At 35.1% G+C, this 111128-nt stretch carries 116 protein-coding genes, 1 tRNA gene, 9 pseudogenes, 1 riboswitch and 1 other annotated feature (1 of these 128 only partly in view); of the genes and pseudogenes, 76 read left to right on the top strand and 50 right to left on the bottom strand.

Annotated elements, in window-relative coordinates; all coding sequences use genetic code 11:
• Window positions 1-348 precede the first annotated feature (348 nt).
• From BM350_RS07740 to BM350_RS07730, 3 genes are all read right to left on the bottom strand, one after another.
• Window positions 349-786, bottom strand: a complete 438-nt coding sequence (locus BM350_RS07740) for a hypothetical protein (RefSeq protein WP_090915168.1) — start codon at window positions 784-786, stop codon at window positions 349-351.
• 249 nt (window positions 787-1035) lie between these two features.
• A complete protein-coding gene (locus tag BM350_RS07735; protein ID WP_244547953.1) occupies window positions 1036-1431 on the bottom strand; it encodes a hypothetical protein in 396 nt (131 codons plus the stop codon).
• Window positions 1432-1651: 220 nt separating this feature from the next.
• Entirely contained in the window at window positions 1652-1993 is a 342-nt protein-coding gene (locus BM350_RS07730; RefSeq protein ID WP_090915172.1) for a hypothetical protein, read from the bottom strand.
• Between the two features lie 53 nt (window positions 1994-2046).
• Between BM350_RS07730 and BM350_RS07725 the strand changes: the two are divergent.
• A pseudogene (locus BM350_RS07725) lies at window positions 2047-2314 on the top strand (tyrosine-type recombinase/integrase); the annotation flags it as partial.
• Between the two features lie 91 nt (window positions 2315-2405).
• Window positions 2406-2906, top strand: a complete 501-nt coding sequence (locus tag BM350_RS07720) for a hypothetical protein (RefSeq protein WP_090915173.1) — start codon at window positions 2406-2408, stop codon at window positions 2904-2906.
• A 469-nt stretch (window positions 2907-3375) separates the two neighbouring features.
• Here the strand turns inward: BM350_RS07720 and BM350_RS07715 are convergent, their stop codons facing one another.
• The 4 genes from BM350_RS07715 to BM350_RS07695 all read right to left on the bottom strand — a co-directional run bounded on the left by BM350_RS07715 (window position 3376) and on the right by BM350_RS07695 (window position 8976).
• Window positions 3376-4053: a hypothetical protein gene (locus tag BM350_RS07715; RefSeq protein WP_090915175.1), complete on the bottom strand. Its 678-nt coding sequence runs from the start codon at window positions 4051-4053 to the stop codon at window positions 3376-3378.
• A 1059-nt stretch (window positions 4054-5112) separates the two neighbouring features.
• A complete protein-coding gene (locus BM350_RS07705; protein WP_090915178.1) occupies window positions 5113-5421 on the bottom strand; it encodes a hypothetical protein in 309 nt (102 codons plus the stop codon).
• A 223-nt stretch (window positions 5422-5644) separates the two neighbouring features.
• Window positions 5645-8287: an ABC transporter permease gene (locus BM350_RS07700; protein WP_090915181.1), complete on the bottom strand. Its 2643-nt coding sequence runs from the start codon at window positions 8285-8287 to the stop codon at window positions 5645-5647.
• A complete protein-coding gene (locus tag BM350_RS07695) occupies window positions 8275-8976 on the bottom strand; it encodes an ABC transporter ATP-binding protein (RefSeq protein WP_090915183.1) in 702 nt (233 codons plus the stop codon). The genes BM350_RS07700 and BM350_RS07695 overlap by 13 nt, the downstream gene beginning before the upstream one ends.
• Window positions 8977-9429: 453 nt before the next feature.
• Here BM350_RS07695 and BM350_RS27435 point away from each other — a divergent pair.
• Window positions 9430-9662: pseudogene (locus BM350_RS27435) on the top strand (N-acetylmuramoyl-L-alanine amidase); the annotation flags it as partial.
• A 533-nt stretch (window positions 9663-10195) separates the two neighbouring features.
• Here BM350_RS27435 and BM350_RS07685 read toward each other — a convergent pair.
• From BM350_RS07685 to BM350_RS07660, 7 genes and pseudogenes are all read right to left on the bottom strand, one after another.
• Window positions 10196-10489: a Phr family secreted Rap phosphatase inhibitor gene (locus BM350_RS07685; protein ID WP_090915185.1), complete on the bottom strand. Its 294-nt coding sequence runs from the start codon at window positions 10487-10489 to the stop codon at window positions 10196-10198.
• Window positions 10489-11583 carry a Rap family tetratricopeptide repeat protein gene (locus BM350_RS07680; RefSeq protein ID WP_090915187.1) on the bottom strand — a complete coding sequence of 365 codons (1095 nt, stop codon included), beginning with the start codon at window positions 11581-11583 and terminating at the stop codon, window positions 10489-10491. Before BM350_RS07680 ends, BM350_RS07685 begins: the two co-directional genes overlap by 1 nt.
• Window positions 11584-12098: 515 nt before the next feature.
• A complete protein-coding gene (locus BM350_RS07675) occupies window positions 12099-13037 on the bottom strand; it encodes a phosphotransferase enzyme family protein (protein WP_090915189.1) in 939 nt (312 codons plus the stop codon).
• A 173-nt stretch (window positions 13038-13210) separates the two neighbouring features.
• Window positions 13211-13297, bottom strand: coding sequence for a hypothetical protein (locus tag BM350_RS27430; RefSeq protein WP_244547967.1), 87 nt, complete (start codon window positions 13295-13297; stop codon window positions 13211-13213).
• A gap of 173 nt (window positions 13298-13470) precedes the next feature.
• Complete coding sequence (locus BM350_RS07670) at window positions 13471-14094, bottom strand: NDxxF motif lipoprotein (protein WP_090915191.1); 624 nt, start codon at window positions 14092-14094, stop codon at window positions 13471-13473.
• Window positions 14095-14120: 26 nt separating this feature from the next.
• Window positions 14121-14681, bottom strand: a complete 561-nt coding sequence (locus BM350_RS07665) for an HAAS signaling domain-containing protein (protein WP_090915193.1) — start codon at window positions 14679-14681, stop codon at window positions 14121-14123.
• Window positions 14650-14974 (bottom strand): annotated as a pseudogene (locus BM350_RS07660) (PadR family transcriptional regulator). Before BM350_RS07660 ends, BM350_RS07665 begins: the two are co-directional and overlap by 32 nt.
• A 143-nt stretch (window positions 14975-15117) precedes the next feature.
• On the opposite strand from BM350_RS07660, the pseudogene BM350_RS07655 reads away from it, so the two are divergent.
• Window positions 15118-15491 (top strand): annotated as a pseudogene (locus BM350_RS07655) (integrase core domain-containing protein); the annotation flags it as partial.
• A gap of 207 nt (window positions 15492-15698) precedes the next feature.
• Here BM350_RS07655 and BM350_RS07650 read toward each other — a convergent pair.
• Window positions 15699-15771 (bottom strand) — tRNA-Val (locus tag BM350_RS07650).
• A gap of 240 nt (window positions 15772-16011) precedes the next feature.
• Here BM350_RS07650 and BM350_RS07645 point away from each other — a divergent pair.
• The 7 genes and pseudogenes from BM350_RS07645 to calY all read left to right on the top strand — a co-directional run bounded on the left by BM350_RS07645 (window position 16012) and on the right by calY (window position 21475).
• The gene (locus BM350_RS07645) at window positions 16012-16548 is read left to right on the top strand and encodes a hypothetical protein (RefSeq protein WP_090915195.1); all 537 of its coding nucleotides are present in this window, start codon (window positions 16012-16014) and stop codon (window positions 16546-16548) included.
• Between the two features lie 387 nt (window positions 16549-16935).
• Window positions 16936-17163, top strand: coding sequence for a hypothetical protein (locus BM350_RS07640; protein ID WP_090915196.1), 228 nt, complete (start codon window positions 16936-16938; stop codon window positions 17161-17163).
• 150 nt (window positions 17164-17313) lie between these two features.
• Complete coding sequence (locus tag BM350_RS07635) at window positions 17314-18549, top strand: D-alanyl-D-alanine carboxypeptidase family protein (protein ID WP_090915198.1); 1236 nt, start codon at window positions 17314-17316, stop codon at window positions 18547-18549.
• Between the two features lie 150 nt (window positions 18550-18699).
• Window positions 18700-19275, top strand: a complete 576-nt coding sequence (locus BM350_RS07630) for a signal peptidase I SipW (RefSeq protein WP_090915200.1) — start codon at window positions 18700-18702, stop codon at window positions 19273-19275.
• Between the two features lie 181 nt (window positions 19276-19456).
• Window positions 19457-19579 (top strand): annotated as a pseudogene (locus BM350_RS07625) (TasA family protein); the annotation flags it as partial.
• A gap of 191 nt (window positions 19580-19770) precedes the next feature.
• The gene (locus BM350_RS07620) at window positions 19771-20409 is read left to right on the top strand and encodes a DUF4047 domain-containing protein (RefSeq protein WP_170857664.1); all 639 of its coding nucleotides are present in this window, start codon (window positions 19771-19773) and stop codon (window positions 20407-20409) included.
• Window positions 20410-20881: 472 nt separating this feature from the next.
• Complete coding sequence (gene calY / locus BM350_RS07615) at window positions 20882-21475, top strand: biofilm matrix protein CalY (RefSeq protein ID WP_090915208.1); 594 nt, start codon at window positions 20882-20884, stop codon at window positions 21473-21475.
• An 84-nt stretch (window positions 21476-21559) separates the two neighbouring features.
• On the opposite strand, the gene BM350_RS07610 is transcribed toward calY, so the two are convergent.
• Together BM350_RS07610 and BM350_RS07605 are read right to left on the bottom strand one after the other, a co-directional pair.
• Window positions 21560-21883 (bottom strand): helix-turn-helix domain-containing protein, encoded by a 324-nt coding sequence (locus BM350_RS07610; protein WP_090915210.1) that lies wholly within the window; start codon window positions 21881-21883, stop codon window positions 21560-21562.
• A 77-nt stretch (window positions 21884-21960) separates the two neighbouring features.
• Entirely contained in the window at window positions 21961-22092 is a 132-nt protein-coding gene (locus tag BM350_RS07605; RefSeq protein WP_139207651.1) for an anti-repressor SinI family protein, read from the bottom strand.
• Window positions 22093-22440: 348 nt separating this feature from the next.
• On the opposite strand from BM350_RS07605, the gene BM350_RS07600 reads away from it, so the two are divergent.
• From BM350_RS07600 to BM350_RS07555, 10 genes are all read left to right on the top strand, one after another.
• Window positions 22441-24828, top strand: a complete 2388-nt coding sequence (locus BM350_RS07600) for an immune inhibitor A domain-containing protein (RefSeq protein ID WP_090915214.1) — start codon at window positions 22441-22443, stop codon at window positions 24826-24828.
• 370 nt (window positions 24829-25198) lie between these two features.
• Window positions 25199-26596, top strand: a complete 1398-nt coding sequence (locus BM350_RS07595) for an aldehyde dehydrogenase (RefSeq protein WP_280141369.1) — start codon at window positions 25199-25201, stop codon at window positions 26594-26596.
• A 257-nt stretch (window positions 26597-26853) separates the two neighbouring features.
• Entirely contained in the window at window positions 26854-27837 is a 984-nt protein-coding gene (locus BM350_RS07590; protein ID WP_090915218.1) for an ABC transporter ATP-binding protein, read from the top strand.
• Window positions 27834-28679 (top strand): ABC transporter permease, encoded by an 846-nt coding sequence (locus BM350_RS07585; protein ID WP_090915219.1) that lies wholly within the window; start codon window positions 27834-27836, stop codon window positions 28677-28679. Before BM350_RS07590 ends, BM350_RS07585 begins: the two co-directional genes overlap by 4 nt.
• 6 nt (window positions 28680-28685) lie before the next feature.
• Window positions 28686-29486 (top strand): ABC transporter permease, encoded by an 801-nt coding sequence (locus BM350_RS07580; RefSeq protein ID WP_090915221.1) that lies wholly within the window; start codon window positions 28686-28688, stop codon window positions 29484-29486.
• Window positions 29487-29589: 103 nt separating this feature from the next.
• Window positions 29590-30642 carry a polyamine ABC transporter substrate-binding protein gene (locus BM350_RS07575; RefSeq protein WP_090915223.1) on the top strand — a complete coding sequence of 351 codons (1053 nt, stop codon included), beginning with the start codon at window positions 29590-29592 and terminating at the stop codon, window positions 30640-30642.
• A gap of 59 nt (window positions 30643-30701) precedes the next feature.
• Window positions 30702-31349 carry a phosphatase PAP2 family protein gene (locus tag BM350_RS07570; protein WP_090915225.1) on the top strand — a complete coding sequence of 216 codons (648 nt, stop codon included), beginning with the start codon at window positions 30702-30704 and terminating at the stop codon, window positions 31347-31349.
• 85 nt (window positions 31350-31434) lie between these two features.
• The gene (locus BM350_RS07565) at window positions 31435-33633 is read left to right on the top strand and encodes an MMPL family transporter (RefSeq protein ID WP_090915227.1); all 2199 of its coding nucleotides are present in this window, start codon (window positions 31435-31437) and stop codon (window positions 33631-33633) included.
• Between the two features lie 104 nt (window positions 33634-33737).
• Window positions 33738-34148 carry a histidinol dehydrogenase gene (locus BM350_RS07560; protein ID WP_090915229.1) on the top strand — a complete coding sequence of 137 codons (411 nt, stop codon included), beginning with the start codon at window positions 33738-33740 and terminating at the stop codon, window positions 34146-34148.
• 100 nt (window positions 34149-34248) lie between these two features.
• Window positions 34249-35169 (top strand): RluA family pseudouridine synthase, encoded by a 921-nt coding sequence (locus BM350_RS07555; protein ID WP_090915231.1) that lies wholly within the window; start codon window positions 34249-34251, stop codon window positions 35167-35169.
• Window positions 35170-35631: 462 nt separating this feature from the next.
• On the opposite strand, the gene BM350_RS07550 is transcribed toward BM350_RS07555, so the two are convergent.
• The 3 genes from BM350_RS07550 to BM350_RS07540 all read right to left on the bottom strand — a co-directional run bounded on the left by BM350_RS07550 (window position 35632) and on the right by BM350_RS07540 (window position 38380).
• Window positions 35632-37068 (bottom strand): RNA-guided endonuclease InsQ/TnpB family protein, encoded by a 1437-nt coding sequence (locus tag BM350_RS07550; protein WP_090915233.1) that lies wholly within the window; start codon window positions 37066-37068, stop codon window positions 35632-35634.
• Between the two features lie 21 nt (window positions 37069-37089).
• Entirely contained in the window at window positions 37090-37278 is a 189-nt protein-coding gene (locus BM350_RS07545) for a recombinase family protein (RefSeq protein ID WP_090915235.1), read from the bottom strand.
• Window positions 37279-37429: 151 nt separating this feature from the next.
• Window positions 37430-38380, bottom strand: coding sequence for a CAP domain-containing protein (locus tag BM350_RS07540; protein ID WP_090915237.1), 951 nt, complete (start codon window positions 38378-38380; stop codon window positions 37430-37432).
• A gap of 1027 nt (window positions 38381-39407) precedes the next feature.
• On the opposite strand from BM350_RS07540, the gene BM350_RS07535 reads away from it, so the two are divergent.
• From BM350_RS07535 to BM350_RS07495, 9 genes are all read left to right on the top strand, one after another.
• The gene (locus BM350_RS07535; RefSeq protein WP_090915239.1) at window positions 39408-40379 is read left to right on the top strand and encodes a YncE family protein; all 972 of its coding nucleotides are present in this window, start codon (window positions 39408-39410) and stop codon (window positions 40377-40379) included.
• Entirely contained in the window at window positions 40376-41047 is a 672-nt protein-coding gene (locus BM350_RS07530) for a response regulator transcription factor (RefSeq protein ID WP_090915240.1), read from the top strand. Before BM350_RS07535 ends, BM350_RS07530 begins: the two co-directional genes overlap by 4 nt.
• A gap of 1 nt (window position 41048) precedes the next feature.
• A complete protein-coding gene (locus tag BM350_RS07525; RefSeq protein WP_090915242.1) occupies window positions 41049-42437 on the top strand; it encodes a sensor histidine kinase in 1389 nt (462 codons plus the stop codon).
• A 276-nt stretch (window positions 42438-42713) separates the two neighbouring features.
• Window positions 42714-43403: a FadR/GntR family transcriptional regulator gene (locus BM350_RS07520; protein ID WP_280141368.1), complete on the top strand. Its 690-nt coding sequence runs from the start codon at window positions 42714-42716 to the stop codon at window positions 43401-43403.
• Between the two features lie 169 nt (window positions 43404-43572).
• Window positions 43573-44289, top strand: coding sequence for a (Fe-S)-binding protein (locus tag BM350_RS07515; protein ID WP_090915244.1), 717 nt, complete (start codon window positions 43573-43575; stop codon window positions 44287-44289).
• An 18-nt stretch (window positions 44290-44307) separates the two neighbouring features.
• The gene (locus tag BM350_RS07510; protein ID WP_090915246.1) at window positions 44308-45729 is read left to right on the top strand and encodes a LutB/LldF family L-lactate oxidation iron-sulfur protein; all 1422 of its coding nucleotides are present in this window, start codon (window positions 44308-44310) and stop codon (window positions 45727-45729) included.
• Window positions 45729-46439, top strand: a complete 711-nt coding sequence (locus BM350_RS07505; RefSeq protein ID WP_090915248.1) for a LutC/YkgG family protein — start codon at window positions 45729-45731, stop codon at window positions 46437-46439. The genes BM350_RS07510 and BM350_RS07505 overlap by 1 nt, the downstream gene beginning before the upstream one ends.
• Window positions 46440-46550: 111 nt before the next feature.
• Window positions 46551-47261 (top strand): prepilin peptidase, encoded by a 711-nt coding sequence (locus BM350_RS07500; protein WP_090915587.1) that lies wholly within the window; start codon window positions 46551-46553, stop codon window positions 47259-47261.
• A gap of 12 nt (window positions 47262-47273) precedes the next feature.
• Entirely contained in the window at window positions 47274-47588 is a 315-nt protein-coding gene (locus BM350_RS07495) for a cyclic-phosphate processing receiver domain-containing protein (protein ID WP_090915250.1), read from the top strand.
• 157 nt (window positions 47589-47745) lie between these two features.
• On the opposite strand, the gene BM350_RS07490 is transcribed toward BM350_RS07495, so the two are convergent.
• From BM350_RS07490 to phaQ, 6 genes are all read right to left on the bottom strand, one after another.
• A complete protein-coding gene (locus BM350_RS07490) occupies window positions 47746-48585 on the bottom strand; it encodes a formate/nitrite transporter family protein (protein WP_090915252.1) in 840 nt (279 codons plus the stop codon).
• 214 nt (window positions 48586-48799) lie between these two features.
• Entirely contained in the window at window positions 48800-49606 is an 807-nt protein-coding gene (locus BM350_RS07485; protein ID WP_090915254.1) for a TerC family protein, read from the bottom strand.
• Window positions 49607-50059: 453 nt separating this feature from the next.
• Complete coding sequence (locus tag BM350_RS07480) at window positions 50060-50245, bottom strand: alpha/beta-type small acid-soluble spore protein (protein WP_090915256.1); 186 nt, start codon at window positions 50243-50245, stop codon at window positions 50060-50062.
• Between the two features lie 134 nt (window positions 50246-50379).
• Window positions 50380-50823 (bottom strand): MaoC family dehydratase, encoded by a 444-nt coding sequence (locus BM350_RS07475; RefSeq protein ID WP_090915258.1) that lies wholly within the window; start codon window positions 50821-50823, stop codon window positions 50380-50382.
• Window positions 50824-50924: 101 nt separating this feature from the next.
• Window positions 50925-51449, bottom strand: a complete 525-nt coding sequence (phaP, locus tag BM350_RS07470; protein ID WP_090915260.1) for a polyhydroxyalkanoic acid inclusion protein PhaP — start codon at window positions 51447-51449, stop codon at window positions 50925-50927.
• A gap of 43 nt (window positions 51450-51492) precedes the next feature.
• Window positions 51493-51942, bottom strand: a complete 450-nt coding sequence (phaQ, locus tag BM350_RS07465) for a poly-beta-hydroxybutyrate-responsive repressor (RefSeq protein ID WP_090915262.1) — start codon at window positions 51940-51942, stop codon at window positions 51493-51495.
• Window positions 51943-52156: 214 nt separating this feature from the next.
• Here phaQ and phaR point away from each other — a divergent pair, with 214 nt between their 5' ends.
• From phaR to BM350_RS07445, 4 genes are all read left to right on the top strand, one after another.
• Complete coding sequence (gene phaR / locus BM350_RS07460; RefSeq protein WP_090915264.1) at window positions 52157-52624, top strand: polyhydroxyalkanoic acid synthase subunit PhaR; 468 nt, start codon at window positions 52157-52159, stop codon at window positions 52622-52624.
• Between the two features lie 154 nt (window positions 52625-52778).
• Window positions 52779-53522 (top strand): acetoacetyl-CoA reductase, encoded by a 744-nt coding sequence (gene phbB, locus BM350_RS07455; RefSeq protein ID WP_090915266.1) that lies wholly within the window; start codon window positions 52779-52781, stop codon window positions 53520-53522.
• Window positions 53523-53604: 82 nt separating this feature from the next.
• Window positions 53605-54690 carry a class III poly(R)-hydroxyalkanoic acid synthase subunit PhaC gene (phaC, locus tag BM350_RS07450; protein WP_090915268.1) on the top strand — a complete coding sequence of 362 codons (1086 nt, stop codon included), beginning with the start codon at window positions 53605-53607 and terminating at the stop codon, window positions 54688-54690.
• Between the two features lie 473 nt (window positions 54691-55163).
• Window positions 55164-56513, top strand: a complete 1350-nt coding sequence (locus BM350_RS07445) for a TrkH family potassium uptake protein (RefSeq protein WP_090915270.1) — start codon at window positions 55164-55166, stop codon at window positions 56511-56513.
• Between the two features lie 42 nt (window positions 56514-56555).
• On the opposite strand, the gene BM350_RS07440 is transcribed toward BM350_RS07445, so the two are convergent.
• The gene (locus BM350_RS07440; RefSeq protein WP_090915272.1) at window positions 56556-56891 is read right to left on the bottom strand and encodes a DUF3905 domain-containing protein; all 336 of its coding nucleotides are present in this window, start codon (window positions 56889-56891) and stop codon (window positions 56556-56558) included.
• Between the two features lie 780 nt (window positions 56892-57671).
• Here BM350_RS07440 and BM350_RS26840 point away from each other — a divergent pair.
• A complete protein-coding gene (locus tag BM350_RS26840; RefSeq protein WP_090915274.1) occupies window positions 57672-57824 on the top strand; it encodes a hypothetical protein in 153 nt (50 codons plus the stop codon).
• Window positions 57825-57859: 35 nt separating this feature from the next.
• Here the strand turns inward: BM350_RS26840 and BM350_RS07430 are convergent, their stop codons facing one another.
• Window positions 57860-59626, bottom strand: a complete 1767-nt coding sequence (locus BM350_RS07430) for a B12-binding domain-containing radical SAM protein (RefSeq protein WP_090915276.1) — start codon at window positions 59624-59626, stop codon at window positions 57860-57862.
• 173 nt (window positions 59627-59799) lie between these two features.
• On the opposite strand from BM350_RS07430, the gene BM350_RS27825 reads away from it, so the two are divergent.
• From BM350_RS27825 to cbpA, 3 genes are all read left to right on the top strand, one after another.
• Window positions 59800-59922, top strand: coding sequence for a hypothetical protein (locus BM350_RS27825; RefSeq protein WP_268865079.1), 123 nt, complete (start codon window positions 59800-59802; stop codon window positions 59920-59922).
• A gap of 155 nt (window positions 59923-60077) precedes the next feature.
• A complete protein-coding gene (locus tag BM350_RS07420; protein WP_090915280.1) occupies window positions 60078-60707 on the top strand; it encodes a class II aldolase/adducin family protein in 630 nt (209 codons plus the stop codon).
• Window positions 60708-60867: 160 nt separating this feature from the next.
• Window positions 60868-61494, top strand: coding sequence for a cyclic di-AMP binding protein CbpA (gene cbpA / locus BM350_RS07415; RefSeq protein WP_090915282.1), 627 nt, complete (start codon window positions 60868-60870; stop codon window positions 61492-61494).
• Window positions 61495-61520: 26 nt separating this feature from the next.
• Here cbpA and BM350_RS07410 read toward each other — a convergent pair whose 3' ends face one another.
• Entirely contained in the window at window positions 61521-62294 is a 774-nt protein-coding gene (locus BM350_RS07410) for a divergent polysaccharide deacetylase family protein (RefSeq protein WP_090915284.1), read from the bottom strand.
• A gap of 393 nt (window positions 62295-62687) precedes the next feature.
• Here BM350_RS07410 and BM350_RS07405 point away from each other — a divergent pair, with 393 nt between their 5' ends.
• Window positions 62688-62957 (top strand): aspartyl-phosphate phosphatase Spo0E family protein, encoded by a 270-nt coding sequence (locus tag BM350_RS07405; RefSeq protein ID WP_090915285.1) that lies wholly within the window; start codon window positions 62688-62690, stop codon window positions 62955-62957.
• Between the two features lie 24 nt (window positions 62958-62981).
• On the opposite strand, the gene BM350_RS07400 is transcribed toward BM350_RS07405, so the two are convergent.
• Window positions 62982-64478 (bottom strand): ATP-binding protein, encoded by a 1497-nt coding sequence (locus BM350_RS07400; protein WP_090915589.1) that lies wholly within the window; start codon window positions 64476-64478, stop codon window positions 62982-62984.
• Window positions 64479-64629: 151 nt separating this feature from the next.
• Between BM350_RS07400 and BM350_RS07395 the strand changes: the two genes are divergently transcribed.
• The 4 genes from BM350_RS07395 (at window position 64630) to BM350_RS27425 (ending at window position 68097) form a co-directional block, all read left to right on the top strand.
• On the top strand, window positions 64630-65076 hold the full coding sequence (locus BM350_RS07395) for a MarR family winged helix-turn-helix transcriptional regulator (RefSeq protein WP_090915287.1): 447 nt from the start codon (window positions 64630-64632) through the stop codon (window positions 65074-65076).
• A gap of 268 nt (window positions 65077-65344) precedes the next feature.
• Window positions 65345-67039, top strand: coding sequence for a M3 family oligoendopeptidase (locus BM350_RS07390; RefSeq protein ID WP_090915289.1), 1695 nt, complete (start codon window positions 65345-65347; stop codon window positions 67037-67039).
• Window positions 67040-67181: 142 nt separating this feature from the next.
• Window positions 67182-67715, top strand: a complete 534-nt coding sequence (locus tag BM350_RS07385; RefSeq protein ID WP_090915291.1) for a DinB family protein — start codon at window positions 67182-67184, stop codon at window positions 67713-67715.
• A 265-nt stretch (window positions 67716-67980) separates the two neighbouring features.
• Window positions 67981-68097 carry a DUF6254 family protein gene (locus BM350_RS27425; protein ID WP_090915292.1) on the top strand — a complete coding sequence of 39 codons (117 nt, stop codon included), beginning with the start codon at window positions 67981-67983 and terminating at the stop codon, window positions 68095-68097.
• A 10-nt stretch (window positions 68098-68107) separates the two neighbouring features.
• Here the strand turns inward: BM350_RS27425 and BM350_RS07375 are convergent, their stop codons facing one another.
• Window positions 68108-69316, bottom strand: coding sequence for an ATP-binding protein (locus tag BM350_RS07375; RefSeq protein ID WP_090915590.1), 1209 nt, complete (start codon window positions 69314-69316; stop codon window positions 68108-68110).
• A 233-nt stretch (window positions 69317-69549) separates the two neighbouring features.
• Window positions 69550-69593, top strand: a riboswitch (PreQ1 riboswitch).
• 96 nt (window positions 69594-69689) lie between these two features.
• Between BM350_RS07375 and queC the strand changes: the two genes are divergently transcribed.
• Genes queC through queF form a run of 4 tightly spaced genes read left to right on the top strand, consistent with a single transcriptional unit; the run spans window position 69690 to window position 72071 of the window.
• Complete coding sequence (gene queC, locus BM350_RS07370) at window positions 69690-70352, top strand: 7-cyano-7-deazaguanine synthase QueC (protein ID WP_090915293.1); 663 nt, start codon at window positions 69690-69692, stop codon at window positions 70350-70352.
• The gene (queD, locus tag BM350_RS07365; protein WP_090915295.1) at window positions 70352-70846 is read left to right on the top strand and encodes a 6-carboxytetrahydropterin synthase QueD; all 495 of its coding nucleotides are present in this window, start codon (window positions 70352-70354) and stop codon (window positions 70844-70846) included. Before queC ends, queD begins: the two co-directional genes overlap by 1 nt.
• Entirely contained in the window at window positions 70839-71555 is a 717-nt protein-coding gene (gene queE, locus BM350_RS07360) for a 7-carboxy-7-deazaguanine synthase QueE (protein ID WP_090915298.1), read from the top strand. The genes queD and queE overlap by 8 nt, the downstream gene beginning before the upstream one ends.
• An 18-nt stretch (window positions 71556-71573) precedes the next feature.
• Window positions 71574-72071: a preQ(1) synthase gene (gene queF / locus BM350_RS07355; protein ID WP_035435424.1), complete on the top strand. Its 498-nt coding sequence runs from the start codon at window positions 71574-71576 to the stop codon at window positions 72069-72071.
• Window positions 72072-72106: 35 nt separating this feature from the next.
• On the opposite strand, the gene BM350_RS07350 is transcribed toward queF, so the two are convergent.
• The gene (locus tag BM350_RS07350; RefSeq protein ID WP_090915300.1) at window positions 72107-72292 is read right to left on the bottom strand and encodes a YkvS family protein; all 186 of its coding nucleotides are present in this window, start codon (window positions 72290-72292) and stop codon (window positions 72107-72109) included.
• Between the two features lie 211 nt (window positions 72293-72503).
• Between BM350_RS07350 and BM350_RS26835 the strand changes: the two genes are divergently transcribed.
• Window positions 72504-72662 carry a hypothetical protein gene (locus BM350_RS26835; RefSeq protein ID WP_090915302.1) on the top strand — a complete coding sequence of 53 codons (159 nt, stop codon included), beginning with the start codon at window positions 72504-72506 and terminating at the stop codon, window positions 72660-72662.
• Window positions 72663-73031: 369 nt separating this feature from the next.
• The gene (locus BM350_RS07340) at window positions 73032-73631 is read left to right on the top strand and encodes a histidine phosphatase family protein (RefSeq protein WP_090915592.1); all 600 of its coding nucleotides are present in this window, start codon (window positions 73032-73034) and stop codon (window positions 73629-73631) included.
• Between the two features lie 65 nt (window positions 73632-73696).
• Here the strand turns inward: BM350_RS07340 and BM350_RS07335 are convergent, their stop codons facing one another.
• Complete coding sequence (locus BM350_RS07335; RefSeq protein ID WP_090915304.1) at window positions 73697-74254, bottom strand: GNAT family N-acetyltransferase; 558 nt, start codon at window positions 74252-74254, stop codon at window positions 73697-73699.
• Between the two features lie 133 nt (window positions 74255-74387).
• Between BM350_RS07335 and BM350_RS07330 the strand changes: the two genes are divergently transcribed.
• The 15 genes and pseudogenes from BM350_RS07330 to BM350_RS07255 all read left to right on the top strand — a co-directional run bounded on the left by BM350_RS07330 (window position 74388) and on the right by BM350_RS07255 (window position 85849).
• On the top strand, window positions 74388-74582 hold the full coding sequence (locus BM350_RS07330) for an abortive phage infection protein (protein ID WP_090915306.1): 195 nt from the start codon (window positions 74388-74390) through the stop codon (window positions 74580-74582).
• Between the two features lie 54 nt (window positions 74583-74636).
• Entirely contained in the window at window positions 74637-74954 is a 318-nt protein-coding gene (locus BM350_RS07325; RefSeq protein WP_090915308.1) for a hypothetical protein, read from the top strand.
• A 428-nt stretch (window positions 74955-75382) separates the two neighbouring features.
• Window positions 75383-75742, top strand: a complete 360-nt coding sequence (gene nrdI, locus BM350_RS07315; RefSeq protein ID WP_090915310.1) for a class Ib ribonucleoside-diphosphate reductase assembly flavoprotein NrdI — start codon at window positions 75383-75385, stop codon at window positions 75740-75742.
• Window positions 75729-76301 (top strand): annotated as a pseudogene (locus tag BM350_RS07310) (ribonucleotide reductase N-terminal alpha domain-containing protein); the annotation flags it as partial. The gene nrdI and the pseudogene BM350_RS07310, both read left to right, overlap by 14 nt.
• Before the next feature lie 138 nt (window positions 76302-76439).
• Entirely contained in the window at window positions 76440-77165 is a 726-nt protein-coding gene (locus BM350_RS07305) for an NUMOD3 domain-containing DNA-binding protein (RefSeq protein ID WP_170857663.1), read from the top strand.
• Between the two features lie 218 nt (window positions 77166-77383).
• A complete protein-coding gene (locus tag BM350_RS07300; protein WP_139207652.1) occupies window positions 77384-77521 on the top strand; it encodes a hypothetical protein in 138 nt (45 codons plus the stop codon).
• A gap of 305 nt (window positions 77522-77826) precedes the next feature.
• Window positions 77827-79227 (top strand): annotated as a pseudogene (locus BM350_RS07295) (ribonucleoside-diphosphate reductase subunit alpha); the annotation flags it as partial.
• Between the two features lie 188 nt (window positions 79228-79415).
• A pseudogene (locus BM350_RS07290) lies at window positions 79416-79994 on the top strand (ribonucleotide-diphosphate reductase subunit beta); the annotation flags it as partial.
• Window positions 79995-80312: 318 nt separating this feature from the next.
• Window positions 80313-80702 (top strand): annotated as a pseudogene (locus BM350_RS07285) (ribonucleotide-diphosphate reductase subunit beta); the annotation flags it as partial.
• Between the two features lie 429 nt (window positions 80703-81131).
• Window positions 81132-81521 (top strand): GntR family transcriptional regulator, encoded by a 390-nt coding sequence (locus tag BM350_RS07280; protein ID WP_090915318.1) that lies wholly within the window; start codon window positions 81132-81134, stop codon window positions 81519-81521.
• Window positions 81509-82207, top strand: a complete 699-nt coding sequence (locus BM350_RS07275) for an ABC transporter ATP-binding protein (RefSeq protein WP_090915320.1) — start codon at window positions 81509-81511, stop codon at window positions 82205-82207. Before BM350_RS07280 ends, BM350_RS07275 begins: the two co-directional genes overlap by 13 nt.
• Window positions 82204-82995: an ABC transporter permease gene (locus tag BM350_RS07270; protein WP_090915322.1), complete on the top strand. Its 792-nt coding sequence runs from the start codon at window positions 82204-82206 to the stop codon at window positions 82993-82995. The genes BM350_RS07275 and BM350_RS07270 overlap by 4 nt, the downstream gene beginning before the upstream one ends.
• Window positions 82996-83009: 14 nt before the next feature.
• On the top strand, window positions 83010-83912 hold the full coding sequence (locus BM350_RS07265) for an ABC transporter ATP-binding protein (RefSeq protein ID WP_090915324.1): 903 nt from the start codon (window positions 83010-83012) through the stop codon (window positions 83910-83912).
• Complete coding sequence (locus BM350_RS07260) at window positions 83912-84688, top strand: ABC transporter permease (RefSeq protein ID WP_090915326.1); 777 nt, start codon at window positions 83912-83914, stop codon at window positions 84686-84688. Before BM350_RS07265 ends, BM350_RS07260 begins: the two co-directional genes overlap by 1 nt.
• Before the next feature lie 135 nt (window positions 84689-84823).
• On the top strand, window positions 84824-85849 hold the full coding sequence (locus BM350_RS07255) for a type II CAAX endopeptidase family protein (RefSeq protein WP_090915594.1): 1026 nt from the start codon (window positions 84824-84826) through the stop codon (window positions 85847-85849).
• A gap of 23 nt (window positions 85850-85872) precedes the next feature.
• Here the strand turns inward: BM350_RS07255 and BM350_RS07250 are convergent, their stop codons facing one another.
• The gene (locus BM350_RS07250; RefSeq protein WP_090915328.1) at window positions 85873-86055 is read right to left on the bottom strand and encodes a DUF3913 family protein; all 183 of its coding nucleotides are present in this window, start codon (window positions 86053-86055) and stop codon (window positions 85873-85875) included.
• A 302-nt stretch (window positions 86056-86357) separates the two neighbouring features.
• On the opposite strand from BM350_RS07250, the gene BM350_RS07245 reads away from it, so the two are divergent.
• Complete coding sequence (locus BM350_RS07245) at window positions 86358-86756, top strand: SseB family protein (protein WP_090915330.1); 399 nt, start codon at window positions 86358-86360, stop codon at window positions 86754-86756.
• 474 nt (window positions 86757-87230) lie between these two features.
• On the opposite strand, the gene BM350_RS07240 is transcribed toward BM350_RS07245, so the two are convergent.
• Window positions 87231-88133 carry a S66 peptidase family protein gene (locus tag BM350_RS07240; RefSeq protein ID WP_090915332.1) on the bottom strand — a complete coding sequence of 301 codons (903 nt, stop codon included), beginning with the start codon at window positions 88131-88133 and terminating at the stop codon, window positions 87231-87233.
• A gap of 110 nt (window positions 88134-88243) precedes the next feature.
• Here BM350_RS07240 and BM350_RS07235 point away from each other — a divergent pair, with 110 nt between their 5' ends.
• Window positions 88244-89329, top strand: a complete 1086-nt coding sequence (locus BM350_RS07235) for an NAD(P)H-dependent flavin oxidoreductase (protein ID WP_090915334.1) — start codon at window positions 88244-88246, stop codon at window positions 89327-89329.
• A gap of 32 nt (window positions 89330-89361) precedes the next feature.
• On the opposite strand, the gene dltD is transcribed toward BM350_RS07235, so the two are convergent.
• The 5 genes from dltD to BM350_RS07210 are packed head-to-tail and all read right to left on the bottom strand — an operon-like array spanning window position 89362 to window position 93692.
• Window positions 89362-90537 (bottom strand): D-alanyl-lipoteichoic acid biosynthesis protein DltD, encoded by a 1176-nt coding sequence (gene dltD, locus BM350_RS07230; RefSeq protein ID WP_090915336.1) that lies wholly within the window; start codon window positions 90535-90537, stop codon window positions 89362-89364.
• Window positions 90534-90773 (bottom strand): D-alanine--poly(phosphoribitol) ligase subunit DltC, encoded by a 240-nt coding sequence (gene dltC, locus BM350_RS07225; protein ID WP_020061867.1) that lies wholly within the window; start codon window positions 90771-90773, stop codon window positions 90534-90536. The genes dltD and dltC overlap by 4 nt, the downstream gene beginning before the upstream one ends.
• A 58-nt stretch (window positions 90774-90831) precedes the next feature.
• A complete protein-coding gene (gene dltB, locus BM350_RS07220; protein WP_090915337.1) occupies window positions 90832-92022 on the bottom strand; it encodes a D-alanyl-lipoteichoic acid biosynthesis protein DltB in 1191 nt (396 codons plus the stop codon).
• The gene (gene dltA / locus BM350_RS07215) at window positions 92019-93533 is read right to left on the bottom strand and encodes a D-alanine--poly(phosphoribitol) ligase subunit DltA (protein ID WP_090915339.1); all 1515 of its coding nucleotides are present in this window, start codon (window positions 93531-93533) and stop codon (window positions 92019-92021) included. The genes dltB and dltA overlap by 4 nt, the downstream gene beginning before the upstream one ends.
• A 12-nt stretch (window positions 93534-93545) precedes the next feature.
• A complete protein-coding gene (locus tag BM350_RS07210) occupies window positions 93546-93692 on the bottom strand; it encodes a teichoic acid D-Ala incorporation-associated protein DltX (protein ID WP_090915341.1) in 147 nt (48 codons plus the stop codon).
• Window positions 93693-94013: 321 nt separating this feature from the next.
• Here BM350_RS07210 and BM350_RS07205 point away from each other — a divergent pair, with 321 nt between their 5' ends.
• Window positions 94014-95192 carry a M20 metallopeptidase family protein gene (locus BM350_RS07205; RefSeq protein WP_090915343.1) on the top strand — a complete coding sequence of 393 codons (1179 nt, stop codon included), beginning with the start codon at window positions 94014-94016 and terminating at the stop codon, window positions 95190-95192.
• 568 nt (window positions 95193-95760) lie between these two features.
• Entirely contained in the window at window positions 95761-96207 is a 447-nt protein-coding gene (locus BM350_RS07200; protein WP_090915345.1) for a flavodoxin, read from the top strand.
• Between the two features lie 74 nt (window positions 96208-96281).
• Here the strand turns inward: BM350_RS07200 and BM350_RS07195 are convergent, their stop codons facing one another.
• The 5 genes from BM350_RS07195 to BM350_RS07170 form a co-directional block, all read right to left on the bottom strand.
• Window positions 96282-97190, bottom strand: a complete 909-nt coding sequence (locus BM350_RS07195) for a phosphotransferase family protein (RefSeq protein ID WP_090915347.1) — start codon at window positions 97188-97190, stop codon at window positions 96282-96284.
• A 295-nt stretch (window positions 97191-97485) separates the two neighbouring features.
• The gene (locus BM350_RS26830) at window positions 97486-97635 is read right to left on the bottom strand and encodes a hypothetical protein (protein ID WP_090915349.1); all 150 of its coding nucleotides are present in this window, start codon (window positions 97633-97635) and stop codon (window positions 97486-97488) included.
• Window positions 97636-97653: 18 nt separating this feature from the next.
• Window positions 97654-97830, bottom strand: a complete 177-nt coding sequence (locus tag BM350_RS07185) for a 2-isopropylmalate synthase (protein ID WP_090915351.1) — start codon at window positions 97828-97830, stop codon at window positions 97654-97656.
• Window positions 97831-98482: 652 nt separating this feature from the next.
• Complete coding sequence (locus BM350_RS07175) at window positions 98483-98953, bottom strand: L,D-transpeptidase (RefSeq protein WP_090915352.1); 471 nt, start codon at window positions 98951-98953, stop codon at window positions 98483-98485.
• Between the two features lie 190 nt (window positions 98954-99143).
• Entirely contained in the window at window positions 99144-100502 is a 1359-nt protein-coding gene (locus BM350_RS07170; RefSeq protein WP_090915354.1) for an MATE family efflux transporter, read from the bottom strand.
• A 182-nt stretch (window positions 100503-100684) separates the two neighbouring features.
• Here BM350_RS07170 and bacA point away from each other — a divergent pair, with 182 nt between their 5' ends.
• The gene (gene bacA, locus BM350_RS07165) at window positions 100685-101476 is read left to right on the top strand and encodes an undecaprenyl-diphosphate phosphatase (protein WP_090915356.1); all 792 of its coding nucleotides are present in this window, start codon (window positions 100685-100687) and stop codon (window positions 101474-101476) included.
• A gap of 26 nt (window positions 101477-101502) precedes the next feature.
• Here bacA and BM350_RS07160 read toward each other — a convergent pair whose 3' ends face one another.
• Both BM350_RS07160 and BM350_RS07155 read right to left on the bottom strand, forming a co-directional pair.
• Window positions 101503-102057 (bottom strand): thioredoxin family protein, encoded by a 555-nt coding sequence (locus tag BM350_RS07160; RefSeq protein ID WP_090915358.1) that lies wholly within the window; start codon window positions 102055-102057, stop codon window positions 101503-101505.
• Between the two features lie 64 nt (window positions 102058-102121).
• Window positions 102122-102562, bottom strand: a complete 441-nt coding sequence (locus tag BM350_RS07155) for a YrvL family regulatory protein (RefSeq protein ID WP_090915360.1) — start codon at window positions 102560-102562, stop codon at window positions 102122-102124.
• Between the two features lie 380 nt (window positions 102563-102942).
• Between BM350_RS07155 and BM350_RS07150 the strand changes: the two genes are divergently transcribed.
• The 3 genes from BM350_RS07150 to BM350_RS07140 all read left to right on the top strand — a co-directional run bounded on the left by BM350_RS07150 (window position 102943) and on the right by BM350_RS07140 (window position 105610).
• A complete protein-coding gene (locus tag BM350_RS07150; RefSeq protein WP_139207655.1) occupies window positions 102943-103362 on the top strand; it encodes a MarR family winged helix-turn-helix transcriptional regulator in 420 nt (139 codons plus the stop codon).
• Window positions 103363-103494: 132 nt separating this feature from the next.
• Window positions 103495-103650 carry an imidazoleglycerol-phosphate dehydratase gene (locus BM350_RS07145; protein WP_090915362.1) on the top strand — a complete coding sequence of 52 codons (156 nt, stop codon included), beginning with the start codon at window positions 103495-103497 and terminating at the stop codon, window positions 103648-103650.
• Between the two features lie 616 nt (window positions 103651-104266).
• Window positions 104267-105610, top strand: a complete 1344-nt coding sequence (locus BM350_RS07140) for a TrkH family potassium uptake protein (protein WP_090915364.1) — start codon at window positions 104267-104269, stop codon at window positions 105608-105610.
• Between the two features lie 86 nt (window positions 105611-105696).
• On the opposite strand, the gene BM350_RS07135 is transcribed toward BM350_RS07140, so the two are convergent.
• Entirely contained in the window at window positions 105697-106062 is a 366-nt protein-coding gene (locus BM350_RS07135) for an imidazole glycerol phosphate synthase (RefSeq protein WP_090915598.1), read from the bottom strand.
• 212 nt (window positions 106063-106274) lie between these two features.
• Between BM350_RS07135 and ytfJ the strand changes: the two genes are divergently transcribed.
• Together ytfJ and BM350_RS07125 are read left to right on the top strand one after the other, a co-directional pair.
• Window positions 106275-106649, top strand: coding sequence for a GerW family sporulation protein (ytfJ, locus tag BM350_RS07130; protein ID WP_090915367.1), 375 nt, complete (start codon window positions 106275-106277; stop codon window positions 106647-106649).
• A gap of 127 nt (window positions 106650-106776) precedes the next feature.
• Entirely contained in the window at window positions 106777-106866 is a 90-nt protein-coding gene (locus tag BM350_RS07125) for a hypothetical protein (RefSeq protein ID WP_020063024.1), read from the top strand.
• A 445-nt stretch (window positions 106867-107311) separates the two neighbouring features.
• Here BM350_RS07125 and BM350_RS07120 read toward each other — a convergent pair whose 3' ends face one another.
• Together BM350_RS07120 and BM350_RS07115 are read right to left on the bottom strand one after the other, a co-directional pair.
• Window positions 107312-107554, bottom strand: a complete 243-nt coding sequence (locus tag BM350_RS07120) for a YkuS family protein (protein WP_139207656.1) — start codon at window positions 107552-107554, stop codon at window positions 107312-107314.
• Between the two features lie 98 nt (window positions 107555-107652).
• Window positions 107653-107907 (bottom strand): DUF3911 family protein, encoded by a 255-nt coding sequence (locus BM350_RS07115; protein ID WP_090915371.1) that lies wholly within the window; start codon window positions 107905-107907, stop codon window positions 107653-107655.
• Window positions 107908-108312: 405 nt separating this feature from the next.
• On the opposite strand from BM350_RS07115, the gene ilvE reads away from it, so the two are divergent.
• Complete coding sequence (gene ilvE / locus BM350_RS07110; RefSeq protein ID WP_090915373.1) at window positions 108313-109212, top strand: branched-chain-amino-acid transaminase; 900 nt, start codon at window positions 108313-108315, stop codon at window positions 109210-109212.
• A gap of 11 nt (window positions 109213-109223) precedes the next feature.
• Entirely contained in the window at window positions 109224-110891 is a 1668-nt protein-coding gene (gene ilvD, locus BM350_RS07105) for a dihydroxy-acid dehydratase (protein ID WP_090915375.1), read from the top strand.
• 23 nt (window positions 110892-110914) lie between these two features.
• Window positions 110915-111128, top strand: a binding site (T-box leader); it runs 14 nt beyond the window's last position.

The following is a 111128-nucleotide window of genomic DNA, read 5'->3' as shown; positions in this document are numbered from 1 at the left end:
GGTTTCCCAGGCATGGGTATGGGTGGTTTCCCAGGCATGGGTATGGGTGGTTTCCCAGGCATGCTATAACCTTGATTTTTAATACTTTATATCTGGATAGGCTACACTTAGTTGGATAGAAAAGGTAAGGTCTAGTAGATTACATTTAATATAAATTAGGAGAATTAAGTTTAAAATAAAGCTTGAATGAATAAAGCCCCAATCTATTTAGAATAAAAGGATTGAGGCTTTCGTTTTGTATGATCCCGACTGGGTTTGAATTAGCAATCCAATAGCTATTTTGTTGCTTTTATATGTTTAACACGAAGCACTTTTTTAGCGCTTGTCCTGCTGCGTAAATAAATTTCACTAGCTAAGCTTCTCAATAGTTAATGATGCAGCATTAATTTTCTGTCCGCTTAGAATTGGGAGTAACACATTTGTAGTTGGTCCTATATTTCTAAGTTGTAGTGTTGAACATCTAGGAATATGGATAATAGCTTGTCCAGTGAGCATCAGACTTGCTCCATCCACTTGTCTTTGTATACCATAATTAGTAAGTCGCCCACCTACTAAAGAATTATTTAAAATTAAACCATATACTGAAATAGAAGCAGGACCATCAACTAATAATATAAATTCAATTTTATAGTCTCCTGGTTTAGGTATTAGTAGGGTGTCACTAGGTGGGGTAAACACTATATGATTTAATGGGCCATTTCTATTAAATATTACGTTTTCACCTGATTTGACCTCTATAGGATTGTTACCCACAAGTGTAACGTAACCATAGGCTGGCTTTGGCAATGTTATGCATCTCCTCATTTACTCTTTTTATCATTGTATGTAATCAAGTTAAAAATGAGTGTATGCTTGTCTAGTAAAAATTAATTTATACCCTTAAACTATAGTCAGTACATAATACTGGCTCTTTTTATTAGGGACAAGTGAGGTTGCTATCTATATACTATAGAGGAAACTCGATTAATAATTTTGAAACAGGTACATCTTTCTGACAAAGACGCTCTCCGAAAATTGCGACCTTATCGTCCGTTATTAGTTGGAATCACGGTTTTGTAAGTAATTTTCATACTCCGCTAACCATACTAACATCAAGTTTTTTAATTCAATCGTTTCAATTTCGCAAGTATTCTCTTTTTCTTCATAATAACGATGAACAATTTTAGTATAATCTGCTTGTATTTTCAAATCGCAGCTATTTCCACCTATTTCAAGATGGCTAACTTCGCCATTTAATACTCTATTAAGATATTGCAGACCATGCTCACTATGGATATCGTCTTCTAACAAATCTGAGACTAAAGAAATTTCATTTGGTAAACGAATTCTTAGCCCACCAAATGGATGATGCCAAAATTCATATGAATATTTCATTGATATAACCTCACTATCTTTTTGTGTATTGTGGATAAGTAGTGGCATTTTCTTCATTATCAATAATCATCTCAACCTTGAATGAGGAAAAAGTTTACCCTTGTAGAAATTGTATCACCTACAAAAATAAAAATTGGAGACCATAGTCACAACAGAATTAAAAGAAAAGGATATTAAGAGGCATGAGCCTCGTACAAATACCGAGCCCATGCCCAAGAAGAAGCTTAATTAATTTGTCTAACTTTATGCAGATCACTTCATAGAAACTGCTTTTCTTTTAGTTATTATCTTTATAAAATTTTTGCGCTTTTCCCCAAGCTTCAATTAACTTCCTTAATTGGATTGTTTCAATTTTACATATATTAGGATCGTGGATAGAATATAAATCGGCAATTATAGTCTCAGCCTTTTTTACTTGAACTGCGCATAATATACCTTTAAATTCATTATATTCTTTTAAGTTGTTTAATACTTCATCAATTTGTTGTAACCACCAATTAATTGGAATGCCTTGTATATCATTTTCTAAAAATGTTGCCACAATTTCTAGCTCTTTTGGTAATTCTATTTTCAAAGAATTTAGGCCTTCATTTTTTATTATATTATATTTATATTTCATATTTTGGTACCTCGCATTCTTCAATATATTGGATAAGCGATTATGGTTGTATCATTGATGGTGAGTGGCTGTTTTCATCATGCAAGGGAGACAAAGCGATCTCACTAATGCAAGCGTATTGCCAGTTAAATAAAGCAGCAGACTTTGCGGGTCTGTAATCATAGTTTAAGGAAATTGTTTGGATATTGGTACTATAAACAACATAAAGATGTAACCGAGTTGCAAAAGATATTAAATCACAGTCATCCTTCGATTACGTTACGATACATCGAAATAATAAAAGAACAAATAGAGGACAGGTTAAAAACGTTATCTGATTAGATAGCGTATTTTATTTTCTTTGATAGGTAAATGAAAAAACATAGGTAAATATTCTGGATTGTTGCATAGTATTTTGGAGAGGTGATAATTTATGGGCAATAAAAAATGGGGAGATAGGGATTGGACCTGGTTAGCAGGGATTTTAATTGTGATAATTATTTTTCTAATAGCTAATGTTTTTGATTATGTACACATTGAAGCCAATTTTTCTATAATATCTAGTGCAGTATCAATAGCTTTAGCTCTTGTAGCTATTTTCATTGCACTTAAACAAGATAGCGATAATCAACGAGTCAACAATCAAGTTTCTTATGTGTTACACGAAATATCAGCCAATGTAAAAAAAGTGGATGCTAAATTAGACCCTAATGTACTAAAAAGCGTTAGTAAAATTAGTGAAGAAACAGTAGATGAATATAGTCAAGAAATTGGAAAAAAAGATTCATATACAAAAGAAGAAGTTGATGAAATTCTTAATAAATTTAGTAAAGATATAACAGTAAATATTAACGGAATTTTAAATGAGAATGCTATAAAAGCAGAGGCTAATAGTGAGTATTCCTGTAGACATGCTCACGAGAGAATGTTTTGAGTATAATTGAAGAAAACATGGGGAAGTATTCACTGGATGTACGAGAAATAATAGTATACAAAAATAGGGGATTTGTAAGCGGTAAATACTCTCCGTAAATACAAGCATGAGATTCGCAACTCTAATGTTGGATTAATAGCTTATATATTTAAAGTTAAGCACTCGATTATTTGAGTGTTTTTTGTTGTGTGAAAATTACTAAGTAAGGCTTTGTTTTTCCTGCTGTCTCAAAACAATTTTGAGGCATTGGCAGGCTTAGAAGAAGGTATACTTGCTAAATTTAGAAACGATAGTTCTAATGTTGTATTAGACTTGGAGAGAAATACCAACATTAGAGCAAATAAAACAGCATAAAATGTTTTATATAGTAATGAAGAAACCCTGCTCTTGCAAGTCGGATTTTCTTTAATTCTATTAAAATGTTATAATTGTTAATTGACATGCAGTTACTTTTAGCAACGTTTTGCAGTTAGTTATTTAAAAGCGTAAGCATATCTCCTTTAAATATAGCAGCTATTTCTGCTTCCTCTAATGAATCTCCCCATCTAAAAACTATATCACCTTTTGGACAGAGATGAATGGAAAGATTAAAATAATCTATTTCATCTTTCCGTTGGTTATATTCATTAAATGCTTTCCCGAAGATTCTGCTAATGTTTTCTTCTGTAAGCATATTGCTACTTTTACTTGCAATGATTGTAAACCTTTTAGGATTACTAGAAACTATTTCAATGGCAGCTGGAAGTTTTTCGAGACAAAACTCTGCAATGCTTGAGTAGAAAGTTGTTCCTTCAACTTCCATTTCAACTTCTGAGCCTTTATTAAATGCCTCAAGTTGCCATTTGGTTTGAAGAGTCTTCCATACCTTTCGATATTTTTCAATTTTAGAGCTTTTGTCTTTGAGTTCAATAGCTGCAAGCAAGTAGAATTTGTAGACATTAGTTAAATCATGTTTCATAAATACTTGCTTGATTTCAGTGCTACATACTTCTTTGAATTGATTTTTTTCATCTGGACTAAATAGCATGGAGCCATTAACACTGAATAAATTTAAATTTGGTAAATTACCGACTCTTTTGATTGCTTCATCTTTACTAAACCATTTGTAGTATGAGAATGCATCTTCTACTTCATTCCAACACTTCATTTTATCACCTCAATTTTAATAGTCATAATGATTCCCAAGTATATCATTGAAATGTGCCCCTCTATTTTGGATGTGTACAATCGTTCTATCATTGATTATGTACAGGTCAAGATGCTGTTCATCTTATACAAAGAGCTTTATTCAAGCGGAAACAAATTGAGACGAAACACAAATCTGTGATTCGCACTGACAATGGTCCACAATTTATTTCGGATGCATTTGAAAAAGTGAGCCATACTTGTGAGGTCGAGCATGAGCAAATTCCACCGAAGACACCAAATATGAACGCCCATATTTAGTCGTTTCATCGTTTACTGGAATACGAATATCTGAAACGCTGCATGTTTCAAACATATGCCGAAGCTTATCAAGAAATAGCTACATATATTGAGTTTTACAACAACCGAAGGATCCATTCTAGTATTTTAGATTTATCACCAAATGAATTTTATCGACGAACGAAAATAGAAGTGTTAAAAATCAAAGAAGTTCGAGTATGAGGCGAGATTTTTTCTTTTCTCATCTGAAAAAAGAAGCAACTTGCCGAAAGACAGAGTAATTCTATGAAACAATGAGTTAAGGAGAGTATGTGGCCAAAATTAGGGGGGAATCCGCTTTAATACAACTACAACTATGCTTTATGGTAAATTAACAACTATTATTAATCAATTTTATTCATTTTTACAAAATATAGTTATTTTTATCGTTTATCGAATAAGCCTTTTAATTAAGGAATCAAGTTATTAAAAAAACATGGACATTAATTAAACTAATTTTATACATTGACTTCCCTACTATATTAATGTGGATAAGAATTAGTATAGATATCCTTATCAAGTTAGAAAAGAAAATAATAACAAGCGTTACTCTCTGTTAAAAGAGATAACGCTTGTCTATTTACCATATGTAAATTCTAATTAGTATAAGAAAAATAGAACTTTATTTTTCTTAAGAAACCTTTCTATTCTCTATAAATTAATCAAAAAATTGATTATAGGTTTTTACCAAGTTTTTAGAGTTAGTATAGTCATATGGTGGATTTGTGTCCAAAATATTGACTCAAGACCATACAATGTTTTCACGGAGGAATACACCGCTCTTAGAAAAGAACATTTGTTTAACGCCATTTAGGTCACCGTTATTGTCATAATGGTAGTAATTCTTTACATAACTACCATCAGAGTATGTGTAAGTACTCTTATAGTACCAAGAGCTACCACCCCCTGGATCCGGATGTGTTGGATTTACTGAATCCTGAACTGATAGAGTTGCTCCAGTTGGCGCCGCAGAGGCAGATCCTACCCCTACCATAGTGATTAGAGAAGCTGATAGAACTAGCGATGAAACGAGTTTTTTTGACAGTTTCATATAATACCTCCTAATATTATATTTATTACTACTGAATAATACCATTTATGACAAAAAAATACAATTTATTTTTTCTTATATTTTAAATTTTCAGTCCATTGAAGGCGGTGAGACATAGATTCTTTAATGTATAAAAATTTGTCAGTTTGCTTCTGTAATGGCAGGTGCACAATCTTTCTGAAATAGTTATCCTAAAGAGAGGATATTATCGTTAAATTAATACTTATATTTTTTTCATTGCTAGAAAAGGTTTCACACGCACAGCTACTTCTCCAGGAATAAGAGCGCCGAGTATTCCTACCGTAATTGGGATAATAATGGTAATAGACATCATTGGCAATGATTCTAGTGGAAAAATACTATACATTGCATAAACTCCGATAATAGAGAATATTAAACCAAGCAAGCCTGCCAAAAAGCCAAGAAAGGCTCCTTCCAATACGACAAGAAGTCGGACTGAACTGTTCGTCCAACCAATTGACTTTAACACTGAAATTTCTGGTTTGCGCTCTGAAATATTTTGCCACAGCATTTCTGCAGTTGTTACAACCGCTACACAAATTGCAATACCCATCGTAATATAATGCGTGCTATCTACCTTCATGGCTACATACTGACCGAGCCAAGAAGTATATAGAATCCCTTTTAGACGAAAGGTTACAAATAAGTAAAAGGAGAGTAGTGTCGTCGGTAATGCAATAGATAGAATAGATAATATATTTCGCTGCCATTTAGCCAATACTTGATTTCCAATCATCATGAGTATATTCGTTGTACGCATCCATCGTTTTGTCTTTATGGAAATTTCCCCTTGGCGCATTGTATCGTAGGGGGTGATTTTTGTTAACAAAAAGGCTGGAATTAAGGTGCCAAGTAAGTAAATCAATATACTACAAACTGCAATTAGTAATAACTTCCCAATCAGAAATGTTCCCGTTTGCACATACATGATGCCTTCTACAACACAAGAAACAAGGATGACAATACTACATAAAATTGCAGATTCAAAAAACAGCATCTTTATCAAATGTTTTGCTTGCCAGCCAAGGGCTAACAATACTGCCATTTCTTTGCGCCTTGCGAGCAAAGAAACTATATTTGTCGCTAGAACATACAAAATCGCAACTCCAATTAAGACAATCAATACACCAGAATACCCAAGGGTTGTTTCTTGTAAAATCGTAATAGCAGCTCCTAAGTTAATCCAAGGCTGTTCCATCCATCCAAGTGTTTTTCCTTCTTTTTTTACTTCTATTAGAACAGGCTGCGGTGAAGATCCGCGCGTGATATCTGTTACAAGTCCTGTTTCTTCTTCAATCTGTTTTGCTATTGATTCTAATTTTTTTTGCGAACTTTCGTTGAAACTTTCAACACCTTTCACTTTCAAGCGAATCGCAGAAATGGCATTATTACCCATCACTGCTTGGGAGGCTTGAATCGTCGTCAGCATATTCGGTGGATTCGTGAGCAGTCCAGCAGGATGACCAATTCCTGTAATATCACGTGAAGGATTGATTGGAAGATTATTTTCATCTAATACTAAACTCGCTTTGGCTGGTCGATATGTTTCAAGCGGGAGCTCATTTAATGGATCTTTCGAAACGGATAGTTTACTAGGATTATAAAAGCCAACAACTCGGTACGTAAGTAAAGGAAACACACGCTCTTTAATCGTATTGATCGTATTGACAGTATGTTTAGCAAGTTCTATTGCCCGAAATCCACTCTTTGGTATGTAACCATCTATCATATGGTCTTGCATTTTACTAAGTGGGTGTTCTTCAATTTGAAACGCCTTTTCCCACCGTTCTTGGTAAGGACTTTTCGTTTCTTTGTAAGACAGCGGTGTTGGCTTAAACACGATGTGAGATCCATCGAACACCTTAGCATTCTTTTTTGAATCCACTTGACTCGTTGATCCTGTCTCTGGATTTATTCCAAATATAGAACTGTAATATACTTCTTCTACTTCTTTACTTGTTGTTGAGGTTTCTTCAATTTGTTTCCCTTTGGCTTGTGCTAAAGAGGAATCATCTTCCTTTCTGTCTTTGGCAGATTTTATTTGTTCGATTGTTTTTTGTTGCTGCTCTTTCGTTTCAAACGGAAGAGACAATTTTTCCAATGTTGTTGTTTTTTTACTATCGCTAAAGCTAGCTGCGTTTATAATGATAGGAATCTCAATATGATCTTGCGAGTCAGTTCGTTCTAACAACTTTGGTGCATCTTCTTTATCAAAATAGCGACTTTGAGGTAGAGAAGCTGTTACTTTATCTAAACCAACGAGTTTTGCTTCTTGTTCAGGGTCTATTCCGACAATTAACATCGGATTAGAGAATCCTTTTCCACGATCATATACATTATCACATGTAAATTGTGCATCTGTTGTTTCTTTTCCTTGAATACAATAGTCCGTCGATTCATTCATAACGGTTTGTTGTAAACCATTATTTTGAGCCGTCTTCGTATGGACACGATATATTCCCGGTTCTAACTTAGGTTCATTACTTTCATTTTTCCACACCGCTCCGATATCCCCATAACCCATTACCGCGATAGGAGCTGCCACATCAATTTCTTTCATCCTTTGAATCGTTTCATATTGTGCCTGTGTAATCCCGCCCGCAATTCCGTTTAAATAGTTGGGTTCTAATAAATTTTGAACGTCTTTCTTTGTTCCGGCTGGGCGCACTACAATATCATACGCACTCGACCATTTTTTTCCTAATGTTTCTACGACTGTTCCTTGATTCGTCTCTGTCAACCCTAATAAATAATTCAGACCAGAACTCATTAAAAGAACACCAATTAATAGGAGCATAAAGCGCTCTTTTTGTCGTTTCCAGTTATTCCATATTAAGCGAAGCACGGCACTTCCCCCTGACTGTCACGGATGATATAACCATCTTTCATTTCAATCACCCGATCAGCCTCAGCAGCTAAACTTAAGTCATGCGTAACAAATAATACACTACAGCCTTTTTCTTTGTTTAGTTGCTGAATTAATTCGAAAACAATTTTACCGTTCTCTGTATCCAAATTTCCTGTCGGTTCATCAGCGATAATCCAATTTGGTTCGTTCACTAATGCCCGAGCAATCGCAACGCGCTGTTGTTGTCCTCCAGATAATTGGGACGGCAAGGCATGTAATTTATCAGCTAAGCCCACTTGTTCTAACAACTGAATAGCACGCTCCTTCTTAGCAAACGAAACATTTCGTGAAAACAAAGGAGCCATTACATTTTCAAGCGCAGTTAACGTCGGTAGCAAATAAAATTGTTGGAAAATAAAACCGATCTCCTCAAAACGAAAATTAGCAAGTTGCTTCGCATTCATTTTTGTAATGTCTTGGTCTCCATACAAAATCTCTCCCGCTGTTGGTTGATCTAATGTGCCAATTAAACTTAATAAAGTAGATTTCCCGGATCCTGACGGTCCAACGATGGAAGTAAACTTCTTTCTTTCAATGGTTAAATTTAAATTATGTAACACAGGTGTTATAACGCCGTCGCCTGTAAATTGTTTTTGAACATTTTTGAGTTGAATAGATTGGTTCATATAATATTTCCTTTCTATATTAAATAATTATTTAAAAACCAATTTATACAAAATTCTACAAAATAAAGGAAAAACCTTTGTAATTCGATTTTTATCAAATTGCATTCTGCTATTTGAGACTTGTCGAAACTAAATGTTTTAATTCATCTTCTTTAACAAGGTAAAAAACAGTCATAATTATAAATTGATGTTCTTAAGTTGTTTTTTATAAAGTTATAGGTACCGATATTTTAGATGATTAACGGGTAAATATAGAATGTTGAAGTTAAAACAGTGGATAACATGCAAGCCGGTACACAAGCTTTTATCCCGCATTAACGGGCAGTAAGACCCTCACCTCAAGATTTAGAAAGAAGCGAAGAAGATAGATGGGGGATAACTGCCCGTAAAAGCCCGATTGGTTCAACTAACCATCAGTGGGAGATAAAAAAACCCCGCTGATGGAAGTTTCCCTTTATTGATGAATTACGTCGTTTAGATGCAAAGAAGGTTGGACTGTATTTTGATCATCACACATGCGAAGCCTTTGGTGCAGCAAACATTAATGCCGATTTCATTTGGATGCAAGTTATGGAGAAAATAAGCTAGCTTACCCATGTGATATTTGGTAATACACTGAAACGGGATATGTAAAAGACATTGGCAAATGTGATTTAAACAAACTTATTGGAGACGAGTTTTTCTCTTGATTTATTGGTAAGAAAAACAAGCTTCCGGAAGAGAATGAAAATGTTGTTTTACCTCCAGAGTGGCAAAAAAATTTTTTGGATACATTACTGTAACAGCAGATGTTGTGAATGTATGAGACAATCCATCTATTAACGCAAAAATTATACGTTAAATACAAAAGGGAAGCAGTCATGTTTACCTTGATTGGCATTACGATGGCCCTTATTTTTGGTACAAAATCGCGGAGAATAACTGGTTATGTGCTGATTTTGTAAAATCAATAAAGGCGGAAAAAATAAAGGCGTTGTTTGGATAAATGGTATTGATATCAACCTTAGAAAAGGTGTAAGTACTGGTGATACTGTTATAAAAAAATTACAAAACGTTCTGCTTGTGAAGTACGTTATCGATATGCGGACTGGATTTATGTTGCAGGTGAAGGCGTTGAAGGTTGAATGTATTTTGATGAATCTTATGTAAGTTGGCTTAGATAAAAAAGAAAGCCGCTCATTTTTAGGTGGGCGGCTTGTTCTTTATATCTATTAACGTGTTACGCTTGTGATGCAGGTGTGTCAGCGTGACCATAAGAAGGAGAACCACCGTGATCTCCTTCGGCAGAAATAGGTAAGTCAGCATGTGAATAAGAAGATGACCATGTATCACCTTTATTAGCATGAGTGCTCTTTGTGATGAAGTGATCTCCATGCGTATAAGTTAAGCCAGTTTTTTGTGGTGCAGGATAATCTCCATGAGCAGACTGTAGAATTTCTACAGAATTATTTAATCCAAAAGAAAGAATACCAATAATAGCTGAACTTAACACAATTGAACAAAGTTTTTTCATCACTTTAACGCTCCTTTTTCTAATAATTTTTGTTTAGCTTTATAAGCCGAATAGAAGTATTTTGCTGATTTTTCAAGGTTTAGCACCTCATGAAATTTGACCGCCAATATTTCTTCATATTCTTGTATGTACCCTAATAACCTCTCTTTTTTAAAGTATGCAGTTCCTAAAATAATTAAAGTTTCTAATTCTTCTAAAGGGATATTATCATTCATTCCTTTTAAAATTGTGAAATGATGCTGGTATTCCACATTATTTAAATCTTTACAAACATCCAACCCTTTTTTTATAAATTCATCTGCTATTTCTTTTTGATCAAGTTTGAAATGTTCTCTTGCTTCTAAGAAAATAGCTTTAAAGTGGTTAGGGATTTTTTGATTAACTTCTGATAAATGGCGAATAGCTAAACTTGAAAGGTTTTGGCTTGCATATAGCCAACCTAAATTATTTCTAACCCTTAAAATTAAAGTTTCTTCATTTTGCTTCTGTAAAATATCTATTGCAGAAGCAAAATGTTCTTCTGCTAATTCAAATTGTTGTAACTGTACACAAGCTCCTCCTAAAATATTCTTGCATAAAGCTACATTAATTTCGCAACCAGTGTGTTTAGAAAATATCTTTTCTGCTTTAGATGCGTATTTGATACCCATAAGCGAATGAAAAGTAATATTATAGAAAGATGCAATTCTATAATAAAATTCAGCTTGTTCTAGTTCATTAGAAATGAATTTTAAGAGATTTTCTGCTTTCTCATAGTGTTCTTTAGCTTCATTATGATTTGCAAGTAGAGTTGCATGAATAGCTTTGAAGAAATGGTAGTAGTAAGATAAGAATCCATCGGCTGGTATATCGAAGGCGTTAATTTTATTAAAACTATCTTTTGTGATGTTCAGCCCATCTGTTAACACCTTATATCTAAAGTCTAGCAGTGAGTAATATAATAATAGGTTTTCATCTTCCTTTATATCGGAAAGTTTGTCCTCGATTTCTCGTTTTAAATTTGTTGCCTGTATATTTTGTTGTCGCAACATAGCTTGATACCAATCATTTAGCAACTTTGTAATCTGCTCATTCCCCTTTATCGATACATGCATAATAGGTCTCCCTCCATTAATAATACGCAATTATTAACTAAAATATTAACATAATTTGGATGAATAAAATTGGTAGATTAATTATTTTTCAACAAAAGACGTAATATTCAGTTTTATTGCTTAGATAAAAAGCTCCGCAAATGCGGAACTATAAGGAAAGAACAAATATGTAGTCGACATATTTGTATTAATTCCCTAGCTTTAAAAAAGGTAAAATCTTATTTTTTATCCTCCGGTTTTTCAAATTTAAGGAATCCACTCAGACCAAACCCTCGTTCTGGTGCGATGTACTCACCTGTTTGTGCTCCAAGATTCAATTTATATCCAAATTGAAAAAAATCGACTATCAAGCCTTGGTAAATAAATTTTATGGTGCTGGTACAATCACAGCTATAGACCGTTATCGCTTAAATCTTGAGGCTAGTTTGTTGCACAAGTATAGCAAGTGCCACAGGAAATTTTACGCTATGCCCCTGAATATGATTGATGTGTTTTAGTTTAACAACAAAAGTTATTTAAATATTAAGAATAGAGTAATTATGTTCAATCCTTAGTCTAAAGTGGTTCATTATTCGTATTTGATCTTCAGTTAACCTCTCTTTATTCCAGTACATATGCATTAAGCTATATTCGAATATTTCCTTTAGTTTAATAAATAGAGAAAGTTTCCCTAACATCTCTGGAGATATATCATTTTCCTCTTGATATCCGTCGATTATTGCTTTTGTAATAGAACGCCCATAGTCAACTATGTTGCCATTCCCTACAAACGAATATTCCAACGCACTATATATTGGAACAGCTAAATCAAATATATAATAATGTTTTTCACAATCTTGAAAATCCACCATTGTCAATTTCGAATCATTATCTACCAATATGTTTTCTAACCATAAATCCCCGTGTAGTAAACCATATGTTGAATGACATTTTGGCAAATCTTTAATTGTAGATAAAACCTCATGTGCAATTTCTCTAATAGTACTCTCTTCTTTAGGTATATATTTATGAAAATTATATTCCTCATTATCATGCCAATCGTTGATATATTTAGTTGGCATTATATTTTCAAATTTCTTTGATAAACGATGTAATCTACCAATTTGCCGACCTAATTCTTTTAATAAATGGGCATTCCATTGACTTCTTGGTAGGTGTACACCAGAAGCTGCAGTATATAAAACAGTTAAAACGTCCTTATCAAGTGTTATCTTTTCTACTAATTTACCGTTTAAAGAAGATATGGCAGGCGGGACACCAAATCCTTCATTATATAAAAAGTTTGTATAGTTAACCTCTTCTAACTGTTCATCATATGTTTTATAGTTCGTTATTCTAGCGAAGAAGTTACCTTGTTCTGCAATACACCGATACATTTCATTTGTTACTGATTCAACTTTAATAAAATTCACTGGATATATTTCGTTAAGTAATTCAAGTATCTTTTGTTCCATATACGTTTTAATTCCTCCAATCCAATATAGATAATGACTTCCTTACAAAACTAACCTGCTTCGTTAGTTTAATAATAAGGTAATTCTTCCAATTTCAAAAAAACCTCCTTCGCACTTAATAGTATATCAAAACTGGGAAACTTTTCCGTATAATTATAAGTTATTTCCATTTCTCATGCCTTCTGTATTTTCTTAGCAGGATTATTCTTAATGATTTCACATTCAATCATATAATTAAGAAAAGCACGAATACGTTGCAACTTAGAGTTTGTAGTGGTTGCGTTGTTCCCCCTTCTTTTGATAATGCAAGATGTATCGCTTCATAATGTCCAAGTTTTATAGATTTCTTGCACCAGAACCTTTTATAGTCCTTCCACCAAAAATACCCTTCAAAGTAGCCTTTTTTTTAAGTGACTATTTTGAAGGGTATATATTATTGTTGATTGAAAATTGTAGTTTTAATATTTTTTTCGTTTAAAAACTTTTCGATTTCTTTTTGCTTTCTACCATTAACTTTAGTAAATTGCTTTGTAAAAGAAAAATCTGTCTTTAACAAGTTACCATTTTGCGAGAGTTTGTCTATTTCCTGTTGCATTTCTAATAAAAGTGCCGTAGATGATGAAATATATTCATAGATTTCCTTTGAAGGTTTTTGATAATCATCAGGTATATTATTATTACTAATAAAATCATGGAAATTCACATTATTTTTTTTCGCAAGATCCATTAGTTTTTGTAATTTTTCTCGATCGGATTCAGTAACATTCTTATCAGAAATTGTTGAAGAAAGTGGAATGATGTTTTCAGATAACTCCCAACTATAATCCAAATAATTTTTTATACTTTGTTTCATTTCATCTTCATTAATATTTTCATTCTTTTTTTGAGAGTTGAATATATTTTCTGGAATTTCAATAGCAATATCATTGATAGATTGTATATTGCTTAATTTATTATATCGTGCATCGTTTACTTCATTAGATTGTGTATCGTGTGAACAAGCAGACATAAATACAATTGTGAGCGGCATTAATAGAAATAAAACATGTTTTTTCATTTAAATGTCATCTCCTTTTTGCTTAATTAATACCTTTGTAAAATGGCTAAATTCCATTTTAGGTACTTTACTAAAAGTGAGTATAAATGTTTTATTGGATAGTAAGATACTCCAGCAATTGTTAAACCAATGAGAAAAGCTACAAATACACTATAAACATCTGAAAAATGGATTTGATGAAATCCTTTGATAACTCCTACTACTATTAATAGGATAGGTGATACTAATAGTAATGGAGTGGCAATTATGAGTGCTAGGAGAATTGGAAATAACAAGAGTAACAAGAAGAAGGCGATAATGATAAATATAAAGTTCAAAAAACTTAAGCTCATAACAGAAAATATTGCTGTTATAATATTTTTGAGGCTTCGTTTATTATCAGCGTTGCTTATAGCATATGTAACATTAATTTCTTTAGCGATAGTTTTAGGGTTTCCTAGATTTTTAGAAATTTCTTCTTCAGATTTCCCATCCTGTTTACCACTGATAAAATGAGTTTCATATTCTGAGATAATATCTTTTTTTTCTGAATTCGGCATGTTTTCTAGGAAAGAGCTAAGTTTTTTTAAAAATTCTTTTTTGTTCATTAAAATCACTTTCCTTTATAAAATGATTAATCACATTTGAGAATTCTATCCATTCTTTTAGTAAACGGCGTAACCTTTCTCCTCCTTTTTCGGTTATAGAGTAATAGTTTCTTGCAGGCCCTTTGGGGGATTCTTGAAAATAAGTTAAGAGACAACCATCATTAACTAATCTTCTTAGTAGAGGATAGAGAGAACCTTCAGATCTTTCTATCTTGTTAGAAATACGTTTAGCTAATGAATAAACTACATTAATCACTCTCAGTTAGTATTGCTAAAGCTATTAGTTCTAACACACCTTTTTAAAATTGTATGTTTACGGGATCTCTTACCATCTTCAATACAATGATTACATTTAATGGATATTCAATTATTTACAAATATACCATTAACTAGTATTCTTTGCAAGGTACTGTGATATTATCGATACCACGAATTGATGAGTACTATATTCATTCTTGTAGTAAAGGCGTTGGAAAACACTTACCACATACAAAAACCACCAGAAGGTCTCATTATACTGACTTAGGAACACCATATACCAGCTAAGAATTTCAAACTTTACTCACGAATTATAAAATAAAGCCTTCTTTTAGTAAGAAAGGTTGTCCGTATGACAATACTTGTATCGAGTCATTTCACGCCATTTTAAAGAAAGAAGAAGTAGATTGAACACAATATGTCACATTTGAACCAGCAAATCTAGCTCTATTTCAGTACATCAAGGAATTTTATAACCGAAAACAAATTCATAGTAGCATTGGTTATAAAACGCCTCAAGCAATAGAAAATCTAGCTAAAAATATAGCTTAGACTTCCCTTTTTTTGTGTTCAAAATATTGACTCAAATCCATATCAGTCATTTCACGATTTTATAGACACAAAAAAAGAGGACTACCTCTGAGCAAGCTGATTAGCCGACTAGAAGTAGTCCTCTTTTAACTTGTGGTGTCTGATGGAGACCTCCACAGTTTTAGCTTTTGATAATGTCCTCTCAAGCCTTGATACTATTGAGTTTTATGATCCCGACTGGGTTCGAACCAGCGACCTCCACCCTGTCAAGGTGGCGCTCTCCCTGCTGAGCTACGGGATCATGATGAAATGATGATGTGTAAATATCTTTGTTATTTTATGGTTTCTATTATAAATGAAATGATGTGAACTCTACAAGACTTTTTATTTATAATATTGCAAAAAATAACCAAGAGGGTGTCGGTTGTCATTTTACATCAACATATGTGTTATACATGCTAGGATAGTAAAAAGGTATGTTCTAGAAAATGTGATATGATGGAATAAATAGGATATTGATGTATAGGGGGAGCATGGCACAATGTTTAAAAAAGGGGTTGTGTTTATTGTTGGGGGGCTTGTTTTAGTAGGATTAATAGTTGGCGGCGTACGGCTGTTTTATAAAACGGATAAAAAAGAAAGTAAAGCCGAGAATGCTGAACAAATAAAAAAAGAGGATCTATCAAAAAATGTTCCGCAAAAAATAACAGAAATACATAGCGATTTAAATAATATAACGGGTTGGGAGAAATACGAAAAATATGAAGATGTGAATAGCCCATCATGGGAGGAGTCTAAAAGTTCTTTTGGATTAATTTCTGTTACGCTGAAGGAAGCTATTTCTTTATCTAATGATGGTCTGAAAGAAGATTTAGAACGAGCTGAAAAATTACATGATATAGCAGTGAAAAATCATGATACCCAAGCTTTAAGATATGTTCATCGTATTGTCCACGACCTAGACGTTAAAATAAATGGAATAAAAGTGGAGAATGTTTTTAATAGTACAAGAGCCGGAGCTGGAAATGGTAGTGAAATACCTGTTTACGATGAATATATTAAGCAGCACAGCAAATAAATGCGAAATGGACACATAGTCGTTTCATCCATGGCTAGATGCTCTTGTCCCCTCTTAAAAAGAAAAGAGTGTTTATGTTGATTTTTTCAGTTATATATATATTAATTTTTCGACATATAAGTCGCTGTTATGCAGAATACAACATGACCGCTACTTGCCTTCTCCTTTTGTTTTAAACCTTGCATGTGGCAGAAAAGGGCCCCGACCACTTCTATGCATGGCCAGATGCTCTCGTCCTTCGTTAAAAAGAAAATGGTTTTTATGTCTTTTTTTAAATTTGTATTTATATAGTAGTTTTTAGGGCGTATTAAGGGTTAATTTTTTTCTATTCTATTAATATATTATATAAAAGAATAAATAATATTTTGTATAAATGAAGGGATATGTATGGTAAGAAAAACGTTTAAAATGTATGTACCAAGGTATAGAACGATTTCTATTAATGGAGTAGTTCTTGATGTAGATGTATCTCATGATGAATTTATAGATGAGTTTATACAATGGATTGAATCAAAGGGCTGGTCATTTATAGGGATAACAGATGAGATAACAGAAGGGGAAGCTAGCGATAATTTCATAGATTTCTTAAGAGATGAGGAAGATAAGGAGGAGTAATTCCTCCTATTTTTATACATTGTTAATCTGTCTTTTTTTGTAAATTTATGATATACTGCAAATTGGCGAATAAAAAGGTAGTTTCATATTCCATTTTGATTTTTATAATAAATAACGTATACATATAGAGTAAAGAAAAGGGAGAGTAGCATGTTTAGCTTTAAGAAAATTTCGGCTTTAGTTATTGCAACCTTGTTATTTTTGCTTGCGCCTGTTAAGTTGTATGCAGAAAGTTTGCAAGACCCGAATGTGTTTGGACAGTTTGCTGTTTCAATCGACGCGAAAACAGGTGATGTTTTGTATGACAAAAATGCGCATCAGCGTGCTTTTCCAGCTAGTATAACAAAAGTGTTAACGAGTATTTTATTGATGGAGCATGTGCAGTCTGGAGAGCGAATTGCTTTTTCTCAAAAGGCTCTTGAACAAGAGAAAAGTAATTATCAAATTGAATTTCAAGCAGGGGAAACGGTAGATCGGGATACTGCCCTTATGATTTTAATGGTGCTAAGTGCAAATGATGTAGCGTATGCGATTGCAGAGCACGTAGCAGGAAGTCCAGAAAATTTTGCGAAGATGATGAATGAGAAGGCAGCGCAGTTAGGTGCAAAGGATAGTCACTTTGTTACGCCAAGTGGTCTGCATGATCCCAATCATTATACAACGCCGTATGATATGGCGATGATTTCGAGAGGTGTGATGAAACACCCGGAAATCATGACAGCAATGAATACGAAGCGAACAACTGTTACAACATCAAGACAAACTGTTTCTATTTTTAATAGAGGACAATATTTTGAAAATCCAAATTGTATTGGCGGGAAAACAGGTTTTACAAATGAAGCTCATAATACACTTGTACAAATAAATGAGAAAGATGGAAATCGTATTATTAATGTCGTAATGTCCTCACAAAAGCCAGAAATTTATGAAGACATGAGAAAGATTGCTGATTATGCATTTCCGCAATTTGCAAAACAACAAGTGTTAGATAAAAACAACTGGACAAAGGAAATGCTTTACTTGAATAAATCAGTAAATGGTGAATTGGAACGAAGTGTTGACCTTGTATTAAAGCAAGGAGAAGCTAAAAATGTACAAGCTGTTTTTAAAGAAAATCATGTCGATGAGGCGAATTTATATAAAGCAGGTCTTCGCCGCGGTGATGTTATTGGGACTGTAGATATTAAAAAAAATGATCAAACGATAGAAAGTATTAATGTTCTTTCGAAAGAGGATGTTGTGTTTGAGAAGCCGAAAGAGAGTAGTGTAACAAAGTCTACCTTTTCGTATAAGCTAATGGCTGGTATTGGTGCAGGTATTCTTATTTTCCTTAGTATTGGGGTATTTCTTTGGAATCGTAAAAAACAGAAGAAGTTGTCTCGGTGAAAATAGGTAAATGAATTTTGCCTATTTTTTATTGTGTTTTTTGAATATTCGTTATAATATATTTGTGAGTTCTTTAAATAGAACATCGAATTTGAATATTTTGTGCAGTATGCTTATATAAAGACGAAACCAACGAAAGGAAGGAGACAGATGAAGTTAGTTTGGAAAGTTATTAGTAATATCATTTCTTTTGTTTTGTTTACGATTATGGTTGTTTTAGCGTTTGTTGTTATTTCATCAAAGGCGAGTGGCGGCGATCCAACAGTGATGGGATACCAGTTCAAGACGGTATTATCAGGATCGATGGAACCTACGTTTTTAACAGGATCTATTATTGCAATTGAACCAACGAAAGATGGTTCAAAATATAAAAAAGGCGATGTTATTACGTTTAAAGAGAAAGATAAGAGGATTGTTACTCACCGCATTATTGATGTGAAAAATATAAATGGAAAAGTGGCCTATGAAACAAAAGGGGACAATAATAATGGTCCTGATTTAAACCCAGTTCTTGCTGAAAATGTAATTGGGAAGTATGCAGATATTACTGTTCCGCATGTTGGTTATTTACTAAACTATGCAAATTCGAAAGCAGGAGCAGCGTTGTTATTAATCATTCCAGGTGTTTTATTGTTAGGTTATTCTGTAGTTACTATTTTTGGAGCATTGCGCAGCATTGATTCTGAAAAGAAAAACAAGTCTTCTGATGCAGGACAATCTGTATAAATGGTTATACTCTTTAATTATTGAGAGTTAACAAATATATATAGTTTAGTAGGAAGTTGGAATGAGATTAAAAAAGTGTTACTTCAAACAGATTATAGTGTAGATGAGAAGGGTATTTCTGCAGGGAAATTTGATGAAGTGAAACTTCCATCAGTGGGGATCTTACTGCCCGTTAATGCGGGATGAATTTACAATGAAGTTTGGATTTGTTGATAATAACAAGGATCAAAATGAATTCCAAGGCGATAAACTTCAATTGAAGTGGACATTTGCTGCGCAGCAAACTGCTGGTAAAGAAAGATAAAGTTTAAGAAATTTACAAGGCTATCTTTATTAGATGGTCTTGTTCTTTATATAGAATGTTATAATTCTTTATAAGGAATATAAATTCATCAAATGGTAGGTGTGAATATGAAAAAATCCTCAAAGAAAGTAAGGAATATACTTATATTACCATGTATATGTTCTATGGCTTTTTATATGGGATCTCAAGTAGTGACATATACCGAAGCATCTTTTTTGAATCAACAAAAAGTAGAGGCAACCTTATCAACTGCAATGGTTTTTCCAAAAGCAATTGAAAAGTTAACAGGGGAAGCAAAGCAACATAGAGAAGCTATTTTCAATCATTACAATGTGATAAATCGTGCAGCAAATGGAAATGAAACTGTTGCAGAATTAGAGGGTAAGCTTGTTACATGGAAGCAAAGCCGTGAAGCAATTACGGCGGAAATCACAGCGCTGCAAACTAACTATACGGAGATTGACTCATATTATAACAAAGCGGTAGAAGATGCAAAGAAAAATAAAGAGGGTTCTGCACAAGAAGTATTAAAATATGTACAAACTGGTTTTACAGAAATTCAAAGTATTTGCAGTGAAGTTGATAAACAAGCAGTGTTACAAAAGATAGATGAACGCATCGGGGCATTAGAAAAACAAATTAATGAAGAGAAACAGAAACAAGCAAACAATGTCCAGAACATATCACCTGTACAGCCTTCAAAACAAGAAGAGAAAAAGCAGGAGAATCATACGAATGAAGAACAGTTGAAGGAAAATCAACCAGTTACAGCGGCGCCAGCACAGCCTGAGGGAAATAAAGAAGACGCAGTTGCGGAAACAAAGCAGTAACACATACACTTCGGATATGACTAAAAATATGTTCCAAGGTGAAAAAGTGAATTTCAAATGTACATTTCATGCATCACAAGATACAATAAAGAAAGATCATAGTTTTTAAGCGAAAAGATAAGATATTTTTCCTTTTTTATAGCATATTTTTATGAGGGATGCTTATGAAGTGAAAATAAAGAAAAGCATTATATATGTATAAAAAAAAGAGAAATTGTAAGAAAAGTAACGGAAAAGACAGGAAAATAAATTAAAACAACTTAAAAACAGAAAATACAGAACTTTTTGAGATTTTATTTCTATACCACTTGTTCTTTATAATGAACCCAAGGGAGCTTATTAAAGAACATACATAGAGATAATGGGGTAGCAGACGCGCAACGATTATGTCGATACGAAGAAATTATTTTATTAGTTACACCTCTTATCTACATAAGAGCTAACAATAAAAAGAGAATTGGGGGAATTTAGAATGGGTCTTAAGAAAAAGTTAGGCATGGGAGTAGCATCAGCAGCATTAGGGTTATCTTTAATCGGTGGAGGAACGTTTGCATACTTTAGCGATAAAGAGGTATCCAATAATACATTTGCGGCTGGTACGTTAGATCTTGCACTTAATCCAAAAACAATCGTTGATATTGATAACTTAAAACCAGGCGATTCTGTGAAAAAAGAATTTTTATTACAAAATAAAGGTTCATTAACAATCAAAGATGTAAAGCTAGCAACTAAATATGCAGTAATTGATAGCAAAGGCGATAATAATGGTGAAGATTTAGGTAAGCACATTAAAGTGAAGTTTATCTGGAACTGGGATAAACAAAGCGAACCAGTTTATGAAACAACATTAGCTGACCTGCAAAAAGTAGATCCAGATGTAGTTGCAAAAGACGTGTTTGCTCCTGAATGGAGTGAAGAAGGTGGATTAAAAGCTGGTTCAGAGGATTACTTATGGGTGCAATTTGTGTTTGAAGATAATGGACAAGATCAAAATATCTTCCAAGGCGACAAATTGAATTTAGAATGGACTTTCAATGCTTCACAAACTGATGGTGAAGAGAAGTAAGAAATATAACAAAAGCGGAGGATTTCCTCCGCTTTTTATAATACAAATAAAAAGAGCACCTTCATAGAAAGTACTCTCTCTGCATCATTTTTGTTTTTGTTTCCACTTATTAAATTCTAAAAATTCACGAAACTGTTCTTTTGAAACACCAGAATGCATGGCTTCTTTAACGAGTTTTATCCACTCAGAGTCCAATGTATATTCTTCAGCTGGCTCATCATGAAGAAGTACATCAACAGAAACGTGCAGAACGTTAGAAATCTTTTCGAGAAATTGAATCGAAGGATTTTTTTGTAAGTTTCGTTCAATGGAACTAATATATGACTTTGCAACGCCTGCTTTTTCGGCAAGTTCTGTTAAGGAGATGCCTCTTTGTAGACGCAGTCGTTTTATACGTTCTCCAATCATATTAGCGCACCTTTCTTACTGTATACCTAAGATTTAATTTATTATAACACATTTTTCTTTAAAGAAAACAATGTCGGTTAGTTCTGTGCTGATTGATTTCCGTGTTGCAAAAAGTTAGATACTTCTGCACTACTAATATTCATATCTAAAGCTTCCAACAATAAATCAATCCATTCTGAATCAAGTACTTCTTTGTTATCAGTTTGCACAAATGACGCCTCCCTAATAATTGCGGTTATAAAAGCTAGAAAACTAAAAACGCACTAAGACTATTATAATATCTAAAACTATAATTGCATTAAAAAAAGTAAAATTCATATATATTTTTGAAAAATTACCCAACGAGGCTAATATCTTGTATTACACACAAAAATTTTAATAGTTTTGTAAATATTTATTAATATATGCTATTAAAACCATAATATCATTATATCGATTTATACTTAATAATGGATTTTTTCAAAAGTATTACAAATTAAGACAATATATTGTGAATTTATAGAATTTTTATTATTATCAAAATATTGATACATATTTGAGTTTAGGGAGGAATAGGGATGAAGAAAAAACCTTTTAAAGTGCTGTCTACGCTTGCGGCGACAGCTGTGCTTAGCTGCACATTTGGGTTTGGAGGCCAATCTGTTTATGCGGCAACACCGTCTAATGTAGTACCTTCAAGTCCAGTCGACGATCATTTAATTCCTGAGGAGCGTTTAGCAGAAGCGTTGAAAAAGCGCGGTGTAATTAGTGATTCTGCGTCGAAAGAAGACACATTAAAAGCAGTTGAAAAATACGTAGAGAAGAAAAAAGGCGAAAATGCTGGAAAAGAACCAGCAGCGGGGGATAATGTTACGCAAGAAGCTTCTGACTTTTTGAAAAAAGTTAAAGATACAAAAGCGGATGCAAAAGAAAAGGCAAATCAGCCTGCTGGTGGTCCGGTAGCTGGACAAGAGCCGGTTAAAGGGGGATTAAACGGCAAAGTACCAACTAGTTCAGCGAAGCAAAAACAATATAATGGTGATGTTCGTAAAGATAAAGTACTTGTATTACTAGTAGAATATGCTGATTTTAAACATAACAATATTGATCAAGAACCTGGTTATATGTATACAAATGATTTTAATCAAGAACATTATCAGAAAATGTTGTTTGGTGATGAGCCGTTTACATTATTTGATGGATCAAAAATTGAGACATTTAAGAAGTATTATGAAGAGCAATCCGGTGGTAGTTATACGGTAGATGGAACAGTAACAAAGTGGTTAACAGTTCCAGGTAAAGCTGCGGACTACGGGGATGATGCTGGCAGTGGTCATGACAATAAGAGCCCGTTAGGACCAAGAGACCTTGTAAAAGATGCGTTAAAAGCAGCAGTGGATAGCGGTTTAAACTTAGCTGATTTTGATGTGTTTGATCAATATGATATGGATGGTGATGGCAATAAAAATGAGCCAGATGGACTTGTTGACCATCTAATGGTACTTCACGCTGGTGTTGGACAAGAAGCTGGTGGAGGTAAATTAGGAGATGACGCAATTTGGTCACATCGCTGGACAATTGGACCAAAACCATATCCAGTTGAAGGTACAGAAGCAAAAGTTCCATATTGGGGCGGCAAAATGGCGGCGTTCGATTACACAATTGAGCCAGAAGATGGAGCGGTTGGTGTATTCGCGCATGAGTTTGGTCATGATTTAGGTCTTCCTGATGAGTATGATACACAGTATACTGGTGCAGGTGAACCAGTTCAATCTTGGTCTATTATGAGCGGCGGCAGCTGGGCAGGTAACATTGCAGGTACAACGCCAACAAGTTTCTCTCCGCAAAACAAAGAGTTCTTTCAAAAGAACATTGGTGGAAACTGGGCAAACATTGTAGACGTTGACTACGATAAATTAAATCGCGGTATCGGTTTTGCGACATACTTAGATCAAAGTGTTTCAAAAACAAAACGTCCTGGTCTGGTTCGCGTAAACTTACCAGACAAAGATGTAAAAGGCATTCCAGCAGCATTTGGTAAACAGTACTACTATAGTACAAAAGGTGACGATCTTCATACGACATTAGAAACACCGCTATTTGATTTAGCGAATGCAACAAATGCAAAGTTTGATTACAAAACGCTATACGAAATTGAAGCAGATTATGATTTCCTTGAAGTATATGCGGTTGCGGAAGATGGAACAAAAACGTTAGTTGATAAAATCGGTGACGAAAGTGTGAAAGGCAACATGGATACAACTGACGGTAAATGGATAGACAAGTCATATGACTTAAGCCAATTTAAAGGTCAAAAAGTAAAATTAGTATTTGAATATATTACAGATGGTGGTTTAGCGCCGAACGGTTTTACTCTTGATAATGCTACATTAACTGTAGATGGAAATGTTGTGTTCTCTGATGATGCAGAGGGCGATGCAAAATTAAAATTAAATGGCTTCGTTGTATCAAACGGTTTTGATAAGAAGAAGCATAACTACTATTTAGAGTGGAGAAACTACGCTGGTGCTGATGAAGCGTTACAATATGGCCGCGGTCCAGTGTATAATACAGGTCTTGTTGTATGGTATGCAGACTCTAGTTACACAGATAACTGGGTTGGGGTTCATCCTGGAGAGGGATTCTTAGGTGTTGTTGATTCTCATCCAGATGCAATTGTGGGAACATTAAATGGTAAACCAACTGTTGCAAATAGCACACGATACCAAATTGCAGATGCTGCGTTCTCATTTAATCAAACGCCAGCGTGGAAAGTTGTATCTCCAACACGCGGAACATTTGATTACAAAGGGCTACCAGGTGTAACGAAGTTCGATGATTCTAAATCGTATATGAACAACTTAATCCCAGATGCAGGACGTAAAGTGCCGAAGCTTGGATTGAAATTTGAAGTAGTTGGACAAGCAGATGATAATTCTGCAGGTGCAGTTCGTTTATATCGTTAATAATGGAGAAGCTGTTGAAGGGGATTCCTTTCAACAGCTTTTTTTATAGGAACATAGTAACTACTCAGTCACTCTATGAAAAACCGATAGAAAAGCATTTTTTTAAGTGATCGAGAGGGACTGGCTATGTATAGTAGCGGTCAGGGCCTTTTCCTGCCACGCGCAAAGTTTGAAAACAAAGAAAGGCAGCGAGGTGTAGGTCCATTTTTATCTTCATGGCAGCAATTATAGGTAAGTGTATTTTCGCTGGAATTATACTCCTTACTAAACTTCTAAATGAAATGTATGGCTGAGTAGTTACGGAACATAAATAATAAATTTTTACATATCAGTTCATTTTTTAATAAGAAGAAACCAGAAATGTATTATAATATATGGTGAAGTAAAGGGGGGAAGCTTTATGACGATTGCTTCTATTGTGGAAAGACAAAAATCCTACTTTTATAGTGGGAAAACAAGAGAAATAGATGAAAGAAAGAAACAGTTACGAGCATTATATGAAAGTATTCAGCGCTATGAGTCTGAGATTTTTGAAGCGCTAAAGCTGGATTTAAATAAATCAGAGCATGAATCGTATACAACAGAGATTGGATATACATTAAAAGAAATTTCTTTTATGATAAAGAATCTTTCTAAATGGAGTAAACCAAAGCGTGTGAAAACGGCAATGACTCATATTGGATCAAAAGGGAAAATTATTCCGGAGCCGTATGGCGTAACGTTAATAATTGCCCCGTGGAATTATCCATTTCAACTGGCGATTGCTCCGTTAGTTGGAGCTATTGCAGCTGGAAATACGGTTGTTTTAAAACCTTCAGAGTTAACACCAAATGTTTCTAGAGTTCTTGCGAAAATATTAACGGAGTTATTCCCATCTGAGTTTGTCGCTGTGATGGAAGGCGGCGCCGAGGTGAGCACAGCTTTGTTGAAGGAACCGTTTGATTATATTTTCTTTACTGGTAGTGTGGGAGTTGGAAAAATTGTTATGGAGGCAGCTGCAAAACAATTAACACCTCTTACACTTGAGCTTGGCGGCAAAAGTCCGTGTATTGTACATAAAGATGCAAAGCTTGATGTTACAGCGCGGCGAATTGTATGGGGGAAATTTTTAAATGCGGGGCAAACGTGCGTTGCACCTGATTATGTATACGTTCACTCTTCTATTAAAGATCAATTCATAGAAGAAATGAGAAAAGCTGTGCATGAACAATATGGAGAGAAGCCATTGCAAAATGAAAAGTATGTTCGCATTGTGAGCAGGCGTCATTTTGAAAGATTGTGTTCATTTTTAGAGGACGGCCAGGCTGTAATAGGTGGGAATTATGATCAAGATAAACTATTAATTGAACCTACAGTACTGACAGATGTGACATGGAACGATGCTGTTATGGAAGATGAGATTTTTGGTCCCATTTTACCATTATTAGAGTATGATCATATAGAAGATGTCATAACAACTGTTCAGCGTCATCCGAAACCACTTGCACTATATGTTTTTTCTGAAGAACGAGATTTGCAAAAGCAAGTGACACAATCTATTTCCTATGGAGGTGGTTGTATTAATGATGTTGTATATCATCTAGCAACGCCGTATTTACCATTTGGTGGTGTTGGTCAAAGTGGATTGGGCAGCTATCACGGAGAGCAGAGTTTTCAAGCATTTTCACATTATAAAAGCATTTTGTCTCAATCGACAACGTTTGATATGAAAATTCGCTATTCTTCTACAAAAAGTGCTTTAAAATTCATTCGAAAATTGTTAAAATGATGATGGTGTTTATCAATTGGTTCGTCCGTATGATAAAAACCCCTTCAACACGAAGGGGTTTTTCTATTCAAGGTGTGTATCGTGTAAAATTGAAGCAGACATATTACATAAAGTGAAGCTTCTATCAGTGGCGTGCATTCACCACTAATCACGCTTGTATTACGTGATTAAACGTTTAGATTGAAGCAAAGTTATTGCATATAGAATACTTGGGTTATTTATGAATATCAAAAATATGAGGTAGATAGGAAGAGAAGATGAAAAATATTATTAAGGTCGAAGCAGTAGAAAAACATTTTGGAAATCAAGTTATTATTCCGCCTCTTTCTTTAGACATTAAAGAGGGCGAGTTTTTAACAATTCTTGGTCCGAGTGGTTGTGGGAAAACGACATTACTTCGTATGATTGCTGGTTTTGAGAAACCGACAAAAGGGGTAATTTCCCTTGATGAAGAAACGATTAATGATTTACCGCCTTATAAACGTCATATGAATTTAGTATTTCAGCATTATGCACTGTTTCCGCATATGACTGTTGAGAAAAATATTCGCTTTGGATTGAAGATGCAAAAGGTTTCTGAAGCGGAGCAGCAAGAACGTGCTGAGGAAGCGATACGTTTAACACAATTAACAGAATTCCGTAATCGGAAACCAGCTAAACTTTCTGGCGGACAACAGCAGCGCGTGGCAATTGCACGTGCAATTGTGAATAATCCTCGTGTGTTGCTATTAGATGAGCCGTTAGGAGCACTAGATTTTAAGCTTCGAAAAGATTTACAGCGTGAATTGAAAAACTTACAACGAAATCTTGGGATTACGTTCATTTATGTGACGCATGATCAAGAAGAAGCGATGAGTATGAGTGATCGCATTGTAGTTATGAACAAAGGTCACATTGAACAAATTGGAACACCAAAAGAAATCTATCACAAGCCAGAAACGTTGTTTGTTGCGACGTTTATTGGAGAAAATAATATTATTCAAACAGGAGAAAACTATGTAGCAGTACGCCCAGAAAACGTGAAAGTACGTTCCGTGGAAGAATCATCTACTGAAGGGTATCAATTTGGCCATATTGAAGATATCGAATTTGTTGGAAATATGGAGAAGTTATATATTCGGGATGAGAAAACAGGCGAGTTGTTGATGGCGTATCAAAGCGCAGAAGAAGCGAAGCAGTGGAACATTGGTGACAATGTGTATGTAGGTTGGGAAAAAGAGGATGAGGTGACCTTAAATTGAAAAAAGGGAAATTACTTGCATTACCTACAGTGATTTGGTTACTTGTCTTCTTCTTAGTACCTCTCTTGTTTGTGTTAGCTTTTTCATTTTTACAGCGCGGGACGTACGGAACAGTTGAGATGAGCTTTACGTTAGAGAATATTAGACGTGTATTTGATTCGCTCTATATGGAGACGTTATGGGAAACAGTAAAAATTGCTGTTATTACAACGGTACTTTGTTTGTTGATTGGATATCCGTTCGCCTATACGGTGACGATTGTTGATCGTAAATGGCGTTCTGTTTTACTGCTTCTCGCAACAATCCCGTTTTGGATTAACTTTTTAGTTCGCTCATATGCTTGGATTGTTATTTTACGTTCACAAGGGCTTGTCAATACGCTATTGCTGAAATTAGGTATTATTAGCGAACCTTTAAACTTACTATACAATACACCATCTGTTATTCTAGGGATGGTATATTCACTCTTACCATTTATGATTTTGCCTGTATATGCAGCGATTGAACAACTTGATAAGAGAAAATTAGAAGCGGCATATGATTTAGGAGCAACACCGCTCAAAGCATTTTGGCATGTAACAGTTCCAATGACGATGTCAGGAATCGCGACAGGATCGATTTTAGTATTTGTGTCATCTATTGGGATGTTCGTTGTATCAGACGTTATGGGTGGTTCGAAAGTTGCATTAATCGGAAATGTAATTCAAAATCAGTTTTTAGGTGCACGTGATTGGCCGTTTGGGTCAGCGTTATCGATGATTGTTGTGTTATTCTCCGTTCTGTTAATTTACTTATATTATCGGGCTACGAAAGTATATAACTATGGAAACGGAGGGGAATAAACGAAGATGAAAAAGTTTTTAGTCACTTATTCTTGGCTAATTTTATTGTTTCTTTATTTACCAATGATGGTACTTATGCTATTTTCGTTTAATGACTCACGTATTAATGCGGAGTGGAAAGGCTTTACACTTCATTGGTATACAGATTTATTTCAAAAACAGGATGTAATTGATGCACTTATAAACAGTTTGACGATTGCAGTTGTCACGACAATTGTCTCTACACTGTTAGGTGTGTTAATCGCAATTGCTTTACATCGTTATAAATATCGTTTTGAAGGTGCAATTAACGGACTTGTATATTTACCAATTCTCATTCCAGATATTTTAATGGGATTATCGCTTTTAATTTTGTTTAGTCAACTTGGTATTGAACTTGGACAAATGACAATTATTATTGCCCACATTACATTTAGTATTTCATTTGTCGTTGTCGTTTTATCAGCAAGACTTTCGGGTATGGGGCGCGACTTAGAAGAAGCAGCAAATGATTTAGGAGCAACGCCGTGGCAAACGTTTCGTTATGTAACGCTACCAGGACTTACACCGGGGATTATTTCCGCGGCATTATTGACATTCACGTTATCGATTGATGATTTTGTGATTAGTTTCTTCGTATCAGGTCCAGGCTCAACAACATTGCCACTGTATATTTACAGTATGGTAAAACGTGGTATATCACCTGAAATTAACGCATTGTCGACAATTTTAATTGTTGTAATTGTTGGATTAATGCTTGCTTCTGAAATGTTCCGTAGCAAAGGTACAGATGGAGAGGGAAATTCAGGCGGCCATCTTCCATTGTAATAAAGTGAAACTTTAATCAGTGGGAGTATTACTGCCCACGAATAGCGGGATAAATGACCGAGTAAAAGATGAAGGATTAAGTTCAAACTAGGAGGGAATGCAAATGAAATGGATGAAAGTAGTCGCAAGTACTGCACTTACTTTCGGAATTGCTGCTGGTGTGTTAGCTGGATGCGGCGAAAAGAAAGAAGAATTAAATATTTACAGCTGGGCTGATAACTTTGATGAGCAAGTTATTAAAGACTTTGAAAAGAAATATGACGTGAAAGTAAATTATGATAAATATGCAAGTAATGAAGAAATGCTTGCGAAATTACAAGCAGGCGGTGCAAAGTATGATTTAGTTCAACCGTCTGATTATATGGTAAAAACAATGACAAAAATGGATTTGTTAGAACCATTAGATAAAAAGAACATTCCGAATGTAGAGAATCTCGTTTCAAACTTTAAGACACCTCCATTTGATCCGGAAAATAAGTATTCAATTGTGTATACATGGGGTGTAACGGGCATTGCTTATAATAAAAAACATGTGAAAGAAGCGCCAACAAGTTGGGCTGATTTATGGAATGAAAAGTATAAAGGACACGTGGCATTATTAAATGATTCTCGTGAAGTACTTGGCATGGGGCTTAAGAAACATGGTTTTTCAAATAGCTCAACAAATGATGCGGAGTTAAAAACAGCTTTTACAGATCTTCAAAAATTATTACCAAATTTATTAGCGTTTGATACAGATAATATTAAACAACAATTTATTACTGAAGAAGCATGGATCGGTACAGTATGGTCCGGAGATGCGGCGTTCATTGCAAAAGAGAATAAAGATGTTGGATACGTCGTTCCAAAAGAAGGTGGCACAATTTGGGCGGATACATTAGCAATTCCAAAAGGTGCAAAACATAAAGAGCTTGCAGAGAAATTTATTAACTACTTAATGGATCCTAAAGTTAGCGTGAAAAACTATGAATCCATTGGATATAGTAATCCAAATGAAAAGGCTCGTCCTCTTCACAGCAAAGAGTATCAAGACAATCATATGATTTTCTTAACGAAAGAAGAGCTAGATCGTACAGAATGGCTTGTCGATGTGGATGGAAAAATAAAAGATTATGATCGTTACTGGACAGAACTGAAGACAGGAAAAGAAAAGTAATAAAAAGCGCGATTTCTTAGCGGAAATCGCGTTTTTTTTATAGTAGGAGGAACTGTAGTTTGAAAAAGAAATTACATATGTATGAGATTGTATGCACCGTACTTTTGCTTTGTGCATTTAGTATTATTGCATGGAAAGTACGTTCTGGCGGAGTAACGATAGTTGATGAGTATGTGAAAGGAAGGGTAACAGGACTTCAAACAGAATCATCACTTACGTTTTTTCGTTATGTTACAAAGCTTGGTTCTGGAATTGGGATTGTAATTGTGTTAGCGGTAAGTCTGTTCTTTTTTTTGAAGAAACGTTATTATGTAGCAATGGTAATATATCCTCTTTCTATTCTTAGTACACATCTTATTAATAAAGGCATTAAATCTATTGTGAAAAGAGATCGGCCGACTATTAATGAGGCGCTAGAGGCGCTCGGATATAGCTTTCCAAGCGGACATGCGATGTTATCGATTGTTACGTATGGATTTCTTGCCTATATCATCGCAGCAAACGTAAAAAGTGTAGCAGTAAAATGTTTTGTAACGATAGTAGCCATTGTATTTATTGTCTTAATTGGATTAAGCAGGATTATTTTATCTGTGCATTATCCAACTGATGTTTTAGCAGGTTATTGTATGAGCGGTATATTACTTATTATCGCTATTTATTTACACCGTTTCTATTCAGCGCGTTTTCAAGCGAATGAAGAGCGTTAAGAAAAGCGATCCTTTTTTCATAAACGAGAGAGTGGATATGATACACTAAGAGAAAGAATATGAGAAGAGGAGTAGGTGAGACTCTGTGAAAACAACTGTACATAAAGTAGATATGTGGGGAAAAATTGGCGCTTTGTTATATCGATTTCGATATACAACAATTGCGCTATTAATATTGCTAGCTGCGCTACTTGGGATATTTGCACCGAAGCTTCCTGGTGTATTAGGCGGAGATGGATTTCAAACACAAGGTGATTATCAAACGACAAAAAAGATACTCGATAAAGATTTTAAACAGTCACAAGATGCATTGTTACTCGTCTTTCAAAAAGAGAAAGGTGTATCTCAGCAAAAATTTATCGAGAGAATTGATGAGGTTGTAAAAAAAATTCAAAGAGAAGAAGCTTATGAATCTTTTCATGAGCCGATAGAAAATAAAACAATGTTGAAGGAAGATATTGCTTATGCAACAATTTTATTTTCCGGGAAAACAAGCAAAGAGCGGAAGGAAAAAACATTAGCATTTGCAAAAGATATTCAAAAAGAAAGTAACGGGGAGGTAAAAGTATCTCCAACTGGATATCCAGTTATTAATGATGAAATCAATACAAGAACACAAAATGACTTGAAAGTAGCAGAAATGATTGGGCTGCCAATTGCGTTTTTGGTGTTATTACTTTCTTTTGGCAGCTTCTTTGCATCAGTTTTGCCTATTTTAAACGGGGCACTAAGTGTTATTAGTACGATGGGAATTTTATATTTTGTCGGAGAACAAAAGGAACTTTCTATTTTTGTACTGAACGTGGCGCCGATGATTGGGCTTGCTTTATCCATTGATTTTGCTCTTTTATTTGTGAATCGTTTCCGAGAAGAGCTGGCATATCGTTCTGTTAAAGAAGCGATTATGGTTACTTATCAAACGGCGGGACGCGCTATTATTTTTTCAGGTTTATGTGTATTTGTTGGTTTGTCCGGTTTGTTCTTTTTCCAAATTGATTATATTCAAGCTGTCGCCATTAGTGGGATGATTGTTGTAATCATGAGTATTTTATTTTCATTAACGATGCTTCCGGCGCTGTTAGCTTTAATGGGGAAACGTATATTAGGAAAGAACCAAAATGTTCAGCGTACAGCACCAATGTGGCGTAAATTTGCACAGTTTGTAATGAAATATCCAATTGTAATGACGATTGCAGTATTTACATTTATTATTATTTGTTTATTGCCGCTTCGCGGTGCAGATTTACAGTTCCCTGGTGTAGAAGCATTACCTGAGAAAAGTGAGGCACGCACTGCCTATGAACACTATGAAGATGCATTTAATAAAACGGTAAAAACCCATGCAGATGTGACGCTTGTTATTGAAACGAAAGGAAATGTCACAGAAAAAGAAAATTTACAAGCATTGCAAAAGGTTGTGCAGAAACTAAAGGATGATAAAGATGTATATGAAGTGAAAAGTTTATATGAACAACTTGGAAATATGACTGCAGAACAGTTAACAGCAACGTTGCAATCACCAAATCGTGCACAAATAGAACCGGCATTAGAGGCGTATGTGAAAGGGAATAAGACAACGATTGGAATTGTTTTAGATACAAAACCAAGAACAGAAAAAGCAAAGCAATGGGTCCGAGAGTTTAAAACAAACTATAAAACGGAAGGTATAACATATTATCTAGGTGGAATGACAACCTTCCAGCAAGAATTAGAAGATGAAATTAAAGATAAAGTTGTTGTGGGTATGTCTGTTATTTTTGCGTCAACGTTTCTGATTTTATTACTAGCGTTTCGTTCGCTCCTGATTCCAATTAAAGCAATTGTGATGAATGTGCTTAGTTTAAGTGCAACGATTGGAATTGTCATTTGGCTTTTTGAAGGTGGGCATTTTGGATTAGAACAAAGTTCGGTATTATTTGTGTTGCCAATTTTTATTTTTGGGTTAGTATTTGGATTAAGTATGGACTATGAAGTATTTCTTATTTCACGTATTCATGAATTATACGGAGAGACGAGAGATAACGATTATGCAACGTTAGAAGGATTAGTGTCAACAAGCAGGATTATTACGTCAGCTGCGTTAATTATGATCGTTGTTACAGGTGCATTTGCTTTTACCGATATTTTGCCTGTGAAGCAGATGGGGCTTGGTGTTGCGCTAGCTATATTCCTTGATGCAACCATTATTCGATTAATCCTTGTGCCAAGTTTAATGAAAATGTTTGGCGAGTGGAACTGGTGGCTTCCATTTACCAAAAGGAAACAGAAAAAAATGCATGAATAAGTATCTCTCATCTTATAGGTGAGGGATACTTGTATGAATAGCTTTCCCCCATTTTAGCGAATAGTATGAGATAAGGAGATTACATATAAGAGTGGGGGAAGGCAATGTTTCGTTATTTTAAATTTAAATTGAATGATAATGTACAATTTGCAGAAAATGATGGGCATATGTATCGCATTGTCGGCTATCGGTTAGAAAAAGGTTTTTATTCAAAGGAGACACATATTATTTATGAATTGCTGCGCGAGTTTGATGGATATACACTCGATGCAGAAGAAAGTGAACTTGTGAAAGTCATTCAAGTAGACGAGGAATATTATAAAATTCGTGATATGGGAGAATACCGTTATCCTGTTAAACTAAAAACATCGCTGAAAAAAAATAATCATAAAACGATAGACCAATTATTAGATGCTTACAATGACTACAAGCGGTTAGCTGAATTTTTTCAAGATTTATCATATGAAAGAAAAGCTGAAGAAATGTTGCAGGAAATGAAAAGGCTTCGTGCATAAAGCGATAATTGGAGACAGTTCGATTGCGAACTGTCTCTAATTATGCATGAGAAGCGATTTTCCGTTACAATAAGAAAATGAATAGAAATAAGGTGATGATATGAAAGTAAAGAAAATGGGAGAATGGTGTGAAATTACGGTTCCTTCAGAATGGGATGGACGAACAATAGATTCTATTTTGAAAGAAGAATGGCAAGTTCCGAAAAAATTATTACATAAATATCGTATGGAAAAAAGTATTCTTGTTAATGGAGAAGAAAAACGGTGGAGTGAACAACTGCAAAAAGAAGATAAATTGCAAGTTCATATGTTTATACAAGAAGAGTACGATGTAGAACCAGAGTTTTATGATATAGAAGTTATCTATGAAGACGATCATGTATTAATTGCTAATAAACCAATTCAAGTAGACACACATCCTGCAAATAAAGGCGGGACAGGCACATTAGCAAACTATGTAGCATTTCATTTGCAAATGCAAGGAATTGAAACAAAGATGCGTCATATTCACCGATTAGATAAGGACACAACAGGTGGAGTCGTCTTTGCAAAGCACGCTTTAGCCGGTGTGATTATGGATCGATTATTAACGGAACGCAAAATTAAGAGGACATATATGGCACTTGTTGAAGGGAAAGTACAAAAGAAGCGAGGTACAATAGATGCTCCAATTGGACGAGATCGCCATCATGCATCAAGGCGTCGAGTTTCTCCAAAAGGTGACCGTGCCATAACACATTACGAGGTTATGCAATATTCGAAAGAGAGTAACATAACACTTGTGAAAGTTCAATTAGAAACGGGAAAAACGCATCAAATACGCGTTCATATGAGTTATCTCGGTCATCCGCTGATTGGCGATGTATTATATGGCGGTAAGACAAGGATGCTTTCTCGTCAAGCATTGCATGCTGCTCATATTACAATGTTACATCCAATAACAAAACACCAAATTGAAGCAGATATCCCTCTTCCTCATGATTTTTCTCGTATTTTACATTCTTGTATGAATAAAAAATAAATAGAGCCCCCTAAGAAGGCTCTATTTATTTTGTTATTTGCGGACTCTTTCAACTCCAAATGTAATAGAAAGTAAAGAAATTAGTTTAGGAGAGTCCGATTGGTTTAACTATATAAATCGCTGTTATGCCAAGCAAAACATGACATGCACTCGCTTTTTCCCTTTGTTTTAAAACCCTGCGTGTGGCAGAAAAAGGTCCTGCCCGCTTCTATACACGGCCAGATGCTCTTGCCCGTCTTATGTCGGTTTTTTAATTAAAATAATCAATGGGGAGAACCGCTCTGAAAAATCTCCTCAAACTTACTCAAAACTTACCCATGAGTAAGTTTTTTTGTACATAGGAGTGAATTCTTTTCCCTGTCTCATACCAAAATCATGTACGGGTATAGACAGCAGTTTCTTTTAGAATAATCCAAAAGAAGAAAGTAAACGTACAAAAGTACGTTGCCTAAGCGAGGCAAATTAAAAGTTTGTGATGACACATTTTTGTCCAACAGGTACATATCCTGCACGAGTAAATGTGCTTAATTTCGAGAAATATGTTTCTTGTAAGAAAAACCGTTCTTTTTTTGCGATGTTCACAGAAGCATTGTTATCACGCATTAAGGTTGTCTTACAGGGCACACAAGTAAACACACGCACTGATGGTACTTTCTTTTCTTTGTGGCCGCATACGCAACATGTTTTCGTCGTATCTCGTTCGTCAACAAGGAAAAAGTGTTTGTTTTTCTTTTCTGCTACCCATTTTAGGATTTTACGAAACGAACCGATGACTTCTTGATTCAACATACTACGTTTCATGTGATCCAAAGGAGCAGTATCATTAGATGGTACATAATCTCCCATAATGACAACATCATATTGTTTATATAATTCATTCGCAATCGTATACATTGTAGTCTTCATTTGTTCTCGGCGACAATGATACGCTTTATTTAACGCTTTGTTGATTTTATTCCATCTTGGACTATATACGGTGTATGGATTCCCATGTTTCGTCGTTCGTTTTCGATAATTTTTTTTACACTTATCTCGAAGGGATTTCAACTCATCGATTTTTCGATCCCAATATTTAACAAGTGGTATTTTTCTCCATTCAATGGAATTACCTTTGTTATCCACACCTACAAAGAAATTTTTATGGTTAGGGTCTAAAGAAATCCATGACTCTTTGGGTACATTCATTTCTTGAACAGGTTTCACTGGTTTTTGTGGTAAAGCTTTTTTTTCTTCTTGTGATTTTGCCTGTTTTTTTAAGTAATTGTATTGTTTGATTTCTTTTTTGTATTGTTTCAATTCCTCTTTAAACTGTAAGTCGGTTTCATTTCCTCTTTCGATGGTGAGGATGACATAAAAACGACCGCCTTGTTGTTTACATAAACGACAAGTTCGAATCGTTTCATATTCTTGTAATGAAAATGGTTCTTTTAATGTACCAAATACGCCAGGGTTATGTTTTCCCTTGATTTTAGGCATGTCAGAAATTTTCCCTAACATAATCAGAAGCTTATTCTCTCTAATTTCCCATCCCTTGTTTGGTTCGTCAAAAAATAAACTGTACCATTTTTTCTTCCAACTACGGTAATTGGGATATTGATTTTGTCCTGTAAATAAACGTGTAAACGCATCTTTTAAACGAGCGGACACTTCTTTTACAGGAGAAGAAAACACAGTTTGTAAAAATGGATATTTTTCTTTCATGACTCTCGTTACATAATTTCGCAAATTACGGTCATATAAAAATTGATTTTCATTATTGTTGTTTTCGTAATCCTTTTTACATGTTGTTAACAATTGATTGTATAACCAATTTAAAATACGACTTTGACCGTCTAAAATCAGTTCATCTTCTTTTGAAAACACCACTTCCATTTTTTTATTATAAGTAAGCAGTGCCATTTTGTTTTTCCTCCTTTCTGTTTATTTTTCTTTAAGAAGAGATTCATTTATTTCTTTTGCTTTTTTAGAACGACTTCCATACAATTTTGCACTGAAAACTGTAATAACAGAAAGTATGTCTTCTACTAATTCTTCTTCATAAGTTGTATCTCCTGTGTGATTGATGATTTCAATTTTTACATCATATATAGTACAAATTTGTTGGGGCATTTCAAATCAAAAATGAATCATTCTATCTTTGTTATTTATAACAATTCGTTCGATTTCACTTCCACAAATAAAAACCTATTCAAATAGAATAGGTTTGAGTAACTTTAGATAATTTTATTTAAACTGTTATTTTACCCCATTGATTAAAGTCTTACTTTGAAATAAATTCTTGTGTCCAGTAGTTTCCGTTTTCTACGTAACCAACACCGATATGTGTGTATCCGCTATTTAAAATATTTGCACGGTGACCTGCACTATTCATCCAAGCTTGTACAACTTCTTCAGGAGTACGTTGTCCTTGTGCAATATTTTCACCAGCAGATTTATATGAAATGCCAAACTGTTTCATCATATCAAACGGAGAACCGTATGTTGGGCTAGTGTGATCGAAGTAATGATTTTTTTGCATATCTTCTGATTTAACACGTGCCACTTTGCTTAACGGGGCGTCTACTTTTAATGCTGGTAAACCTTGTTTTGTACGTTCAGCATTTGTTAAATCAACAACTTTTTGTTCAAATGCGCTTAATGAACCCTTTGATTCTTCGGCAGGCTTATCAGCTGGCTTAGTTGGTTGGTTGTTATCAACAGGCTTATCAGCTGGCTTAGTCGCTTGGTTGTTATCAGCAGGTTTATCAGCAGGTTTATCAGCTGGCTTAGTTGGTTGGTTGTTATCAACAGGCTTATCAGCTGGCTTAGTTGGTTGATTGTTATTATCAACCGGTTTCTCTTCGGGCTTAGCTGCTGAGTTGTTATCAGCCGGTTTTTCTTCTGGTTTCGTTGTTTCATTGTTATTAACTGGGTTTGTAATTACAATATTTCCCCAAGGAGTTGTAATTGTTGTGTAAGTCGGTTGCCCAGGAATTACACAGTTGCCTGGTTGGAAAGCACCGGCATTCCATTTTGCATATGAATTTAAAAGAGATGTTAAGAAAGATTGAAAGTCTTGTTGATTCATATATTGCATAAATAATGGAGAATGTGAAATATTTTGAACTTTAGGTGTTGATGGTTGGATTGTTTCTGCTTTCGCACCATTTGTTCCTAGGCCAAATGTAAGAGCAGTTGCTGCCGCTACAGATAGTAAAACACGTTTTTTCATTGTTAAATTGTCCCCCTACTTATGTATAAAGTTATGAAACTGTTATTACATAGAATTTATTTTTGTCGGCCTGATTGACTGACACGTTCATCGTAGCATAGATTTTTGTCGAAAAAAAGTTGGAAAAAAATTCATAGGCTACGAGATTTCCTTTTTTATCCTAACTGCTCAAAGGGAACAAAATAACGAAATATTAGATGTCATAAGGGGTAGTTAATATTTAAATAGAGAAAGAATAGCAATAATAATTGGCTATATTTTCTATCTTGAAAGAAGGGGAATGGGATAACACTAACGTTTATAGGAGAAAGTAGAGGAATATTATGGATTGTTTTTAACACAATTGTAATCTTTTTGTCGTTCTTTTTTATTATACAGTAACATATTTTTAATGTTGTAGACTATAAAAAAGACGGGCGTATCTTTAATAGAGAAAGGTACGCCCGTTTTTTATATTAAGAGGAACTTCATTAAGGAAGGAACTATTCTTTTTTGTTGTGCCGTTTCATGTGATACATGTATAATCTGCCCCCGTAAAATAACTTCACGTTCAATACAAAGTTTCATATACAGAAATCCTCTACTTTTAACATCTACTATATTATATAAATACATTTTGATTTTTCCACATAGAAATCATTGTTATGCCAAACAAACCCTGACCTGCTCTCGCATTCTATCTTTGTTTTAATCCATGCACGTGGCAGAAAAAGGATCTGACCGCTACTATATAAAACCACTTTAATTTTTCGACATATAGATTGCTGCTATGCAGAGAAAAAGGAAACTGTACTCGCTTGCTATCTCTGGTTTTCACTGCGCATGTGGCAGAAAAAGGCCCTGACCGCTTCTACGCATGACCAGATGCTCTCATCCACCTAAAAAATGGTTTTATGTCGGTTTTTTAATTTCCGTTTTTCAATTTACATTTATATATTATATAGTAAGAACTATGATTTCACACTTTCCTCACAATTATTTGCTATTTTACAAGTATAACGAAACTGTCCATAATGGAGGTAATCTTTTGAAAAGGTGGCTTATTTCACTTTGTATCGTACTATTACTTACAGGATGCAAGGGAGGGGCGTATCAATCGATTGATACGAAAACATCTCTTCTTATAACGACAAATATAAAAGAAGGAAGTATTAGTTTTATTGATACTGATACGAAAAAAACAATTACAACGTGGCATTTAAATGAGACTATTACGGGAACAACGTTGTTACCAGATAGGAATCGCTTACTTGTATATGGAAAACAGCTTGAGTATATATATGTATATTCTTTGAAAGATGGAAAGCAGCTTGAAAAATGGAATACAGGAAAAGGCATAGCAAATATCTTATTATCTGAAAATGGGAAAGAGCTGTTCGTTGCGGATCAAAACCAGCAAAAAATTCGTGTGTTTACAACCAATGGAAAAGAAACAGAGAGCATTTCGGTTGGAAAGGGTCCGCTGACGATAGTCCAACATAATGATATGTTATATGTTCTTAATTTTTATGATACGAAATTGTCTAGTATTGATGTGAAACAAAAGAAGGTTGTGAATTCTTTTATGATTCCACCAGCCTCAACAGGTGCTTTTCTTAGCCGAGATGGAAAGGACATATTTATTGGCGGGCATGGTGACGGTAAACAAGTAAATGAAAAAGTGCTCATGTATTCTGTACAAGATGGACAAATGCTACAATCGTTACATGCACCATTTATGCCGGTCAGTCTGTCTACAGATCAACAATTTATTTATGTACTTAGTCATGGGTCTAACACGCTGAGAAAATTTGATGGAAAAACGTATAAAGAAGTAGGAGCGCTTGAGGTAGGATCGAATCCATTTGCATTTTGGCAAATTGGTAATGAAGGGTATGTTGCGAGCTATGATAGTGATGAAGTGTATGTTTTAGATTTAAGTGAAATGAAAATAAAGCAGACGATTTCAGTTGGTAAAGGGCCATTTCAATTTACGCAAAGAGTAGGGGAGAAGAAATGAGTAAGTATAAAGTATTACTTGTTGATGATGAAAGTGATATGAGGCAACTTGTCGGTATGTATTTGGACAACTTTGGTTATGAGTGGAAAGAAGCTGAAAATGGAAAAGAGGCGCTCCATATACTTGAAATAGAAAACTTTGATTTTGTTATTTTGGATATCATGATGCCAGAAATGGATGGGATTACGGTTTGTAAAGAAATTCGAAAAACATCCGATATTCCGATTATCTTTTTGACAGCAAAAGGAGAGGAATGGAATCGCGTAAATGGATTGCGTACAGGGGCAGATGATTATATTGTTAAACCATTTAGTCCAGGAGAATTGATTGCACGTATGGAAGCAGTATTAAGGAGATACACGAAATATGAAGAACAAGAGGAAATAGCATTTGGACCAGTTGTTATTAATGAGAAAAGTCGCCGCGTTGAAATAGATGGTGAAGGTATTTCATTAACTGTGAAAGAATTTGATTTACTTTATTTTCTTTGTCAACATAACGGCCAAGTATTTAGCCGGGAGCAGTTGCTTGAAAAAGTTTGGGGATATGATTACGCCGGTAGCACTCGAACAGTTGATACGCATGTGAAAACAATGCGCTTAAAGTTTGGAGAACATGGGAATTGTATTCAAACTGTTTGGGGCGTAGGCTATAAATTTGAGGTGTAAGATGTTTACGATGGTACAAAAGTTATGGCTTACAATTGCGTGCGCAGTTTGTATAACAGTTTCATTTTTATATTTTGTTTCATTATATTCGTATGAAAAATTATATGTCCAAAATATTGAAGAGACATTAAAGGCAGAGGGAAATCGTCTTGTTGCGCAATATAGAGCAGACGAACCTATAGATGTATTTGAGGAAAGGGTAAAATCATTCGATAAAATTGCTAGTGCCGATGTATTGTTTGTGAATAATCCACGTGATTTAAGTGCATGTCTTCCATTTGATGTTCATTACAATTCAATTATTAGTGAGGATGACCGGCAAGCACTGTTAGAAGGAAAGACGATTACAAAGATGGGATATGAAGAACATTTTCAGCGTAACATTATGGGAGTCGTTATTCCTGTATTAGACAATAAAAAATTGGTCGGTATTGTATATTCTTATATTCCTTTAAAGAGCATTAAAGATTTAATTTATGAAATGGGACTCATTTTAGCTCCTCTTTCTCTTGTAATGATTGTGTTAACTGTATGGATTGGACGAAAGATTGTTATTGCAATTACAAAGCCACTTTCACAAATGGAGCGAGTTGCGAATCATATGGCAAAAGGAGATTTTTCACAGCGAATTACAATTTCATCAGAAGATGAAATTGGTCGGCTTGGTAAAGCATTTAATAAGATGGCAAGTGCACTTGAAGAAGAGGATGTGCAGCGAAAAGAATTTTTAGCAAATGTGTCACATGAACTGCGAACCCCTCTTAGTTATATTAAAGGATATAGTGAAGCAATTATTGACGGTGTAGCAAAAGGCGAGCAGCAGTTAAAGTTTACCGGGCTTGTTCATAAAGAAGCAGGACGTATGCAACGTCTTGTTCATGATTTATTAGATTTAGCGCAGCTTGAAGGAGAACGTTTTCCTCTTAAGAAGCAACCTATTGTATTTGCACAGTTAATTGAAGATGTACTAGAGACATACGAATTACAATTGACAGAAAAACAAATTAAATTGCATACAATTCTTGATCCAGATGTAATTGTCAATATTGATGAAGATAGAATGCAACAAGTACTTCATAACATAATAGATAATGCGATTCGCTACACAGGTGAGAATGGGATTATACATGTCCAATTAGAGCAGCAAGCAGAGCAATGTAAATTGCAAATTAAAGATACTGGGATTGGTATTGGCACCGAACATCTCGAAAAGTTAGGCGAACGCTTTTACCGAGTGGATAAAGCGAGAAGCCGTCACAATGGTGGGACGGGACTAGGACTTGCGATCGTAAAACAAATTGTGCACATTCACGATGGAACATGGCAAATTAAAAGTGAAGAAGGAAAAGGAACGACAATTTTGATTCATTTACCAGTTATCTCTTCATAATGAATAAATAGGGAAAAATATCAGGATAACTTTTTTTGTCTATTTTATGAACAAAATGTTTGTACTTCTGTACGTTTAGTTCTAAAATAGATATGGATGCTATTTTCTGTATAAAGTGAAACTTGTAGTAGTTATCTCTTGGCTATCTTTTTTCACTTCTCAGAATTTTGAGGTGAGAGTTTTACTACCCGTTAGTGCGGGATAAATTGTTGTCATAGTTGTTTGGATGATACTGGGGTGATACAACTGGAATACAAATCTATTAAGCCAAAAAAAATTTACGAAGAAGTATCGGAAGCCATTTTAGCAATGATTAAAAATGGTACATTAAAGCCTGGTGACAAACTTCTTCCTGTTCATCAATTGGCAGAGCAGTTTCAAGTTGGCAGATCTGCTGTGCGCGAAGCGTTAAGCGCATTGCGAGCAATGGGCTTAATTGAGATGAAACAAGGTGAAGGTACGTATGTGAAGAACTTTAATGCCTCTTCATTAACATCGTCATTAAATACCACTTTGCTAATGAAACAAGAAGATATTGTGAATTTATTGGAAGTGCGAAAAGTGCTTGAAGTAGGAGCAGTTGGTGCAGCAGCATTAAAACGCACTGAAGAAAACTTACACAATATGCAGCATTGGTTAGATGAGATGCAAAAGGGGATGGGAGATGAACAAGCTGGTGAAAAAGCAGATTTTCATTTCCATATGGCAATTGCAGAAGCTTCGCATAACAATATTTTGTTAGAATTAATGAACCACGTCTCTGAAATGATTGCTGAAACAATCGGTGAAACAAGACGAATTATTTTATATGGTGAACAAACAACAGCAGAACGACTTCTAGAAGAGCATCGGAAAATTTATGAAGCAGTGCTAGAGAATGATGTTGCAGCAGCGCAACAAGCGATGCAAAATCACCTAACGAATGTAGAGTGTATGGTCACAGGCATTGAAGAAACAAATTCGTAAGTTTATGCTTTTAAAATTTTATTTTTTGATAAAGTAGAGAAAGTATAAGTAAGCGTTTTCTAAAGAAAGAATGAATATGAGCAGTTGGTGTCTCACTTCTTTCTTTTTTAATAAGTCATCTGATGACCATATGAATATTGGCTGAGTTGAAATGAGGGGGAGCTATAATATGAAAGTTACATTGTTTGTTACATGCTTAGTCGATATGTTTGAAACAAATGTCGGCAAAGCGACGGTTGAAATTTTAGAGCGATTAGGTTGTGAAATTGAATTTCCGGAAGCGCAAGTTTGTTGTGGGCAGCCGGCTTACAATAGTGGCCATGTAGAAGCGGCAAAAGAAGCAATGAAGCATATGATTAGCACATTTGAAAATGCTGAGTATATCGTTACACCTTCCGGTTCTTGTGCGACAATGTTTCACGAGTATCCACATGTATTTAAAGATGATCCAGAATGGGGACCGCGTGCACAAAAAGTAGCTGAAAAAACATATGAATTGACACAATTTATTGTTGATGTGTTAAAAGTTACTGACGTTGGTGCTCGTTTGGATGGCGTAGCAACGGTCCATAAATCTTGTCACATGACACGTTTACTAGGAGTAAAAGAAGCTCCAGGTATTTTATTATCAAATGTGAAGGGCTTAGAAGTAAGAGAGCTGCCAAATGTACAAAATTGTTGCGGTTTTGGAGGAACGTTCTCGGTAAAAATGACGCCAATTTCTGAACAGATGGTAGATGAAAAAGTTGATAGTGTCATAGAAACAGGTGCTGATTATTTAATTGGAGCAGATTGTGGGTGTTTGTTAAACATTGGCGGGCGTATCGAGCGTTTAGGGAAAAATGTGAAAGTAATGCATATTGCTGAAGTGTTGAATAGCCGCTGATGAAGGGGGAAGTAAGCTATGTCTATGAAAACAAGTGATAAAAAATTTAATGATCGTGTTGGTGAAAATCTTCAAGATTCGTTTATGCGCGGGGCAGTATCATCTGCGCAAACGCGTCTGTACACAAAACGTTTAGAAGCAGCTGAGGAGCTAGGTAACTGGGAGGAGTGGCGTGATCTTGGTGAACAAATTCGTCAGCATACGCTAGAAAATTTAGATTATTATTTAATGCAGCTGAGCGAAAATGTATCAAAACGAGGCGGGCATGTTTTCTTTGCGAAAACGAAGGAAGAGGCAGCTGAGTATATTAAGCAAGTAGCTGAAAAGAAACAAGCGAAAAAAGTTGTGAAATCAAAATCGATGGTAACAGAAGAGATTGGTATGAACCATGTACTTCAAGAAATCGGTTGTGAAGTCGTTGAGAGTGACTTAGGGGAGTATATTTTGCAAATAGACAATGATCCGCCATCTCATATTGTTGCGCCAGCACTTCATAAAAATAGAACGCAAATTCAAGGTGTGTTTAAAGAAAAGTTAGGATATGAAAACTCCGATGATCCATATGAGATGACGAAGTTTGTTCGTAAAATTCTTCGTGAAAAATTTATGGATGCAGAAATTGGAGTAACAGGATGTAACTTTGCAGTTGCTAACACAGGTTCTCTTTGTTTAGTAACAAATGAAGGGAATGCAGACCTTGTTATGTCTATTCCGAAAACACAAATTGCGGTAATGGGTATGGAACGTATGGTTCCAACGATGGAAGAACTTGATGTTCTTGTCGGTTTACTTTGTCGTAGTGCTGTTGGTCAAAAACTAACAAGTTATGTAACCGTAGCAGGACCAATTCAAGAAGATGAAATAGATGGACCAGAAGAATTCCATTTAGTTGTTGTAGATAATGGCCGTTCTGAAATTTTAGGTTCTGAGTTCCGTCAAGTATTGCAATGTATTCGTTGTGCGGCATGTATCAATGTATGTCCAGTGTATCGTCATGTTGGCGGTCACTCTTACGGATCCATTTATCCTGGACCAATTGGTGCGGTATTAACGCCACTTTTAGGTGGCTATGATGATTATAAAGAACTTCCATATGCATCTAGTTTATGCGGAGCATGTACAGAAGCTTGTCCAGTAAAAATTCCATTGCATGACTTGTTATTAAAACATCGTCAAGTAATTGTGGAAAAAGAAGGACGTGTACCGCTTGCAGAAAAACTTGCGATGAAGATGTTTAGTATGGGCGCTTCTTCTGCGGCTTTATACAAAATGGGATCGAAAATGGCGCCGGTTGCAATGAGCCCATTCACATCTGGTAATCGTGTTTCTAAAGGTGTGGGACCGCTGAAAAATTGGACGGAAATTCGTGAATTCCCAGCGCCAAGCAAAGAAAGATTCCGCGATTGGTATAAAGAGCATAAGAAAGGCGGGAATAACTAATGGCAGGAACGATTCAAAACCGCGATGCGTTTTTAGAAAATATCGCAAAACAGCTTGGACGTGAACGCAAAACAGAAGGGATACAGCGTCCGTTATGGAAAAACAATGTGAATGTAGAAACGTTACATGATTACTCGCAAGAAGAATTATTAGAAGTATTTAAGAAACAATGTAACAACATTCATACAACTGTTATTGAAACAAATCGAGATGGATTAAGTGCTGCAATTAAGAAAGTTGTCACTGAAAACGGCGGCGGACCAATTATGTTATCTCAAGATGATCGTTTTGAAGAGTATGGACTAGGGCAATTGTTTGAAGCGGAACTTCCAGGTGAAAACGTAGAAGTAAATACTTGGGATCCAGTAAAGAAAGAAGAAAACATGAAGCTGGCGGAACAAGCAAATATCGGAATTTCGTTTAGTGATTATACATTAGCGGAATCAGGTACAATTGTCGTGCAAAGCCATAAAGGAAGAGGCCGTTCATTACACTTTTTACCGACTATTTATGTAGCCATTATTCCACGTGAAACAATCGTGCCGCGTATTACACAAGCAGTACGTGAGTTGAATACACGTGTAGAAAATGGAGAAGCCGTGGCTTCTTGTATTAATTTTATTACAGGGCCAAGTAACTCTGCTGACATTGAAATGAACCTTGTCGTTGGTGTACATGGACCATTAAAAGCATTTTATTTTGTTGTATAGATGGAAAAACAGGCCTAATAAGGGCCTGTTTTTTTATGGAGAAAGATGAATTTTTGAAAATACAATATGTTATCTTTTCTTGTTATACTAGGCGCGAAAGGAGAGGATGAAATGCTATTTTATGTATATGCTTTTTTCACTGGTTTGATATTAGGGTCTTTTTATCACGTTGTTGCTTATCGGATTCCGCTCGGTTACTCCATTATAAAACCGCGTTCCCATTGCTCTCATTGTTCCCATGTATTACAACTAAAAGAGTTGATTCCTATTTTATCATTTTGTATTCAAAAAGGCCGGTGCACGCACTGTAATATAAAAATCTCATATTTTCATCCTTTATTTGAAGGCATTGCAGGGCTAATGTTTCTTCTTGCAGCAGTTTTTGTTGGTTTCAATGAGCAACTTATTATCGTGTGGACATTGTTATCACTTCTTTTGATTGTTTCCATTACAGATCTTCTTTATATGATAATTCCAAATCAAATTTTATTCTTTTTTGCAGGACTATTTCTAATAGAACGTTTTTTTATACAGCCATCGCTATGGTGGGACGGACTGTTAGGGGCAATGGTTATGTTTATGTTCTTATATGTCATTCAAGTTATTTATCCAAAAGGAATCGGAGGAGGGGATGTAAAATTATTGACTTTACTTGGTTTTGTAGTTGGAACAAAAGCGATACTGTTGTCACTTTGTTTCTCATCATTATTTGGTCTTTGTTTTCTTATTATTTTTATTGTTCTTAGACGTATGACATATAAAGAACCACTTCCCTTTGCGCCTTTTATTGCACTTGGTACAATATGTACATATAGTATGTAGAGGAGGGATGGGATGAATGTATATATGGATGATCAAAGACCGTGCCCAGCTGGCTTTACACTAGCAACGACAGTCGAACAAGCGCTGGAGCTTATTCGAAATAATAAGATACATACGTTATCACTCGATTATAATATGGGATTTCGTCAGAGAAATGGGCTGTATTTCGTAGATGTATTTTGTAAGGAACGATTATATGTGGAAGAAATTCATTTTCATACGAATGATACGATCGGACAACGTTATATGTTAAATCGGATACAAAAAGGAAAAGAGTCTGGAGAAATTTCTTCATCTATTATTATTAAATGTGTTGGAAGTTACTAAAAAGCATGCATTCCAATAAATTTGGAATGCATGCTTTCGACGTGCAGGGGATGAATCCTTCATACTTATTAAAGTTTCGCTTTATCCCGCTATTAACGGGCAGTAAAACTCACTAACCTCTTGTGAGGAAAAGCATCTCACAAGAGGAAGTTTCACTTTATTTTACATGTGCTGGCAATGGAATAATTTCTTCAGTTTGTTCAGAATCGATTTCTGATTTTGTTTCACCTTTTGTTTTAGTCAAATAATGATAAACCATACCAACAAATACGGATCCGCCAACTATGTTACCGATTGTAGCTGGAATTAAGTTATGAATCGCACCCGCAAAAGAAACTGTATCAGGATGTGGAACAAGTAAAGCAATTGAAAATATGGATAGATTTGCGATGCTATGTTCATATCCTGACATGAAGAAAGTAAATACAGTTAAAAATATCATAAGTATTTTAGCTGTATCTCCCTTTACTTGAGATGGAAGGAAACATGCAAGGCAAACGAGCCAGTTACATAAAATAGCTTTGAAAAATATGTGCATTGTTGATGCGCCCATCTTTGTTGTGGCAACTTCATTTAATAAGTGATTGTGACTTATTGTTTCAAAAATACCAGTTGCATAAAAGAGGAATGCGAAAAATACTGCTCCTACTAAGTTTCCTACATAACAAGCACCCCAGTTGCGAAGTGTATCGATAACAGTTGTTTCTTTACGTAAAGTTGCAACTGTGAAATACATTGTATTTCCTGTAAATAATTCAGCTCCACCAAATATAATTAAAATAAGTGCAATTCCAAAAAAGATAGAGAATGCAAAATATGTTGCGGGTGAATGTGCATCATGAAAGAAATTTCCTAATTTAGAACATAGTACAATAACAAAACCCATATAGATACCAGCTAGCGCTGCCCGAAGGAAATATTGCATTGGATTGTTATCTAATATTTTTTTCTTTTTCTTTGCGAGCTGTACTAGGTAATCTACTCCTTGTTCTAGCATAAAACATTACGCTCCTTCAATAAATCGATTATAAATACTCTTTATATGAATAAGGTACACGTATTTGTTGTTACTTTCAATAAGTTTGTTCAATATTTCACAAAAAGGACACCATTTTCATTGAAAGCGCTAACAATATGTTATATAATATAATACATTTTCAATAATTGAGAAACCCCACCTATTTTTGAAGAAAAAAGAAAAAGCGCTGAAATTACAGCGCTCTTTCGTTATATTGTTTCGAATCTTGTTGTGCGTTTGGCTTTGTTTCTTTTGATAAGAACCAACCACCTGCACCAATTGACAGCAATACAACCCAGAATATCAATTTCCAAGTAGTTGATTCTGGGAATTCATGTGGAATTACGCCTAATGCAGGGTGAGCTAACGTATAAACCGCTAATTTCACACCAACCCAGCCGACAATCATGAATGCAGCAGTTTCTAATCCAGGTTTACGTTGCAGTAAGTTTACGAAAGCGGATGCGGCAAAGCGCATAATAATTAATCCAATCATACCGCCTGCGAAAATAACAGCAAACTGTCCGATATCAAGTTCGCCAATTGTACCAAGGTTTGTCTTCGGTAATGTCATTGCTAATGCAACAGCTGCTAAAATAGAGTCAACAGCAAATGCGATATCAGCAAATTCTACTTTCAATACAGTCCACCAAAAGTTTTCTTGTTTTTTCTTTGTTTCTTTTTTCTCTGTTTCTTGGTGAGTTGTATTCTTTTTTACATACGTTTTTACAAGGTGGTTACCAGCGATAAACAGTAAATAAACGGCACCGAGCGCTTGTACTTGCCATACATCGACAAGATATGAAATCAGAAACAATGATCCAAAACGGAATACAAATGCTCCTGCAAGTCCGTAGAATAAAGCTTTCTTACGTTTTTCCTCTGGTAAGTGTTTTACCATGATCGCAAGGACAAGTGCATTATCTGCTGCTAAAATTCCTTCCAAAGCGACTAAAATAAGTAATACCCAACCATACTCCAATAATAAAGATAGTTCCATTTACATTCTCCTCTCGTTTGTATAAGCGCTAAACAAAAAGAAGAAAATTCCCCATTGTTTAGCTTCCCCAAAATAAGCTCTATCAACGGCGGAGGAATTTAGAAATGAATGCAAAAAAGACCTCTGCCGTTAATAGGCAAAGGTCTTGCTAGACATATGTAATAAAAATATGCCAACAAAGCCGGAGGAACATAGTTCCACGTAATGACGACTTTGTTTCAGAGAATATTTTCTCTGACGCTACTCCCCTTTGGAAATATGCTATTACGTAAAGTATATAAGTAATACTAAAGTTTGTCAACCTGTTAAAAGGTTTCTGCGTGAATATTTTGTTTTTTTACACTTTCTATGAGGAGAGAGAAATGTTCATGAGTAGTGTGCTTGTTCTGCTTAAAATTAGAATAGTAAAGAGGCAGAGAATATCTGCCTCAAATCCATTGTTTATTTTATTTATTATCCACGTAATTGTTGCTGTGCAAGGGAAACGAGACGTTTTGTTACTTCACCGCCGACAGATCCGTTTGAACGAGCAGCTGTATTAGATCCTAAATTCACGCCAAATTCTTGTGCAATTTCATACTTAAACTGCTCTAATGCTTGTTCAGCACCAGGAACAAGTAGTTTATTTGTTTTTGCCATAGTATAATACCCCTTTTTTCATTTTCAGCTTATAACAGCTGATGATATTATTGTATGTGTTTGATTTTCACTCATACGCGGAAGTAATCGGGCAGACTAACAGTTCTTGGATGAAATGAAAAAGAGTAGCAGCGCTACTCTTTTTTCATAACAGTTGCTGTACCTTCTACAACAACTTTATTGTATTGATTATATATGTTTGTTTGTAATGTAATAATTCTTTTATCATCACGTTTTTCAATGACTTCAGCGACAACACGCAGTGTATCTCCGATTTTTACAGGGGCACGGAATGCGATATTTTGTGATAAATAAATGGTGTTTTTTCCAGGAAGCTTTGTTCCAAGTATTGTTGAAATAAAGCTAGAGACGAGCATACCATGAGCAATACGTTCTTTAAACATCGTTGTTTTGGCAAAAGAATCAAGTAGATGAATTGGATTTACATCGCCCGTAAGTTTTGCAAACGTAACAATATCTTCGTTTGAAATCGTTTTTGTTAAAGAAGCTTGATCCCCTATGTGAATGTCATCATAATAAAGCTCATGAACCGATTCTGCTTCTCGAAAAGGATTCATTGCTTCCTCCTTCTTTTCCATGTTGAAAAATGTGAGCCATATTGATGCAAATGGAGAAAGAAAGGAAAGAGTATCTTTTGCAGTCAGTTGCCACATCTTTCTTACTTCATGGAAGTAAATAGATTTTTTGAGTTTTCCTCGAACTTTTTTACGAGGTCTAGTTGCATGGATTTGAATTCTTCTAAAAAACTTTCCATTTGTTTTTGAACCTCTTCACGTTGTTGTTGTTGCTGGCTAATTAGTTGTTTCACTGCTTCTTCGAATTGTTCGCTTGTTTGTGAAAGTAAAGATAGAGATGTTTTTGTTGGAGATACAGTGATTTGCTGCATATGATTGGAAAGTTCATTCCATTTTTCTTGCCATCCATCCATTTGTTCATTGAAGGAATTTCCAGTAAATTGCTTTACGTATTCAGTATATTGTTCATTTGCTTGTGCTGAAAATTGCTGGATTTCTTTTTCGATTACTTTCGTACTTTCTGTTAATTTATGCCAAGCTTCCTGTTGATGTTTCAATGTTTCTAATGTAAGTTGTTCCATTTGTTTTCCAGCTGAAGAGAAAAAGGATAGAGAGTGTGACCAATTTTTCCAGAATACATCAACAAGTTCGTGTGGTTTCGTTTCCATGACTTGACCTCCAAATAAAATTTTTACATATTGTGAACGCAGATTAATCTGCTGTATCACCAGAAGATGATGAAGATTTTTCATCCTTTACTGAAACCGTGGAAAATGGGAAGAATGCATTTGTGTATAGGTTAAAAAATGTACGAAGCATCTTTTGATATTGCTCAAATGAAGTAGCGCAAGAAGATAAATATTCCTCTCCATATTCCGTTAAAGAATAAATTCGTTTTGCTGGACCTCCTTCACTTGTATCCCAAGTGGAAGATATGAGGTTTTCTTTTTCTAACTTTCGCAAAGTCCTATATACATTACCTTGATCAATAGAAGAAAAGCCAATATCCATTAGCATTTGAATGAGTTTGTAACCGTGAAGACTCCAGTCTTTAAGACAGAGAAGTAGAAATGGAACTAAGAAGTTTTTTGGCATGGAGTTTGGTTGTTTCGTTTGGGGCGTTTCCAAACTTTCTTTTTTTTCTGGTTCATTTTGTAGCATGATTGTGCATCACCTCATGAATCAGTTAGTTGGGAATTTTTTCTTATATGTGCAATTTACACCTATCTGTATTTTTTGTCAATGAATTTTTCGAAAATAGAAAAAATAAATACACCCTTGAACTTTTAGTCAGAATATTGGAAAATAATGAATAGATTGAATTATTTCAATTGTTTTTCTAGTTTTAATAACTAAATGAAGGAGTGTAGGAGAAGTGATTGAACAAAAACTCGATCCACTACAAGCTTGGAAGGAAGTTTACGAACAGACAGAAAAGTTTTGGGGAAAAACGCTTGGTGAAACAATCAAGACAGAAGAGTATTCTGCATGGATGGGAAGCGTTTTAGATTTGAACTTGTTTTATCAAAAGATGATGAACGATGCAACGAAGGGATATTTAGAGAAAGTGAATATCCCAACGCAAGAAGATATTGCACGAGTTGCCACTCTTGTTATTAATTTAGAAAACAAAGTTGACAATATTGAAGAGTTTTTGGAGGAAAATACAGAATCTCTTGGACAATCACCTACAATAAAACGTGATGTAACAAAAGTGAAACAAGATATTCGGACGTTAGAAAATAAATTGGATAAAATTTTAGAGCTATTAGAAGGGCAAAATGGAATATTAGAAAAACTACAAGTGCCAGCAGTACAAGCGAAACCAGATAATAAAAAATAATTTCGTTAAATATATATTCGTTCCGAAAGCGGAAGGGAGAACCTCTTTCTAGGGCGATATATTATTTATAAATGTATACATGCATTGTGCGGTGTACATCTAGGCGAAATCCATCCATCATGTAGCCGCGAATTATAACAAAGGGGGAGCAAAAATGGCTCAATTACATGGAAAAGTAGCAATTGTAACTGGTGGAGCAAAGGGGATTGGAAAAGCAATTACAGTGGCACTAGCGGCAGAAGGTGCAAAAGTAGTGATTAACTACAATAGCAGTAAAGATGCTGCTGAAAACCTTGTGAATGAGCTCGCAAAAGAAGGACATGATGTGTATGCTTGTCAAGCAGATGTTTCTAAGTTAGAAGATGCAAAGCGCCTTGTAGAAGAAACAGTACAGCATTTTGGGAAAATAGACATTTTAGTTAATAATGCTGGAATCACAAGAGATCGTACATTTAAAAAGCTAAATCGTGAAGATTGGGATCGTGTTATCGATGTGAATTTAAGTAGCGTATTTAATACAACAAGTGCTGCACTTCCATACATAACGGAAGCGGAAGAAGGGCGAATTATTAGTATCTCTTCTATTATTGGACAAGCTGGTGGATTTGGACAGACGAATTATTCAGCTGCAAAAGCTGGTATGATTGGATTTACAAAATCTTTAGCATTGGAACTTGCAAGAACAAATGTAACAGTAAATGCGATTTGCCCAGGCTTTATTGATACAGAGATGGTAGCAGAAGTTCCGGAAAACGTTCGTGAACAAATTGTAGCTAAAATTCCGAAGAAACGTTTTGGACAAGCTGATGAAATTGCAAAAGGTGTTATATACCTTTGCCGAGATGGTGCGTACATTACAGGTCAGCAATTAAATATTAATGGCGGTTTATATATGTAATCTAACAACAAAGAAGTGCATGTCTATGATAGGTATGCACTTCTTTCTTTCTAAAAAAAATAAAAATAAAGGAGTTGCGAACATGACAATGCTCAGAGCAGAATGGGAAAAACAATTAGAGTTGTATCCAGAGGAATATCGAAAAGCATATCACCGCTTTAGACGAGCAAGTGAAGTGTTACTTCGTGAACCAGAGCCGCAAGTGGGCTTAACGCCAAAAGAGGTTATTTGGACGAAAAATAAGACGAAATTATATCGTTACATTCCAAAGAAAGAAAAGACACATTCTGTTCCTATTTTGTTAATTTATGCTCTTATTAATAAGCCTTATATTATGGATTTAACACCAGGGAATAGTTTAGTGGAATATTTAGTGGACCGTGGTTTTGATGTGTATATGCTAGATTGGGGAACGTTTGGTTTAGAAGATAGTCATTTGAAATTTGATGATTTTGTTCTCGATTACATTGCAAAAGCTGTGAAAAAGGTATTGCGTACAGCAAATGCGGAAGAAATTTCTTTGCTTGGTTATTGCATGGGAGGAACATTAACTTCTATTTACGCTGCACTGCACCCGCATATGCCAATTCGTAATTTAATTTTTATGACGAGTCCATTTGATTTCTCTGATACAGGGTTATATGGACCGCTATTAGATGAAAAATATTTTAACTTAGATAAAGCAGTGGATACATTTGGAAATATACCTCCAGAAATGATTGACTTTGGAAATAAAATGTTAAAGCCGATTTCGAATTTTGTCGGTCCGTATGTAGCGCTTCTTGATCGTTCAGAAAATGAACAGTTTGTAGAAAGTTGGAGATTAGTTCAAAAATGGGTTGCAGATGGGATCCCTTTTCCAGGAGAAGCATACCGTCAATGGATTCGGGAATTTTATCAAAAAAATAAACTAGTTAAAGGTGAACTTATGATTCGCGGCAGGCAGGTGAAGTTGGAAAATATTAAGGCAAATGTATTAAATATTTCTGCGAAACGTGATCATATTGCCCTTCCATGCCAAGTGGAAGCTTTATTAGATCATATTTCTAGCGTTGATAAGCAGTATGTATGTATTCCAACGGGGCATATGTCAATTGTGTATGGAGGAACAGCGGTAAAACAAACATATCCAACAGTCGGCAATTGGCTTGAAGAACGTTCCAACTAGGGATTGATAGTGAGAGAAAAGGAAGTTATCCAGTTAGTGAAAACTAGCTGGATTTTTTTATCCCGCTAGTTTTGGGCAGTAATACTCCCACCTCAAAATTCAGCGAAAGCATTGTCCAGCTCCAGTGGCTAGAATGTTCGGTAGCTTCGCTTCTTCCTACGAGGTAAAAAACCCCCTCTACGTCAGAAGCTCCATCCCCCTCACATTCTGAACGAGTCACTTCCGCTTTTCTTAAGAAGTTAGGTGGGGGATAAACTGCTGGCATGCGCCCGATTGGTGAGGGTTGATAATCAGTGGGAGCTTGCAACTGTTACAGAGTATGTTGGGCATGTCAGCGTAGTCACTGCTTAAACATTAAAGTCTATACCTTGTTATGAAATGTTGGAAAATGATATGATATGTGATGTGCTCGTTATTGGTAGTAGTTCGGATTTTAAAGTATTTTAAGCAAAAAAAGTTAAAGAAGTGATGGAATGAAAGCTATTAGAAAATGGTTACAACGTTTAAGGCCAGTACAGCTCATTGCTGTATTTTATGGCATTGCTGTGATTGTATCTGTTTTATTATTAAGCATGCCATTTGTTATTAAACCAGGAGTGAAGTGGACGTTTATTGATGCTTTATTTATATCTGTTAGTGCAGTAAGTGTAACCGGTTTATCTACCGTGTCGATTCCAGATACATTTAATACAGCAGGTATCGTTATATTAGCACTTGTTTTACAATTAGGCGGACTTGGCATTATGGCACTTGGCACGTTTGTTTGGATGATTACAGGGAAGAAAATAGGTTTGCAGCAGCGGCGATTAATTATGGCAGATCAAAATCAAGGGAATTTAGCAGGACTTGTTCATTTAATGCGCTCTATTTTAATATTGATTGTTTCGATTGAATTGCTTGGTGCACTTTTATTAGGGACAAGATTTTTACATTACTTTCCTAGCTGGAAGGAAGCGTATTTTCATGGTTTTTTTGCAGCAGTTAGTGCGACAACGAATGGTGGATTTGATTTGACGGGCCAATCGCTTATACCGTATCAAAAAGATTATATTGTACAAATTATACATATGTTTCTCATTATTTTAGGTGCAATTGGTTTTCCTGTATTAATTGAGATTAAGCAATATATGAGTAGAAAGAGAGAGAAATTATTTCGATTTTCATTATTTACAAAACTTACAACGACAACGTTCTTTTCTTTAGTTATTGTTGGAACAGTCGTTATTTTTTTGTTAGAATGGGATCATTTTTTACATGGGAAATCATGGGGTGAAATGCTGTTTTATACATTGTTTCAATCTGTTACGACAAGAAGTGGCGGTTTAGCAACGATGGATATTCAGGAATTTTCGCCTCCGACACTTTTCTTTATGAGTATATTAATGTTTATTGGCGCTTCGCCAAGTTCTGTTGGCGGTGGTATTCGTACAACAACATTTGCTGTTAGTATCCTCGTATTGTATAACTTTGCAAAAGGTAGTAGAAGTGTACGTGTATTCGGGAGACAATTACATGAAGAAGATATTGTAAAATCGTTTGTTGTTGCATTGATGGGTGCTTTGTTATGTGCGGTAGCAATATTTATTTTATGTATAACGGAATCATTTCCATTAATGAACCTCGTCGTAGAAGTGTGTTCAGCGTTTGGAACGACTGGATTATCGACGGGGATTACATCAGAACTCACAACAATTGGAAAGTTAGTATTAATTGTGCTTATGTTTATCGGGCGGATTGGTATTTTAACGTTCATATTGGTGATTGGGGGAAGAGAGAGACCTCCTCGATATAAATATCCGAAAGAGCGGATTATTATTGGATAAGAAAAGCGATTCTATTTTGTAAAATAGAATCGCTTTTCTATATTAATCATTAATACCAAACTGTGGATGCATAAAAATATCTTCTGCATCACTATTATTTTTGGATAGTAACTCTTGGTTTTCTTCAGCAATCCAACCGATATCATTAGTTGGATGTACCCATTGGTTTCCAGACATAATAGCAGGATCGATATCATCGTTCCAATGATTTAGAGGGCTATTTTCTGAGTTATATTGGCTATCGCCAATAATCACGTCATATTCATTGATGAATGGTTGTTGCATTGTGATGCCAGTTCCTTTAAACGAAGGGAAATTCATTTGATGCGGAATTGTTTCATCAAGAATCGGAGAGTCGATAGGTTGCTTTTTCTTCACATTCATCGCTCCTTGTTTATTAAAGTATCTAAACCCATTTTAATTTTTCGACATATAAGGCAGCCATGCAGAATATAGCCTCATTTGTACTCGCTTTGTCCTTTTGTTTTAAACATAGCACGTGGAAAAAACAGGACCTGACCGCTTCTATCACGGCCAGATGATCTCGCCCATCTAAAAAAAAGGTGTTTTATGTCAGGTTTTCAACTTGTATTTATATAGAAAGGTGTATAGACCTTCCTGTTTTATCCCGCTATTTTTGAGCAGTAATACTCCCACCTCAAAATGCAGCGAAAGCATTGTCCAGCTCCAGTGGCTAGAATGTTCGATGGCTTCGCTTCTTCCTACGAGGTAAAAAAACCTCTACGTCAGAAGCTCCATCCCTCTCACATTCTGAACGAGCCACTTCCGCTTTTCTTAAGAAGTTAGGTGGGAGATAAACAGCTGGCATGCGCCCGATTGGTGAGGGCTGATAATCAGTGGGTGATGAAGAAAACCCCCACTGATTAAAGTTTCACTTTATAGCATTTCCTCACATTGCGTATTCACAACTTGTTAACAGTTACCATTTATAGAGTGGGGTCTTGATGTCCATATTAGTATTACAAGCATTATATAAAATCCTCTTTCTCTTTAGATAGGGCCGGCTATGTATAGAAGTAGTCAGGGACTTTTTCTGTCACATGCAAGGTTTAAAACAAAAAGAGAAAGCGAAGGAAATAAGTGAAACCTCCACTACTGGAAAGTTCACTTTATATAAAGAAGTAAGGAGTGTTTCGTATGGTAAAACGAAAGGTGAGTCGTAACGCAGCTGCAAAGAACAATCAAACTCCAAAAGAAAGCTTGCCAGATGCGGAATTTGCAGTAGAGTACGAAAATGAAGATGTTGCAAAATATGCAAATCGTAATTCAAAAAAAGGTCAGAAAAAATGAGGCGTTTTTACAAACGTCTCATTTTTTCTGACTGTTTATTTTAATGTTGATAATGCGCTGACACTAGCTGCGTATAATTCACATTGTGTCGTTTTCGGATTGTAGTAGGCAACAACGAAAGAAGGGTTTGAAATCATTTCACCATGCTTCATGTAATGGTGGTAATCAAATGGTATATGCTCTACAATCGTGTGTTTATACAAGTCTTTTTCCATCAATTGAAGAACAGCAAATTTATCTCCTAGAATACTTGGTTGTTCTAAAATTCTTTTATAGTAGGCATTTACTTCTTCTTTCTTCCTTTGTTCTGTTGTCCATGATTTACGTGGGCGATATTTATGATTTTGTAAATAATCAATTGTCATTAACCCTTTAATTATATGGAGTTTTGCAGTTTTTCTTGATTGTAAAAACTGATACAGGCGTTGGAATAAATCTTCTAGTTGGTGTCCAATTCGTATCCACCCTTGTGTATCCCAGTAAGAGCCAAATTCTTGAAAGAAGTCAAAAGGTGTATCAAATACATGGGATACGATATATGACACAGTGTTGTCCATACGATGGGCATTCCAATATTTTTCTAATACATCTTCAACTTGTTTAATTCGAATAATATCATCGAATGATAGTACATTATTTCCAAGCATTTCATACGGTGCATTCTCCATGTATATATATTGATGATCATTTGCGCGAAGTCGAAGCCCTGTACCACGCAGCAATTTTAAAAAGCCAAGTTGTAATTCTTCTGGTCTTAATGCAAAGACATCATTAAATGTTTTTCGGAAGGATTGATAGTCTTCTTCAGGAAGTCCGGCAATTAAATCTAAATGTTGATCGATTTTCTGTCCATCGCGAACCATTGTAACGGTTCTTGTCAATTTCTCAAAGTTTTGACGTCGTTTTACAAGGTCGTTCGTTTGATCATTTGTAGATTGTACACCGATCTCAAAGCGGAACAAACCTGGGGGAGCGTGTGTATTTAAAAATTCAATGACCTCGGGCCTCATAATATCAGCTGTGATTTCAAATTGAAATACGGTTCCATCTACGTGTTCGTCAATTAAAAATTGAAACATTTCCATTGCGTAGCTACGGCTAATGTTAAAAGTACGATCGACGAATTTAATAATACGTGCACCATTTTGCATTAAATAGCGAATATCTTCTTTAATACGTTCACGATCGAAGTAACGGACGCCGACCTCAATAGAAGATAAACAAAATTGACAGCTAAACGGACAACCACGGCTCGTCTCGATATAGGTAATGCGTTTACTTAAATGTGGAATATCTTCTGGGAAACGATATGGAGATGGTAATTCTTTTAAATTTAGTTTTTCACGTTGTGGTTTGATTACATAGGTACCATCATCTTTTCTAAATCCAATACCGTCAAGATTTTCAAATTGCTGTGTGCTTTGTATTTCAAATAGAAGATTTTTTACAGCCATTTCTCCTTCACCGATAATAATAAAATCAATTTCAGGAACACGTTTTAGCCAATGTGGCACATCGTATGTAACTTCTGGACCACCAACAAAAATAATAAGATTTGGATTAATCTTTTTAAGCATTTGAATGACTTCAATTGTTTCTTCGATGTTCCAAATATAACAGCTAAATCCTATTACATCCGGCTTGCGCCTATGTAAATCCGTAACAATATTCATGGCAGGATCGTTAATCGTATATTCAGCCATCTCGAGATCAAATTCTGGCTGGGCATATGCCTTAATATAACGAATTGCTAGGTTTGTATGGATGTACTTTGCGTTTAACGTACTAATAATAATGTTCATATTTTAACCCTCAACTTTAATTTAAAATTACATTGTTTAGTATAGGCATATATATGGAAAAAAACAACATTCACAAGAAGTTGAATTTACAAAAAAAAGGACACTTTTTCTCTTACTGCTCATATAATTTACCAATAGAAAAAAAGTTGGTTAAAGGAAAGAAGGGAGTAGAGGTGAAGAAAAGAGTGCATGAGAAGATCATTTTATATGCATATATACTGCGGAAATTACGCATTATTAATGAACAAGAGAAGAATGCTATGCTGCAAATTATGATAAATAAAAGAGCTCTATAATAGGGCTCTTTTTATTTGGATAAAGTTTAGGGAACATGGCGAAAGCGTATTGACAAAAAGGTGTTCTCATGTGATAATTCAATTAAATTTTTCGAATTATCTAAAAATACTGCCTTTTACATAAAAATAGAAGATAACAATACGGGGGTGACAATGTGTTATTGTTTTTAAAGAAATGGAAAGAATTACGGGATATTAAGATGGAATTGGCTCTTCGCGATTGGTTTTATGGGACAAAAATTAGTTTATCGATACGTACGTCTAAAGATCCGCTTACATTTTTAGTTAATATAGAGGGAAAAGATAAAGGCCTCTTTGTGGAAGATGATTTTATTGTAGTTAACAGTACGTGTGAACCAGTATTTGCGATTGATGAGAAACCGGCTTCTGAATCATTTATGCACGCAGATATTTATAAAAAAAGTCAGGCGGAATGTATTTTACAAGTACAAACAGTTGATAGTCACTTAATGTCGGAGTTATATGGAAAAGAAGGGGAAGTAACATTTGAACAGAGGAATGTAGAACGTGTTTTTGGGAAAGAAGGCATTACAGGTATTACAATTCCAATTGTAGAAAATGAAAGTAAATTTGCAAATTTGTTAGAAGAGAGTGTGCCTTGCTTTACTAAAGGTGGTGGAGCAGTACTTGTTCACAATTATGGATTAATTGTATGGGGAACAACGCCAGAAGAAACGAAAAAATGGTTAGAGGGATTAGAGTACTTAATGAACTACCATGTAAAACTGTTAATGATTAAAGGGACAAAAAGTTCGGTGATGTAATTGAAAGGCCTCTTTAGGTAGAAGTACCTAAAGAGAATTAGGATTAGGTAGGAAGTAATATTAAAAAATGAAAGCGTTTTATCCCTGAAGTTTTACTCATAAAATATGGCTCTCCTTATTATATATAGATTACATGTCGTCATGTGGGGAGGAACGTATTTTGCGAGTTAAATATCATTTTCTTTCAAGGCAACAAGTTGTAACTTGCTTCGAAAATGAAGATGCGGAGCAAGCTTTAGAGATAATGGAACGAAGTGGATACAGAGCGATTCCTGTTTTAGCGGAGGACGGTAAAGCATTTAAAGGTATTATTTATAAAGTGGATGTGTTAGAGAATAAATGTAAGGGGCAAGAAGAAAGAAAAGAAAGTGTTTTTGAGCTAATGAAAAATGAGCAGGCATTTATTTTTGAACGTGATTCTTTCTTTAGAGCTTTTTATACAATTCGCAGACTACCATTTTTATCTGTACTAAATGATTATCATGAATTTATAGGTATTTTAACACATTCTAATATTTTTGATGTGATTGAAGACTCATTTGGAATGAATACCGGTGGGTATATATTAACATTAGCGAAGCATGAGTCGAAAGGAATAATTAAAGAGCTTGGCACATTATTAAAGTTGTATAATATCGGTGGATTATTTACATTAGATAATGGTGATCAATATATTAGACGTCTTATTGTTAATATTGCAGATGATTTGAATCAAAAAGAGTTAGAAAGGTTAGTGGCGAAACTAGAGAAAAAAGGTTTTCGAGTTAGTCATGTAGACCGTATTTAAAAGTAGAGAGAGGCAGAAGCCTCTCTCTATTTTTGTGAAGAAACAGGTGGAGGTGGGGATACAAGATCAGATAAAAAGATAAAATCAGCTTTTTCTTGAATTTTAGGAATATAAGATCTAATGACAGAAGATGTAATTTCACCTGGAGGACCAACGTGACCAATAGCTATCATAATAGGTTCAGTTTTTACTTTTTGCAAGAGAATATTTGCTTGTTTTGTTACGTGAGTTGAAGTATATATATCGTCAAAAAATAGTCTGTTTTCTACAATAGGTACACCAATCTCTTCGCCAACTTTTTTTACAACGCTGTTCGGGCTTGTTTTACTATCTAAATAAAAGAGACCATGTTCTTTACAAACTGATAGTATAATGCGCATTACTCTTTCATCAGCAGTTACTTTTGAACCCATATGATTATTCATTCCAATTGCAAACGGAACTTCTTTAATTGCTTGTTTGATACGACTTCTAATTTCATCATCACTTAAATCAGTTGTAATAGCTTTTGGTCCAAGCCACTCTTTTTTTCCTTTTACGGGTTCCATTGGCATATGAATAATAATTTCGTGTCCTTTTTGATGAGCTGACGTTGCGTCTTGTTTTGTAGATGGAAGAAATGGCATAACTGCAACAGTTAATGGGATAGGCAGTGATAACATTTTTTCCGTTCCTTTCATATTATTTCCAAAGTCATCAATGACAATCGCTACTTTATTTGTGTGAGCATAGGCTGGTACAGAAAAAGTTACGATTGGCAGTAGTGCGGTAAGGAAAAAGATAATCATATATTTTCGCATGTAAAATTCTCCCTTCATATAATACAAAGCATCCATAAATAGATGGGGTTTTCATCCACTGACGATTAATTGAACCAATCGGGTTCGTTAGTATGGGATAAATGATAATCTACTGTTATCGTTTACGTTTTGAATGAATTTAAACGCACAAAATGTCGAAAGTAAAATTGTGAAAAAACGGAAATTCTCTGTTTGATTGGACTTTTTGTTAAAATAAAACAAAAAAAATGTCTATTATTGCGAATGTATTTACAAAGATAGAATAATTTGTAATAATTCTCAAGGTGAGGATAAAGATTTGTAAATTATAGGGAGAAAATGTTTGATTTTCTGAACGTTCGTATTTAATAGGAATGAAATACAGATTATGAAAGGATATCGAGGGGGATACGCATGTTTGTAGCAAAAAGGAAATCTACAATGGACAAGCTTTTGTATGATATTCATGTGAAGCGCGAAGAAATGATCCATTTAGGGCTTACAAGTGGATTTAATAGCTTGGAGACAATTCAAGTAAGTCAAGAATTGGATAAGCTTATTGTGAAATATCAAAGTTACAAAGAGAACAGGGTGTCGAAATGGTTTTTCATGATAAAAACATCATTCTTTAAAGTGACACACAATGAGAAAGCGAATGCGTTTTGGACGACATTTATGAAGTAATCATCCCGTATGAAAATGGGATGATTACTGTGAATGGAGCGGGAGTATAATGCATACTGTTGTTCCTATATTTTCTGTACTTTCAATTGTAATTTGACCATTATACATTTCAATAATTCTTTTGCATACGACAAGTCCTAGTCCCGTTCCTGTATCTTTGTTTGTGAAAAATGGATGAAAAATACGTTTTTGGATATGTTTCGGAATTCCTTTTCCTGTGTCTATAATCTGTAATTGTGCCATACTTTCATTTGCTTCGACTGTAATAGTCAATGTATCATCTGATGACATTGCTTCAAAAGCATTTTTTGTAATATTTAAAATAACTTGTTTAATATGATCGCTTGAACAGCGAATAGGAAGTGGATTTTCAGACATATGTATGTAAAGTTGTACGTTATGTAAATTTGCCTCGGATTGAATAATTAATGAAACTGCTTTTACAATGTCCCTTAAATCGTATGTTTTTTCAATAATAGCAGTTGGTTTTCCAAGGATAAGGAATTCACTGACAATTTCGTTAATCCTTTCGATTTCTTGTTCAATAACAGAAAAATAAAATTGATCTTTTTCATTTGTGTGTGTTTCTTTTAAAAGAGTAACAAGTCCTTTAATGCCTGTAAGAGGATTACGGATTTCATGAGCTGTACTTGCAGCGAAGGAACCAACTAATTCTAGTTTTTGTACTTCATTTTGTTTTCTTTCCAATTTTGTTTGCCTTTTTAGAAGAATGTATTTTATAACTAAAAATAAAATATTCATAAGAAACAATATTATTAAACAGCCCATAAAGACGTTACGATATAAAACGTTTTGTTGAATAGGTAATGGATAAATAGAAACGCTCCACGGTAATCTTGTTAATGGAATAGTAATTTGTTGTGTGTTTTTGGGGGCGAATTTAGGATTATTATCGTGTAAAAATGTAATTCCATACTTATCCAATACTTCAAAGTGATATTTTGGTTTAATTGCATTTAAAGACGTTGCAATGTAGTCAGATCGTAGGGTTGCTAATAGTAGTCCGGAAACATCTTTATTTTTATTGAAAACAGGAGTAGCAATCACAATCACTTTATGTCCAGAAGCACGATCTGTAATTGCAGATGAAACCGTCGTCTGTTTATTTTTTAAAGTTTCTTTTGCATAAGAACGATCAGTAATATCGATAGAATTTTTTAATCCCAATGATGATAATGTAACTTTAAGATCTGTATTTGCATAATACAGGCCAGAAAAGCGTTCGTCGTTTTCGTCTGTACTATGGAGAACTTGTTGTATTTCATTATCATTTTGCGATTTTGCGCTAATAACCATCGCAAGCATTTCTAATGCAGATGTTGCTTCTCCTAGATAACGATCTAAGTAGTCTCTATATAAAAATACGACTGTATGAGCTGCTTGTTTATTTTCTTTTTCCATTGTATATTTTTGGTGTAAAAACAAGATAGAGCTAATACAAAGGGTTGGCAATATAACAAGTAAAATATATAAAAATGTGTTACGTAGTTTTACGTTCAAAATTGCTGCTCCTTTTGTTTTTATTTTCATTATATATAAACATTCTCAAATGTGTAGTGTTTTTATTGTTTTTTGTTGTAATATGTTGAAGCATGACAGTATTTTTTATGATTTTTATTTGAAAAGAAATTTAGTAAAGGATGGAAGTGTTATGACATCTCAGTATGAAGGAGAAGATGTTTCTAAATCGTTAAAAGTATTTATTGCTTTATCACGTGTACAACGCTCTGTTATGGATATTGCCAATAAGTCTATTCAAAGCAATGGATTAAATCCAACCGAATTTGCTGTACTAGAACTGTTATACCATAAGGGAACTCAACCATTACAGCAAATTGGGGAAAGAATTTTAATTGCAAGCGGTAGTATTACATATGTTGTTGATAAATTAGAGAAAAAGGGACTTGTTGAGCGAAAACCTTGCCATAATGACCGTCGTGTAATTTATGCTCATTTAACAGAACTAGGAATACAATTAATTTCGAGTATTTTTCCAAACCATGAGCAAGTCATCCATGAATCATTTCACATGCTAACAAAGGATGAAAAGGATCAACTATTAATGTTGTTAAAAAAGATAGGGAAATATGAGAAATAATAAAAAACTTTGAATGTATTTCAAAGTTTTTTATTTATCCCGCTATTCGTGGGCAGTAAGACCTCTATATAGGTACAAATTGAAAAAATGACATAAAATCGCCTCTCTAGTTGGGGGAAAGTATTTGGTCATGCATAGCAGCAACTTATATGTAGAAAAATCAAAAAGGATTTCTATATCTTAAGATTTAGAGAGAATAAAGGGAATTTACGAAATATATGGAATTATAGTAAGTGGATGTTTTTTAGAAAAGAAAGGGGTTATTTCTATGTCGTTTGAAAATTATGAATACAAGCGTCCAAATATGGATGAAGTGAAGAACAGGTTTACAGAGACTTTACAGCAGTTTAAGAATGCTAAAACAGTGGAAGAACAAAAAGAAATAATTGCACAGATTAATGCAATTCGTAATGATTTTAGCACTATGTATAACATATGTTATATTCGTCATAGTGTAGATACAACGGATGAATTCTATAAAGAAGAGCAAGATTTCTTTGATGAATATTCACCAATTGTGAAAGGCTATGTGACAAAATATTACGAGGCATTAACACAATCTCCATTTCGAAAACAGTTAGAAGAATATTATGGTATACAGTTATTTGCACTTGCAGAGGCTGAAATGAAAACATACTCTGATGAAGTAGTAGCAGATTTGCAGTTAGAAAACAAGTTGTCTTCTGGGTACACACAGTTATTAGCAGCAGCTAAAATTTCATTTGAAGGAGAAGAACGAACGCTTTCACAACTTGCTCCGTTTATGGAGAACAGAGATCGTAATATGCGTAAACAAGCAAGTGAAGCATATTATGGATTTTTAGCAGAGCATGAAGAAGAATTAGACCGTATTTATGATGAACTTGTAAAAGTAAGAACGACAATTGCGAAGAAACTTGGTTTTAATAATTTTGTTGAGCTTGGATATGCAAGAATGTATCGTACAGACTACAATGCAGAGATGGTTGCGAATTTTCGCAAACAAGTACTTGATTATATTGTTCCCGTTGCAACTGAACTTAGACAAAAGCAACAGGCTCGTATTGGAGTAGAGAAGCTTGCTTATTATGATGAGAACTTTGAATATCCATCTGGTAATGCAGTGCCAAAAGGTGATGCAGATTGGATTGTGAATCATGGCAAAACGATGTATAGAGAACTGTCAGAAGAAACAAATACATTTTTTAATTTTATGTTAGAAAATAATTTACTAGATCTTGTTGCTAAAAAAGGAAAAGCTGGCGGAGGCTATTGTACATATATTGAAAACTATAAAGCACCGTTTATTTTCTCAAATTTTAATGGAACGTCTGGTGACATTGATGTGTTAACACATGAAGCAGGACATGCTTTCCAAGTATATGAAAGCCGCCACTATGAAATTCCAGAATATAACTGGCCGACATATGAGGCGTGTGAAATTCATTCTATGAGTATGGAATTTTTCACATGGCCATGGATGAAATTATTCTTTGAAGAAGATGTAGAAAAATATTATTTCTCACATTTAAGTTCAGCATTGCTATTTTTACCATATGGTGTATCTGTTGATGAATTCCAGCATTTTGTATATGAACATCCAGAAGCATCACCAGCTGAGCGAAAAGCAGCGTGGCGTAACATTGAAAGAAAATATTTACCACATCGTGATTATGAAGAAAATGATTATTTAGAGCGCGGTGGCTTTTGGCAACGCCAAGCACATATTTATAACTCACCATTTTATTATATTGACTATACGTTAGCACAAATTTGTGCATTCCAATTTTGGAAACGTTCTAGAGAGAATCGTCAAGAGGCATGGGAAGATTATGTTCATCTTTGCCGTCAAGGCGGCAGTAAATCATTTTTACAATTAGTTGAAGTAGCAAATTTGACATCACCATTTGCTGATGGGTGTGTGAAAGGTGTAATCGATGAGATTCATGCTTGGTTGAACGGAGTAGATGACACAAAATTGTAAAAAATATTCATTATTTTTTATGGATTTACAATCGACAATTATTGGGAAAAATGAGATAATAAAAGAAAATTTAGAATAATTAAACGAAGAGGTGTTTCTTGAAAAGAAGCGCCTCTTTTTAACCAAATAAGGGGGGAGAAATATGATGCAATCTTATGCAAATATGAATATGGAAACGTTGCTACATGGAATGGCATCTACGAGACAGATGCTTTTATCAGAAATTGAAATGTTAACAGATACAGAAATTAATACGAAGCCGCGCCGTGATAAATGGAGCATTATGCAAGTGTTACATCATCTTCATCTTGTTGAACAATCTGTTACATCTGCTATAGTATATGCGCTTCATAAAACTGAAAGAAAAGTTGTTCCACCAAAAGACCTTCAAGCTACACTCGATCGAACAAGAAAGAGAGAAGCCCCTCAACAAATGCAACCAACAGAGACATTAATGAAAAAAGCACAAATGCTGCAATTGCTGCAAAGTTCAAGAGAAAAGCTTTTACATGTTCTGCATAGTATTGTAAATGAAAAAGAACTATTTGAAAAATCGCTCAAACATCCTATATTTGATGAGCTTAATTTATATCAGTGGGTACAATTCTTAGACTTACATGAACAGCGTCATCTGACACAGCTAAAAGAAGCAAAACATGCAATTTTGCAAAGATAAAGTGAAACTTCCATCAGTGGTGTTCTGATGGTTAGTAGAACCAATCGGGCATTTACGGGCAGTTATCCTCACCTATCTTCTTTGTTTCTCTCTGAATATTGGTGAGGGTCATACTGCCCACGAATAGCGGGATAAAGTAAAATGTCCATCAGTTGATTTACTAGCTGATGGATTTTTTATGGTTTTTTTACACCACTCAGTATATGTATATTCTTACTTCATATGTTGGAACATATATAAGGACATCTTACAAGGAGTTGAAATAATGGGAAATAAAAAACGGGAGCAAGAACGACAATGGAAGGCACGAAAAGAACATCAGCAGCCGCATGGGAAAGTGAAGACTTTTGCAGAACTTGTGGATGAAACGAAAAAAACGTAATGCAGTTGCATTACGTTTTTTTCGCTAAGGGAAATGTAAGAAGAAAAGTTGTTCCGATGTTCCTTTTGCTAGAAATGTCAATTTTTCCATTCATTGCTTTTATAACACTAAAGACAACCATCATTCCAAGGCCTGTTCCCTTCTCTTTTGTGGAGTAAAAAGGGGAACCAAGGCGTTTTATTTGTTCATTGCTCATACCGATTCCGGTATCTTGAATATGTAATTGGATGTGTTTATTAGCAGGTGTTAAGGTAAATGTAAGATCCCCGCCGTTTGGCATTGCTTCAATACAGTTTTTTAGAATGTTTAAAAGACATTGGTTGAGCTTTTGTTTTTCTCCTATTATATAAAATGTTTTACTTTGTTTCGTATAATGAATACGAACGTTAGAAAGGTTTGCTAATGGTGTCATGAGCGTAAGTGCATGGAGCAACTCTTCCTCTAACTGTAATATTTGTACTTTTTCAATACTTGGTTTTGCGAATGTTAAGTAGTCTGTTAATACATGATTTGCTTGATCAACACCACGCATAGCAATATCTAAATATAACAGTTGTTCTTGTTCTGAATAGTTTTTTGATTGTAGCAATTGAAGAAATCCCCTTGTTGATGTAAGAGGGTTTCGAATTTCATGTGAAATAGAAGCAGCCATCTCACCGATAAGTTGAAATTTTTCGGCGTTCACAAGTTCTTTTGCAAGACGGACTTGTGATTGTAATACGTCCAGTAAGTATAAAATTAAAATTGTTCCTATAATTGTGCATAACTCATATGTAACGATATAAGATGTATAGTCCTTTGGATTTGGAACGATAGATAAAAAATAGGGAATCCAACCAATGCCGTATATTAGGCTGTAAAAAAAAGCTAAATACATTTTTGTTTTGATTTTCCCTTTTATATATATTTTGTATGTTGTAATGAGAAAAATGTACAAAGTGAGAGATGCAATAAAAGAAGGTATGAGGCCGCCTCCGCCAATAAAAAAACGATAAAGGTTCATAACACCTAAAATTGCACCACCTGCTACTGGTCCTCCAGATAATGTTCCGACAATGAGCACAATATGTCGTAAGTCAAATTGAAAACCGTAATCAACTTTTGCGGCAAACGACATACAGACAATAGCGGTAATGCTGCAAGAGAGAATAAATACAAACGAATTAAGCTTTGGAGAACGATTTCCTTTTTCGCTCCAAAATAAATGATAAATCAACATTGTAACTAGAATAAATAATATATTTAAGAAGAGGTACATAATAAAAAGCTTCAGCTTTAAAACCTCCTTGTAGCGAAAAATAAAGGTTTGGTATATAAAATTATCATACTATTAATATGGAAGAAAATGAAATATTATTTTTAGAAAAAACAGAAAAAATAGACGTTTTTCACTCATATACTTGGTATGTTACAATGTAAGATGAAAGTTAAAGAAGACAATCCATGCATAGCATGGGAGAGGTTCGCGAACTCCCTCTATAAAAAACTAAGAAGAGAACAATGTCCTTTTTGATATTGTTTTGTTTTTTTTAGTATGACAGTTCAAGAACGCTCTTTCTTCTTCGAATCGAAAAAAGAGGAGAATGAGTGAAATGAAAAAGGAAAAAGCAGTTGTTGTTTTTAGTGGTGGTCAAGATAGTACAACATGTTTATTTTGGGCACTTGAACAGTTTGAAGAAGTAGAAACAGTGACGTTTAATTATAATCAACGTCATAAGCTCGAAATTGACTGTGCGGCAGAAATTACAAAAGAATTAGGTGTGAAGCATACTGTACTTGATATGAGCTTGTTAAATCAGCTGGCTCCTAATGCGTTAACGCGTACAGATATGGAAATTACACATGAAGATGGTGAGTTGCCGTCGACATTTGTTGATGGACGTAATTTATTGTTTTTATCGTTTGCAGCTGTGTTAGCTAAACAAGTGGGGGCACGTCATATTGTAACCGGTGTGTGTGAAACAGACTTTAGCGGCTATCCAGATTGTCGTGATGTATTTGTGAAATCGTTAAACGTTACACTAAATTTATCGATGGATTATCCATTCGTTATTCATACACCACTTATGTGGATTGATAAAGCGGAAACGTGGAAATTAGCAGACGAACTTGGGGCATTCGAATTTGTCCGTGAAAAGACGTTAACTTGTTATAACGGAATTATTGGTGATGGTTGCGGTGAATGTCCAGCGTGTCAGCTTCGTAAAGCAGGACTTGATAAATATGTACAAGAGCGTGAAGGAGCGAAAGCATAATGACACAAGACTTTTTTGGATTTCGCATTGTTGAAAATTTGCAAAAAATAGATCAAGACATTGAGCGTAAGCAACTAAAGTATCATAATAAGCGTGTGATGGTTAGTAAAGAATTTACGTTTGATGCTGCACATCACCTGCACTGTTATGAAGGGAAATGTAAAAATCTTCATGGCCATACGTATAAAGTAATTTTTGGAATTAGTGGTTATGTGAATGAAATTGGCCTAGCGATTGATTTTGGTGATATAAAAGAAATTTGGAAAAATGAAATTGAAATATATTTAGATCATCGTTACTTAAATGAAACACTTCCAGCTATGAATACAACTGCTGAAAATATGGTTGTATGGATTTTTGAGAAAATGGAAGAGGCACTAACAAAAGGTGATCGACAAAATGAATATAAAGGGGCACGTGTGGAATTTGTGCGCTTATTTGAAACACCAACAAGCTATGCAGAAGTAAGACGGGAGTGGATGATGGGTGAGTAACATTCCTGTGTTAGAAATTTTTGGACCGACAATTCAAGGAGAAGGAATGGTAGTTGGCCAAAAAACAATGTTTGTTCGCACAGCAGGTTGTGATTATAGTTGTGCATGGTGTGATTCTGCATTTACATGGGACGGTTCTGCGAAAGAGCAAATTCGTCAAATGTCGCCGAAAGAAATTTTTTCTGAGCTTGTCCAAATTGGCGGTGAAAATTTCTCACATGTAACGATTTCAGGTGGGAACCCTGCGCTGTTGAAGCATTTAGGAGAATTGATTTCTTTATTAAAAAAGAACGGAATTCGTACAGCAATTGAAACGCAAGGAAGTAAATGGCAAGATTGGTTGCTTCATATAGATGAGGTGACAATCTCGCCGAAGCCGCCGAGTTCAAAGATGACAACGAATTTTGTTATGTTAGATTCAATCATTGATAAGTTAGACGGAAAAGAGTTTAGCTTAAAAGTGGTTGTATTTGATGATCAAGATTTTGTATATGCAAAAGAAGTGCATGAACGTTATCCACACGTTCCGTTTTTCTTACAAGTTGGAAATGATGATACGAAGACGACGGATGATGCTTCGTTAATTCAGCGTCTTCTTATGAAATATGAGTGGCTTATTGATAAAGCTGTGCAATGTAAGGAAATGAATGATGCAAAAGTATTACCGCAGCTCCACGCTTTAGTGTGGGGGAATAAACGCGGTGTATAAGTGAAGGGAGATTTTTAGATGACTGGAAGAAAAGATGAAGATTTAAAAGATGTAACATTACTAGGAAATCAAAATACAAAATATTTATTTGAATATAGCCCAGAAATTTTAGAGACGTTTGATAATAATCATCCGAATCGTGATTATTTTGTAAAATTTAATTGTCCAGAGTTTACAAGTTTATGCCCAAAAACAGGCCAACCAGATTTTGCGACAATTTATATTAGTTATATTCCAGAACAAAAAATGGTAGAGAGTAAATCTTTAAAGTTATATTTATTTAGTTTCCGCAACCATGGAGATTTCCATGAAGACTGTATGAATGTAATTATGAATGACTTAATTAAGCTAATGGATCCACGTTATATTGAAGTATGGGGTAAGTTTACACCACGCGGTGGTATTTCTATTGACCCATATTGTAACTATGGACGTCCAGGTACAAAATATGAAAAAATGGCTGAATATCGTTTAATGAATCATGATTTATATCCAGAAACAGTAGATAATCGTTAAGAAAAGAGGGGGCTTGCCCCCTCTTTTCTAGTATTCTATGTATGTTGCGTAATAATTGTATAGTTTTTATGATTGACAACAGTAAGAGGTTCCATATCTAGCTCTCTAAAATTATCCATAATTGTTATATCAACGATAACGGAGTTTTTATTTACTTTTTGAACGCGCCCTTGTAAACCGTTTTTAAATTCAATGATATCTCCAGCTTCTGCGATTTTCATAAGCAACTCTCCTTGTTACATTTTTACGAAAAAGAGAACAAGATTCGTTCTTTTTGTATTTCCCTTTATTTTGAACGATATTTTCTCATTTGTAAATGTTTCCATGATATTTTTTTGAAAAAAATACTAATTTTTCACAATTGTTTTATAGTAAGAATCGCATATTTATTGTAAGGTGAATATAAGAGCATCCTGAAATGGAGACGATAATATGGTATTTGAGATTGTAGGAAGCTTTATAGCTATTGTGTTGTTTCTATTTGCATATACGAAATTAAAAATGATTCGTGAACATGAAACATACATATACTATGAGGGCGTTGATAGCGCTCCTTCTTTTTCTAGTCATGAAGATGGAAGTGCTGAATAATATAAGTGTGTTCTATATAAATCCAAATTTAAAAATCTACATAGAAACCCTCTTTCTTTTTAGGCGAGCGAGAGCATCTGGCTATACATAGAGGCGGTCAGGGCCTTTTTCTGCCACATGCAAGGTAAAATAAAAGGAGAAAGCAAGTAGCGGTCCTATTGTATTCTGCATAGCCGCTGGAGCTGGATCATAAAGAAAAGCAGAGCCGACCGTTTAGGCCTGTTGGCTAAGGTTCTTTCACACATAAGGTGTTTTTTACCTTCTTGTGTGGAAAGGTTTTTAGACATGAGGGCCTAGGAGGCAAGACAAAGGTGGCCAAAAATTAAAATGGATTTATATAAGGAAAATGTTGAACGGAGAGTGAGAAAGATGCAAATTTCTTTCATACGTCATGGAAGCTCTAGTGTTCAAAAGAAAACGATTACAGTACAAGAATTTCAAGAATGGTTACAAAGATACGAGCATGAAGATATTATGAGAGAAATAGAAATTCCAATTGAAGCAATTGAAGTGGTTGAATCTTCTAAATTTATTGTATCGAGTGATCAGAAAAAAGCTGTTCAATCAGCAACGATGTTGACTAACAATGTTATTTTTATGCAAAATCCCCTTTTTCGCGAAGCTGCCGTTCCTTCTATTTTACCTGTTCCGAAATGGATAAAGTGTAAGCCGGAAGTATGGATGTTTTTGAGCCGAGCATTTTGGATGATTGGTTATTCGAGGGATGTTGAATCTTACTTAGAAGTACAGAGAAGAGCGAAGCAAGCGGCCGATGTGTTAGTTGGATATGCAAATGTATATCAGCGAGTTACGCTTATTGGGCACAGTTATTTTAATGCGATGATTGGTAAAGAGTTAAGTACGCGGGGATGGCGTGGACCACTGCTATTTCATAATAAACCGTGGGGGTGTACAATTTATACGTTTCGTGAAGTGACAGAAGGAAATGTGTTTGTAACGTATACATAAAGTGTAATAGGTGTAATACATATAATACAAAGGCACAATTATTATTTGATAATTGTGCCTTTGTATTATATATGTTTAACTAAATGAGCATATGGTTCGCCCACAAGCATAAGTGTGTTATCTTGTGTATAGCCGAGTTTTTTATAAAGAGAAAACGCAGGTTTGTTTTCTAAGTTTACTAGTAAAGAAATTTTGTCATGCCCTTCTTCTTGAGCGTGTGTTTCAGCAGCAAGAATTAAATTTGAACCGATACCTTGTCCGCCATATGTAGATGAAACAGATAGAGTATCAATATAATATTCATCTTCTTCTGCTTCTTTTTCTAATATAATAGAAGAATCTTGTTTAATGTCTCGTAACCGTTTCACAATGGGGGCATCTAGTTTAGTTGCGACACTTCCGTGGTAGGCTACAATAATACCAACAGCCTTTCCATTTCGTTCTTCAACAAAACAATTTTCATAACTGAGTCGGTTTTGCTTTTTCGTAAACCAATATTCTAAACCTTCTAGAACTTCTGTTTCATTTGTGCTACCTGTTAATTTTTCAGCAATTTCATGCAGTGCGTTGTACAATAAAGGAGATATTGCGTTAGCATCTGTTTGTTTTGCTTTCCGAATCATGATATCCCTCCTAGTGTCCATTTTATTGTATCATAAGAGTTAGCATGATACGAAATGATTTGCTGTATTAGGAGTGGATTGGATATATTTAAAAGTGGTCGTAAAGTAAAAATACGACAGAAAGGTGATTAGCGTGGATAAACAACAAGTAAATATGATTTTAGATCAGCTTAAAAATAAAGAAATAGAAGAATATGTTGTGTCAAAAGAAGTGTTTTATACATTTCGCCAAGTTTTAGTAGAACGAGAAGATTTTAAACATTTTCGAGGTAACGCACAGCACGGTGGGAAAATCATTTATACATATATGGAAACGCCGCGCTCATAAGGAAAAAAATTGCTCTTGCTAAGAGTCGGATAACGAGAAAGGAGAGGAGTTTATTTGGGAGAGTTTAAGCAAGGAATACTTCCGCACTGGGACTGTTTTTGGAAAGATGAGAAAGGAAGGAAATTTGTTGGGATGGTTATGTTTCCCGAAAAGCGAAAGCGAATGAAGGAAATCATAAGGCAATTAAAAATAGCATATGAACAAGAACAAAGTGTGTTTGTAGTCGCAAAACTTCAAAACTCTATTCAAAAAGTTAAAGGTACGATTGCGTATTTCGATGAAGAATCACCTGTTTTTACGATGCAATGTAAAGATGAGAGTTTCTATCATATTTTTTTGAGCGATATCGTGCGCGTACAAACGTTTAATTAAAACAGCAGCATGTTTAAACGTGCACTAAAAAAGGGGAATTGAAAGTTTTAACTTATATATAGAAAAAATGTGTAACCGGTTTCGAACAGTTTCTAATAGGGAAACTGTTCGTTTTTTTATGACAAATGAGCAATAGATTTCGCATGTATGTTTCTTTTTTTGACAATTTGTTGCGATGAACTTTTTTGGAAATGTGGGTAAATCCGTTGACAACTTTTTTGAAATACACTTTATTGACATGTGTTTTAGAATGTTGTTTCATATTCTTTGTATTGTAAAAAGATCGACCTTTCTTGTCGAAAAAATAAATTTTTAAAAAGAAAGAAATTATACATATATCTTGTGTCCTTTTTTAAAAAGTAATACAATATATAGAGAATTCATCAGGAACGAACATGATGTGAAAAGATGTAAAAGGAGGGTCGGAGATGTTGGTTGCATATGATTCTATGACAGGAAACGTGAAGCGTTTCATCCACAAATTAAATATGCCGGCCGTTCAAATTAATGAAAATCTCGTATTAGATGAAGAATTTGTCCTTATTACGTATACAACAGGTTTTGGAAATGTGCCGGAACGTGTTTTGGAATTTTTAGAACGTAATCATGAACGCTTAAAAGGAGTAGCTGCAAGCGGAAATCGCAATTGGGGAGATATGTTTGGAGCGAGTGCAGACAAGATTGCAACGAGATATGAGGTGCCGATTGTATCAAAATTTGAGTTATCTGGAACAAATAAAGATGTAGAATTTTTTAAAGAGAGGGTGCTGGAGATTGCGACACATTGAATTGAATAATGAGATCACGCAAATGCAGGACGGGTTCTATCAGCTTCACAAAGATAAAGAGGCACTAGCAGTCTTTATGGAAGAGGCGAAAGAGAATACCGTTCATTTTGATAGCGTGGCTGAACGCATCGAGTATATGTTAGAGCATGATTACTACTATGATGTGTTAAGTGAATATAAGATGAACGAGGTGGAAGCTGTATATGATATCACATACGGCGAAAAGTTCGAGTTTCAATCTTATATGGCAGCATCTAAGTTTTATAAAGATTACGCGTTAAAAACGAATGATCAAAAACAATACTTAGAAAGTTATCCTGATCGCGTGGCAATTGTATCGTTATATTTAGGACGAGGAAACGTCCAGAAGGCGAAGCAATTCGCGAGTATGATCGTAAAACAAAACTATCAACCAGCGACACCAACCTTTTTAAATGCAGGAAGAAGCAGAAGAGGAGAAATGGTGTCTTGTTTCTTGTTAGAGATGGACGATAGCTTAAACTCGATTGGGTTTAATATTAATACTGCGATGCAGTTAAGTAAGATTGGTGGAGGCGTTAATTGAGTAGCGTCAACTAGTAGAAATGCTAGTTACAAGAACCTCGTTAATTCGGTGGAAGTCTTAAACTTTTAAGATAATACCGAGCCAAGTTAGTTAATCAGTTTATGGCATTATTCCTACTTAGGGGTGGATGTTTTGCAACACATATATAAAATCACTAATGTAAGTGATGGAAAGTTTTATGTAGGCAGAACTGATAATTTATCCACAAGATTTTCAACACACAAAAAATTACTCAATAAAGGTATTCATCATTGTATTCATTTACAAAGAGCATGGGATAAGTATGGGGAAGAGAATTTTATCTTTAGGTCTTTTAAGATTTTTAATACAGGAAAAGCGTTAGACGATTTACATTTAGCTAAGAATTTAGAACAGCATTTCTTGGATACTTTTTTAACTAGAAATCTTTTGTACAATACTTCTTGTTCTTCTGAAACGGGTGCTGTAAAAGGAGAAGCTCATCATTTTTATGGGAAAAATCCTCGAGAGTGGATGGGCGAGGCAGCATATGAAGAAGCTCTTCGGAAATTAAGGGACAAAACGGGAATAGCAAATCATTTTTATAAGAAGACACATTCTAAGGAAGTTATTGAGGTTTTACGAAAAAAATGCGCTATGTATGGAATAAATAATCCGTTTTTTGGAAAAGAGCATTCTGAAGAATCAAGAGAAAGGATTTCGAAGAAGAAAAAAGGAAAACAGACAGGTATTAGTCCTATCAATGCTAAACAAGTGATAATTGATGGAACGCTTTATAGTTCTTGTACTGAAGCAGCTACAATTATTGGGATTTCAAATGTTGCTATTTCAAATAGGTGTAAAAACCCAAACTTTCCCGATTATATGTTTATTGAGTAAAGAAAACTGATTATCTAAAAGGTGTAACGACCATCGAAACCATATTGCATGTATTTGTAATAGAAGGGAGTAGAGTAGAACACAAGCGGTAGGTGTTCGAAAAGCGAGGGCTCTTCATGAGAAGATTTTTCTCGAAAGAGCATGATATGGTCTGCTCTTACAGGTAACTGTAAGCTGTCTCAGGTGAGACGCGTTAAGTTTAGCGAACTTGACGGAACGTGTTAGGTGCACTTAATCTTTCAAAGCTGCGAGCACGCGGTGAGCAAATTAAAGGTATTGAAAATGCAGCAAGTGGTGTTGTACCAGTTATGAAATTACTTGAAGATTCGTTTTCATATGCGAATCAGTTGGGTTAACTTATGGCTCAACTATAAAACCGGGTCAATTGCTGGAACGCCTGAGTATATCGAGGTAGGATACTGCGGAGAAATTACGTAGCGCCCCCTAAAAATCCAAGATTGCAGGAAATCAGCAGCCGAGCTCCTAAGTCTGTTAGATAAGGAGAAGGTTCAACGACCAAGTAGCTATGTAGGCGACTATATAGCTCGAACCTGGCTTCTCAAAACGAGATTGTATAAGTTGAGAAGAAGATATGGTCTGAACTCTGTAGCGATATAGAGAGGGTAGCAGAAATGACTATCCCCCATACGTTTTAAAAGTATGGAGTAACAATATGCAAAGAAAAGGTGCAGGAGCAGTATATTTAAATATTTTCCATTGGGACATTATTGAGTTCCTCGATACAAAAAAAATAAATGCCGACGAGAAGAGCCGTATTCAATCTCTTTCCATCGGAATTATCGTTCCAAGCAAATTCTTTGAGCTTGCTGAGAAAAACGAACCATTCCATGTTTTCGCACCTTATACAGTGTATAAAGAGTACGGAAAACATTTAGACGATATTGACATTGATGAAATGTATGACGAACTGATGAGTAATCCAAATATCAAAAAGAAACCACTGGATATTAGTGCACGTGATATGCTCATTAAAATTGCAATGATTCAGCTTGAGTCTGGTTATCCATACTTAATGTTTAAATCAAATGCGAATAAGCAACATCCGTTAAAGGGTATTGGAACTGTGAAGATGTCGAATCTTTGTACAGAAATTTTCCAGTTACAAGAAACATCTGAAATTAATGATTATGGTACAGATGATATTATTCGTCGTGATATTAACTGTAACTTAGGATCATTAAATATCGTGAACGTAATGGAGAATAAAGAAATACGTGAAGCGGTTCATGCGGGAATGGAAGCTTTAACAGCTGTTTCTGATATGACAATTATTCCGAACGCACCGACTGTGAAAAAAGCAAATGAGGAGCTTCATTCTGTCGGTCTTGGAGCAATGAACTTACACGGTTATTTGGCGAAAAATAAAATTGCTTATGAAAGTGCAGAAGCGAAAGAGTTTGCTCGTACATTCTTTATGATGCTAAATTACTACTCCATTGAAAAAAGTATGGAAATTGCAAAAGAGAAAGGTGAAACCTTTAAAGACTTTGAAAAGTCAGATTATGCAAATGGCACATACTTTGAGAAGTATGAAACAACGGATTATAGTCCGGTAACTGAGAAAGTACAGCAATTATTTGAAGGAATTCATGTTCCAACAAAAGAAGATTGGACAAACTTAAAAGAACAAGTACAGAAGCATGGTTTATATAATTCATATAGATTAGCAATTGCTCCGACACAATCGATTAGTTACGTGCAGAATGCGACATCATCAGTAATGCCAATCGTAAGCCAAATTGAATCAAGAACGTACGCAAATGCAACGACATATTATCCAATGCCGTATTTATCAAAAGATACGTTCTGGTACTATAAATCTTCTTACGATATGAATCAGTTTAAGCTCATTGATTTAATTGCAGAAATTCAAGAGCATATTGACCAAGGGATTAGTACAATCCTGTATGTAAATAGTGATATTTCTACTCGTGAATTAGCACGTTATTATATTTATGCTCATAAAAAAGGATTAAAGAGCTTGTACTACACAAGAACACGTAAATTAAGTGTGGAAGAGTGTGTAGCCTGCACAGTATAATGTATTCTTTTAGTAGAAGAGCATACAATTGATAGTTATCATATAAAACAGCATGAGCAGGGTTAGAAAAATCCTGCTCATGCTTAGTTATGAAATTTACGTTCTAACGTGCGGTTAGATTTTCATTATGAAATGGAAGTTTTACCGCACGTTAGAACGATGCAACAATATAATAAAGGGGCGATTCAATGCGCGCGGTAAACTGGAACAAGAAAGAAGACGATTTTAGTTTAATGTTTTGGAAGCAAAACATCGCTCAGTTTTGGACAGAAGAGGAGATCGCTGTTTCTTCTGACAAAAATACATGGGTGCAGTTATCTAAGGAAGAACAAATTGCTTATAAGCGTGTACTTGGGGGATTAACACTTCTAGATACAAAGCAAGGCGGCGAGGGAATGCCGCTAATTCTTGTGCATCTTGAAAACTTACAAGCAAAAAGTGTTCTTGCGTTCATGGGTGCTATGGAAGAAGTGCATGCGAAAAGTTACAGTCATATTTTTACAACACTCGCAAGTGAAGAAGAAATTGATGAAATTTTTGAATGGGTAGATACACATCCGTTACTTGAGAAAAAATCAAGTATCATTACAAATTACTACCGTCGTTTATTACAGCCTCAAGTAACGAAAAAAGAGCTATACATGGCAATGGTAGCAAGTGTGTTTTTAGAGAGCTACTTGTTCTATAGTGGATTTTTCTATCCGCTGTATTTAGCAGGGCAAGGAAAATTAACGGCGAGCGGTGAAATCATTAATCTCATTATCCGTAAAACATTTGCGGCTCTATCTAGCAATAGATAGTAGAAAATCCCTCTAATTGCTGGGATACCCTGTAGTTAATTGGTGGCTATTGGTTCTTTAAAAGGAATCAGTAAATGAAGCAAGTTAGCTAGGGCAATCAGCAGCGAAGCCTTTAGATAATCTAAAGGAACGTTCAACGACTAGGTGAAAACCGTAGGGCACAAGCGATAGGTGCTCGAAATGGGGGACATCCTATATGGATGGTGATATAGTCTGTACTTACTGGTAACAGTAAGCTGCTTGTAAAAGCGGTACAAGAGTAGCGACCTTGTATGAACATGTTAGGATGAGAGTATCCACGGCGTATTCGTCGGTATTTTAGCACAGCAAGTTTTTGCAGAGCTTTCTGCCGAAGAACAACAAGAAGTACAAAAAGAAACACAAGAGTTATTGATGAAACTGTATGAAATTGAAACTGCATATACAGACGAAATTTATACATCTATCGGTCTTGTGGAAGAGGTAAATCGTTTTGTTCGTTACAATGCGAATAAAGGATTAATGAATTTAGGATTAGAACCGCACTTTGAAGAAGAAGAAATTAATCCAATTGTGTTAAATGGCTTACGTACGGATACGAAAAACCATGATTTCTTCTCTGTAAAAGGGAATGGTTATGTAAAAGCAACAAATGTTGAAAAACTATCAGATGATGATTTTGTATTTAACTTTTAATAAGATGAGTGCTCTATATGTATAGGGCGCTCTTTTTTTATGGAAAATAAGTTTATATAACATTGTTATTTCGTCTGATGTTGTTGATGATATTTTATGAAGAGCAATTATATATAAATCCAACTTGACTTTCCAACACACAAGTTGCCGCCACGCTGAACAAAAAATAACCTGCTACTTTCTTTCTCTCTTTGTTTGAAACTTTGCACGTGGCAGAAAAAGGCCCTGACCGCTTCTACGCATGGCCAGACGCTCTCGACTATCTAAAAAGAAAAGGGGTTTATGTCAGGTTTTTAATTTGGATTTATATATTCGGGGATATAAATTTTGATTTTTAAGATAATATCAAATATATTCCAAATAAACATTTACCTTTTTTGTGTCATAGTGTACTATTTAATTAGTACACTATGACATTAGGAGGAAGAAATGAAAATTGAATTTTCTCCAAACATCCCTATTTACATTCAGGTGATGGAATACATAAAAAAGGAAATTGTAACAGGTCATTTAGCGCCTGGTAGTAAAATTCCCTCTGTACGTGAATTAGCGGGTAAGTTACAAGTGAATCCGAATACAATTCAACGTACATTTCAAGAGCTAGAACGCGAGGGTATCGTTGTGACGCGTAGAGGAATGGGAAGATATGTAGCAACTGAAGGAGAGAAAATTATGGAGCTGCGAAAGGATATGGCAAAAGAGTTGCTTCATGCCTTTATAAATGGAATGAACAACTTAGGGTTTTCAGAAGAGGAAATGTTGTCCATTCTTTATTCTTCATTAGAAGAAAAAAAGGGGGAGAACAGATGCGAGAATTAGTAAAAATAGAAAATCTATGGAAACGTTACGATTTAAAAGCTGTTATTAGAGACGTAAACATAACGATAACAGAAGGAAAAATTATTGGTCTTGTTGGAGATAATGGCAGCGGGAAAACGACGTTGCTGAAAATGATTGTCGGTTTACAGCATCCTTCTCAAGGAGATATTTTCATTGCTGGTAAGAAGGTAAATCGAGAAACGAAAAATATTGTTTCATTCATGTCTGACCGTCCGATATTTGAAGACTGGATGACTGTAAAAGATGCTTTATTTTTTTATCGTGATTTTTATGAAGATTTTGATATTCAAAAAGCGGTGGATACAATTGCGAAATTGAAAATTCCATTAGAAGAAAAAATTAATGCTTTATCAAAAGGAATGGTAGAAAAACTACAGCTTATTTTAACCTTTTCAAGGAATGCAAAACTATATGTACTAGATGAGCCGCTGGGTGGAATTGATCTCGTCTCACGGGAGCATGTACTAGAGTTAATTCTTCAATTTTATCGCGAGGATTGTACAATTTTAATTTCTACTCATTTAATTAGTGAAATTGAAAACTTGTTTGATGAAGTAATTTTCTTAAAAGACGGGGAGATTGTTTTATATGAAAATGTAGAAGATCTTCGTTTTCAAAGAGGAAAAGCAATACACGAGTTGTTCAAGGAGGTTTTTGGACAATGAATCCACTTCTTCATTATTTATATAACTGTAATAAAAAGAAAATATGGGCTATTTACGTAGGATTTATGACGATTTCACTTATTCTTTTATTTAATTTTATGGGTTCTGCTAAGCATATGACCCCAACAAAACAAGATATAATATTAGTTTTGTTTATATTATTATTTAGCATAACAGTATTTTCTATTAGTTTAATAGCAATCTTATCTTTTCGAAGAATGTTAAAAAATTCTATGATTCGTTATACAGCTATTCCTACTAAAAAATATATATGTGCCAACCTATTGTTTTTTACGATAATGTTTATTTTGCTGTCTGTAATAGCTTTAGGATTTGTTCATTTTTTTTCTTTAGATATTTACGGGAAAAATACAAATGGAGAGTTTCAACGAGCGATACAATACTTTTATAAATTTGGGTTGCTGTATCATTTCTTTTCTATCTTTTTATTGATTATAGATTTAACGAATTTTTTGGCTTCTGTATATTTCATAATTGCAATTATAAAACTCTTTAAAGTGAACTCCTTATTAAATAAGGTATTATTTTTCTTTTTTTTCGTAATTCTTGGGTGGGCTCAATTCTTTATAACTGAATTTTTACAAAAAATTGATAAGCATGCATTTTACACAAAAAGCATTAGATTGATGGATAAAAATGGTTTTTTAGAAACGTCATTTTATTTTAATGAAGGGTCAAGTATTTCGTGTGTATGCTTTACTTTGTTATCGACCGTTCTCTTCATATTTATAACATCCTACATTATCGACAAAAAATTAGAAGTTTAAAGGAGGAATAGGCATTGGGAAATGTAGTAGTGAAATTAGAAAATGTTCATAAAAAAATAGGCAGTGCTGAAATTATTCGTGGTCTTTCGTTTGAAGTACAGGAAGGGGAAGTGTACGGTTTCCTTGGACCAAACGGGAGCGGGAAGACAACGACAATTCGGATGATGACAGGGCTGATTTCAGTAACAGAAGGCGATATTACAATTTGTGGTCACAGTATACGTACTAAGCGTGAGAAAGCATTAGAGTATATTGGAGCGATTGTAGAGAACCCTGAACTATATGAATATATGACAGGAATGCAAAATTTAAAGCACTTTGCGAATATGGCAGTAACATCGATTTCTATAGAAAGAATTGCTGAAATTGTAAAGCTTGTTGAATTAGAACACGCGATTCATAAAAAGGTAAAAACATATTCTCTTGGTATGAAACAACGATTAGGGATTGCACAAGCGCTATTACATAATCCCAAAATCTTAATTTTAGATGAGCCGACAAATGGTTTAGATCCAGCAGGAATTCGTCAAATTCGCGATTACTTACAGCGTTTAGCAAAAGAAGAAAACATTGCAGTCATTGTATCAAGCCACTTATTAAGTGAGATAGAGCTGATGTGTGATCGTGTCGTTATTATTCAGAATGGACAATTTGTGCAAGAGTACAGTTTACATGAGCAGGTAAAAGGAGACGGGAAAATTACGGTAGCGTTTGAAGTGGATCAAGTAGAGAAAGCGAATGAACTGCTAAAAGGAACCGTACAAGAAAAGAAAATTATTGTGTCTGTTATAAAAGAGGAAATTCCGCAGCTTGTGAAAAATTTAGTGTATGCTGATGTTCTTGTGTACAGTGTAACAGTTCAAAATAAATCATTAGAAGATGAATTCTTAGCAGTTACAGGGGGAGTGAAAGCATAATGATGAAATTAATCCAAAATGAATTTTTAAAGTTACATGCGAAAAAGAGTATGTATATTTTGTTAGTCGTGCTAGCAGCATTAGAAATAGCAGAAGCAGTTATTCTCAAAAAATGGGCCCCACCTGAATTGAAAATCGAAGGGTTTATGATGTTCGCGGAGCAAAATATCGGTATGATTGCTACATTTGCAACAATCTTTGGAATTACCCTAGCTTCCCACACAATTACAGAGGAATTTCAAAAAGGAACAATTAAACAATTATTAATTCGACCAAGAAAACGAGTTATGATATTATTTTCAAAGTATATTACAGTTCTCTTAGCTATATTATTGGTATGTATTGTTTCTTTATTTACAGCCATGTTAATTGGTCTTATTGCATTTGGCGGGGACACTGGAATGATAACTTTTGCAATTTTATTAAAACGTTTTGCGTATAACATTTTACCGATATTGTTTTATCCAACAGTTGCATTTTTACTAGCTAATATTTTTAGAAAATCAGTTTTACCATTAGTTATTACACTATTTTTCTTTTTCCTAGAGTCAATGTTAAAAATGCTAATATTTCAATTTGGCCAAGGTATAGCAAAATATGTTGTAATGTTCCACTTGAATTTAAATATGTATGATAGTAATGAGTTGTTGAGTCAGGGTGCCAAACCAATATTTTCAGAGTTTAGCTTTACAACTTCCTTGTTATTTGTGTTAGCTCATTTTGCTGTTTTACTTGTTGCTTCTAGTGCATTGTTCCAAAAACGAGATGTTTTATAAAAAATAAATCCTCGCTTAAGCGGGGATTTATTTTGGGGAGTTGTAGGGTTATACAGAGCTAAGTTGATAAATAAAGGAAGAAATTACAGCATATTGATACTATAATATAAATATATCATGTTGGAGGTGTTTTCTATTAATCTTGCATTTTCACGAATTCGGCTTCGCAGTTTTTTTGGATGGATGATTTTAGGCACATTCATTGCATATGTTCCATTAGGGATGATAGGTGGTGAAAGTACTTCAGTCGAATTTGTCTCAGACACTTTAGTTTTCTTTATTTTTCCATTACTTTGGTTGTTTTATAAGATGAAAAAACATAATGCAGTATTTGCAAGTTTTTTTGATAAACCATCATCTATTCCATGGCGACTTATTTTAATGGCTACGGCTATGGGAATGATTTTTTCATTCGGTATATCTTTTATTCAATTTTACATATTAGCTCAGCTGATTCCTGATGTTTTAGTTGATTTGTTAAGTGATGGAAATGCTATTGATATGAGCACTACTTTTACAAAGATTTTAAGTGTCATTTCAGCTTGTATATTTGCTCCAATTATGGAAGAAGTAATCTTTCGGGGCTTTTTCTTAAATCGAATGGCGTACAAGTGGGGTGTGAAACGTGCTATTATCGTTTCTTCACTTATTTTTGGATTCGGTCATGTTGATGTGATTGGTGCATTTTTATTTGGTGTTGTTATGTGTCTTTTATACATTAAGACGAAAAGCTTATGGACAAATATTATCGTGCACGCTTTAAATAATATTGTTGTTAGCATTATTCAATTTACCGATGGCAGCGCACAAGAACCAGTAAAAATTGCTGATTTGCAAGCGCAGAGCAATTTATGGGTTGGTCTTGCTATCATCATTATTAGTTTATTATGGCTTGTTCCCTTTATTCGTCGTAATTGGTGCACCGTAAAAGAAATTGGACTGCCATCATTACAAATCATTCAAGAAGAAAAACAAGCTGATTTGATTGCACAGCAAGCTATATATAGTCAAGTTGTCTTCACAGAGCGCTACATGGCTGTTGAATTACCGGATGAAGCAGTTAATCATTTAGGTTTAGAAGAACGTGATTATGTAAAAGTGGAATTAGTTAATGATACAGTTGTGATTAAAAAAGCAGATGAAAGAGAAAAGCTCTCCTAAAGAAAAATGGAGAGCTTTTTTCTTTAGGAAATAAGAATTTCAACATGAAAGTTATTACCGTTTTTTATATATTTAATGTCTGTTACAGTGCGTATTTTCTTTAAAATTTCTACTTTCTCACCAATTCGCGGAATAGTTGGAACATTATCCCAAATACCAAGCAAATCGTCCGTGGTTTTTGTTTTTTCATAAAACCAAATTTTCACTGTGGTACTCCTTTCTTAGTTTTGTATTTTAATACATAATAAAACATTTTTATTCCTTTTGTAAGAGGTTTTTACGTATTTTTTGAATAAAATTAACAAAAAAATGTATTCAGGAAAGACATGTTCAATATCAGTTGGTAATGCCGCTTCTGATGAGACAATGTGAGAAACCGTTGCCCAATGTTTCAATTACAGCCAGAAATATCATTGTTAATGTTATAGTAAAAAATAATTTTATAGAAAAAAATGAGAATATTTTGTATAATTACATTACAATAATTTTGAAAGCAGGGTGGCGGCTTATGGCACATATTCCAGTAAAAAAACTAGAAATATTATTAGCATTAGCTGATGAAGATAAAAACAAGCAAAAAGAATTTTATGAAACGTTATTAACAACATACGTTTATGTTGCAGGAACAGTTGATATAAAAGAAGGAGATCCACAAGGAACAGTGCATTTACGCTATTTTCAGGGGGAAGGAAGATGGATTTTACCATTTTTTACACAGCTTGAATTTTTACAAGCCGTACTGCCTGAAGATGTACCTGTCATTACGATTCGTGGAAAAGAGTTATTTGATAGCATTGATGCGGAAGCAACAGCAGTCTTAAATATTGGCACAGATCTTGATAAAACATTTACACCTCCAGAAATTGCTGATATTTCTTCAGGAAGAATTTTTAATTACTATCAATAAGGTGCCGTTACCATTTTCCCTATGGGTCATATAGTATAGTAGCTTGACCAAGAAGGGGATGGTAGAGATGGGAAAGAATAATAACTCAAATAAAAATAACAGTAAGAATAACAATAAAAATAATAAAAACAATAGTAATAACAAGAAGAATAAGAAAAAATAAATGTATAGACAAAAGAGAAGCATATCGCTTCTCTTTTGTCTATAACTCTAACAGATGAAGTGAAACTTTTATCAGTATTTGTTCATTCCACAATGAAGGTCATTTGAAAGAATTGGGTGGTTCATGCGAGATAATAAATCCCTGATATGCAGAATACACCAGGACCTTCACCCGTGTTCTCCTTTTGTTTTAAACTTTGCGAAAAGGCAGTGACCGTTTCTATGAGCGCTGAGGCATAACTATTGTAAAAGTTAGCTTGTTTGAACTAATTGTAAATATAAGAAGAAGTCGTGCTCTATATTATAAGCGAATCAGCGGATACCGGAATAAATGGAAAGTGTTTTTTGTCTTCCATTTATTGTAGCAGGGGCACCTAGAGGAACTCCTATATTTGGTTGTATATGACCAATTGGTAAGTCATACAAAAGTGGAATATTATAAGAGACAATGTAATCATATAGAATTTCAGAAATAGATAAAGATGATTTTGAAGATGTACAGTTGTGACAACTTGTAAAGATAACGCCGGCACATTGTTCAAACTTCTTTCCTAAGCGTAGTTGATTTAACATACGATCAACGCGATAAGGCTCTTCTCCAATTTCCTCCAATAATAATAACTTATCTTTCGTATCAATTTCGTACGGTGTACCTAGTGTACTTGTAATTACAGCTAAGTTTCCTCCGACAAGAGGAGCGGTGATGCAACAATTGACGGAATGAAAAAATGCTGCTGCTTTGAGAATAATAGAGTATGGATGAAAAAGTTGTTTGAATGAGGAAAAAGAGAGAGTATCAAGCCCCTTGCCAACTTCCTCCATCATAGGACCATGAAAAGTAACGAGCCTTGCAAATTGCCCAAAAGCGATGTGTAAAGCTGTAATATCGCTATAGCCCCAGAAAATTTTCGGATTATCTCGAATGAGTTCGTAGTTAATAGAAGGTAGAAGGCGACCAGTCCCATATCCCCCCCTCGCACAAAAAATACCTTTTACATATGGATTTGTAAAAGCCTCGTGTAGGTCATGAAGACGAACGGTATCATCTCCAGCTAAATAGCCTCGTTTTTCTTGTACACTCCTTCCGATGATAACGAATAAGCCCATCTCTTCGAACTTTTGTTTTGCTTGAAGAATGTGCTCTATAGATGGCGGACCTGCTGGAGCGATGATCATAACGGTATCTCCGTATTGTAACGGTTCAGGGTACTGCATCAAATTCCCTCCTTTCTTACACTATATTCATTTCGTGTGTCTTCAATAATTGAGGAAAGAAGGAAATAGTTTTGGTGGGCAAGAATTTATAAGAGGAAGGAGAGAAAAAAATGTTTTATAGTCGAGTATGTGAAAAGCTACAAATTACATATCCTATTATTCAAGCCGGGATGGCAGGAACAGTTGTAACACCAGAGTTAGTAGCTGCAGTGTCTAATAGCGGGGGATTAGGTACATTAGGTGCAGGATATATGAGCTCTGACCAAATTCGCTTCGCAGTACGTGCGATTCGGCAGTTAACAGATAAACCGTTTGCCGTGAACTTGTTTATTACAAAAGAAATGCAAATGAATGAAAAACAAGTAGAAGAAGCACAACATTTACTACAACCTATTCGGGAACAATTGCAATTAGAAACAGTAAAGCAAACGGTACAGTTACCGGAGAGCTATAAAGAACAGCTGAAAGTTCTTATAGAGGAGAATGTACCTGTTTTTAGTTTTACTTTTAATACACCAAAACAGGAAGAAATAGAGTTGTTAAAAAGACAGGGGATAAAAATAATTGGTACGGCAACAAATGTGGCAGAAGGGAAAGTATTGGCACATTTAGGCGTAGATATTATTGTAGGACAAGGTAGTGAGGCAGGAGGGCATCGTGGAACGTTTCTAGGAAAAGAACAAGATTCTATGATTGGAACAACTGCACTGATTCCTCAGCTTGTTGACGCTATTCCTCACATTCCAATTGTTGCGGCAGGTGGAATTATGGATGGCCGTGGAGTAGTGGCAGCCTATGCACTCGGTGCAGAAGGAGTACAAATGGGCACAGCATTTTTAACTTGCCATGAAAGTGCAGCTCATAAGGCACATAAAGAAGCAATCGTAAAGAGTACAGACCAAAGTACAACAATGACACGTGCATTTTCTGGTAAGTATGCAAGAGGAATTCAAAATGCTTTTATCGAACAATTGAAAAATAAAGAAGAGAAATTTCCTGCGTATCCAATCCAAAATGCATTAACAACAGAAATTCGCCAAGCAGCAGTAAAACAAAATAATGGTGAGTATATGTCACTTTGGGCAGGACAAGCTTCACCTTTAGCACAAATAGAAGAGGCACAGCAAATTATAATACGAGTGATTAAAGAGACAAAGGAAACATTAACAAAATTACAAAGTGCGATCTATAAGTAAAAAAGAACGCTTGAAAAATTCAAGCGTTCTTTTTAGTTATTTTGATAAAACTGTTGAAGGGCCTCGTCGACATATACCCAGCCTTCCCAACCTAAATGCATCGTATCTTTTAAGAAATACTTATCATATTCATGGCTTGAAAAGTCTGCAACTGGGAAACCAGCTTTGGTAATTTGTTCATTTATTTTTTTATAGTATACATCACGGCGTTCTTTCGGGAATCCAGCATAATCGTACCATGGACCATTAACGGGAACAGAAATAAATAATGGTTTTGCATGCGTTTGTTTTAAAATGTCTAAGACTAATTGGAAATCGTCATATTCTGGTGATTCATCAAATGATTCATTTGCTCGATAGTCTTTTAGACGTTCTAATTTTTTCTTAATCCCTTTGTTATAGTATGGATCTTCAATGCCAAATGGATTTGTTTTAGATTCCATTTCACCAGTTTTTTCTGCTCGCTTACGAATTTCTTCCCAAGCAAGCGATTTTAATTCAGGATCTAAATGTGTTTTTCGCGGTTTAATATCAAATATTGATGCAACCATGTCTTTGCGGTCTAAAATATTACGATATACGTATGCAAATGGTTTTGCAGCCGCCGCTTTCAGATTATGTTCTGTATCGTCATACACAATTCCTTCTAAAGAAGTTTTCAGGAGTGTGTCTTTACGAACAATTTCAAATCCTAATAAGCGCTTAGCAATTTGTTTTTTCATCTCAGGATTTAAGTCATTGTTAAAGATGAGATGGTACGCTTGTTGAGACGAAAAGTTTGGCGCAAAATGCACTTCATCTAAACCTTGTTTTACAAACCATTGTGGTGAAAGGACAAAGACAATTTTGCGATTTTCTAACTGATCCATTGAGGAAGCTAGACTTAATACGTGAGTAAGACTTTGTGTTCCACCGCGACCGATAAGAAACGGTGTAAATTCTTGATCTTTTACTTTAAAGTAGTTCGATGGATGGTACACATCCAATCGAGAAAATTCCGATGAACCATACATCGGAAGGTATTTTGGATTGTCTAGCATCTTTTGTTGCAGTGCAATGCCTTGAAACATTTCTTTCTTTAAAGATGTTGCGGCATCGTCGACCTTTTGCTCCCCGATAAGTGGTAAAAGGAAGCGTGGTGGAATAAATAACACCACGCAAAAAAGAGCAAATGCTAGAAGCATCGGGCCAAACGTTGGTTTTTTCATCGCATATCTTCCAGTTTCTTAATAATCATGTTTGGTGTTGCCCACTCGTCGCGATCAAAGTCAGAAATAGACACTTCAATGCCTAAACGTTCTTGGAATTCTACTAATAACGATACTGTACCGAAAGAATCAAGAATTCCTTCTTCAAATAATTGTACATCTGTATTTTCCTTAACGATGTCATTTTCACATACTTCCTCTAAAATATCTAATACTTGATCTTTAAATTCAGCCATTGTTTATTCTCCTTTATATCCATAATATATTATGTGTAACTTCCTAAGAAGTTTTTAACTAAAAGTGTCTGCCTAGCTTACCCGAGAAGAGTAGGAGGCCGAGACAAACGAAGTGGAATGTAATGATAATTCCAAGGACATGTGTGAATTTATTATTCGGCCAAAATTTCAGCTTTTTATTTTTACGTTCAAATATATCAAACGCAATAAACAAAATTGCATGATACAGGCCATACGTAATATAATACCACGTTAGTCCATGCCAAATGCCCATAATTCCAAAATTTAAAAATGCACCGATATAAGAAATTGTATAGCGGTTTTTAATTAATTTTTTCTTTGTCGCAAAAAAGACAAAGCGCATATAAATAAAATCGCGGAACCAGAAAGATAATGTCATGTGCCAACGGTTCCAAAAGTCTTTAATATTACGACTTAAAAAAGGCTTGTTAAAGTTTTCAGGCATTTTAATACCCATTATATAACTTACACCGATTACAAATGCGCTATATCCTGCAAAGTCAAAGAATAGATAGAAACTATAAGAATACATATCAGTCATAAATGAAATAAATGTAGCTTTTTTAGAAATTGCCGCATCCCAAATATGATTTTTAATTAAGTACGCAATAATAAATTTGTAAAGAAAGCCCTGAAAAATACGATTGATTCCCGTATAAAGCATTTCCTTATATTTATCAGCTGATAGTGGGTTTTCCACATCTTTTTGAAATCGACGATAACGATCAATTGGACCTGTTGAAATCGATGGAAAGAATAGAAGGAACTCCCAAAACTTGAATAGTGATACTTCTTTAATAAGCCCATCACGAATTTCAAATACCATTTGTACAGCTCTAAATGTTAAGTATGAGACACCAAGAAATCCAACAAAGCTGCTAGCAGGTATACTAAAAAATGCGATTGATTTTAAAGCTGGTATAACAGGTACGATTTTTACTAAAATAAGCGGCAAAATCGATAAAACAACAGCAGTGCAAAAGATACTCGTTTTGTTATCACGCTGTCTTAATGTTAAATAACCTTTAATCAAAATATATTGCCAAATTGCAAATATTGCTAGTGAAACAGCTTGTATTGGTTTATCTGAAAAGATAACAGCCAGCATAATAAGTGTTACAACCGCATTATATTTGCGCAGCATTTTCCCTTGTAACCCAGCAATAATGGTAGGGATAAGCAAAATGCCTACAATAGCGAAAAAGTAAAATGATGCATATGGGGTCATGCTGTAACCTCACTCAATAATTTTTTACGATCTACTTTTCCATTTGGTGTCATTGGAATAGAAGATTGATACATGAATTTTCGTGGAATCATGTAATTTGGTAATCGTTCATTGAGTTCTTTTTTAATCGCAGATGTTAATTTGAATTCTTTTTCAAAAGAATGTTCACCTGGAACAACAACTGCTAATAAGTAGTCGTATTTTTCACCTTTTTTAATTGGAAGTACAACAGCAGATTCCACATATGAACAAGAACGAAGGTGATGTTCAATTTCTTCTAATTCCATACGATAACCATGTAGCTTAATTTGGAAATCGAGACGACCGTTATAGAAAAGAAGACCATTTTCTAAATAACCAGCGTCACCTGTTTTATAAGCACGTTCGCCGTCAATAACAGTGAACGCTTTTTCTGTTAATTCAGGGCTTCCTAGGTATCCAACACTTACACTTGGACCAACAATGATGATTTCACCCTTCTCACCATCAGCTGCAACTGTGCCATCTTCTTTCATAATGATGATACGGCAATCTGATTTGCAGTAACCGACTGGAAGAGATTGATATTTCTCCACTACTTCATTTGTTACATGAATACCAGTCACCGCAACAGTTGCTTCTGTTGGTCCATATGTATTCATAATCGTAGCTTTTGGGAAACGCTCTAGCAGTTTTTTTGCAACATCATTAGATAATACTTCACCACAGAATAAGAATGTCTTCATATTTGGAAGCATACCTTCTGAGAAAGATGGCTCCATTAAACACATTTCTGCAAAGGATGGTGTAGATGTCCAAACTTGTACATCTGATTGTTCTAAAGAAGCAAATAAATCCTTTGGACGTGCAATCATATCTTTATCAATTGCCCATAGTGTACCACCAGTTACTAATGATGGATAAATGTCCATAACAGATAAGTCAAACGAGAAAGGCGCCTGGTTCAAGAAGACTTGTCCTGTTTGTAAATTGAAGTCTTCAACCGCCCATTTTGTAAAGCTTACAAGACAGTTATACGTAATTTGTACACCTTTTGGATTTCCCGTACTACCCGATGTGTAAATGATGTAGAAGTTGTCTTCAGCATTTACTGCATGTTCAGGATTTGGGATATTTCCTTTATGAGTATGAAGAATGTCTTCTAATTTGTTTCCATCAATAATATGAACTGGTAAATCAGCTATTGTAACATCAGTTGGAGATAACAGCAGCTTTGCACCAGAACTTTCCGCAATGCGCAATACACGATCAGCAGGAATTGATACGTCTACTGGAATATATGCGTGACCAGCTTTGACACACCCTAGGAAACAGATAATCATTTCTGGTTGCATATGTCCGTATACCATAATTGGTGATTGATCATCTTCATATTGAGAAGAAATCCAATGTGCTAATGCATCAGAGTCTTCTTTTAATTGTTTGTACGTAATTTTCGCATCTCGCCAAACGAAGGCGTTTTGGTCAGGCGTTTCAAGCGCCCACTTTTCAATCTGTTCTAATAACTTCATAACGCTCCCACCCTAAAATTCATTGTAAATAAATGTACTTGTATTTGTATCTTGGAATCCATACAACCATAGTAAAGCAAATAAAATCGCAAGGTAGTAACAAGTTTTTGCAATCCATTGCGTGAGTGGTTGAGACCATATTTCTTTTAATGTTTTCATGTCTGTCCCTCTCTATAGAAATAGTATCCGTATGTAAGTATCATAACCTACATCGCTTTGAAAAACACAAAAATTCCACATTTTAGGTAAATGCAAGACGGAAAGGCTCTTTTCTGATAGTAGCACTAAATGTTAAAAAAGAAAATCCCTAACTTAACAATTATATTACATTCCAGATTAAATTGTAATTCCTTTGCAATGGAAAGAGACAAGAATATGTTACTTCTAACTAAGATAGTACATAAACTGTTATTAAACAAGTGAATACGGTTATTAATGATGGAATAAGATTGTTAGAAATAGAATAGGGAGTTGAAGCGGATGAAAACATCTCAAGTAGATTGGTTATGTTATCTTTCTGAAGAAAATATTCGAAATTGGCGACGCTATTTGCATCAGCACCCTGAGTTGTCATTTCAGGAAAAGCATACATCGCAGTTTATATATGATACATTACATTCTTTTTCTTATTTTGACTTAACGAGGCCAACAGCATGTAGTGTAATGGCAAAGCGAAAAGGAAAAGGTCCTGGTAAGACTATTGCAATCCGAGCAGATATAGATGCACTTCCAATTCAAGAACAGACAATGAAGCCGTATGCATCAATTGTACCAGGAGTTATGCATGCTTGTGGTCATGATGCACATACCGCAATTTTACTAGGTGTAGCAGAAGCTTTAGCAAAATATGATGGTGACTGGGGGGGAGAAATTCGTCTTTTGTTTCAACACGCTGAAGAACAATACCCTGGTGGAGGACAAGAGATGGTCAGGGCAGGCGTTATGGACGGCGTAGATTATGTTATTGGTTTGCATGTAATGTCAGAACTAGATAGTGGGCAAATAGGAATTTCCTATGGACCGATGATGGCAGCACCTGATGTATTTACAATTGAAATTAAAGGACGAGGAGGACATGCTGCTCATCCAAAGCAAACAGTGGATCCTATTGTAATTGGCGCACAAATTATTACAAATTTACAGCATCTTGTCTCAAGACGGACTGATGCATTTGAACAACGGGTGGTGTCGGTTACGCAATTTCACGCTGGAACAGCCGATAATATTATTCCTGAGACAGCAACGATTGTAGGAACGGTGCGTTGCTTTGAGAATAGCTTAAGGCAAGAGTCTGAAGGGATTATTGAACAAATTGTAAAAGGAATTACAGCGGCACATGATGCAACGTACGCATATACGTATCGGTATGGATATAATCCGGTCATAAATGATTTGTATGTGACAAAAATAGTAGAAGATAGTGCGATTAAATTGTTTGGAAAAGAAAGTATTACCTCACTTTCACCTTCTATGGGGGGAGAGGATTTTTCTGCATATTTACAAAAGGCTCCAGGTTGTTTTGTAAAGCTAGGAACAGGGAATGGAAATAAAGAAACATGTTATCCGCATCATCATCCTAAGTTTGATGTAGATGAAACAGCATTAATTCGCGGTGCACAATTATTCTTGCAAACTGCAATGGAACTATTGAAAGATTAAAGTAAAATGAACAAACAGTGGGAAATGAACAAATGCTCCGCAATAAGTGAAATCGCTTCAATTCTTGTTTATCCCGCTACTTTAGGGTAGTAAGACTCCCATCTCAAGATTCTGAGAAAACATTGTCCAGCTCCAGTGGCTAGAATGTTCGGTGGCTTCGCTTCTTCCTACGAGGTAAAAAACCCCTCTACGTCAGAAGCTCCATCCCCCTCACATTCTGAACGAGCCACTTCCGCTTTTCTTAAGAAGATAGGTGGGGGATGAAGAAAAACCCCACTGATGGAAGTTTCACTTTATATTCTAGGATAAAAAAAGAGCAACTGCGATATTCGCAGTTGCTTCTATTTCTTTCCGTTAGAGAGGGTTAAGAAAGAACTATGCTCATTTATAATATATGCATGTCTCCCGGACAAGCTTGTATCTTTTCATTAATTTTAAAAAAAATATTGACTTTGATAATTATTATCAATTAATCTTGTGTTGTTATAAATGATAATAATTATCAATATCATTTTTCGTATAAGAGCACTAAACATATATAAGATACATAATAAAGGGAGAGAGTTTAATGAGTAAGTTAGTAATGATTTTTGCAAGTATGAGTGGAAATACAGAGGAAATGGCAGATTATATTGCCGGGGCAATTCGCGAGGCGGAAAAAGAAATTGAAGTAATCGATATAATGTTATCACCAGATGCGTCTATTTTAGAAGAGTATGATGGAATTGTACTAGGTGCATACACGTGGGGAGATGGTGATTTACCGGATGATTTCTTAGATTTCTATGATGAAATGGATAAAGTGGATTTAACAGGGAAAATAGCAGCAGTGTTTGGTTCTTGTGATTCTGCATATCCGAAATACGGGGCAGCTGTTGATATTTTAATTGAAAAATTACAAGAACGCGGAGCTAAAGTTGTACTTGAAGGGTTAAAAGTGGAATTAACGCCAGAAGATGAAGATGTTGAAGCATGCCTTCGTTTTGGGAAGGAGTTTGTACATCATCTTTCTTAATGGTGAGAGCGCAATGAAGAGCAAGTGTAGGAGAATATCAAATATGAAATAAAAAGGTGCAACAAAGCACCTTTTTATTTGTTGAAAATATGTAACAATCGTTGTTTATTTGTTTCAATTATTTTTTCATTATTTGTTTCGAAACCATATACAAGGTCATGGAGTATAGGACTATATTGATAAAAGGAGATAATTCGCTCAAAAAATGTTGCATCCTTGTTATTCGTTAAAGCAGTATATTTGTTGTACACTTCTAATGTAAAGTCATGCCCATAGTCAGCGTATAATCCAGCAAAATCAAACGCGGGATCGCCAATTTGTGCATCTCCTATATCAATGATGCCGGCAATTTGCTTTTTGTCAGGATGAAATAGAATATGGTTATGTGTTAAGTCGGCATGAATAACGGTTTGTAAGGAAGAGTTTATATATAGTTGCTCTACAAATATTTGAAATAGTGTATGCAATCGATCAGTTTCTTCTATTGTAAATGTGGTAAACAGATAATCTCTTAGTTTTATATGTAATTCCTTCCAATATTTAATAGTTTTCTCAACTTGAAAGCCCCATTCTTTTGCAAGTGTAGTAGGAACTGTATGCAAAGCAGCAAGAAATGATGCAAGTTGCGCGGCAATGTGTGCTTTTTCATTGATTGAGAGATTATGTAAATAAGATGATTTGAATGGTTTGCCATGAATCATTTTATAGTAACTACAAACAGGAATTGAATCTTCTTCGTTTTCGTATAGAATATGATAGTTCGGTACTTCTATCTGCCCATCTTGCAGTATAGGAAGTAGTACTTCGTATAATTGTTTTTCACGAGGGATTTTTTTCGCATATTCAATTTTTCTAGGAAATCGAAATAACCATTCATCGTTTACGATAATAGCGACATTATCCCAGCCGCTTTCATCTTGATGAAAGGAATGAATAGGTAAATCGGGGAGTGTTTTTTGAATATAGTGCGTATAGTTTATCATTTTTTTGCCTCTTTCGTTAAGTAATCATACAAAAGAAAATCCCTAAATTAGGGACTTCTTTTGCTATTCTATATAAATGCATTTTGGTTTTTCGACATGCAAGTTTCTGCTATGTAGAACACAACATGACTTGAACTCGCTTTCTCCTTTTGTTTTAAATCTTGCATGTGGTAGAAAAAGGCCCTGACCGTTTCTATGCGCGGTCAGATGCTCACGTCCTCCTAAAAAAGAAAGGGTTTTTTTATGTCGTTTTTCAATTTGTATTTATATAAAATTTTATTATGGAAATCCCGCCTTATAAATTCTCGTTTTGTTGGCCAATCTCCTTTTTACTCAAATCAAGATTTGCATTTTCAATAGCCCTATGTTTGTTCAAAGAATCTCCGGCGTAGCCCTTTTGTGTTTTTAAAACTCTTTTACTTGAATTTGCTGAGTTGTTATTCATATATATTCCTCCTGTCCTTTATCTAAAATATACGAAGGTAATAAGTAATAGTAGTACAGCTGCAAACACGACAATTCCTACTAAAAACGCCATGTTCGAATAACGAGAGGGGGGATGTACATCTTGACGATAACTAGGTGAAATTTCCGGTGCAAACTCTTCTTGATGAGATTGTTGTTCTTCTGTTTCGTCCATTGTTGCAACTCCTTTCACTGTATTGATAGGTTACGCGCTATAAGAAAGAAATATACACTTAGTATGCTAAGCATTGAATGAGAATTTATATATAAAGTGAAACTTTAATCAGTGGGGGTTTTCTTCATCCCCCACTGATTATTAGCCCTTCCAATCGGGCTTTTGGCAGTTTATCTCCCACCTAACTTCTTTAGAAAAGCGGAAGCGGCTCGCCCAGAATCGCAGGACGCCCACGCCTCTGACAGAGAGGCGCTTTTTGCCTCGTCCGAGGGGGCGAAACGACCGGAGATTCTAGCCGCTAGAGCTGGACAACAAAGAAATGTGGAAGTGGCTCGTCCAGAATGTGAGGGGGATGGAGCTTCTGACGTAGAGGTGTTTTTTACCTCGTAGGAAGAAGCGAAGCCACCGAACATTCTAGCCACTGGAACTGGACAGTGCTTTACCGAATTTTGAGGTGGGAGCATTACCGCCCACGAATAGCGGGATAAATTAAAAAATAAGGAAAATCATGATGAAGAAGGGGAAAGTCTGAAAAGAGAAGGGAATCTATATTTAAATATCCTTTTATAACGAATTAATGATGTTTTTTTGTAAAAGAAGAAAAAGTTCTTTATTAAGAACTTTTTCTTCAAAAAAAGAATTATGTTTTGTTTTATTTGTTTGTGACGATTACAGTTGTATTGACAGGAACGCGGTCAAATAACCAGTGTACATCATCATTATACATGCGAATACAACCAAGTGTTGTCCATTTTCCAATAGCATTTGCGTTATTGGTTCCATGGATGGCATATGTTGTTCCTTTTGTTCCATTTACATCTAGACCGAGCCAACGATCGCCTAATGGATTACGTGGATCACCGCCAGGAATGTGTCTTTTATAGTATGGTCGATTCTTAATTTTGTTGACAATCGTGTACTTTCCTAAAGGTGTTTTTGTACTGCTTTTGCCGGTAGCAACTGTAAACTCTTTAATAAGTTTACCCTTTTCATAATATGCCATCTTATTTGTCGCGACATTGACGACTAGCAAATGATCTTGCTGATTTGTCTCTGCGTTGACTGCTTTGATAGGAAGCATAGAAGAAAAGAATAATAGTAGTGCGATCATAATTTTCCTCATATTCAATTAATCTCCTTTATATATATATCCAAATCTATTATAGCTTTCTTTTATAAGGAATCCTATCCTTTTTTTTAAATATTACAGATTATCATAAATGTACTCAAAAAATGAATGAATTCAAAAAGTAGAGAGATGAAAAAGAAGGGGGTGTTCTTTTGGTATTTTTCAGATGTTAAAAAGCCGCTATTTAGCGGCTTTTTACTGCAATATATTTTTTCTGTACTTGCAATAGACGAGCGAGTAAAAAGATTGCCCCGAAAGCCAATCCTAAAATGAGTCCAATCCAATATCCTTTTGCAGTCAAAGGTGTATAGGTTGCAAGGATATAACCGAGCGGCAGACCTATGACCCAATAGGCAACGAGCGTCATAATAAGAGCTACATTTACATCTTTATAACCGCGAAGTGCACCTTGTACTGGTGTGGCAATGGCATCAGAAAATTGGAACAAAATCGCAAGCACTAGAAATTGTTTCGTTAAGTCGTGTACAACAGGGTTATTTGTATAAATAGAAGCGATATTTTCATCAAATACAAATAGTAAGAGCGAATAAACAAATGCAAAAGCTAGTGCCAATCCAATACCTATAAAGCTATAGTGCTTGGCATCTTTATACCTGGATGCACCGACTTCGAATCCAACAGAAATGGTCATTGCCATAGATAGGCTGAGTGGTGTCATATATAAAAGAGACGCAAAATTTATTGCAGACTGGTGAGCAGCAATGGTTGTTGTATTAAAATTACTCATTAATAACGTAACAGCAGCAAAAATACTTGTTTCAAAAAAGATAGCAAATCCAATAGGTATCCCGAGTTTTAATAATTCCTTCCAGCTAGATAGAGAGAGGCGATAGAAACATTGAAAGACACCATAGGAAGAGAACGGTTCTTTCGTACGAACAATGATAATCGTGATCAGTAAAATACACCAATATGTGGTTGTTGAGGCGATCGCAGCTCCGACACCTCCGAGTTTAGGAAAACCGAAATGACCAAAAATGAGCACATAGTTCAAAATGATATTAATCGGTAAAGATAGTAAAGTGATAATCATTGTTGTCCGTGTTTTTCCTAAGGCGTCAATAAAACCGCGAAGTACGGTATAGACGAACAGTGGAATGATACCAAATGCGATAATGTTTAAAAATTGACTAGCAATCTGTGCTACTTGTGGTTCTAAATGCATGGCATGCAAAATAGGTGAAACTGCAAAAAAACCAATTAGTATAACGATAAAGCTGACAAAAATCGCTAAATATACAGCTTGTGTCACAACGTGAGACACTTTTTCTTTTTGTTTGGAACCGACAAGATGAGCGACAATCGGAGTGGTCGCTATTAAAATACCTGTTAATCCTGTACTAATTGGAATCCAGATACTTGTTCCAATTGCAACGCCAGCTAAATCAGTAGCACTCGCATGGCCTGACATCGTAGTATCAAAAAAACTCATGGAAAATAATGATATTTGTGTAACGAATATGGGGAAAAATAATAAGACAAATTGTTTTATTTTTTGTGAAATTGATGTAGTTTCTTTCATATATACTCCTTTCTGAAATACAAACAAACCGCTTTAATCATACTATTGAATAAGAATTTAGAAAAGTAATGTGTACCCATGTATTGAGAGTGAATTTGAAAAAAACGATGCGTGTTTTGTAAAGATGAGGTATTATGATAAAGTGTGAATGAAGCATTATAAGGTATTAAGGAGGCACGAATGTGGCTGATTGGTTAATTGGATTAATCATGGGTGCTGTTGAAGGATTGACGGAGTTTTTACCTGTATCATCAACAGGACATATGATTCTAACAGGGCATTTAATTGGATTTGAAGGAGATAAAGCAAAAACATTTGAAGTTGTTGTGCAATTAGGGTCCATTTTAGCGGTTGTTGTTGTATTTTGGAAACGATTATGGTCATTAGTGGGAATTGGACGAGTAAAGCAAGGGCCATCATTAAACTTATTACATATTATTATCGGAATGATTCCAGCAGGTTTACTTGGTTTTTTATTTCATAGCAAAATCAAGGAGATTTTATTCGGGACAGGACCGGTTGTTATTAGTTTAGTTGCTGGTGGTATTTTAATGATTATCGCTGAGAAGTTTTCAAAACCAAGCACAGCAAAAACATTGGACGAGATTACATATAAACAAGCATTCACAATTGGGATGTTTCAATGTTTAGCGCTATGGCCAGGATTTTCACGTTCTGGGTCTACGATTAGTGGTGGGTTATTAGCTCGTGTATCTCATACAGCAGCTGCTGAATATACATTTATTCTTGCGGTACCAATGATGATTGCGGCAACAGGTCTTGACTTAATTAAGAGTTGGAGTGAATTAAGTGCAGCAGATCTTCCGTTATTTGCGAGCGGATTTATTACTGCATTTGTAGTTGCGATGTTAGCGATTGTTTCATTCTTAAAATTATTATCTCGTGTGAAATTAACACCATTTGCATATTATCGTTTCATTCTTGCTGCGGTGTTTTATTTCTTTGTTTTATAATGAAAAAACTGCCATTTGGCAGTTTTTTATTTTGCTATTTTTTCTATTATATTTTCCATGACGTGTTCCCAAATTGATGTGTCAGAAGCTAATGTTTTACGGAATTCTGCATACATGTTTTGCTGTTTTTCTTCGAACCCTGGATCTTCCTTATTAGGAAGTGTTGCACGCATAGAGGTAACCAACTCTTGTACTTTTGGTGCTCGAGGTCCCCATACCGCCTTTTCATTCCCATCTTGATCTGTAAAAATAAAAATTGGAATTGCACGTGCTGTCCCATTTGTTAAATATTGATCCATCAACTCTAAATGATCATCGCGAATGAGTAAGCTCATCTCAATGCCAGCAACTTCACAAATACGCTTCATAATTGGTACGCAAAGAAGGGCATCACCGCACCAATCTGCGGTTAAAACGATAACCTTTAAGTTGTCATTTTGACGTGTCTCTAAAGTTGGAAGAAGTTCATTTGGAATTAAGAAGTTATTGTAAATGTGTAGTAATTCGTATTGGTTTACTTTCATATTATTTACATATGTATCAAAGGACATGCCTTTTTCAAACCATTGAAGTAATGTCATGCATTACACTCCTTTCTATATTTTCTCATATTGTATCAAGTTTTTTTGTGAAAAGCTTGTAATATTACTTTTCCTTTTTATCGGTAAGCCATAGTTTATCAATTGTGAAAAAGGTTAGGACAATTAGCAATTCTCCTATATTGGAAATGGTAACCCCATCAATCCATTCATCTGTAATATGAATTGTAATCCAATCAAAGGAAATTTGTAAAATAGCAAGAAGGAGAAATGAGAGCCATTTGGGCATTTGGTTTAATGGAGCGTTAAAAAATATTTTACACAAACCAATTCCAAAACTACTAAATATGTCTAAAACAAGGCTTAATACAAAAAAGAGAAGAAGAGTTGTTCGAGATGTATATTCGATCCCAATAAGATGAAATATACCAACAGAAACAAAAAATATAAAAGCCAATGCGAGAAAAATGAGTAGGGAAATACTACTAATTACAAGTGTTTTTTCTTTTATATTTAAATCTGAAAACCGTTCGTCTTGTTCTTTCATATAAATCTCCTTTTGGTAAAAATTAACTATAACTTTATTATAACGTTTCTTAGGAGAGGGAGGGAAGTGATAAGGTAAAAAAATTTTAGTAGTGAGGTGTATTTTCTAATGATGAGAAGTTTACATAAAATGTGAACATATTTGTACGTGGTTTGTTTGAGTAGAATAAAATGAAAACAGGATGCATAGAGGCACCCTGTTTTCGCGCTGATTAAATGTACAGCATGTTTTAAAAGCAACCTTTATCATCTATTTCCAAACGATGAAGAAAAGATACATGAATTTCCAAATAAAAGGGATGACAAAATGAAAAAAGTACGTTAATATAGTTCATAATATTTTTATTTAACTATATTAAATACATAGAGGTGCTGTATAAAATGGTTAACAATCGCGAGTTGCTGATCGAGAATTTGTCGACAAATTTTTTTGCTATGTTTCGTACAATCCGTAATGATATGAACAAAATTTTTGAGGATTATATTCCGTGGAATGAATTTCTCGTGTTACGTATTTTAAATCGAAACCAAAAGGAAATGGTTTCCCGCGTTGCGAATGAATTGAATGTATCGAATAGTCATATTACGGCTGTTGCAGAAAAATTAATAAAAAAAGGACTTGTAACGCGTTCGCGTAGTACGTCAGATCGCCGTGTCGTCTATTTGGAGATTATTGATAAAGGAAAAGAGTTAGTAGCTGAGATGGAAAAACAGAACAAGCTGTATTTGAAAGAACGATTTTCTGCTTTATCTGAAGAGGAAATGACGGTTATGATCGCTATTTCGCAAAAATTAATTTAGGATAAATCATTTTATGTATTTTACATTGGGGAATCGTTAAAGCCTTCGCAACCTAGCGAAGGCTTTTCATGTGTATTTTGAATGAAACGAAGCATACTAACAATATTATGATAAAGAAGGGAAGGAAGTTGTATGACAAATCGTAATGGTAGTATAGGGAGTGGGAATCAAGGGGCACCTAAAGCCGGACAATATCAACAGGAATTTGGTACAGAGTTTATTGCTGGTGATAATAATAAAGGAAAAGAATATCGTTCGAAAAAAGGAAGCAAATCAAGGAAGGAGTGAAGTATATTCACTTCTTCTTTTCTATATAAATACAAATTAAAAAATCGAGAGAAAACCCTCTTTCTTTTGAGGTGGGCGAGAACATCTGGCCGTGCATAGAAACGGTCAGGGCCTTTTCCTGCCACATGCGAGGTTTAAAACAAAGGCAACATGTGAATAGCGGTCATGTTGTATTCTGCATAGCAGCGACTTATATGTTGAAAATTTAAAATAGATTTATATATCAGGAGGGAATATAAGTAGTGAGATAAAAAAAAGCCATCTTTGTATTTCAAGATGGCTTAGGAAGGGGGACAATTTATGTCAATTTAAGTTAGGGACAGAAAGCTGTTCGAGACATTGGGGATGTCTCATTATTAGGGAGGAACAGCTTCGATAGTTATACTATAAAAGACTGATGTGAATTCAATGTGAACTTGGAGTGAAGGAATTAGGAATTTTCTATTTTTTATTCCATAAAAGCCCGATTGGGCGGGCTAACCATCATTGGGGAATAAAAAAACCCCAATGATGGAAGTTTCACTTTATATGGAAATAAATGTTGAAATTCATAAGAAAAAAGATTATGCTCAACTATGTTACATATTATGGAGGACGGATTAAGGGAGTTAGTGCTATGAAAATAATAGAAAAACGAGACTTAAATGATCGTTTTATACGATTGAGTCCACCACAAATTTTAGCAATTGGCTTTTTTGCTTTGATTATGGTTGGGGGACTATTATTGAAATTACCAATTTCAACAAAAATGTCAATTAGCTGGGTAGATGCTTTTTTTACAGCGACATCAGCTGCGACTGTAACTGGATTAGGTGTAGTGGATGTAAATAGTACCTTTACAATATTTGGGCAAGTTGTCATTATGTTTCTTATACAAACTGGTGGTTTAGGTTTAATGACAATTGCTATTTTAATAGTTTGGGTGTTAGGTAAAAAGATAGGGCTGCGTCATCGCCTTCTTATTGGAGAAGCATTAAATCAAACGAACATTGGTGGGCTTGTAAAATTAGTAAAACGGGTGTTTTTCTTCTCAATTTGTATTGAATTAGTGGGTGTTGTATTTTTATCTATTCGCTTTGTTCCAGAATTCGGATTCGGAAAAGGAATATATTACAGCTTGTTTCATGTCGTGGCTGCTTATAATAATGCCGGATTTGCTTTATGGCCAGATAATTTAACGAGATATGTTGGAGATCCTATTATTAATATTGGTATTTGTTCGTTAATTGTAACAGGTGGTTTAGGTTTTACCGTACTCATTGATATATGGTATAGCCGCAGTTTTCGAAAACTAGTATTGCATTCAAAAATCATGATTATTGGTACGATTGTGTTAATTGTGGCTGCAATGCTTATTATATTTGTATTAGAATATAATAACGCAAAAACATTAGGTTCTTTATCATTAAGTGAGAAGTTGTGGGCATCGTTTTTCCAAGCAATTACACCGCGTACAGCTGGATTTAATACAATTGATTACGGAAGTATGGGAGAGTCAACACTGTTCTTTACGATGGTGCTTATGTTTATTGGAGCAGGAAGTGTTTCGACTGGAGGCGGTATTAAGCTTACCACTTTTGTTATTTTAATTACATCTGTGCTTTCATTTTTCAAGAAAAAAGAAGACTTGGTTTTATTTCGTCGTACAATTAAAATGTCAACGGTGACGAGAGCTTTAGCGATTGTCATTGCCAGTCAATTTTTAATTTTTGTGGCAGTATTTGTACTGATGCTTACTGAAAACTTTAGTTTTATAGAAGTTTTATTTGAAACAATTTCAGCATTTGGAACAGTTGGATTAACAATGGGCATTACAGCGAAATTATCAGCTTTTGGAAAATGCGTGATTATGTTTGTTATGTTTTGCGGATTAATTGGACCGCTAACACTTGTATTTTCACTTGCTCGGCCAGCAAAACAAAAAATTCGCTATCCAGCTGAGGATGTATTTACAGGATAAGGTATCTTGCCAGAAGCAAGATACCTTTTATCATGTTCCATGATGAAAAATTGTCTGTAAGATTCTGATCGATGGAAGCTTCGCGTTTAAAAAAGAGAGAAAAATAAGCCGATAAGAGCCGCTCGGAATATTAATGCGACAATTGCCGCTAAACCGCCAACGATTGCAGCAATTCCACCTGTAACCGTAGCGCCGCGGTTATAGGCATAGATACCGAGTAGGACAGAAAGAAGTCCAAAGAGAATTGGAAAAGTGAATAAAGATAAGACGGCAAGAGCGAGTGCGATAAATCCAGTTGTTGAACCACCTGCGGCTTTTTTCGTTACTTGTTCTTTGTCATTGTAAGGCACACCGTTCGGTGCAATTTCAGCTGCATATTCTTCTTCAAAATGATCTTCGTTTTCTCTATAACGTTCTTCATGTTTATCAGTCAATGTGATATCTCCTTTCATAAAGAGCTGCATGTTTAGTATGAGCTACTTTTGTTTTTTTATCCTATTATTCGCGGACAGTAAGCCGTGCTTTTAGCTCAAGTAACTTTTGGGAGAAGAATGTTCTACAAGGAAGATTTGCTTTCAAAAATTATTAAGTTGTAAAAACTGGTATGTCTTTATCGTTTTTGGAAACGATAAAAAGGAATTAATAGGAAAAAGAGGTGGTTTCTATGACGCAACATCCAATTGAAAACTTAATGAAAACAGCAATGGCAAATTTAAAAGAAATGGTGGATGTTAATACGATTGTCGGAAAGCCTGTATCAACAGCAGATGGTAGTATTATTTTAACCGTTTCCAAAGTTTCCTTTGGTTTTGGGGCAGGGGGAAGTGATTTTAATGTGAATGGACAAAAAACAGAGGCGCAGAGCTTACATCCATTTGGAGGTGGAAGTGGTGCTGGGGTTTCCATTAATCCTGTTGCATTTTTAGTAGTTGGAGCAAAAGGGGTTCAAGTAATGCACTTACATAGTGGTACACACCTTGTAGAAAAAGCATTGGAAACAGTGCCTAATGCCGTGCAGAGATTGGTAAATAAGCCTTAATAGGACACTTGCATTTTAAGGAAATTATGATATAGTAGTTGAAGTGTGCTTAAAAACGATACGAATATAAGGTGAATGAAAATATATAGATAATTATGATTTATGAAAGAACAAGGGAGAGGTATAAATGATTAACATCAAGAATTTTGTTGTTGGTTTATGTATGTTAGTGAGTGGTTTTGTTGTGTACGTACTAAAGGAAAAAGCGCAGTTTTAGCAAACAGGCTCATTTGTTAGTCTGTTTTTATTTTGGAAGAAGTGTTGACATTGTTGTTATAATGGGATATGATATATCTTCGTGTCTCGGTTACAGCTAGTATATATTGGTTATTGTTTACTTATACAAATCACTGATTTGCTAAAGATCGGGCGATGATGCCAACAACTTTAGTGATCACGTATAGGATAGATTGTATTTGTAAACTGTATACACATACTAGTGTATCAGGAGCGGTCGTTGGAGCCGTAATGATGAGAGAGAGGTAGGGCTTTCATCCAGTATATGTTACTTTCCCGTTAGTTAAATATAGAAAAAAAGGCTACTTTTTAATAAATGGTAGCCTTTTTTAATGTGTTTCTGAAAGAAGTTCCCATCTTTGAGCATGTGATGGGATTGCAAAGTGAAGTTTTCGATAGAATTCCTTATTCATTAAAGTTTCACTTTATTGAATTCTACTTTCGACTTGTTGACAAATTTCATCGGTTGTTAATCCTCTTGCGTCAATAACAGATCCCTTTATCACAGCATTACTAATCCCCGCTACGTTAGAATCTTGACCGCTGATAACGCAGCAGTCACATCCTTGTACATCACTTTCAGATTGCAATGAGACTACGTCATGCCCCTTTTGCTGTAATGCTTGTTGTACGTTTGTTAAAGTATTTTCTACGCCAATTTTCGCCATGTTATTCACCTCCTGCCATCTAGTAATATGTTCCTTTTTCGGAAGAATATTCACTAAATAGCAGAAGAGTTCACACGTGTGGCAGGAGAAGGAATAAACTAGTCGTTATAAACTCCCGTTAACATATCGCATACAAAGCGATCATTTTGTGCATCTTGCATTGTATAATCATTTGATTGTACATCAACAGAAGCGATATACATCGGATTTTGTATCGTTTTATGTTGCTCTACATCTGGGAGTAATTCTACATAATCTTCTAATTTACACAGCCCTTTTGTATTCATTAAATCAAATAACTGAAGCATTTCCATTACCTCTTGTCTTGTTCCTTTAATTTGTAAACATGCCATATGATTTAGCCCCCTCGAATTTGTCAAAATGATTTTTGAAAATAGGATTATGAGTAATGAGGAAAAAATATGAGCGTTATCCTCAAATTTTATTTTTTATTTTTCCACCTCACTTTATTAATCCTCTTTTTCCTAAAAACAGATGGAACGTCCGTTTATTGGATACAATACATTCGTATTTTTGGACAAAAATCCTTCCCTCGAATAAATATTTTTTGTTGAAAAAAATGTCGAAAAATATTTTTTGACATTTTGTAAACGTTAACAATGCTGATATAACAATATAAATTAGGTTGTTTATAAGTTTAAAAATTTAAAATTTTCAAAAATTTCTTTGATTTATTTGAAAAGGAAGCGTAAACTAGGAAACAATAAAAAATTCAAGGATATAGGGGGCGCTTTCAAGTGAACGAGCAATGGATTTTCTTAAATGGAGAATTTGTTCCAAAAAATGAAGCAAAAGTTTCTGTTTATGATCATGGATATTTGTATGGTGATGGGGTATTTGAAGGCATTCGTGTTTATAGTGGGAATGTTTTTCGATTGAAAGAACACCTCATTCGTTTGTACGAATCAGCAAAATCCATTTTATTAGAAATTCCATATACGTTGGAAGAAGTGACCAATATTGTTGTTGAAACGATAAGGCGTAATCAATTATCCAATGGGTATATTCGTTTAGTTGTATCACGCGGAGCTGGAAATCTTGGTTTAGATCCTGACTCGTGTTTAAAGCCAAATGTTGTTGTAATTGCAGAACAACTAGCATTGTTTCCGGCGGAATATTATGAAAAGGGTATCCCGGTTGTGACAGTTGCAACAAGGCGGAATCGTCCAGATGTATTAACACCACAAGTGAAATCATTGAATTACCTCAATAATATTTTAGTTAGAATTGAAGCGAAACTTGCTGGTGTGCAGGAAGCGCTGATGTTAAATGAGCAAGGGTATGTTGCAGAAGGTTCAGGTGACAATGTATTTATTGTAAAAGGCAATAAATTAATTACACCGCCAAGTTCTGCGGGAGCACTGGAAGGAATTACTCGAAATGCAATTATGGAAATTGGTGAGAAGCTTGGCTATGACGTAAGGGAAGAATTATTTACTCGTCATGATGTGTATGTAGCGGATGAAGTATTTTTAACAGGTACAGCAGCTGAAGTTATTGCGGTAACGAAGGTTGACGGAAGAGAAATTGGTGCTGGGAAACCAGGGACACATACAAATCGTTTATTAGAAGAATTCCGTAAGCTAGTAGTAGAAGATGGCGAAAAAATTTATGAAGAAAATAAAGTAAGTTGGTAGGAGAATAACCGATGCGAAGTAATATGATTAAACAAGGGATTGACCGGGCGCCGCATCGGAGTTTGCTTCATGCGGCAGGGGTTAAAGAAGAAGATTTTCATAAACCATTTATTGCAATTTGTAATTCATATATAGATATTGTTCCAGGACATATTCATTTAAGGGAACTTGCTGATGTAGCGAAAGCTGCCATTCGGGAAGCAGGAGGTGTTCCTTTTGAATTTAATACAATCGGTGTTGATGATGGAATCGCGATGGGGCATATTGGAATGCGCTATTCACTTCCGAGCCGGGAGATTATTGCAGATGCAGCAGAAACTGTAATTCAAGCTCATTGGTTTGACGGAGTGATGTTTATGCCGAATTGTGACAAAATTACACCAGGAATGTTAATGGCATCTGTTCGGACGAATGTTCCTTCTGTTTTTGTATCAGGGGGACCGATGGAAGCTGGAAAAGCAAAAGATGGCACTCCTCTTTCATTAGCATCTGTATTTGAAGGAGTTGGCGCTCATAAATCAGGGAAGTTAAGTTTAGAGCAGCTGATTGATATGGAAAAATCAGCATGTCCAACGTGTGGTTCTTGTTCAGGGATGTTTACAGCAAATTCTATGAATACCATTATGGAAATACTCGGTGTTGCACTTCCTGGAAATGGAACGATTGTCGCAACAAGTGAAGAACGACATAACTTAATTCGTCAAGCTGCGTCTCATTTAATGGATTTAATTGAGCGTGATATAAAGCCGCGTGACATTATTACGAAAGAAGCAATTGATGATGCCTTTGCATTAGATATGGCGATGGGCGGATCGACAAATACCGTTTTACATATGTTAGCCATCGCGAATGAGGCGGGAATTAATTATGATTTGCAGCGTATTAATGATATTGCAAAGCGTGTTCCATACTTGGCGAAAATTAGCCCAGCTTCTCATTATTCTATGCATGATGTACATGAAGCTGGCGGGGTGGCAGCTATTATTAAAGAGCTTTCACAAATTCCAGGGGCAATTCATTCGGAGCGCATTACAATTACAGGGAAAAGCATCTATGAAACAGTAGAAGATGGAAAAATTTCAGATGAAAAAGTAATTCGTCCGAAAGAGCGGCCTTATCGTAAAACAGGTGGTCTTTCCATTCTCTTTGGAAATTTAGCACCAGATGGTTCTGTCCTAAAAGTTGGAGCGATTGATGAATCAGTTACCTCATTTGTGGGTGAAGCAATTTGCTTTGACTCTCATGATGAAGCAGTTGCTGCAATTCATAGTGGTATTGTGAAAGAAGGGCATATTGTAGTCATCCGCTATGAAGGTCCAAAAGGAGGGCCTGGTATGCCGGAAATGTTAGCTCCAACATCAGCAATCGTTGGGAGAGGACTTGGAACAAAGGTTGCGTTAATTACTGATGGCCGCTTCTCCGGAGCAACAAGGGGGATTGCGATTGGGCATGTATCGCCTGAAGCGGCTGAAGGAGGACCAATTGCATATGTGAGAGACGGCGATCCGATCATCATTAATGTAAAAGATGGCAGTATGCATTGGGAAATTTCTAACGAAGTATTAGAAGAGCGAAAAAAACAATTTATTTCTCCAGAGCCGAAAGTGAAAACTGGGTATTTAGCAAGATACGCAAAGCTTGTTACTTCGGCAAACACTGGAGGAATTATGAAAGTATAAAGTGAAACTTCCGTTCACGGATGGATAAAGCGTTGATAGGGAGGAGTAGTTGATTGTGAAGCCTCACAGAGAGTCGGTGGTTGGTGGAAACCGATGGTTCACGTTGATGAACATCGCCCTTGAGTGCCAAACTGAAGCACTTGTCTAGGTTTGGACGGTAGCTCCGTTATTAGCTTGATTCTATTAGAGTCACTGAGGCAAGAATCTTTCTTGCAAAGAAGGGTGGTACCGCGAAGT

Source organism: Bacillus sp. 103mf (genome assembly GCF_900116295.1).
GTDB classification, from domain to species: Bacteria; Bacillota; Bacilli; order Bacillales; family Bacillaceae_G; genus Bacillus_A; species Bacillus_A bruguierae.
The sequence above is the reverse complement of the archived record's forward strand: the minus strand, read 5'-3'. Positions and strand labels throughout refer to the sequence as shown.

Coding starts and splice junctions, on each gene's coding strand:
- BM350_RS07150 (WP_139207655.1), top strand. CDS start 102,943: ATGGTTAACAATCGCGAGTTGCTGATCGAGAATTTGTCGACAAATTTT.
- BM350_RS07210 (WP_090915341.1), bottom strand. CDS start 93,692: ATGAAAACATTAAAAGAAATATGGTCTCAACCACTCACGCAATGGATT.
- BM350_RS07510 (WP_090915246.1), top strand. CDS start 44,308: ATGTCTATGAAAACAAGTGATAAAAAATTTAATGATCGTGTTGGTGAA.
- BM350_RS07160 (WP_090915358.1), bottom strand. CDS start 102,057: ATGACATTACTTCAATGGTTTGAAAAAGGCATGTCCTTTGATACATAT.
- BM350_RS07155 (WP_090915360.1), bottom strand. CDS start 102,562: ATGAAAGAACAAGACGAACGGTTTTCAGATTTAAATATAAAAGAAAAA.
- BM350_RS07685 (WP_090915185.1), bottom strand. CDS start 10,489: ATGAAAAAACTTTGTTCAATTGTGTTAAGTTCAGCTATTATTGGTATT.
- BM350_RS07600 (WP_090915214.1), top strand. CDS start 22,441: ATGAAGAAAAAACCTTTTAAAGTGCTGTCTACGCTTGCGGCGACAGCT.
- calY (WP_090915208.1), top strand. CDS start 20,882: ATGGGTCTTAAGAAAAAGTTAGGCATGGGAGTAGCATCAGCAGCATTA.
- BM350_RS26835 (WP_090915302.1), top strand. CDS start 72,504: ATGGTATTTGAGATTGTAGGAAGCTTTATAGCTATTGTGTTGTTTCTA.
- BM350_RS07200 (WP_090915345.1), top strand. CDS start 95,761: ATGAGTAAGTTAGTAATGATTTTTGCAAGTATGAGTGGAAATACAGAG.
- BM350_RS07550 (WP_090915233.1), bottom strand. CDS start 37,068: ATGGCACTGCTTACTTATAATAAAAAAATGGAAGTGGTGTTTTCAAAA.
- BM350_RS07280 (WP_090915318.1), top strand. CDS start 81,132: ATGAAAATTGAATTTTCTCCAAACATCCCTATTTACATTCAGGTGATG.
- BM350_RS07375 (WP_090915590.1), bottom strand. CDS start 69,316: ATGTTGATTTATCATTTATTTTGGAGCGAAAAAGGAAATCGTTCTCCA.
- BM350_RS07575 (WP_090915223.1), top strand. CDS start 29,590: ATGAAATGGATGAAAGTAGTCGCAAGTACTGCACTTACTTTCGGAATT.
- BM350_RS07385 (WP_090915291.1), top strand. CDS start 67,182: ATGATGCAATCTTATGCAAATATGAATATGGAAACGTTGCTACATGGA.
- BM350_RS27425 (WP_090915292.1), top strand. CDS start 67,981: ATGGGAAATAAAAAACGGGAGCAAGAACGACAATGGAAGGCACGAAAA.
- BM350_RS07555 (WP_090915231.1), top strand. CDS start 34,249: ATGAAAGTAAAGAAAATGGGAGAATGGTGTGAAATTACGGTTCCTTCA.
- BM350_RS07630 (WP_090915200.1), top strand. CDS start 18,700: ATGAAGTTAGTTTGGAAAGTTATTAGTAATATCATTTCTTTTGTTTTG.
- BM350_RS07680 (WP_090915187.1), bottom strand. CDS start 11,583: ATGCATGTATCGATAAAGGGGAATGAGCAGATTACAAAGTTGCTAAAT.
- BM350_RS07590 (WP_090915218.1), top strand. CDS start 26,854: ATGAAAAATATTATTAAGGTCGAAGCAGTAGAAAAACATTTTGGAAAT.
- BM350_RS07670 (WP_090915191.1), bottom strand. CDS start 14,094: ATGAAAAAACATGTTTTATTTCTATTAATGCCGCTCACAATTGTATTT.
- BM350_RS07410 (WP_090915284.1), bottom strand. CDS start 62,294: ATGCGAAAATATATGATTATCTTTTTCCTTACCGCACTACTGCCAATC.
- BM350_RS07530 (WP_090915240.1), top strand. CDS start 40,376: ATGAGTAAGTATAAAGTATTACTTGTTGATGATGAAAGTGATATGAGG.
- BM350_RS07145 (WP_090915362.1), top strand. CDS start 103,495: ATGACAAATCGTAATGGTAGTATAGGGAGTGGGAATCAAGGGGCACCT.
- BM350_RS07140 (WP_090915364.1), top strand. CDS start 104,267: ATGAAAATAATAGAAAAACGAGACTTAAATGATCGTTTTATACGATTG.
- BM350_RS07135 (WP_090915598.1), bottom strand. CDS start 106,062: ATGAAAGGAGATATCACATTGACTGATAAACATGAAGAACGTTATAGA.
- BM350_RS07525 (WP_090915242.1), top strand. CDS start 41,049: ATGTTTACGATGGTACAAAAGTTATGGCTTACAATTGCGTGCGCAGTT.
- BM350_RS07475 (WP_090915258.1), bottom strand. CDS start 50,823: ATGAATCCTTTTCGAGAAGCAGAATCGGTTCATGAGCTTTATTATGAT.
- dltC (WP_020061867.1), bottom strand. CDS start 90,773: ATGGCTGAATTTAAAGATCAAGTATTAGATATTTTAGAGGAAGTATGT.
- BM350_RS07645 (WP_090915195.1), top strand. CDS start 16,012: ATGTTTAAAAAAGGGGTTGTGTTTATTGTTGGGGGGCTTGTTTTAGTA.
- BM350_RS07405 (WP_090915285.1), top strand. CDS start 62,688: ATGTTTGTAGCAAAAAGGAAATCTACAATGGACAAGCTTTTGTATGAT.
- BM350_RS07560 (WP_090915229.1), top strand. CDS start 33,738: ATGTTTCGTTATTTTAAATTTAAATTGAATGATAATGTACAATTTGCA.
- BM350_RS07195 (WP_090915347.1), bottom strand. CDS start 97,190: ATGATAAACTATACGCACTATATTCAAAAAACACTCCCCGATTTACCT.
- BM350_RS07245 (WP_090915330.1), top strand. CDS start 86,358: ATGGCACATATTCCAGTAAAAAAACTAGAAATATTATTAGCATTAGCT.
- BM350_RS07350 (WP_090915300.1), bottom strand. CDS start 72,292: ATGAAAATCGCAGAAGCTGGAGATATCATTGAATTTAAAAACGGTTTA.
- BM350_RS07430 (WP_090915276.1), bottom strand. CDS start 59,626: ATGAACATTATTATTAGTACGTTAAACGCAAAGTACATCCATACAAAC.
- dltA (WP_090915339.1), bottom strand. CDS start 93,533: ATGAAGTTATTAGAACAGATTGAAAAGTGGGCGCTTGAAACGCCTGAC.
- BM350_RS07635 (WP_090915198.1), top strand. CDS start 17,314: ATGTTTAGCTTTAAGAAAATTTCGGCTTTAGTTATTGCAACCTTGTTA.
- BM350_RS07610 (WP_090915210.1), bottom strand. CDS start 21,883: ATGATTGGAGAACGTATAAAACGACTGCGTCTACAAAGAGGCATCTCC.
- BM350_RS07735 (WP_244547953.1), bottom strand. CDS start 1,431: ATGAAGAAAATGCCACTACTTATCCACAATACACAAAAAGATAGTGAG.
- queF (WP_035435424.1), top strand. CDS start 71,574: ATGACTGGAAGAAAAGATGAAGATTTAAAAGATGTAACATTACTAGGA.
- phaP (WP_090915260.1), bottom strand. CDS start 51,449: ATGGAAACGAAACCACACGAACTTGTTGATGTATTCTGGAAAAATTGG.
- BM350_RS07640 (WP_090915196.1), top strand. CDS start 16,936: ATGGTAAGAAAAACGTTTAAAATGTATGTACCAAGGTATAGAACGATT.
- BM350_RS07120 (WP_139207656.1), bottom strand. CDS start 107,554: ATGGCGAAAATTGGCGTAGAAAATACTTTAACAAACGTACAACAAGCA.
- phaC (WP_090915268.1), top strand. CDS start 53,605: ATGACAATGCTCAGAGCAGAATGGGAAAAACAATTAGAGTTGTATCCA.
- dltB (WP_090915337.1), bottom strand. CDS start 92,022: ATGACCCCATATGCATCATTTTACTTTTTCGCTATTGTAGGCATTTTG.
- BM350_RS07340 (WP_090915592.1), top strand. CDS start 73,032: ATGCAAATTTCTTTCATACGTCATGGAAGCTCTAGTGTTCAAAAGAAA.
- queC (WP_090915293.1), top strand. CDS start 69,690: ATGAAAAAGGAAAAAGCAGTTGTTGTTTTTAGTGGTGGTCAAGATAGT.
- BM350_RS07580 (WP_090915221.1), top strand. CDS start 28,686: ATGAAAAAGTTTTTAGTCACTTATTCTTGGCTAATTTTATTGTTTCTT.
- BM350_RS07480 (WP_090915256.1), bottom strand. CDS start 50,245: ATGGCAAAAACAAATAAACTACTTGTTCCTGGTGCTGAACAAGCATTA.
- BM350_RS07170 (WP_090915354.1), bottom strand. CDS start 100,502: ATGAAAGAAACTACATCAATTTCACAAAAAATAAAACAATTTGTCTTA.
- BM350_RS07185 (WP_090915351.1), bottom strand. CDS start 97,830: ATGGACGAAACAGAAGAACAACAATCTCATCAAGAAGAGTTTGCACCG.
- BM350_RS07495 (WP_090915250.1), top strand. CDS start 47,274: ATGAATGTATATATGGATGATCAAAGACCGTGCCCAGCTGGCTTTACA.
- ytfJ (WP_090915367.1), top strand. CDS start 106,275: ATGACGCAACATCCAATTGAAAACTTAATGAAAACAGCAATGGCAAAT.
- BM350_RS07515 (WP_090915244.1), top strand. CDS start 43,573: ATGAAAGTTACATTGTTTGTTACATGCTTAGTCGATATGTTTGAAACA.
- BM350_RS07115 (WP_090915371.1), bottom strand. CDS start 107,907: ATGGCATGTTTACAAATTAAAGGAACAAGACAAGAGGTAATGGAAATG.
- ilvD (WP_090915375.1), top strand. CDS start 109,224: ATGCGAAGTAATATGATTAAACAAGGGATTGACCGGGCGCCGCATCGG.
- BM350_RS07335 (WP_090915304.1), bottom strand. CDS start 74,254: ATGATTCGGAAAGCAAAACAAACAGATGCTAACGCAATATCTCCTTTA.
- BM350_RS07125 (WP_020063024.1), top strand. CDS start 106,777: ATGATTAACATCAAGAATTTTGTTGTTGGTTTATGTATGTTAGTGAGT.
- BM350_RS07720 (WP_090915173.1), top strand. CDS start 2,406: ATGGGCAATAAAAAATGGGGAGATAGGGATTGGACCTGGTTAGCAGGG.
- BM350_RS26840 (WP_090915274.1), top strand. CDS start 57,672: ATGGTAAAACGAAAGGTGAGTCGTAACGCAGCTGCAAAGAACAATCAA.
- nrdI (WP_090915310.1), top strand. CDS start 75,383: ATGTTGGTTGCATATGATTCTATGACAGGAAACGTGAAGCGTTTCATC.
- phaQ (WP_090915262.1), bottom strand. CDS start 51,942: ATGCTACAAAATGAACCAGAAAAAAAAGAAAGTTTGGAAACGCCCCAA.
- BM350_RS07505 (WP_090915248.1), top strand. CDS start 45,729: ATGGCAGGAACGATTCAAAACCGCGATGCGTTTTTAGAAAATATCGCA.
- phbB (WP_090915266.1), top strand. CDS start 52,779: ATGGCTCAATTACATGGAAAAGTAGCAATTGTAACTGGTGGAGCAAAG.
- BM350_RS07485 (WP_090915254.1), bottom strand. CDS start 49,606: ATGGAACTATCTTTATTATTGGAGTATGGTTGGGTATTACTTATTTTA.
- BM350_RS07545 (WP_090915235.1), bottom strand. CDS start 37,278: ATGCCCCAACAAATTTGTACTATATATGATGTAAAAATTGAAATCATC.
- BM350_RS07715 (WP_090915175.1), bottom strand. CDS start 4,053: ATGAAGTGTTGGAATGAAGTAGAAGATGCATTCTCATACTACAAATGG.
- dltD (WP_090915336.1), bottom strand. CDS start 90,537: ATGAAAAAACCAACGTTTGGCCCGATGCTTCTAGCATTTGCTCTTTTT.
- BM350_RS07705 (WP_090915178.1), bottom strand. CDS start 5,421: ATGAAACTGTCAAAAAAACTCGTTTCATCGCTAGTTCTATCAGCTTCT.
- BM350_RS07270 (WP_090915322.1), top strand. CDS start 82,204: ATGAATCCACTTCTTCATTATTTATATAACTGTAATAAAAAGAAAATA.
- BM350_RS07500 (WP_090915587.1), top strand. CDS start 46,551: ATGCTATTTTATGTATATGCTTTTTTCACTGGTTTGATATTAGGGTCT.
- BM350_RS07395 (WP_090915287.1), top strand. CDS start 64,630: ATGACATCTCAGTATGAAGGAGAAGATGTTTCTAAATCGTTAAAAGTA.
- BM350_RS26830 (WP_090915349.1), bottom strand. CDS start 97,635: ATGAATAACAACTCAGCAAATTCAAGTAAAAGAGTTTTAAAAACACAA.
- BM350_RS07205 (WP_090915343.1), top strand. CDS start 94,014: ATGAAAACATCTCAAGTAGATTGGTTATGTTATCTTTCTGAAGAAAAT.
- BM350_RS07675 (WP_090915189.1), bottom strand. CDS start 13,037: ATGGAACAAAAGATACTTGAATTACTTAACGAAATATATCCAGTGAAT.
- BM350_RS07240 (WP_090915332.1), bottom strand. CDS start 88,133: ATGCAGTACCCTGAACCGTTACAATACGGAGATACCGTTATGATCATC.
- BM350_RS07445 (WP_090915270.1), top strand. CDS start 55,164: ATGAAAGCTATTAGAAAATGGTTACAACGTTTAAGGCCAGTACAGCTC.
- BM350_RS07665 (WP_090915193.1), bottom strand. CDS start 14,681: ATGAACAAAAAAGAATTTTTAAAAAAACTTAGCTCTTTCCTAGAAAAC.
- BM350_RS07695 (WP_090915183.1), bottom strand. CDS start 8,976: ATGAACCAATCTATTCAACTCAAAAATGTTCAAAAACAATTTACAGGC.
- BM350_RS07490 (WP_090915252.1), bottom strand. CDS start 48,585: ATGCTAGAACAAGGAGTAGATTACCTAGTACAGCTCGCAAAGAAAAAG.
- BM350_RS07235 (WP_090915334.1), top strand. CDS start 88,244: ATGTTTTATAGTCGAGTATGTGAAAAGCTACAAATTACATATCCTATT.
- BM350_RS07260 (WP_090915326.1), top strand. CDS start 83,912: ATGATGAAATTAATCCAAAATGAATTTTTAAAGTTACATGCGAAAAAG.
- BM350_RS07390 (WP_090915289.1), top strand. CDS start 65,345: ATGTCGTTTGAAAATTATGAATACAAGCGTCCAAATATGGATGAAGTG.
- BM350_RS07730 (WP_090915172.1), bottom strand. CDS start 1,993: ATGAAATATAAATATAATATAATAAAAAATGAAGGCCTAAATTCTTTG.
- queD (WP_090915295.1), top strand. CDS start 70,352: ATGACACAAGACTTTTTTGGATTTCGCATTGTTGAAAATTTGCAAAAA.
- BM350_RS07275 (WP_090915320.1), top strand. CDS start 81,509: ATGCGAGAATTAGTAAAAATAGAAAATCTATGGAAACGTTACGATTTA.
- BM350_RS07540 (WP_090915237.1), bottom strand. CDS start 38,380: ATGAAAAAACGTGTTTTACTATCTGTAGCGGCAGCAACTGCTCTTACA.
- BM350_RS07175 (WP_090915352.1), bottom strand. CDS start 98,953: ATGAGGAAAATTATGATCGCACTACTATTATTCTTTTCTTCTATGCTT.